Source organism: Rhizobium phaseoli (assembly GCF_001664385.1).
GTDB lineage: Bacteria > Pseudomonadota > Alphaproteobacteria > Rhizobiales > Rhizobiaceae > Rhizobium > Rhizobium phaseoli.
This window is the reverse complement of the sequence record NZ_CP013532.1, coordinates 2,377,246-2,491,941: the sequence shown is the minus strand read 5'-3', so window position 1 is coordinate 2,491,941 and position 114,696 is coordinate 2,377,246. Positions and strand designations below refer to the sequence as shown.

The window sequence follows — 114,696 nt, the reverse complement described above, 5'->3', positions numbered from 1 at the left end:
CTGCACCGCCCGTTCGCTCTCGTTGTCGAGCGCGCTGGTCGCCTCGTCGAAGATCAGAATCTCAGGATCCTTGAGGAAGGCGCGGGCGATGGTGATGCGCTGGCGCTGGCCGCCCGAAAGCTTGACGCCGCGCTGGCCGATATCGGTATCATAGCCCTGGGGCAGAGCCATGATGAAGTCGTGCGCATTGGCGGCCCGGGCCGCCGCTTCCAGTTCGGCATCGCTGGCGTCGGGCCTGCCGTAGCGCAGGTTGTCCGCCACGGTGCCGGCAAAAAGGTAAACATCCTGCTGCACCACCCCGACATGGCGCCGGAGCGAGGCCAGTGTCACATCGCGGATATCGGTACCGTCGATGCGGATCGCCCCGGCCTCGACATCATAGAAGCGCGGTATGAGTGCGCAAAGTGTGCTCTTGCCGACCCCCGAAGGGCCGACCAGCGCAACAAACTCCCCAGGCGCGATGGTGAGCGACAGCCGCTCCAGTACGCGCGGACCATCGGCCTCGTAGCCGAAGGCGACGTCGGAGAAACTGATCTCGCCTCTTGGCACCGGCATCGACCGGGCGGCCGGCCGGTCGGTGATATCAGGAGCGATCTCCAGGATTTCCATGGCTCTGATGAAACCGGTATAGCCCTCCTGCCAGAGCCGCACGAAATTGGCGAGCCGCTGCACCGGATCGACCAGTACGGCGACGCAGAGCAGGAAGGTCAGCATATCCGGGACGGTGAGCTGCGCTGTTAGGATGCGTAAGCCTCCGACGACGATCACCAATATGGTGACGAGCTGGGCGAAGCTTTCGGTGCCGACCGAAAACCATGCTTCGCTGCGGTAGCCATCGGCGCGGCTTTGCAGAAAGCGATGATTCTGCTCGGCGAAGCGTTCTTGTTCCAGCGCCTCGTTGGCGAAGGACTGGACGACGCGGATTCCCGCGAGCGCGTCCTCCACGCGCTCGTTGACGGCCGCGATCTGCCGTTTGCTGGCTTCGAGCGCGCGGTTCATGCGTCGGTTGAAATAAACGGCATAAGCCACTGCCGCAGGGGTCAGCAGCAGGATGAGGCTGGCCAATGCCGGATCGATGAAGAACAGCACCAGCATGGCGCCGCCATATTTCAGCACGGCGATAGAGAGATCCTCGGGGCCATGGTGGAAGAGCTCGCCCAACCACAGGGAGTCATTGGTGATGCGGCTCATCAGCTGGCCGGTGCGCTGGCGGTCGTAAAAGCTGAAGGAAAGCTTCTGGCAGTGCTCGAACAGCTCCTGCCGGACCGTCGCCTCGATGCCGGCGCCCATGACGTGGCCGCGATAATCGACGAAGAAGATCGCGGCTATCTGGACTGCCAGAACGACCAGCATGACGCCGCCCATCAACAGGATCTGGGTGAAGGCCTGCGGCGCATCGGGCAGGGCCAGAAGACGGCTGGTGACGATATTGGCACAAAGCGGCAGGGCGACCGCCGTGCCGGCAACGAGGATGGCACAAAGCAGATCCGCCAACAGCAGCGGCAGATGCGGGCGATAGTAGGAGAGAAATTTTCGCACGCGCACCCATCGCCGGCCGCGGTCGGCGGACTCGGGATGGCGCAGAAAAAATTTCAGGAAAGGCTTATAGCGTCGCGAGCTTTTCCTCGCGCGGGAGAACGAAATGTTCATGAGGCAGAATGTCCTTGTGGGCGATGTTTCCTTTCTGTTTGGACAGGGTCGCTCTCATGACAGTCTCCCACAGGTTGAATGAATTGGACTTACAGTATCACCGAGAAGCTCGATCAATTCAACTTGGTGACGTCAGGAGATCGGTCGGTGTTGTCGACGGGCAACAGCCCCGGCCGTGTCGAGACGACGCGATTGAGCTTCAAGTTTTCTGATCTCTTGTTGAACGGAATGGATTTGACGCCCGTGGCGATCGGCGGCAACCTCCAGCAAAATGGAGGAGTGGTTATGACCGAACGGCATACAGGCGGCTGCCTTTGCGGCGCAGTGCGATATTCGATTGCGGACAAACCCGGACCCGTCGTCGGCTGCCATTGTTCCCAGTGCCGCCGGCAGACGGGGTTTTATTATGCGGCGGCGAACGTGCCGCGCGCAGCTCTTTCGCTAGAGGGCGCCGAAGCTGTCCGCTGGTATCGGTCGAGCAGTGAGGCGCAGCGCGGCTTCTGCGCGAATTGCGGCTCGGCATTATTCTGGCAGGGTGATGAATCGCAGGAGGTTTCGGTCCTGGCCGGAAGCTTCGACGAGCCGACCGGGCTTTCCTTCAGTCACCACATTTATTGCACGGACAAGGGCGATTTCTACGAGATCACGGATGGCCTGCCGCAATATGACAGGTATCCGGTCTAGCTTCTGGCGGAAAGCGCGGCGCTGAGGCGAGCGACGTCCTCGCGCAGCGCCGTCAGCTCGGTCAGCACGTGCATATCGATCTTCTGATGCAGGGAGAGCACTTCGAGTTCAGCCTTGAGATTGACTTCGTAATCCTTTGCGGCCTCGAAGCGGTCGCGCTCGGCCTGGCGGTTCTGCGACATCATGATGATCGGCGCCTGGATGGCGGCGAGCATCGACAGGATCAGGTTCAGGAAGACGAAGGGATAGGGGTCGAAGGCGCGGGTCGCCAGGAGGATGGTGTTGATGATCGTCCAGACCGCGAGGAAGGCCAGGAAGGCGATAATGAAGGACCAGGAGCCGCCGACACGGGCGATGCCGTCGGCGACACGCTCGCCGAACGAAGCCTCGGCGGAGAAGGCGGCATTGACGTCGGTCGAAATGACCTTGCGCTCATGGGCTTTCGCCAGGACGCGTTTTTCGATGTCGCCGAGTTCATCGGCCGGCTTGTCGAAATGATGGTGCATGAAGTTCGAAAGATTAGACATGGCCTGTTTCCGGTGCCCGTTGTCGATGCAGTGGATTTCGGCGCCAGTATTCTGCTCCCCCAGGAAATTGCAATGCGGGTCGGTGCCGCAAGGTCATACTACCGGCGTTCACAAAAAAATCGTCGACGCGATGCAACGCTTTGACCGCCAACGTGTTGCGGTTAGGAAAGGCGCAGGCTAAATAAATGACATGACACAGGAAAACGCTCTTTCTGATATCTTCCGCATCGCCATCGGCCAGCTCAACCCAACGGTCGGCGATGTGGCGGGCAATCTTACCAAGGCGCGCGAGGCCCGCGCCGATGCGGCCCGGGAGGGCGCGCATCTGCTCGTCCTGACCGAACTTTTCATCTCCGGCTACCCGCCGGAGGATCTGGTGCTGAAGCCCGCCTTCATCCGTGCTTGCTGGAAGGCGGTCGAAAGCCTGGCCGCCGATACCGTCGATGGTGGGCCGGGCGTCATCATCGGTTTTCCCCGGCAGGACGAGAACGGGCGTTATAATTCCGTCGCCGTGCTCGACGGCGGCAAGGTCATCGCAGTGCGCGACAAGGTCGATCTGCCGAATTACGGTGAGTTCGATGAGAAGCGTGTCTTCCATCAGGGGGCCATGCCGGGGCCGGTCAATTTCCGCGGAATCAGGCTCGGTATTCCGATCTGCGAGGATATCTGGGGCGAGCTCGGCGTCTGCGAGACGCTGGCCGAAAGCGGCGCGGAAATCCTGCTGTCGCCGAATGGTTCTCCTTACTACCGCGGCAAGGTCGATATCCGTCATCAGGTGGTGCTGAAGCAGGTGATTGAGACCGGTCTGCCGTTGATCTATGCCGCCCAGCTCGGCGGCCAGGACGAGCTCGTCTTCGACGGCGCGAGTTTTGCATTCAATGCCGACAAGTCGCTTGCCTTCCAGATGAGCGAGTTCGAGACGGCGCTGGCGGTGACGACGTGGAAGCGCGGCGAAAGCGGCTGGCACTGCGCCGAAGGGCCGATGGCGCGTATCCCCGAAGGCGAGGAGGCTGATTACCGCGCCTGCCTGCTCGGCTTTCGCGATTACGTCAATAAGAATGGCTTCAAGACCGTCGTTCTCGGCCTTTCCGGCGGCATCGACTCGGCGATCTGCGCGGCCATCGCCGTCGATGCACTCGGCGAGGAGCGGGTGCGCACCGTTATGCTGCCCTACCGCTATACCTCGGAGGATTCGCTGAAGGACGCGGCCGATTGCGCCAAGGCGCTCGGCTGCCGCTACGACATCGTGCCGATCGAGCAGCCGGTGACGGGCTTCAGCAGCGCGCTTTCCGATCTTTTCGAGGGCACGGAGAGCGGCATCACCGAGGAGAACCTGCAGAGCCGCGCGCGCGGCGTCATCCTGATGGCGATCTCCAACAAGTTCGGCGCGATGGTAGTAACGACGGGCAACAAGTCGGAAATGTCGGTCGGTTACGCCACGCTCTATGGCGACATGAATGGCGGCTTCAACCCGATCAAGGACCTCTACAAGATGCAGGTCTACGCGCTGTCCCGCTGGCGCAACGAGAATGTGCCGCCGAGTGCGCTGGGGCCGTCAGGCGAGGTGATCCCGCAGAATATCATCGACAAGGCGCCGTCCGCCGAACTGCGTCCCGACCAGAAGGACCAGGATTCGCTGCCAGCCTATCCTGTTCTCGACGATATTCTCGAATGCCTGGTCGAGAAGGAGATGGCGGTCGAGGAGATCGTCGCGCGCGGCCATGACGTCGCGACCGTTCACCGCGTCGAGCACCTGCTGTATCTCGCGGAGTACAAGCGCCGGCAATCGGCGCCGGGCGTGAAGATCACCAAGAAGAATTTCGGGCGCGATCGGCGTTATCCCATCACCAACCGGTTCCGGGATCGCTAACGCAATCGAGATCGCTAACGCAATCGAGATCGCTAACGCAAGCGAGATCGCTGAAGCGATCGAGATCGTTGACGCCGTCGATGTCAGGGAGGAGAAGACATGCGCAGCTCGGTCGAGATCTATAATGTCAAGACGGGCAGGGCGCGTGAGGTCTGGCAGACTGATCGGCTGGTGGAAGCGCCGAATTTTGCTCCCGACGGCTCCTATCTCCTGTTGAATGGCGACGGGCTGCTCTTCCGGCTGCCGCTCGATGGCGGCGAGGTTATTCAGGTCGACACCGGCTTTGCCGTCAACTGCAACAATGATCACGGCATCTCGCCTGACGGCACCGAGATCGTCATTTCCGACAAGAGCGAGTTCGGCAAGTCGTCGATCTACATCCTGCCGATCGAAGGCGGCACGCCGCGGCTCGTTACGGAAAATCAGCCCTCCTATTGGCACGGCTGGTCGCCGGATGGGCGCCAGCTCGCCTATTGCGGCATCCGCGACGACCTCTTCGACATCTATACGATCTCCGTCGACGGCGGAGTCGAGACGCGGCTGACGCATGGCGAGGGCCGCAATGACGGGCCGGATTATTCCGCCGATGGGCAATGGATCTACTTCAACTCCAGCCGCACCGGGCTGATGCAGATCTGGCGCATCCATCCCGATGGCACCGGCCTCGAACAGGTGACCTCGGACAATCAGGGCAACTGGTTCGCCCATCCATCGCCCAAGAATGACAAGGTGCTGATCCTGTCCTACGACCCCAGCGTTTTTGACCACCCGCGCGATCTCGACGTGCGGCTGCGGCTGATGGATATGGATGGCGGCAACCTGAAGACGCTGTTCGAGCTATTTGGCGGGCAGGGCACAATCAATGTGCCCTGCTGGTCACCAGACGGTGACGAATTTGCCTACGTCAGGTATTTTCCGGTGAGTTCTTAAGACGGGCGCACCGCCTTTTATGATGGGTGGTGGGTATCTGATGATATCGAGAGAGCGCCTACTCGAACACTTTGCTGGGAACCGTTTCAGAAACCGGCCGTCTTTTAACGCTACCGGCGGCAACTAGCCAGAACAGTCCACCCGGGCAACACGCCGAAGCGGACGGAGTATTCTATTTCAAGATGAGCTGTGGCATTTATTCATCCTCTGAATTGTGGGAAATATTGTGACCTGAATTTCAGTGCTATTCTGGCTGGTAGCGACCGGTCGCCCACTGCTCCAACCCGCTCTTTTGGCATCCGCAAACATGAGGATGAACCTGGAGGTATAGCATTGCTGGCTGTCTTGAGATGCGCGTGGACGCTGCGTGGTTTCACGATCGCCAGCTTCATGGTGGCAATGGGTTTCACAGTCGCAGGATGTTCATATCTTTTTGTCCGTGGTGTCGAGGGAAGCTACCTCGCAACGGGTACTCCGGTGCTGGGAAAGGTGACTGCGAGCAATGAGAGTGAGGAGATGGGGGGAACGATTGAGATCGGCTCGGCCGAAAGGCAGCAATGCAAGGGTCGCTACAGGGTATGGCAGGTGAAGACAAATTTCTGGAAGCTGGAGACCGGCGAGCGAACCTATCGCGGCAAGATCTACTGTCTGGATGGTCGAGCAGGGGCGTTTGAACTCATATCGAAGGATAACGGGAAAACGGGCTCAATCACCGGTCAAATCAATGGTGAGGCATTTCAACTCGATATGTTCGAATCGAAGAGTCGTGAGTGCAAGACCGACGAATGCAGATGGGGCTTGAAGTGGACTTACGAAAACGAGCGCGACAATGTGCGTACCTATTACAGGGTCGCGACTGAACACGAGCCCGATTCAGTGGATCCACGGATGCTCTATTGAATCTGCTCCTATACCGCGTGGCGATGATCCGGCCTCGGCTCCACCCATGATGGCGGGCGGTTGGTTAGTAACCCCACGTTGCTCGTACCAGTTTTCAAATCGGAACTTGGATCGATCATCCGGGCGTGAGTTATGAAGCCGTATCCGGTAGACCTACCCGTGAGATACGGGGTTGGCCCCCACCGCCCCGTTGGGCGGCGGGTGTCTGCCCGCCGCGCTTGATGCTGTTTATCAGGCAGCGAGAGCTGCCTTGCGCCGCTCGCGGGCAGCTTTCGCCAGGTCTTCCAGCACCGCGAGCGACATGTCCCAGTCGATGCAGCCGTCGGTGATGGATTGGCCGTAGACTAGCGGCTTGCCGGGGACGAGATCCTGGCGGCCGGCGACGAGGTTGCTCTCGATCATCATGCCCTTGATGTGGCGGTTGCCGGCGGCGATCTGTCCGGCGACGTTCTTGACCACATGCGGCTGGTTCATCGGGTCCTTGTTGCTGTTTGCATGACTGGCGTCGATGAGGATGCGCGGATCCACGCCCAGCTTGACGGCTTCGCTGACCACCGCCTGGACATCGGCAGCGTCATAATTCGGGCGCTTGCCGCCGCGCAGGATGATGTGGCAGTCCTCGTTGCCCTTCGTTGAGGCAATAGCAGCCTGGCCGTCCTTGGTGACGGCGGGGAAGTGATGCGGCTGCGAGGCGGCGAGGATGGCATCGAGCGCCACGCGTGCGCCGCCATCCGTGCCGTTCTTGAATCCGATCGGGCAGGAAAGGCCGGAGGCGAGTTGGCGATGGATCTGGCTTTCGGTCGTGCGTGCGCCGATCGCGCCCCAGCTCACGAGGTCGGCAATGTATTGCGGCGTGATCGTCTCGAGGAATTCGACGCCAGCGGGCAGGCCCATAGCATTGACGTCGAGCAGCAGGCGCCTGGCAATCCGAAGCCCTTCCTCGATGCAGTAGCTGCCATCGAGATGCGGATCGTTCATCAAGCCTTTCCAGCCGACCGTGGTGCGGGGCTTTTCGAAATAGACGCGCATGACGATCTCGAGGTCGCTGGAAAAGCGCTGCCGCTGTTCCGCCAGCCGCTCGGCATATTCGCGCGCCGCAGCAGGATCGTGGATGGAGCAAGGGCCGATGACGACGATCAGGCGGTCGTCTTCTCCCTCGAGAATCTTATGGATCGCACGACGGTTGCTGGTCACCGTCTCGCTGACGGCAGCGGTTCGGGGGATTTCCGCGATGATATCGGCGGGTTTGGTCAGCGGGGTGATCTCGAGGATACGCAGATCATCGATGGTATCGGACACGGTATGGCTCCTGTTTGGTCATACCGAGCGGAACAAAAAAGCCGCCAGGTAGACTAGCGGCTGTTCGGGTTGTCGTCGCGTCGACTTCAGTTACGCATAGACCCGCATCCGCTGTGAGCAGCGGTACCGATAAAATCGCGAGGCGTAGACAGAAGTGATCGACATGCGGCGTATTTAGCGTGGCGGCCTTCCGTTGTCACGCAGAATCTGCAGCCTGAAAGAAGGGTCGGCCAAAGGCTTGTCCAATGCATTTGCAAGCGTTGTGATGACCAGCCGCTGCCTGTCCACTGGCGGGGCCAGGAAGCCGACCGCTATTTCGTCATGGCCTCTCCAGGCTCTGCTGCCGGCGCTTGCCCGGGAAGCGCTTTCCTGAAATAGATGCTCCGTCAGGTGCCCGCTCTTCAGGCGGGAGAATCGGGAATCCGGTGCAAGACCGGAACGTGCCCAACGCTGTAAGGCCGACGCCCGCCGCTTTACTATGCCACTGGCTTTTGCCGGGAAGGCTGCGGCAGACGGATGACGCCAAGTCAGAAGACCGGCCTGGCAAGATAGACCCAACCCGCGCGGACGGCGGGCGGTTGCGTTGTTGGGGATTTGACGATGCGACCCTTTGATGAGGATGCCATGTCGGCGGCATCCGGTTTTTCTCTGGCCGAACGCGAGGTTGTATATCACGCGATCATGACGCGGCGCGATGTTCGCAGCCAATTCCTGCCCGATCCGTTGCCGGATGACGTCGTGGCGCGGCTCTTGACGGCCGCCCATCACGCGCCCTCCGTCGGCTTCATGCAGCCGTGGAATTTTATCCTGGTGAAAAACCCAGAGGTGCGCGCGCGGGTCCGGGATGCCTTCGCCAAAGCGAATGAGGAAGCGGCACTGATGTTTGACGGCGAGCGGCGGCAGGCGTACCGCTCGCTGAAGCTTGAGGGCATCGCCGAGGCGCCGCTTGGCATATGCGTGACCTGCGATCCCACGCGTAGCGGCAGCGTCGTGCTGGGGCGCACGCACAATCCCAGGATGGATTCCTATTCAACGGTCTGCGCCATCCAGAACCTCTGGCTTGCGGCGCGCGCCGAAGGGATCGGCATCGGCTGGGTCAGCATCTTTCGCGAAGGCGAACTGAAAACCATTCTCGGCATCCCCGATCATATCGAGGTGGTCGCATGGCTCTGTGCCGGCTTCGTCGACCGGCTGTATGACGAGCCGGAGCTTTCCGTCAAAGGCTGGCGGCAGCGGCTGCCGCTCGATGAACTCGTCTTCCACGATGGCTGGGGACGGAGCGAGCCGTAGCGGTCACTGCTGTTGCGGCTGCGGGCCTGGCTTTGCCGGATTGGCAAGATCGATCGAGCCCTGGTCGCCGGCCAGGAATTGTGGACCGACCTGGCGGACCTTGTTCTGCGTGGGATCGTAGGGACGATCTGGAACGGATGGTTGCGGGGAGGGTGTTGTCGCTGCACCTTTTGTCGGCGGATTGGTGCGGATCGTGGTGATCGAGCCCTGCGGCGGCGGCTCGCCCACCGCCTGCTTGCTGCGCATCTCTTCGTAATAGGCGGTGAGATTGCAGGCGCAGGTATTTTTTTCACCAGGCGCGCGGTTCTTGTAGGCGAAGGCGTTCTGCATGGCGCTGTAAGGTGAGCCGGTTGCCACCGAAATCATGTTCGAGGCTTCCGTGCTCCTGACGTCGCGATAGAAGAGCTCGGTCTCGATGCCGGGGCACATCTTGGCACAGGTCTCAGCATCGCGGCCGAAATCGACCGAGGTGGCGTTCGAACTGATCGGGAAGAAGCCGCCATCGCAGCTGCGCACGCAGATGGTGCTGACCGGCGAAAGCATCTCGGTGCGCGGCAGGCCATAACGCGGATCGATCTCTTCACCGCCTCCGAGCGGAATGAAGGTATCGCCGCGCATCGCCTGCTCGTCGATGCTCGGGGCAGGGTCGTCGGCGCTGCTCTCGGACGGGTCGTAGAAATTCTCGCTGTTGCAGCCGTTCTGCTCGAGCGCGGCCATCAATTCGCGGCGCCCGCCGTCATCACCGCCGCCCTGACGCAGTTCGGCGCGGCGATCCTGGAGATAGCGGATATTGTCGATCATCCGGGCTTCGGCCTGCGAGAGCTCGGCGCAATAATCACCATTCTCGCCGCCAATCACCACCATGCTGCCCGAGGTGCAACCGTAGCTGCGCAGGTCGTTGCGGACCTTGCGCAGCTCAAGATTCTGCTCGGCAATTGCGCCGGCAAAGTGGCGTGCTTCCGGCCCATTGCCGGTGCCGATGGATCGCGGCAAGTCGGCCAGACGACCGCGCAAGTCGTCGCAGATGGCGCTCGTCTCGGCAGCGACGGGCGTCGCGACGGCAAGGAGAAGCACAAAAGACAGGTTTCGGCGTTTCACGGCGTCGTCCCGGAATGAGCAAACGGTCGGTGGGTCGAATGCGACTTCAACCGGCCGCGCGTTTTCCTTAACGCATTTCTCTTAATAAGCTCAGTGAAATTTCTAGCGTATTTTCGTCATCTTTTCCAGCAAAGGCCATTCAGGGATTGCTGGCAACGAACGGGCCGATGCGCTCGCCGACAGAGGGCGTCTGTCGCTAGAGCATGATGGCGAACAGTGTGAGCGGTAAGATTCAGATTTCAGGCCGACCGGGGCCTAAAATCATCCTGTTCTAGCGGGCGGTTGATATGGCTTCGCCGGGGCCGGCGCTCTCGTTTGGCGGCAGCCGGCTTAAGCCGGCTGCGATGCCTCGACGACGGCCAATGCCGCCATGTTGACGACGCCGCGGGAGGTGACGGAGGGAGCGAGGATATGGGCTGGCATGGCGGCGCCGAGGAGGATCGGGCCGACATGCAGGCCATCCGTCATCGACTTGACCACGCCGAGCGTGATGTTGGCGGCATCGAGGTTCGGGAAAACCAGCAGGTTTGCCTCGTCATGCAGCGTCGTGTGCGGCATGACGCGTTTGCGCAGGGCTTCGGTGATGGCGCTTTCGCCGTGCATTTCGCCATCGACTTCGAGATCGGGGGCGGCGTCGCGCACGAGCTGCAGGGCGTTGCGCATCTTGGTGGCGCTTTCGGATTCGCGCGAGCCGAAATTGGAATGCGAGACGAGAGCGGCGCGCGGGGTGATGCCGAAACGGCGGATTTCCTCGGCGGCCATCACCGTTGCCTCGGCGATCTCCTCGGCGCTTGGATTGAAGGTGACGTAGGTGTCCGTGAAGAAGGTGGCGCCGCGCTGTGAGATCATCAGGCTGAGCGCAGAGAAATCACGCACGTTCGGACGCTTGCCGATGATCTGGCGCACGTCGCGCAGATGCTTTTCATAGCGGCCTTCGAGGCCGCAGATCAGCGCATCGGCTTCGCCGCGCCTCAGCGCCAGCGCCCCGATGACTGTCGTGTTGGTGCGCACGATGGTGCGGGCGGCTTCCGGAATGACGCCGCGGCGGCCGACGAGCGAGAAATAGAGATCGACATATTCGCGGAAGCGCGGATCGTCTTCCGGATTGATGACTTCGAAATCCTGCAGCGGGCGAATGCGCAGGCCGTAGCGCTTGAGCCGGGTTTCGATGACCTGCGGACGGCCGATGAGGATCGGCTTGGCCAGGCCTTCTTCAAGCAGCACCTGGGCGGCGCGCAGCACGCGCTCGTCTTCACCTTCCGAGAAGATGACGCGCTTGCGCTCGGCAGCCTTGGCGGCGGTGAAAATCGGCTTCATGACGAAGCCGGAGCGGAAGACGAAACGGTTCAGCTGATCGAAATAGGCGTCGAAATCCTGGATCGGGCGGCGGGCGACGCCGCTCTGTTCGGCGGCTTTGGCGACGGCCGGCGCAATGCGCAGGATGAGGCGCGGATCGAAGGGCGAGGGGATGAGATAGTCCGGACCGAAGACCGGGGTCTCGCCGGAATAGGCGCGGGCGGCGACATCGGATGGTTCTTCGCGGGCAAGCGCGGCAATGGCGCGCACCGCCGCCATCTTCATTTCCTCGTTGATCGTCTCGGCGCCGCAATCGAGCGCGCCGCGGAAGATATAGGGGAAGCAGAGGACGTTGTTGACCTGATTGGCGAAATCCGAGCGACCCGTGCAGATCATCGCATCCGGACGGGCGGCGCGGGCCAGATCCGGCATGATCTCCGGCGTCGGATTGGCGAGCGCCATGATCAGCGGCTTGTCGGCCATCTGCGCCAGCAGCTCCGGCTTCAGCACGCCGGCGGCAGACAGGCCGAGGAAGACATCGGCGCCGCCGATGTTTTCAGCCAGCGTGCGTGTATCGCTCTTCTGGGCATAGACGGCCTTCCACTCATCCATCAGCTCGGTGCGGCCCTCATAGACGAGGCCTTCGAGGTCATGGACCCAGATGTTTTCGCGCTTTGCGCCGAGGGTTACCAGCAGGTTGAGGCAGGCAAGGGCGGCGGCACCCGCGCCCGAGGCGACGATCTTGACGTTCTCGATCGACTTGCCGGCGAGCTCCAGGCCGTTCAGGATCGCCGCGGCGACGATGATTGCCGTACCGTGCTGGTCGTCGTGGAAGACCGGGATCTTCATCTTCTCGCGCAGGCGCCGCTCGACCTCGAAACATTCCGGCGCCTTGATGTCCTCGAGATTGATGCCGCCGAAGGTCGGCTCCAAGGAGCTGACGGTCGAGACCATCTGGTCGACGCTTGCCGCGTCGATTTCGATATCGAAGACGTCGATGCCGGCGAATTTCTTGAAGAGCACGGCCTTGCCCTCCATGACCGGCTTGGAAGCCAGCGGGCCGATATTGCCGAGGCCGAGCACGGCGGTGCCGTTGGAAATGACGGCGACGAGATTGGCGCGCGAGGTATAGTCGGCCGCCGTTTCAGGGTTGTCGCGGATGGCGAGGCAAGGGGCGGCGACGCCCGGCGAATAGGCGAGCGCCAGATCGCGCTGGTTGCCGAGCGGCTTGGTCGCCTGGATCTCCAGCTTGCCGGGGCGGGGATAGCGGTGGAAGAACAGCGCCTGCTCGTCGAGATCGCCGCTCGTCAGGTTCTTGTCCGTCTTGGATTTATCCTGGTGATCCATTGCCGCCTCCGTGCACGTCTTTTTCTGGAGTTCCCTCCATACATCAATCGGATACGGGCGACAGTATGGAAATGGGGGATAGGCGAAGTTTTCGTGAGGGGCCAGCCGATCTCCCAGGGCTGCGTGGGAAGTGGAGCGAGCGGTCTGGGCCAAGCTTCCGCCCTGCGATGAGGCCTGCCGCCATTCTCCCGATCTCTCTGTCATGTCCGACGTCGCGGCCCATGCGGCAGCTAATCCTTTTGGGGAAACTTGTCTGGCGACGGCCGCAAGCGCAAAATGCCGCCCGCGACGGTGCGGGGCGCCGGTCGCAGGGAGGAAATCATGGACAATTTGAACCTGACGACGCTGCAAAGCGGGCAGACGATGGTCAATGACGTGGCCATGGATGCTTTTGCCGCTGGATTTCGCGGCAATCTCCTGACCAGCAAGGATACGGATTACAGCGAGGCTCGGGCGATCTGGAACGCGATGATCGACCGTCGGCCCGGACTGATCGCGCGTTGCGCCGGGGCGGCCGACGTCGTGCGCGCGGTGCGGTTTGCCCGCGACAACAGTTTGCTCCTGTCGGTGCGCGGCGGCGGGCACGGCATTGCCGGCAACGCCATGTGCGAAGGAGGCATCGTCATTGATCTGTCGGCGATGAAATCGGTGCGGGTCGATCCCGAGATAAGCCGCGCCAGAATTGAGCCGGGTGCCACGCTCGGTGACATCGACAAGGAAACGCTGGCCTTCGGACTGGTTCTGCCGACCGGCATCAATTCGACGACCGGCATCGCAGGATTGACGCTCGGCGGCGGTTTCGGTTGGCTCACCCGCAAATTCGGGCTCACCCTCGACAATTTGATATCCGTGGATGTGGTAACGGCCGATGGCGAGCTGGTGAAGGCGAGCGAAACGGAGAGGCCGGATCTCTTCTGGGCGCTGCGCGGCGGCGGCGGCAATTTCGGCGTGGTGACCTCCTTCGAATTCCAGCTCAACCCGCTCCATTCCGAAGTACTCGCCGGATTGGTCGTGCATCCTTTCGCCGATGCGGAGAAGGTACTGCGGGAATATCGTCAGGCGTTGGAAGCGGCACCCGATGAACTGACCTGCTGGGTGGTGATGCGCCAGGCGCCGCCGCTGCCGTTCCTTCCGGCCGAATGGCACGGCAAGGAGATCGTGGTGCTCGCCATGTGCTATTGCGGAGATATTGCGGCGGGGGAAAAGGCGACGGCCAGATTGCGGGCGATCGGAAAACCGATTGCCGATGTCGTCGGTCCGGTGCCGTTTACCGGCTGGCAGCAGGCTTTCGATCCGCTTCTGACACCGGGGGCGCGCAATTACTGGAAGAGCCAGGATTTCGCCGCGCTTTCGGATGCCGCGATTGATGTTCTCCTCGGCGCCGTGCGCAAGCTGCCGGGGCCGGAATGTGAGATATTCATCGGTCATGTCGGTGGGGCCGCCGGCCGTATTCCGACCGAAGCCTCTGCCTTTCCGCAGCGCAGCTCGCATTTCGTCATGAATGTGCACGCACGCTGGCGGGAGACCGGGATGGACGCAAGCTGCATCGGCTGGGCGCGCGAACTTTTCGAAGCAACCAAGCCGCATGCTGTGGGTACCGCGTATATCAATTTCATGCCGGAGGATGAGACGGATCGGGTCGAGATGGCTTATGGCGCCAATTATGCGCGTCTCGCTGAAATCAAGCTGCGTTATGATCCGGACAATCTGTTCCGCATGAATCAGAATGTGAAACCGGTGGCGGCCGTGCGGGCTGCCTGATCGATACGGCTCTGCGACCGCGAAATCCGTCCCCCCTACAAGGGGGGACGAAGTCGTGGCGCGCGAGCTCGAGCAGACATCGGACAGATGAACGGATCCAAGCTTCATCTTTCCACTGAGTGGGGTCAGCCACCAAGCTTTGGTGTGATCGTCACGTCGGCGCCATGGGCATCACGCAGCTCGCCATCCTGTCCGGGCAGCCGGTCGGCCGCCCGGTGCAGCAGGATCGACGCATAGCCTTGCGAGCGCGTGCCCTCGATCAGCGTGATGTCGGCATTTGCGGGATTGTCGGAGCGCTCGAACCATTCAACTGGGTGCTGCAGGAAGTTCATTTCGACCGCCCGGTTGGTAACGCCATGACCGACAATGGCGATGTTATGGTCGTCGTTCTCGCCGTCGCGCATGACCGTCTGGAGGAAGAGACGAACCCGTTGGGCGACATCCGCCCGGCTTTCGCCATCGGGTGGACGCGCATAAAACTTGCCGCTATTGCTGCGCAGCCGCGCCCATTTTTCGAATTCTTCGGGGAACTTCTGTTTCCTTTCGGCCTGGTCGTAAATTTCGGTGAAGAGACCGAAATCCTGTTCGCGCAGCAGATAATCTTCCCTGACATCGCCAACGAAATCTTCCGGAAGGGCATTGAGCAACGCATCCTTGCTCTGTCGTGTTCTCAGAAACGGCGAGTACCAGATGCGCAGCTTCTGAAATCCGTCGTCCGGCAATCCCCTCAGATAGGATGTGATCACGCAGCCGGCCTCCAAAGCCTGCCGGTAGCCCCATTGCGTCAGTGGGACGCTGTGATCACCGAACTGGCGATAGGCCCGTTCATCGATATTGCCGAGGGATTCGCCGTGGCGAACGAGAAAAAGGCGCATCAGCCGTCCCCGCATTGTCAGACTTGGAATCGCCTCATCATGAACGCGAGTGGTGTGCGGGGCAACATTGCAGGAAGGCGATTCGTGACCGGACGATCGGCTTGCGATAACCAGCTTTGCAGGGCTTTCCCCCCAGTCTGTCATCTTCCTGAAACACGAGTCTGGTTTTGGAAGGCTATATGAAAGATGGGGCATGAGCCGTAGCTCGTGATAGACATGATGGAACCCAGACATTTCCGCACGCTCTTCATTTCCGATGTCCATCTCGGCTCGAAGGCCGCGAAGGCCGACTTCCTGCTGGATTTCCTGCGCTACCACGAGGCAGATACGATCGTTCTCGTCGGCGACATTGTCGACGGCTGGCGGCTGAAGCGTAGCTGGTATTGGCCGCAGGTCTGTAACGACGTCGTCCAGAAGCTCTTGCGCAAGGCGCGCAAGGGCACGCGCGTCGTCTATATCCCCGGCAATCACGACGAGTTCCTGCGCGATTTTCCGGGCATGCATTTCGGCGGCATCGAGGTCGTCGAGCGGATGATGCATGACGGCGCCGACGGTAAGAAATACCTGATCCTGCATGGCGACGAATTTGACGTCGTCGTTCGCAATGCCCGCCTGCTCGCCTATCTCGGCGATTGGGCCTACGATACGGCGATCCGCATCAACATTCTGCTGGCGGCTGTGCGCCGGCGCCTCGGCATGCCTTACTGGTCCTTCTCGGCCTGGGCCAAGCTGCAGGTCAAGCATGCCGTCAATTTCATTGGCGAATTCGAGCGCGTCGTCGCCGAAGAGGCGCGCAAGAGCGGCGCCGACGGGGTGATCTGCGGTCATATCCATCATGCCGTCATTCAGGATATGGACGGCATCCGCTACATCAATACCGGCGACTGGGTGGAAAGTTGCACGGCCGTCGCCGAGCACGAGGACGGCACGTTCGAACTGATCACGTGGCGGACGCTCGCAAGCACCGTGCCGGCGTTGACCGCCATCGAGATGCGTGACGAAGGCGAACTGGCCCCGCAAGCTGCTTGATTTTGGCATCGGCATATCTGCAGCGGTGCCACAAGAATATAGCCGTTGCCGCGAGGTGACAGGGCCTTACTTATTTTCTAAAACGTTTCAGGAGGGCTATTTCTCGCAATAGGCACCTCCGGGGTGGTGTGTTAGGAAAACGACAAGTTTCCTTCAGGTCCACCCATGATTCCCGCCCAACAGTCCTCGAGTGAGGGAGCGCCGCCGCGCTTCCGGCTGCTCAGCGCGCTTTCCTATTGCGCGCCGCTGCTCGTGAACGGCGTCGTCCTGCCGTTCTTCCCCGTCTGGCTCGCGACCCACAGTTTCAGCGACCACGAGATCGGCATCATCCTTGCGATACCGATGGTGGTCCGCGTGCTGGTGGCGCCCATCGTCGCTATGATCGCCGACCGAATGAAGGAACGCGCCGATGTCCTGCTCTGGTCCGGTAGCCTGTCGCTGCTGACGGCGATCGCGCTCTATTGGACGACGAGTTTCTGGCCGGTGACGATCGTCTATGCGCTGCAGGGCGCCACCTTCGCGCCCTATCTGCCGGTCGTCGAATCGATCGTCATCTCGGGCGTGCGCCGCTGGGGCCTCGATTACGGCTCGATGCGCGTCTGGGGCTCGGTCGCCTTCATCGTGTCGACGCTGGTCGGCGGTCGGCTGATCAGCCGGTGGGGCGGCGAGATGGTGCTGCCGGTGATGGTGTTCGGCTTTACCATGACCGTCGTCATGGCGATCTTCTGTCCGCGCATCGGGCCCACACGGCGGCGCGGCCAGCCGATCAACATTCCCGCCGCCACCGGCAGCGGCCTGCGCGAGCCGCATCTGCTGCTGCTCCTGATCGGCGTCGCCATCCAGCAGTCAAGCCATGCCGTACTCAATGCTTTCTCATCGATCTACTGGCATCAGTTCGGCTTCTCCGGCGCTGAGGTCGGTCTTCTCTGGAGCGCCGGTGTGGCTTCGGAAGTGACGGTGTTCTTCCTGTCGAAGCGTCTAAACCGGCGCTTCAATGCCTGGACGCTGATCCGCTTCGGCTGCGCCGTCAGCGTCTGCCGCTGGATCCTGTTTCCCATGAATACGGGCTTCGCCGGTTTCTTCCTGCTGCAATGCTTCCACGGCTTTACCTATGCCTTCGTGCATACCGGCGTGCAGCGGCGGATCGTGGCGACGGTGCAGGAGACGCAGGAATCCTCGGCCCAAGGCGCCTATTTCTTCTATGTCGGCATGGCGATGGCGCTGATGACCATCGCTGCGGGTTACCTCTACGCCGGACTCGGCGTGGTCAGCTTTTACGTCATGGCGCTGGTCGCTTTCTGCGGCCTCGGCATCGTCATCGCAGCCTATTACTTTCAGCCCCAGAGGTTGCCTTCGGGCGGAAAGACCAGGGAAGCGGTGTAACGTAGGCCGGGCTCGCGGTCGCGGGCGAGCAGCAGCGGACCATCGAGATCAACGAAATCGGCATTCTGGGCGAGCAGCACCGCCGGCGCCATGGCAAGCGAGGTGCCGACCATGCAGCCGATCATGATGGCGAAGCCGAGCCGCTCGGCTTCGGTCTTCATCGCCAGGGCTTCGGTGAGGCCGCCTGACTTGTCGAGCTTGATGTTGATCGCATCATAGCGGTCGGCAAGGCTTGCGAGATCGCCGGTATGGTGGACGCTCTCGTCGGCGCAGACGAGCAGCGGGCGGCGGATCTCGGCAAGCAAGGCGTCGCGGCCCGCCGGCAGCGGTTGCTCGACGAGCGTCACACCCGCCTCCGCGGCGATGTTGAGGTGACGCTCCAGCACCGGTTCCGGCCAGCCTTCATTGGCATCGAGGATGATGGCGGCCTCGGGCGCGGCCGCGCGGACGGCGCGAATGCGGCTTTCATCGTCGCCGGTGCCGACCTTGACCTTGAGCAGGGCGCGGCTGGCATGTTCGCGCGCCTGGGCCGCCATCACCTCCGGTTCGCCGAGCGAGATCGTATAGGCTGTCGTCAGCGGTTTCGGATCGGCAATGCCCAGTCGAGACGCGACGCTTTGGCCCATCTGTTTCGCTTCCAGATCCCAGAGGGCGCAATCGACGGCGTTGCGGGCTGCACCTGGCGGCATCGCCGACAGCAGGTCGTGCCGCGAGATGCCTGCCTCGATCAGCGGACGCGCGGCTTCGATCTGGGCAAGAACGCTCTCCATCGTTTCGCCGTAGCGGCGATAGGGCACACATTCGCCGCGCCCCTCAGCCCCTTCGTCCGTCAGCGCGCAGGTGATGACCTCGGCCTGCGTCTTTGCGCCGCGCGCGATGGTAAACGTCCCGGCAATCGGAAAGGAATTCATCTGGATATCAAGGATGCGCGGCATTATTGCTGTCCTGCAAGCATGGAAATTGCACGTTGCTTCTGTATATTGACGCGCCGGGCGACGAACCGCTTCGCGAGTCGGCACTGTCGCTGTAAGCCTTGAAAGACACAAGTATCTTGAACGCCGAGAATCGCAACGCTGCCTCGCTTGTCGTGGACGACCAGTCCGATGGTTCGGGACAGCATGTGCGTCTGAGCGGCAACTGGCGCAGCGCCTATGTGCATCTGGTGCTGCGCGATTTCGAAAAGCTCCTGCACCAGAAGGCGGGTAACCTGACGGTCGATCTATCCGAGATTACCGATATCGATACGGCGGGCATCTGGTTGCTCTGCCGGCTGAAGAAGGAAGAGGAGGCGGCCGGACGGACGGTCCGCTTCGAAGGCACCAATCCGCATATCGACGAAATGCTGGCGATGTTTTCCGAGGAGCCGGCCAAACCGGAGCCGGAGCCGAAGGAGAAGGTTTCCCTTGCCGCGCGCATCCTCGCGCCGATCGGCAAGATGACCTACGACGTCTGGGACAATCTCGCCGCCGCCATGTATATCCTCGGCTCGGCGGTGCGCGGCGCGCAGATGAAGTTCGGCCGCGGCAGCGGTGTTTCGCCGGCTTCGATCGTCAACCAGATCGACCATATGGGCGTTCGCGCGGTTCCGATCATCCTGCTGATGTCCTTCCTGATCGGGGCGATCATCGCCCAGCAGGGCGCCTTCCAGCTGCGCTATTTCGGGGCGGAAGTCTTCGTCGTCGATCTCGTCGGTATTCTGCAGCTGCGCGAAATCGGCGTGCTGCTGACCTCGATCATGATCGCCGGCCGCTCCGGCAGCGCGATAACCGCCGAAATCGGCTCGATGAAGATGCGCGAAGAGATCGACGCGCTGAAGGTCATGGGGCTGAACCCGATCGGCGTACTGATTTTTCCAAGGCTCGTAGCGCTGACCATCGCACTGCCGCTTCTGACGGTCTTGGCGAACTTCGCCTCGCTGGCCGGGGCTGCCGTCGTTGCCTGGGGCTATTCCGGAATCACTTTCGCCAACTTCCTGGCGCGCCTGCACGAGGCGGTGACGCTGTCGACGGTGCTGTCAGGCATGATCAAGGCGCCGTTCATGGCGCTCGTTATCGGCATCGTCGCCGCCGTCGAAGGGCTGAAGGTCGGCGGCAGCGCGGAATCGCTTGGCCAGCACGTGACTGCCTCCGTCGTGAAGGCGATTTTCGTCGTCATCCTGATGGACGGGCTTTTTGCGATGTTCTATGCAGCAATCAACTTCTAGCATGGCGGACCGCGTGAACGAGCAACCGATCGAGAGCGAAGGACAGGGCAGGGATGTCGTGCTCTCGGCGCGCGACGTCACCGTCGCGTTTGGCTCGAAGGTGGTGCTCGACAATCTGAACCTCGATATCTATCGCGGCGAGATCCTCGGTTTCGTCGGCGCCTCGGGCACCGGCAAATCGGTGCTGATGCGCACGGTGCTGAGGCTGCTGCCGCGCCGCTCGGGCACAATCAAGATACTCGGCCAGGACTTCGACGAACTCGACGAGCCGCAGCGCAACGCGCTCGACATGCGGCTCGGCGTGCTGTTCCAGCAGGGGGCGCTGTTTTCGTCGCTGACGGTCAAGGAAAACATCCAGGTGCCGATGCGCGAATATCTCGATCTGCCGCGCTCGCTGATGGATGAACTGGCGCATCTGAAGATCCGCATGGTGGGGCTCGCGGCCGATGCCGCCGACAAATACCCCTCCGAACTGTCCGGCGGCATGATCAAGCGCGCCGCCCTTGCCCGCGCCCTGGCGCTCGATCCCGAACTCGTCTTCCTGGACGAGCCGACCTCGGGTCTCGACCCGATCGGCGCGGCCGAATTCGACGAATTGATTGCCAACCTGCGCGATAGTCTGGGGCTGACTGTTTATATGGTAACACACGATCTCGACAGCCTGTTTTCGGTCTGCGACCGTATTGCCGTGCTCGGAAAGAAGCGGGTAATGGTGGAAGGCACGATCGACGACATGCTGGCCTATGACGATCCGTGGGTGCAGGCCTATTTTAGGGGTAAGCGGGCGCGGTCGATCGTGCCGCAGGACGAAGGCGCACGCCACGGCAGCAGCGGGAAGTGACCGGATAAGATGGAAACCAAAGCCAATTACACGATTGTCGGTTTTTTCACGGTGCTGGTGATCGCGGCGGCCTTCGGCTTCGTCTACTGGATGGCCGAATATGGCCGCGGCGGCCCGATGACCGAGCTGATCGTGCGTATTCCGGGCTCCGCCAACGGCCTCAGCGTCGGCTCCCCGGTGCGCTTCAACGGCATTCAGATCGGCTCGGTGCAGACGCTGTCGATCGATGCCGACGATCCGCAATATTCGCTGGCCTTCACCCAGGTGCGCACCGATGCGCCGATCTACCCTTCGACCAAGGCCGCTCTTGAAATCCAGGGTCTCACCGGGGCCGCCTATATCGAACTGTCGGGCGGCCGCAAGGGCGAGGAAAGCATTCTCCAACACGCGATCGACAACGGCAAACGCGCCGTCATCGTCGCCGATCAATCGAGCGTCACCAATCTTCTCGCCACCGCCGACAAGATCCTCGACCGCGCCAATGACGCGGTCGGCGAACTCCAGGGCTTCATCCAGGATTCGCGCGCGCCGCTGACCCAGACATTCAAGAATGCCGAGACCTTCTCGGACGCGCTTGCCAAGAATTCCGACAACATCGACGCCTTCCTGCAAAGCGTCGGTGAGCTCTCCAATACGGTGAAGGCGGTTTCGGGCCGGGTCGATTCGACGCTTGAAGCTGTGGAATCGCTGGTCAAGGCGGTCGACGCCCAGAAGATCGACCATATCGTCTCGAATGCCGAAAGGATCACCGCCAACGTCGCCGATGCCTCGGGTGATCTCAAGGGCGCAATCCAGAAGTTCGACGAGACGGCCACCACTTTCAACGATTTCGGCAAGCAGGCACAGGACACACTCGACCGCGTCGATACGCTCGTCGCCCAGATCGATCCGGCCAAGCTGAAGGGATCGGTCGACGATATCTCGCAGGCGACCAAGGATGCGCGCGCTGCTATCGCGTCGATCCGCGATGTCGCCAACACGGTCTCGGGACGCCAGAAGGATATCGACCAGACGATCCAGGACGTATCGCAACTGGCCAACAAGCTGAATTCGGCCTCGACCCGAATCGACGGTATTCTGATCAAGGTCGATGCGCTGCTCGGAACCGACAATACGCAATCGATGTTCGCGCAAGCGCGCGAGACGCTGGAATCCTTCAAGAAGGTCGCCGACAATCTCAATTCGCGAATCGGGCCGATCGCCGACAATCTGCAGAAATTCTCGAGCGGCGGCTTGCGCGACGTGCAGACTCTCGTCAACGACATGCGCGGAACCGTCAACAATCTCAACGACACGATCACCAACTTCGACCGCAATCCGCAACGCCTGATCTTCGGCGGGGACACGGTCAAGCAGTATGACGGCCGGACGCGGCGTTAACAGGGGAAGTCAGGGGTAGCCTAATATGGTCGCATCGCATCTGTTGTCGCGCCGTTCGTGGATCAGGGGAACGGTGATCGCGCTGCCGCTGACGGCGCTGATCCTTTCCGGGTGCGGCGCCGCGGCCAAGAACGACACCTTTGACCTGTCTGGCGCCGTCGACGGCGACGGACCGGCGGCTAAATCCCGCCAGATCCTCGTTGCCGGTCCGACGGCGCTGAGGGCGCTCGATAGCGAACAGATCGTCATCCGTGTCTCGCCCTCGGAAATTCAATATCTCTCGCGGGCGCAGTGGGGCGACAAGCTCCCGCGCATGGTGCAGTCGAAACTGGTCGAGGCCTTCGAAAATTCGGGCAAGCTCGGCGGCGTCGGCTTGCCGGGGCAGGGGCTGGCGATCGACTACCAAGTCGTCACCGACATCCGCTCGTTCGAGATCGATGCGTCGAGCGGCAACCAGGCGGTGGTCGAAATCTCCGTCAAGATCCTCAACGACCGCAACGGCTCGGTGCGAGCCCAGAAGGTGTTCCGCGCCACGGCGCCGGCCGGCGGCGACAATGCCGGCTTCGTCAAGTCTCTCGACCGCGCCTTTTCCACAGTCGTCTCCGAGATCGTCAGCTGGACGCTGCGCTCAATCTGAGATGGCGTTTGGCGATCGCCGCCTCGACATCAAGAGTTGCTGATTCTGAAAAAATCTCGGCCCACTGTGGCTGGGGCTGCCATCGTATTCAAATTTTTCACGAATTTGTGGAACCCATCATGTTAACGCTGTCAGGAGTCACGCTGCATGGTGGTTGCACGAGTGTTCGGAAAGTCGTCGCCGGAGGTGATCGGGCGCGAAAATGACCGTTTGGCTGCGCTGCAGCAGCTCGATCTCCTCGACACGCCGAGAGACGAAGGCTTCGAGCGGATCGTCCGCCTGATCAAGCAGATCTTCTCCATCGACATCGGTATCATATCGCTGATCGACGGGCACCGGCAGTGGTACAAGGCCTGTTCCGGGCTCTCGGCCGACGAAGTGTCGCTGGAAGACACCTTCTGCCGTTGCGTGGTCGACTGCGACGAGCCCATCATCGTGCAGGATGCCACCAAGGATGCGCGATTTGCGCGGCATCCTTCGGTGACCGGCGAGGACCATATCCGCTTTTATGCCGGCGTGCCGCTTAGAACCAAGGCCGGGCATATGATCGGCACGGTATGCGCGATCGACCGCCGGCCACGATCGTTCGGCAGCAGAGATCTTGGCATTCTTGAGGAACTGGCGGCGGCGGCGATGGACCGCATCGATCTCATGCAGTCGGCTGCCACCGATAGCTTGACCGAGGCGATGACCCGGCGCGCCTTCAAACAAGAGGCCGACCAACTGATTTCGCTCGCTTTGCGGCACCAGCATGAGCTGTCCTGTATCGTTTTCGATATCGACCATTTCAAGCAGGTGAACGACCGGTATGGACATGCCGCGGGAGACGCGGTTCTCAAGGCGGTGGCTTCGGTCTGCAAGGCGACCCTTCGTGCCGGTGATCTCTTCGGCCGGATCGGCGGCGAGGAATTCGCCGTCGTGCTGCCGCATGTCGATCGTCAAGGCGCCCTCGCGGTCGCCGAAAAACTGCGCGCCGCCATCGCTTTCCAGCCGATCCACGGCGATCATGGGAACCTGCACGTCACCGCGAGCCTCGGAAGCTCGGCGCTTTCGATCGTCAGCAAGGACATCGAGACCCTATTGGCACAGGCGGATGCCGCGATGTATCAGGCCAAACATGGCGGTCGGAATCGCTGTGTGTCATGGAGTTCCATTCATGCCGATCACGCGATCGGCGCTCGGCGGCGGGTGCTGAAGGCGGGGTTCATCCTCTTCAATGATCGGCGTTCGACCATCGACTGCACCGTCAAATCCATCGGCGCCGAGAGCGCCGGCATTACGGTCTCCAACACGACAGGAATTCCTTCGGAATTCATCCTTGCCATTAAAGGAGAAGGCTTCGAAACGCAGTGCAGGGTGATTGCGCAAGACCGGCAGCACCTGGAAGTGGCGTTCAAATAGACAGCGGCTTATTTCGTCGGCTGCATATCCGTCATCGTTGCCCCGGGTTGGGTGCCCGGTGTGGTGTAGGCCGTGGCGGTCGACGGCGACAGGGTGCTATCCAGCAGCCCGGCCATCTTGTCGTCGCGCAGGCCCGCGGTCTTTTCGCCCATGACGACGCCGACCACGCGGCGGCCACCCTTGAGCGCCGAGGTCACGACATTGTAGCCGGATGCGTCGGTATAGCCGGTCTTGATGCCGTCGACGCCGTCATAACGATACATCAGGTTGTTGTGGCCGCGCAGTTTCATGCCGCGGAACTGGAAGCCCCGCATGGAAAAGAGTTTGAACTCCTCGGGGAAGTCCCGCATCAACGAGACGCCGAGGGTCGCCATATCACGTGCCGTCGTCACCTGCTCCGGATCGGGAAGGCCCGACGGATTTTTGAAGACGGTGTCCTTCATGCCCAGCTGGCGCGCCTTGTCGGTCATCGCTTTGGCGAACGCCTGTTCCGAACCGCCGAGCTGTTCGGCGATCGCCACGGCGGAGTCGTTGGCAGACAGTACGACGATGCTTTCGACCGCTTCACGCAGCGTCACCTGACGGCCGGCGCCGATGGCAAGCTTGAAAGGCTCCTTGCTCTCGGCATTTTCCGACATTGTGAGCTTCTGTTCCCAGGTGAGGCGTCCCTGATGCAGCGCCTCGAAGGCGAGATAGAGCGTCATCATCTTGGTCAATGATGCCGGATAGTTCAGGTCGTCCTGATTGGAGGCTTCAAGGACCTGACCCGACTGCGCATCGACGACGAAGCTTGCCTGACCGGCCTCAGCCTGAGCGAACCCGCTTATCAGCAAGGCGGACGAGAGGGCGGTGGCGCGGAGGCGGGAGGTCATCTTGGTCATCGGTATCACTGTCTCTGTCTCTGGACGGCCGGGTGAGCCTTTGGCTAAACGCCAGCCGATCGAGAAAGTTTGTGACGAAATGAAGGACAGGCGGCAAAAAAGAGGGCCTATCCACAGCTGATTGCCTTTGCCTGGCCGTCTCCGCCATCGGTCTCGATCGGTGCGCTTACAATTGGAGCATGACAGCTCACCGATAGGACACGGCGGCGGGCTGCAAAGGCGCCGGTTTGCCGCTACTTCTGCTTGTCTTGCCGTGCATCTTCTCTACAAAGAAGGGATGGACGAGGCCGGACACGGTCCGGCTTCGCTGCCGCATATTCGCAAACGGGTGAAACCATGCTGGTTATCTTCGGCGGCCTGCCGGGTAGTGGAAAGACGACTATTTCGCGCGCCCTCGCGAGCCGGCTCGGAGCCGTATATGTGAGGGTCGATACGATCGAGCACGCGATCAGAACCTCGGTTGACCCCTCCAATGACATCGGCCCGGCAGGCTATGTCGTCGCCTACGGCATTGCGGAGGATAATCTGGCGCTCGGCAGGCTGGTGATCGCAGATTCGGTCAACCCGTTGACGATAACCCGCGAGACCTGGCTGGCGGTCGCTGCGCGCTCCGGCGTGATCGCGGTCGAGGTCGAGGTGACCTGTTCCGACAAGACCGAACATCGTCGCCGCGTCGAGACGCGGAAAACCGATGTGGAAGGTCTTGTCAAACCGACGTGGCAAGAAGTCGTCGAGCGAAAATACGACGACTGGGGGCAGAGGCCGATCGTTGTCGATACGGCTGCGAGAGACGTGCCAGAGATCGTCGAGGCGCTGATCACCGAGCTCAGGACCGAGCGCCTGCTTCCGATCTGATATCGTCTGTTGCTGCCGGCCCTTTATGAAAAGGCGACATCGGCCGCGGGGCGGGTTTCCACCGCCGCCTTGCCCGCGTCGAACCCATCAAGGGTTTCATTGTGGTGGGCGACAATTTCGGAGAAGGTGAGGGTCGCCGTATCGCCTGTGGTATGGCCATCCGCTACCAGCGTCACATTATAGCCGAGCGAAACGGCCCGCCTGACGGTCGTGTCGACGCAGAATTGCGACATGCAGCCGCCGATGACGAGATGGGTGACCGCCCGTTCGTTCAGGCGTTCGGCGAGATCGGTCTCGAAGAAGGAGTCGGCGCTTTGCTTGCGGACGACGACCTCGCCTTCCCGCGGCGCAATCTCCCGGCGCAGTGCCCATCCCACCGTGCCGACCGCCAATCGATGGCCGCTGTCTCCGTCATGTTGGACCAGCACGACCGGCGCGCCCGCCTGTCTCGCCAGCTCCTGCAGCGATGCGAGGCGAGCGACTGTTTGATCCAGTGCGGCATCGACGAGAGGCTGCCGCTCCGGCTTGGCCTTGCCTGAGAGAATTGCATTCTGCACATCGATGATCACGAGGGCCTTGGTCATTTGGTTCGCGGTTCCATGGCTGAGAAGCAGATCAACCCGCCTCAAAAGGGAAAGCCGCCTGAGACGATCAAGCGGCTTCCGATCACGGTTATCGGCCGGTTTAGCGGAGCCTGCCCGCTGCATGGGCGAGCATGGTGTAGACCTTGCCCGTATCCGAGGTCAGGTAGGACTGGGTGACGGTCTGGTTCGGGTCGGTGCGGGCGACGTCGGCAAGCAGTTTTTCGAAATCACCAATATAGCGGTCGACAGCGGTGCGGAATTCCGGCTCGCGGTCATATTTGCGCTTGATCTCGTCGAAGGTCTGCTGGCCCTTCAGCGTGTAGAGGCGGCGGGTGAAGACGTCGCGCTCGCCACGCTGGTAACGGCGCCAGAGATCGACCGAGGCATCGTGGTCGATGGCGCGGGCGATATCGACCGAGAGCGAGTTCAGTGATTCCACGACATGGCGCGGATTGCGGCTGTCGTTACTGCGCGTCGTCGGTGCGGCGGTTTCCGCCGGGCGGGCCGCAGCCCGGGCAGGCGCCTCGTCGGCGGCTTCGTCACGGGATGCACCGCGTAAGAGATCGCTGATCCAGCCGCCGCTTTCCCGGGCCGGTTCCTGGCCGCCTGATTCCTGGCGAGCCGGGGCCGGCTGCGGGGCGCGCTGAGCGGCGACAGCCGGAGCAGACGGCGCGATCGTTCCGCGCAGACCCGTCGCTTCGATCGGCGGGGGTGCCGCCGGCTGCGGCGGCTGAGCGGCAACCGGCTGAGCGGCGCGTGGCGCCGGCTGCGCTTGAGCAAGGGAGCGGGCGACGGGCTCGGAGATTTCAAGCTGCTGGCTGGAGCGGCCGACGAGCTGGGAAATATCCTGAAGCGCCTTGATCTGCTCGGCGACGGCGCGGCGCATGGCCGAGGCGCTTTCCTTGGCTTCCTCGGGCAAGTCGAAGGCACCGCGCTTCAGTTCGGCGCGGGTGGCGTCGAGCTCGCTGCGAATGTCGGCGGCGGAGCGGCGGATATCCTCGGTGGCGCCGGAGAAGCGCCCGACAGCATCCTCGATCGCCTCGCGCAGCGATTCCCGCATGGTTTGAGCGGCACCGTCGGAGGCGCGGCCAGCCTCGGCGAGCATGCGCTCGACTTCCGACAGCGAGGCGGTGAGGCCGCCGCGGATACGATTGGAGAGATCGCCGGAACGGCGCTCGACATTGGCGAAGGTGCCGTCGATCGTGGTGTTGGCTTCGTCGCCGGCCCGGGTGATCGCCTGGCGCATCGTCTCGGCCGCTTCCTGGGCACGTTTTTCGGTTTCTGTGAGAATGCGGCCGATATCGGCAAAGGAGGACTGCACGCCCTGGCGCAGATTGCCGGTGACCTGGTTGGAGCGCTGCTCGGCCCGCTCGAACACGGTCTCGATCATGCCGCCGAGGCCGAGCATGGTCTTTTCGATCTCGCTGGAGCGCTGCACCAGGCTGACGGACAGCGCCTGCAACGCGCTCTCGCGCTCCTCAAGGGTCGAGGCAAGGTTGGACTGGGCTGCACCGAGAAGCTGCGAGGCCTGGGTCAGAACCTTGGAATGTTCGTCGAAGCGGCCGATGATGCCGCCGACCTGGGCCAGTGTCTGGCCCGAAATGTCGGAGAGCCGATCGACCTTGCCTTCGAGAAGCCGGGTCGAGGCATTGACCATTTCGGCGGCCTTGGTGGCGGAGTCGGCAAAACGCGTCGTGGTTTCGCCAAGACGTCCGTCGACGCTCGTCAGCTGCTCGGCGGCGCGGTTCATCATCATGGCCATTGCCGCGCTGCTTTCCGACATACGCTGGACCAGACCGTTGACATTGCCGACCAGGCTGCTCTCGATGGCGCTGACGGCGTTGGCGACATTCTCGGTGCGGGCGGCAACCGCGCTGGCGAGCGCTTCGTTTTCGGCGCGCAGACGGTCGGCGCTGAGGTTGGCGGCGGCGGTGATGCGGGCGGCAGCCTGCTCGCCGGCATCGGTATAGCGATCGATGATCGGGCGGGCCGTTTCGTCGAGGATGCGGGTCAATTCAACCGAGCGGCCCGATAGCATCGAGTTGAGGTCGCGGGTGCGTTCCTCGAGCGTCGTGCGGATCGAGTTGCCGCGCGCTTCGAGCGCCCGATCGATGTCGGAGAGGGTGGCATCGATCTCGCGGGTGCGCTCCTCGAGATTTGTGCGGATGGCGCTGCTGCGGGCTTCGAGCGCCCGGTCGACATCCGCCATGGTGGCGGAAATCTCGCTGCCGGCCCCCGACAGCGTCGTGCGGATGGCATTGCCGCGCGCTTCGAGAGACTGACCGGCATCCGACAGGGCCCTGGAAATGGCATTGACCTGCGTGCCGACGATGGTCTCGGCCTCGGCGACCTTGTTGACGATGGCATTGCCGGCTTCCGAGAAAGTCTGGGCGACGGCAGCGGCCTGGGTCGCCAAACGATTCTGGGCTTCGGCGACGCGGGTGACGATCTGCGACGAACGTTCATCCATGGTGCGGGTGAATTCGTCGCTTTTTGCATTGAGATCCTCGGCGAATTGCTGGCCGGTCTTGCCGAGCAGTTCGGTGGTTCTCGTCGCTTCGCCTTCCATCCCCTGGGCTGCTTCGGCCACGGCGCTGCGCAGCGTCGAAGCGAGGCCGGCGGCCTTGCCTTCGATGGTGCGGTTGACGGCGTCGAGGCCGACGGTCAAGGCGCGATCCATGGTCGAGAGACGTTCCTCGATGCGGGCGTTGCCGCGGTCGAGAGTTTCGCCGAGACTTGCCGTGCGGCCCTCGATGGCGCCCGTCAGTGTGCTTGTGCGGCTGTCCAGGGTCTCGGCCAGATTGGTGGTCCGGCTGTCGATCGCCTGGGTGAGATTTGCGGCGCTGCCTTCGAGCGTCGCCGAGATGCGTTGGGTGGTGTCGTCACCAAGCGCGCCGAGGCGGGAAATGCCGTCGGCAAGCACGCCGGACAGCTGGCTGCTGGCCGCATCGATTTTATCGGCAACGCCGCCGACGCCGTCTCGGATGCGGCTCTCGATGGTGGTGAGGCCCGCTTCCATACGGGAGCCGGTTTCTTGAAGACGTTCCGCAAGGCTTTCGACCGACTGGTCAAGGTGGGTGGAAAGGTTCTGGGCGGAGCTCGAAATCGCGTTTGCCGCATCCTGGAAGCGGCCGGCGATCTGGCCGGCGCCGGCATGCATGCGCTCTTCCAATGTCTGAGCGCTGGCATCGATCGCCTGACGGATCGAGGCCTCGCGGTGCTCCAGCGACATTTCGAGCATGCTGACGGTCGTCGCCACCGATGTGCCGATGCTGGTCGCCTGTTCGGTCAGCGTATCGCTGATCAGCGCATGGGCCTGGTTCAGCGACAGATCGATGGCGTTGGCGCGATCCTCAAGCGTCGTGCGGATGCGCTCATGGGCAGAATCCAGTCCGCTCTCGATGCGCGCCGCGGCCTCCTCGGCAAGGCCTCCGAGCCGTACATGGGCTTCGCTCAGGCTGCCTTCGATGCGGCCGGTCAAGCCGCCGACGAGATCCTCGAAGCGGGCGCCGCCGGCATCTAGAGCGCCCGAGAGGGCCGCACTGTGCTGGGAAAGCGCATTTTCGAGCCGCTGCTGATTGTCGGCATAGGCGTTATGGATCGCATCGGTCTTGTCGGCAAAGGCGCCGGCGACGCGCGCCTCGGCACTGGCGACGGCTTCCATCATGGAATTGCTGCGGGCTTCGAGCGCGCTGTCGAAACGGCTCTGATTGTCGTCGAGCGAAATGGCGAGCGCCATGGTCTTTTCGTCGAGCGAATCGGTGAGGCGGTCGTGGCTTGCCGTCACGGCGCCGATAATCGCGGCGGTGCGATGTGCCAGGGCTTCCTCGATGCGAACCTGGCCCTCATTCAACGAAGCGGCCAGCGCGCTGGCCTTTTGGTCGAGCACGCCGTTCAGGCGCTCATGCGTGCCGGAGACCGCATTGGTGATCGCATCGGCACCTGAGGTCAGTGTCTCCTCGAGGCGGCTCTGGCTCTCGTTCAGCGAGATCGCCAGCGCCATCGCCCGATCGTCAAGTGTCTCGGACAGCCGGTCATGGGTGGCGGAAACCGCGTTGAGGAAGGATTCCGAGCGCGTCTCCAGCGTATCCTGCAGTCGCCGTTGGCCTTCGTTCAAGGTAGCAGCGAGCGCCGATGTATTCTGGTCGAGCGTTTCGGAGATACGCTGATGCGTGCCCGAGACGGCGTTCAGGAAGGCCTCGGAGCGGGTCCCTAACGTGTCTTCGATCCGCGCCTGGCTCTCGTTGATCGAGATGGCCAGCGTCATCGCCTTCTCGTCGAGAGTTTCGGAGAAGCGGTCGTAGGTGCCGGAAACGGAATTCAGCAAGGCCGCGGAGCGGGTTTCCAGCGTATCCTCGATGCGCGCCTGGCTCTCGTTGAGCGAAATGGCAAGCGCCATCGCTTTTTCGTCCAAGGTTTCGGAGAGGCGGTCATGCGTGCCGGAAACGGCATCCATCAGGGCGGCCGAGCGGGTTTCGAGCGTATTCTCGAGACGGGCCTGGGTCTCGCTCAGCGAGGTGGCAATAGCAGACGCTTTACCGTCCAGCGCCTCGGCGAAGCGGTCGTGGGTGCTGGAGACAGCGTTCAGCAGGGCAGCGGAACGCGTTTCCAGCGTGTCCTCGAGACGAGACTGGCCTTCGTTCAAGGAAATGGCAAGCGCCATTGCCTTTTCATCAAGCGTTTCGGCAAGGCGGTCACGCGTGCCGGCGATGGTGTTGAGCAGCGCTTCGGCGCGTGTCCCGAGCGCATCCTCGATGCGGGCGTGCCTCTCGTCGAGAGACGTCGTCAGCGCTGCTGCCTTCGTATCGAGGGTTTCCGACAGCCGCTCATGCGTGCCCGACACGGCATTGAGGAAGGCTGCGGAGCGGGTCTCGAGCGTGTCCTCGATGCGGCTCTGGCTTTCGTTCAGGGAGATGGCGAGCGCCATTGCCTTCTCGTCGAGCGTCTCGGACAGTCGGTCATGGGTGCCGGAAACAGCGTTCAGCAGGGTGGCGGAGCGGGTTTCGAGCGTATCTTCGATCCGGGCCTGGCTCTCGTTCAAGGAGATGGCAAGCGCCATGGCCTTCTCGTCGAGCGTTTCGGCGAGACGGTCGTGGGTGCCCGCGACGGCGTTGATGATCGCGTCGGAGCGGGTGGACAGCGCTTCCTCGAAGCGGCCGTGATGGCTCGTCAGCGCATCGACGAGCGCGCCGCCGCGCTCTGCCATGACGCTGTCGATGCGCCCATGCGCGGCGCCGAGCGCCTCGCTGATTTCGGCCGTACGTGCCGTCAGCAGGCCGCTCAACTCCTCGGCGCGGCCGCCGAAGGCGGTGGTCACCTCTTGCGTGCCGGCGGCGACGGCGGCGGTCAGCTCGCTGGTGGTGGTGCGCAGCGTATCGCGGAACTCGGCTGAGCGCGCCTGGAGATTGTTCTGCAGGTCGGACGTGCCCGATGCAAGCGCCAGCGCGATGTCCGACGTAGCGTTCTGCAGCGCCGAGGTCAGTTGGCCGGTGCGGCTGGTCAGCGCTGTGGTGATTTCTTCGCTGTGGGTGCCGAGCGTGCTTTCCAGCATTTCGTGGCCGGTGGCGAGCGCGGCAGCGAGTGCCAGCGACTGATCGGTCATCGAGGAGCCGAGGCGGTCGATGCTGGAATTGAGGATGCCGTCGATCGAATCCGAGCCGCCCGTCAGTGTCTCATTGATGCGGGCGAGGCTTTCCATCAGCTTTGTGTCGAGCGAGCCGGTGCGTTTGTCGAAAGCGCTGGTAAACTCGGCGACGCGCTCATCGAAGGCGGTCGAGAGCTGGGCGACGGTCGTCTGCAGCCGCTCCTCGAAGAAGCCGGTGCGAAGGTCGAGATCCATGACGGTGTCGTCGGCGGTGCTCTGCAGGCTCTGGCGGAAGCTCGCGCCCTTTTCGTCCAGCGCGCTGTTCAGTTTCGACAACACGTCGTCGAGCGTGCCGCCGATGGTGCGTTCGCCTGATGTCAGGCTTTCGTTGATCTCGCGGGTCCGGGCAATCAGGATTTCGTTGAGCTGGTGCGTGCGCTCGTTCAGCGCCGCATTCAGCTTCTCGGTGCTGCTATCCATCGTCGAGGCGCGCGTCTCGAACTGGCTGAGCAGTTTTTCGCCATGCTCGTTGAGATTGACGGTGAGCGCTTCGAGACGGTTGTCGAATTCGGTGGCCAGCGCAAAGCCGGACGCGTTGAGCGTTTGCAGCAGACTGTCCGTCTTGGCGGCGAGCAGGCTGCCCATCGACTGAAGGGCGCTGTCCGATTTTTCCAGGATCGTCGCTGCACGCGTGTCGATCAGCGAGGCGAAGGCTTCGCCTGACGTGGCGAGACGCACGGCGATCTCTTCGGTTGCGAGCGACAGTTCTTCCTTCAATTGGTCGTGGACGCTGCCGATCGAGGTGCGGATGCGGTCGGCATGGTTGACGATCGCCTCCCGTTCGGAACCGAGTTCGTGGACAAGGCCGCGCACGCGCAATTCGTTGTCGGCATAGGAACGCTCCAGCGCGTTGACTTCGGAATGGACCAGCGTTTCCAGTTCGGAGGCGCGCGCGATGGTGCGCTCGATGCCTTCATTCATGGCCGAAACCTCGCGGCGCACCGCCTGGCCTACGGTCATGATGCGTTCGGAGGCAATGGTTTCGGGCTCTGCCAGGCGCAATGCGACCTCTGCCATGGAGCGGGCGGCGTTGCGCATGTCCTGCGCGCGGGAGATCATGATGGCGAAAGCATAGAACATCATGACAGGAACGATGATGCCGACCAGGCCGGCAATGACACCGGGCAGGGCGACAAGATCGGCAATCGAGCGGATCTGCCAGATCTGCGGCGCGTAAAGCAGCGACATCAGGCCGAGGCCCGCCATCACCCAGAGCGCGGAAAACAGGGTGGCGGTGCGCATCGCCGAGCGGCTGGAGGCGCCGTCGAAAGATTTCAGGATAGAGGCGGGCGTAGTGCGGCTGGCGTCGTTGGCGGGTGCGAAAGCCGGAGCCCTGGAAGCCTGCTCGCCGTTGGCGCCGCGGCGGTTGCGGCGCTGCGCTTCTTCCTGGGCTTGCTGGTTGCGCGCATTCGATGGATCAGACACATTCCCCTCCGGCGCCTCAGGCGCGTCGCCGCGGCGAGACGGCACGTTATCCTTGCCGAAATCGATCTGGAGCGCCTCGTCCAATGCCTTGAACGCCTTGTCCTCTATCGACTCATTGTATTTGTTATTCGCCATTCGGTTACGCCTCGTTACTGTCGGCCGGTCCGCCAGCGCTGCCCAGGCTTCCGCCTTGCCCCGGAACAACTTTGCCGTTACGGCCCTCCATCCCAACCGCGGACGGATAAGCATGTCATTTCAGAGTAGATAGCCGCTTTTTCAAACGGAAGGTATCAAAACACTACCATTATCCACTCACTCGGCAAAGGCGCGTACCATAAACCCGCTCCACCAGTATCGTAGTGACACATCTGGGCTCTTCACACAATTAATGAAGGCTTGAGATTTGCGGCTTGTTAACCCGTTGTTAACAATTTTGAATCCGGGACCCTGCTTAAAAACCAATAATTTAGGGATATTTAACGGACGTTAACCATATGCCGAGATTTCCGTGCCCGCTGTGCCGGAATTTAACGGGATGGCCACCCTCCTGGCGCAGAACTGTTGCAAGCGCGGACGACGTGAGACGGGAGAATTGGCAAATGGCGGCCCAGATGGCAGCATTGAATATCGTATTCGAGGCGCCGGACAATGCAAAGGGACCCTGTCCCTCCATGGTCCGGCCGATCGATCTGGTTCATCTCGCAAAGCAGACGATGGGCGACAAGACGCTGGAAATCGAAGTCCTTCAGATGTTTGCCCGCCAAGCCCGCGCGTGTCTCCAGGATATTGCGAGCGGCGAGACCGTGCGTGTCGGAGCCGCCGCGCACCGGCTGAAAGGCGCGGCAAGTTCGGTCGGCGCATTTCGCGTGTCACAGACGGCGGAAGTCATCGAGGAGACCGGCGGAGATGCCGGTGCGATGGCGGCGCTGGGCGCTGCCGTCCTCGACGCGGAGAATTTCATCCTGAAGCTCTGCCGCGGCTGATCTTTCTTTCACCGTCTTTGGAGCCACAGCGCCGCACGTCTTTTCAGACACTGTAGCGGTTTGAATGGCCGTGTAATCTTATCCTTAAGGAATTGCGCAGCAGGCCCGCTGTTCCATTGCGGAACCACGGGTCTTTTTGCGACGTCCGATATGACGCATTGAAGACGGCGGGCGACCGCCTGATCTGCGAGGTTATGGCGAATTTCCCAATGTTGACTGATGCGTCGAATTGTCGGAAGTAGAGCCGCCCACCCCTTTGAAGACCGGATAGTCCTGATGCCCAAACTTACCATCGTCGCCTTCGACGGCACGCACTTCGACCTCGACGTCGATCAAGGCTCCACCGTGATGGAAAATGCCGTGCGCAATTCGGTGCCCGGCATTGAGGCCGAATGCGGCGGCGCTTGCGCCTGCGCGACCTGTCACGTCTATGTCGACGAAGAATGGACGGAGAAGGTCGGCCAGCCGGAAGCGATGGAAGAAGACATGCTCGACTTCGCCTTCGATGTGCGCCCGACCTCGCGGCTCTCCTGTCAGATCCGGATGAAGGCTGCCTATGACGGGCTCGTCGTGCACGTTCCTGAACGTCAGGCTTGAGGCCGGCGCCTAAAGCGCGTCGCATCAAATTCACGCGATGCGCTTTGTCCTTTGTTTTGATGCCTGTCGTTATCCCGGAAGCGCTGCACACTTCCGGCGACATGCATTCGCCGCGGTCGCTGCCATAGCCACAAAAAAGACGCCTCGCGCGCTGGTGCGAGCGAGGCGAGGCGGGCGCATTACCTACGGATGAGGGAGGAGCATCCGCGGCTTCGGAACGCGCCAGGAGAACCCAGCGAGGAAAGTCCAGATACCGTAGCTGAACTTTCGAATGTGTTCATATTAACGCGTTCCGGTTGAGTCTGCCAGAATGAAAAATGACCATTAAAACGCTGGGGAGCGCGCAAGTTTCACACAAGTTTTGTTGCGCAGCTAAGTATTTCCCCTCGCAAGCAGCTTAAAAAACCTTTATTTTCCGCCGGCTCGGCCGTTGATTCGATTATTCAGCAATCTCAACATGCGCTTCTGGAAATTGACGGCTTCAACCCGGTCGAATCGCGCCTGCTGCCGATCGTGCTCCTCTATACCGCGAGCTGATTCGTTGGAGACGAGTTCCTGCATGGCCTCGCAGGTACGCTGCTGCGGCAAGGCGCGGATGGCGCGTTCCATGGCGCGGGCCTGATCTCTGGCGATCTCCGCATGGCGCTCCTCATGGCGCTTGATGTCGCTCGACAGTGCATCCCAGATCAACGACAGCTCTTTGCTCGCGCCACGGCGGCTGCTCCAGCGCGGCAGGATGATCTGGGTGTGGACCGTGACCTTGACGTTGCCGATGCGGCAGCGGCCGCCGTCCTGAATATAGGTGGCTTCGCCGCCGAAGCGGATCTTGGTGGCGCCCGGATGGCGCGCCGACGAGCCGCTCGCCGTCGGGCCGCGACGGCTGAGTTCGCGGTCGAGCTCATCGGCGGTTTTGCCGCTGATGTCGAAATAGGAGTAGCTTTTCGATGCGATCACTTCGGCTGCCGCGGGGCTGCTGACGGAAAGAGCAATGGAAAAGGCGACAGGAAGGCACATATAACGCACTGCAAGCGGCATTCTGAACGCAACCCATGTTGAAATCGACAGGAGCTTGGGGCATAGCCACCGCAAGCGCAATATCGGATGGCGGCTTTTTTCGTCATCAATAGGACAAGTCTGGTGATAGGGCTCGAAGGCAGTTTATGGCGTGTCGGCCATGGCCGGGAGATCGAACTCGGCCGTCGTTCGGTGATCATGGCGATCATCAACGTGACGCCGGACTCCTTTTCCGATGGCGGACGCTTCAAAACCGTCGATGCCGCCGTCGAACACGCGCTGCAGGCGGTGAGCGATGGCGCCGCGATCGTCGACATCGGCGGCGAATCGACCCGGCCGGGCGCCGCACCGGTCAGCCCTTCGGAGGAGCAGGCGCGGGTGCTGCCCGTCATCGAGGCATTGCGCGGCCGCACCCAGGCGCTGATATCGATCGACACCTATCGCGTCGAGACAGCGCAGCTTGCGGTCAGCGCCGGCGCCCATATCGTCAACGACGTCTCCGGACTGCAGAAGGAGAGCGGTATCGCGGAACTGGCCGCGGCGACAGGAGCGGGGCTCTGCATCATGCATACCGGCCGCGACAGGGTCAAACTTGCCGATGTGATCGCCGACCAGGTCCATTTCCTCGAACGATCGCTTGCGATCGCCGCCGCGGCAGGTGTCAATGGTGACCGCATCGTGCTCGATCCGGGCTTCGGCTTCGCCAAGGAGACGGCAGAGGAGAATCTGGAACTGATGGCACGGTTTTCCGAGCTTTCGCGCTTCGGCCTGCCGTTGCTCGCCGGCACCTCACGCAAACGTTTTCTCGGCACTGTGACCGGACGCGAGGCGGCAGACCGGGATGTGGCGACGGCTGCGACCAGCGCGCTGCTCAGGCTTCAGGGAGCAGCGGTTTTCCGGGTGCACAATGTCGCAATCAACAGGGCTGCGCTTGATGTCGCCGATGCTATGCTCAATGCGCGCCAGAAATTCGAGAGGAAGCGGCCGACATGACCACCTACACGATCACGCTGCAGAACTGCGCTTTCTTCGCGCGCCATGGCGTGCATGACGAGGAGGAAATCCTCGGCCAGCGTTTCTTCGTCGATGCCGAGCTCGATGTCGTCGCCGGCGAGGCGCTGAAAAGCGACTCGATCGACGATACCGTCAATTACGGCATTGCCTTTACCGTGATCGAGCAGATCGTCACCGGCAAGCGACGCTATCTGATCGAAGCCCTGGCGCTCGATATCGCCAAGGGGCTCTGCGAGACATTTCCGCAGGTCCGGCGGGCGAAGATCACGGTGCGCAAGCCGAACGCGCCGGTGCCCGGTGTGCTCGATTTCGTGCAGGTGAGCGTTGAGCACTTTGCCTGAGGCGGCATGGCGATCCGCCACCCTCGGCCTCGGCGGCAATGTCGGCGAGCCGGTGAAGGCGATGGCAGCGGCGCTGCAAAGGCTGGACGGGCACGACGATTGTCGTGTTACCGCCGTGTCGCGGCTTTATCGCACGCCGCCCTGGGGCAAGACCGACCAATCGTTCTTCTTCAATGCCTGCGCCGCCGTCGAAACTCGGCTTCCTCCGGAAGCTTTGCTCGATGTCTGTCTGTCGATCGAACGTGAGATGAAACGCGAGCGTATCGAGCGCTGGGGGCCGCGTACGCTCGATATCGACGTGCTGACCTATGGCGACGTCGTTCAGGAGGCGCCGCGGCTGGAACTGCCGCATCCGCGGATGACCGAGCGCGGTTTCGTGCTGATGCCGCTTGCCGATATCGCCCCGAGCCTTGTTGTCAGGGGGCGGCCGGTCAGCGACTGGCTGCTAGACGCTGACGTGACGGGCATCGAGGTCGCCGACGATAGCGGCGCCTGGTGGGCTTGAAGCAGGGATCCTGAAACGCGAAACGGCGGGAAACCCGCCGCTTCAGGAAAGTCCGTGATGCCATCTGTCTACTGGATGGAGCCAACAGCCATTTCATCGACCTGACGCGTCAATGTCAGGCCGATAACCGGAATCATCTGGCTTTCAACCTTGACCGAAACGGTGACGTTCATCGTCTTGTCGTCACGCACGCGGGCAATCATCGCGCCATTCAGCTTGGCGCGGTTGATGCCGACCACGACGGTGTCCTCGGTGACGGCGCCGGAGACGACGTCAAGACCTTTGCCGGCGGCGCCGTCGAGAAACTTGCCCTTATAGCTGGAGCCCGACTGCGAGATCACCGCGGTCATCGGCTGCTTGAAGACGCCGACGCGGCAGGTGCCATCGAGTTTGATGCCGGCATTGCTGTCGCCGGTGGGTTCACCGACCAGGTTGCAGGTGAACTTCGTACCCTTGTACTTGCCGGCGACGATCTCGCCGGGGCCCTTCCATGAGCCGGCGACGGAATCGAAAAAGGCCTTGTCACGGGTTGCGGCGGTGGCTGCCGGAGCGACATCTGCGACCGGCGACAAAGCCGCGGCGGCGAGGCCGCATACGAAGAGAAACTTGCGCGAATACATGGATTTTCCTTGGCAAACACCACTCACGAACTGGCAGCAAGTTTTGCCGAAGAATGGTTAATCCTTCCTTTCGATTGTGCCGAAATGCGAGGAGCTGTTAGGTGGCCATGCCGCGCGGCTTTTAATAGTCTGCCTATATCGGATTGAATATGTTCAGTTTATTCTATGTTCACGCTAGGGGAGGCGACGGCTGCGGAATCGCCTCGTCAGTTAAGGATTGTTGCCGCGCGGTGACATCGAAGGTGTGAGATCGGCGATGAAATCGCCGATTCCCGGTCGCTTCAGCGTGCGAAAGGCAAGCGGCCGGCAGAGATCCATGGCGGCGATTCCGATACGGGCGGTCATCAGGCCGTTGATGACACCCTCGCCGAGTCGGGCCGAGAGCTTCGAGGCAAGGCCATGGCCGAGCACCTGCTGGACGAGGCTGTCACCGACGGCGATCGAGCCGGTGACCGCGAGATGCGCCAGCACATCGCGCAGAAGGCGGAACATGCCGAGCGTGCCGGGGCGGCCGCCATAGAGTTCCGCCATGGCGCGGATGAGGCGGACGGCCTCGTAGAGCACATACAGCAGATCGACGACCGCGCGCGGGCTGACGGCGGTGACGATCGAGACACGCTTGGAGGCGTTGACGATCAGGGCGCGCGCCTTGCGGTCGAGCGGGGCGAGCAGCTCTCGTTCGGCCAAGGCCATTAGATGCGGAGGGTCGATGACCTCACCCTCGGTCGCCTTCAGCGTCGCACGTCCCTTCGATGTCTCGGGATTGGCGGCAAGCAGCGTGGTGAGTCGCGCAAGGACGGCGCGCGCCTTCGCCGGTCGTGTTTCGAGGATCGCTGCTTCCGCTTCGGCCTTGATCGTCTGGACAGCGGCAAGGCGCATCATGCCTGCGGTCTCGCGGATGACGAGGGCAAGCACGGCGAGGATGCCGATCGCGAGCACACCAAGGGCTGCGTAACCCAACCAGTCGGCGCGGGTGAAGAGATCGCGGATCAGCCGGTCGGTCCAGAGGCCGAGGCCGAGCGACAGCAATATGCCGAAGGCGCCGGCGGCGATCTTGCCGAAGGAGGTGCGCCGCTTGCGCGGAGTCGCGACCGGCGGCGCGATTAGATCGCTGTCAGGATTGATGAAGGGATCATCCTCGTCGGGCGTCACGACGATATTCTCAGAGAAGCTTTCCGGTTTGCGCCGCCCTTGCTGTTGGCGGCCGCTATTGCGGGGCTCGGATGCTTCATCTTCGTAAGCGAAGGCGGCGGGCGGGCGGCGCGGCGGATCGGACGGGGGCTTGCTCATGCGAGACGGTCTCCGAACAGGAACTGCATGGCGCGGTCGAGGCGGATATGCGGCACCGACAGCTTGATGCCGCTGCCGGTTTCCTCGAGATGCGGCGGGCGAAACCTGACGACATTAACTTCGGGCAGGGTTTCACCGGTCTCGCCCGAGGCGATACGGTCAAACAGGCCTTCCGGATCCTGCGGCAGGTCGCCGGGAAAGATCGCCGTCTTTCTCTGGCCATCGAAGCATTCGCCGGCAATGGTTTCACCCGCCATCGGCGTACCGACGATGACGGGCAGGTCATGGCCGTCACGTTTGACCGATGCCTCTCGAGTAGCGCGCACGGAGGCGAGCGCCATGACATCGATGCCGGCGCCGGCCATGCCGATGCGGGCGATGGCGCGATCGACGAGGCGGCGGGTCAGCGCGTCGAGCCGGTCATGGCTCTCATGATGGAGATGATCGGCCTTGGTGGCCGCGACCAGCACGCGGTCGATACGGCGGCCAAGCAACGAGGAGAGCAGCGAATTGGTACCCGGGCGGAAACAGGCGAGCACATCGGTCAGCGCGCGTTCCAGATCCTGAACGGCTTCGGGGCCGCGGTTCATCGCCTGCAGCGCGTCGACCAGCACGATCTGGCGGTCAAGGCGGGCGAAATGCTCGCGGAAGAAGGGTTTGACGACCACCGACTTATAGGCTTCGTATCGCCGCTCCATCATTGCCCAAAGCGAGCCGCGATCGGGACGCCCGTCGGGCGGCAAGGCGAGCGGAGCGAAGGTCAGCGCCGGCGAGCCGTCGAGATCGCCGGGCAGGAGCAGGCGCCCGGGCGGCAAGGTGGAGAGCGAGCGTTCGTCCGCCTTGCAGGCCTTGAGATAGTCGGCAAAGGCCGTGGCAAGGTCGCGGGCGACCATCTCATCGGCGCCGGCATTGATGTCGGCGGCACGTGTGAGCGACAGCCATCCCTGCGACAGTGCGGAACGGACGCCGGCTTGCGCAAGCGCAATCGTCTCCTCGCTGAAGGTGCGGTAATCCTTGCCAAGCAGCGGCAGGTCGAGCAGCCATTCACCGGGGTAATCGACGATATCGATCGACAGCCGGCCAGGCGAGAACAGGCGATTCCAGCCGCTGGCGCTCTGATAATCGAGCGTGATGCGCAGTTCGGAAATGGCGCGGGTCGAATCCGGCCAGATGCGCTCCTTCACCAGCGCCCGGATATGATCCTCGTATTGGAAGCGGGGCACGGCATCGTCAGGCTGCGGCTCGAGCCGCACAGCGGAAACGCGACCCGATTGCACCGGCTCGAACAGCGGCAGTCGGCCGCCATGCAGCAGATTGTGAACAAGCGAGGAGATGAAAACCGTCTTTCCGGATCGCGAGAGGCCGGTGACGCCGAGCCGCACTGTCGGATTGACGAGCCCGTTCGCCCGGTCGGCGAGATTGTCGAAGGCGATGCGGGCGTCGTCGGCAAGGGATGTCAGGCGTGGCGGCAAGGCGCGATTCCGATTGATGACTGCCGGCAATATAGGAAGGCGACGTTGTCCGAAAAAGAAGTGGCGCGAACGCATTTCCCTTTTCCTGGGATAACGAAAACTCCTGCCACTCTTCGAATTGCTCCGACGATTTCAGACGACAACGAAATCGGTAAGGCACCAGGCGTTGATGGAGGCAGCGAAATCGATGACGGCAAGGCCTGCCGTCGGAAAGCCGCCGGGAAGGGCGCGGGCCATCGCCTCGGAGCCGATCAGTGTCTCCAGCGCCTGCTCTATGGTCGGATTGTGGCCGACAAGCATGACGGCCGCCGCCTCCTGCGCATCGATGATTTCCAGATAGGTGTCGACGGTGGCGTTGTAGAGCGCATCGACATAGCGCACGTCGAGCCCGACGCCGACCGCCCGGTGGACGGCGTCGGCGGTGTCGCGGCAGCGCAGCGCCGTCGAACTGATGAGAAGATCCGCACGGTAGCCCTTGTCGGCTGCCTGGTCGGCGATGATCTCGGCATCGCCATAACCTTTTTCGTTGAGCGGCCGGTCGAAATCGCGTTGCCCGGGTTCGGCCAAGGCGGCCTCGGCATGACGCAGGAGGTAGATGCGATTGGGCGGAGGCAGCGGTACGGTCATGGGCAAATCCAGGATCGGCGGGTCTTTTCAGTAGCGGTTGCGATCAGCCGCCGTCAACCGCCAGCCGTGTCGCAAAGCCGCAAAACGGGGCCGATAACACGGCGTTTTGAAGGCGAAACAAAAAATGCCAGCGGGAATAATTAAGAGAAAATAGCCCGTTAGCCGAAAATTGTAACAGATTTAAAAATCTGTTTAGCTGTCGTATTTGGCTTGAATCGCGGCTAGCGCTTGGGATATACACCCGCCCAGATGAGATGTTCTTCAGGAGAATCGCGTTGAGTGAGAAGATCGATCTTAGCAATTACGTTCCCTCGGAAGAGGAAGAATTCATGAACGTAAACCAGCGAGCCTACTTCAGGGCCAAGCTGGTCGCCTGGAAAAACGATATCCTTAGAGAAGCGCGCGAAACACTCGACCATTTGGCTGAGGAGAGCGCAAACCATCCCGATCTCGCCGACCGGGCATCGTCCGAGACCGACCGGGCGATCGAACTTCGCGCTCGTGACCGGCAGAGAAAGCTGATCTCCAAGATCGACGCGGCGTTGCAGCGCATCGAAGACGGGACCTATGGCTATTGCGAGGAAACCGGCGAACCGATCGGTCTCAAGCGCCTCGATGCCCGCCCGATCGCGACACTGTCGATCGAGGCGCAGGAGCGGCACGAACGTCGTGAAAAGGTCTACCGCGACGAGTGACGGTTTTCATAGGCAGAAACACCTAGGGCGCCGCGATCTGATCGCGGCGCCTTTTTGTCGAGTGGCACTTCCGGCTTGTCGATCGGTCTTCGCGCCGCCCATGCAGGCGCGTCGCATCAAACTTGATTCATGTGACGCCCTTCAGCCTTTGTTTTTATGCATGTCGCTGTCCCAGAACCGCCACACGCTTCCAGGCGACGTGCATCAGAGCGGGGCACTTGTAGCCAGAGGCTTCCAAAGCCGCTCCCGTTCTGCCTCCATGGCGAGATCGATCGTGACGAGCGTGCCACTCCTGATCCGCCGCCGCATGATATCCGCCCCGCCAGGGTCCGTTCGACATAGGCCCTGATCACGCAGAGCCTGCAGCCGCGAGCGCGAGATTTTCAACTCCCCGGCCAGCAGTCGATCCAGGCGGATATTTGTGGCGAACTGGGCCGCCAGTTCGATTTGCAGGCATGTCCAGCCCGCGATCTCGTGCCGTATCTTCTTGGCGATGTCGAATTCGGCGAATTCGTCTACCCGCTGTGATTTGCGCCGCAGCCCATCGAGATTGAAGGTTTCTGCGCGAATCCAATCGGGGTCGTTCGACTGCAGCGCATCTAGCGTCAGCGGATCGATGTCACGGATATTCCGGCGCTCTAGGATTGGCCGGTTCCATGTCCTTTCGCAGGTGAGGCATTTGTAGATCAGCCAGGCGTCGAGTTTGCGACCGTTGGCATTCAGCCGGATCTTGTCGCTGGCTCGGAAAGCTCTGAGGCCTCCGCATCCGCCACACGCAATCCATGGCCGGGGCGCTGTCTTAGGGGTAATGGTCCATCGGACCCGAAGCGTCTTGCACATAGCGTCTTGGTCTTCCGTTCGGAAGTCCACCAAGATGGTGCATGAGAAACCCTCGCGGGCGCGGTGTGGCGATGTTGTGGGCGGCTGAAGAGCTGAGCAGCGGAACTGCACATGGCACATTGTAACAATGCCAAACCGGTCTCTCGCCACCACCCGATGAACATTGTCGCATGCCGCCAGCATCTCGCTGTGCGGCAGTACGGGGTGAAATTGGAGTGAGACCGGTATTTACTTAGGCAAAGTGTGACCTCTATGCGCCAAAGCTCTTCGCGCCGATTGATAACAAATGAACGACGCGGTGGGGAGGCCCGAAGTGCTTCAGGGCTGAGAAGCCGCGGCATTGCGGCATTTATGCAACTTCATGATGAGGTCACGAATGCGCGCAACCGGGCTTGCCGGTGCGGCATCACTTATCGCGATTGACGCTCATTTCGCCGAAAATGCGGGCAACTTCCTTCTGCAGCTCGGTATCGGCACCGGTGATCGGGGCAAGCTCGGGATCGCGGCGCGGCAGGTTGGCCGGCTGCGGCGCGGCCGGGCGCGGGGTCTGGTTTGCCGGGACCGGCACGATGCGCTCGGCCGTCAGATTGTTCGCCATTTCCTGTTCCAGCACCCGCTGGAAATCACGGCGAACCGCCGCTGCCGATTGCGCAGCCGCTTCGTCATCGAGTGTTGCGGGTGCGGTGCGCGGCACCGGCCTGTCGGGGGCGGAGACCTCTGGATCGATGCGCTGCTGTGGCAGGACCCGCTGGCGGGCGGCGTCAAGGATTTCGGCGGCGCTCGCCGTATCGTGATATGGAGCGGGCTGTGCAACCGGTGGGACAATCGGTTGCTCCGGCGGGCGCGGCTGGAGCGGAGCGGGGCGCGGAGAATGGTCGCGTTCGGCCGACAGCGGAGTTGTCGCGGGTTCCGCCGGAAGCGGGCTGGTGGCCACCGGCGGCGGCACGGCCGGTTGGGCCAACGGTTCGGGGCGCGGGCGCGGCTCCGGCGCGGCTGGGGCCGCGAAGGCGGGCTCGGCGGCAGGCTCGCTACGGGCGGCAGGCGGCGGACGGGTTACGGAAACGGGCGGTGTTTCAGGGCGCGGGACGATTGCTGGCCGCTCCCCGGCCGGCTCGGGCCGTCTGACGCTTTCGGTCTGTTCGGCCGCCTCGGCCAGGATGCGGCTTTCGATGACGATGTCGGTCGGACCGCCGATCATGATCAGATGTTCGACGTCGTCACGGCGCACCAGCACCAGCCGGCGGCGGGTATCGACGGCTGCCGCATCCAGCACCTGCAGGCGGGGCTGACGGTTGCGGCCGCCGCGCACGAAGGGCGAGGGGGCGCGGCTTCGGATCAGCCAGAGCGCCAGAATGAGCAGGAGAAGCGCCAGGCCGACGCCACCGGCTGCAAGCAGGAAACGGCTGCCGTAAGCTCCGACAAGATCATCGAACATAGTCATTCACTCCATTTCGCATTCGGCACATATTGACGACTTTTCCGTTCCTTAAACAAGGGCCGAAGGTCCTGTCCAGTGACGCGGGAAGGCGATCTCCTATTGTGCCGGATGACGGCTGCCGGCTTGCGCACGGGCAGCAGCGGCGGCTTCCGAGGCAGATGGCGCGCTAGCCTGTGAATTCAAGCAGTCTTGCCGGTGACCGGTGTTTTTGCCGGCGTGGCAAATTGCTAAGAAGGAAAGAGTGCCTGATTCCTGCTTCGTGTTCGTGCTATGAAATGGGAAGGGCTTATGCGAGGAATACATGACGAAACCGCGTCAGGCCGACGATTATAACGCACCGCTTGTGGATCGTGGGGGGCGTTCTGGCACGGTTTTGCGGATTCTCCTGTTAGCGCTCGTGCTGATCGCGGCAGCCGGTGCCTTCGTCGTCTTCAAAAGATCTCTCGACAACGAAATGGTGCTTGGCGGCCTCGGCGTGCTCGCCATGGTCGGGATCTTCTTCCTGGTCTCTTCGGTCATCGGCTTCATCGAGGTGATGCCGCAGCACCAGTCCGACAGCCTGGCGCGCGCCTTTCTCAACAGCCACCCGGATGGGACGCTGATCACCGACGACAAGGGCCGGATCATCTATGCGAACGCTGCCTACGGCGCTCTGACCGGGGCGCGCAAGGCGACCGAAGTCCAGACGCTCGAAACGCTGCTGTCGCGCCATCGGGAATCCAACGAGGCGCTCTATCGGCTGGTCAATGGTCTGCGCGAGGGCAAGGAAGGCCGCGAGGAATTCCGGCTGCTGCGCGCCGTCGGACCCGGCTCCAACAGCTCGGGCGCGCATTGGTATCGGCTGAAGGCGCGGCTGCTGCATCAGGAGGACAATAGCGGCAAGCCGCTGCAGATCTGGCAGATCACCGACATCACCGCCGAACGCGACGATCAGGAGCGATTCTTCAAGGAGTTGCAGAACGCGATCGACTATCTCGATCACGCACCCGCCGGCTTTTTCTCCGCCGGCCGGAAGGGCGAAATCTTCTACCTGAATGCAACGCTTGCCGAGTGGCTGGGCCTCGACCTGACCAAGTTCCTGCCGGGCTCGATGTCGATCGGCGACTTGGTGGCGGGCGAGGGGTTGGCGCTGATCCAGTCGGTACAGGCCGAACCCGGCCTGAAGAAGACCGTGACGCTCGATCTCGATTTGCGCAAGACCAACGGTCAGAGCCTGCCGGTGCAGATCATCCACAGCGTCACTTCGATGCGCGACGGCGCGCCCGGCGAAAGCCGGACGATCGTGCTGGCGCGCGAAAAGAGCAGCGAGAGCGGCCAGTCCGCTTCGGCCGCCGCCATGCGCTTCACTCGCTTCTTCAACAACACGCCGATGGCGATCGCCTCGGTCGATGGCGACGGGCGCATTCTGCGCACCAATGCGCCTTTCCTGAAGCTGTTTTCCAGCGTTGTGTCGCGCGACGATCTCGAGAAATCCCCCTCTCTCGAAACCATCGTGCAGGAGAGCGACCGGCCGCAGCTGGCCGCGGCGCTGGCGGCGGCCAAGGACCGGCAGGGCGACATCGCGCCGCTCGACACCCGCACGCCGACTGACGAGGCGCGCTATTTCCGCTTCTATGTCAATGCGGTCATCGACCAGAGCGACGAGGCGCCGGAGGAAGCGGCGATCGTCTATGCCGTCGAGGTGACCGAGCAGAAGGCGCTGGAAGCGCAGATGGCGCAGACGCAGAAGATGAACGCTGTCGGCACGCTTGCCGGCGGCATTGCGCACGACTTCAACAATGTGCTGACTGCGATCCTGCTTTCGTCCGACCATCTGCTGCTGCAGGCACGTCCTTCCGATGCGAGCTTCGCCGACCTGATGGAGATCAAGCGCAACGCCAACCGCGCCGCCGTGCTGGTGCGTCAGTTGCTTGCCTTCTCGCGCAAGCAGACGATGCGGCCCTCGGTGCTGAACCTGACGGATGTGGTCGGCGACCTGCGCATGCTGGTCGACCGGCTGCTCTCCGGCACCAATGTCAAACTCGACGTGCAATATGGCCGGGATCTCTGGCCTGTTAAAACTGACCTGTCGCAGTTCGAGCAGGTGCTGATCAATCTCTGCGTCAATGCGCGCGATGCGATGCCGCAAGGCGGTACGCTGACGCTGCGCACCCGGAATCTGACGGCTGCCGACGTTGCCGCCTTCAACTATTCCTACATGCCCGCCGAGGACATGGTGCTGGTCGAGGTCACCGATACCGGCACCGGCATCGCGCCTGATATCATGGACAAGATCTTCGAGCCCTTCTTCACCACCAAGGATGTCGGCAAAGGCACCGGGCTTGGTCTCGCCATGGTCTACGGCATCGTCAAGCAGTCCGGCGGTTACATCCAGCCGGAATCGGAAGTGGGTAAAGGCACGACCTTCCGTGTCTTCCTGCCGCGCCATATCCCCGAGCCGGCGGTTGCCGCCGAAGCCGGGGCGATCGACAGCGCCATTGCCGCAGTCGGCACGCCCCCCGAGGCCCCCGCTGCGCAGCAGCCCGAGGACCTGACCGGCTCTGCCGTCGTCCTGCTCGTCGAAGACGAGGAGGCGGTGCGCCGTGGCGGCAAGCGAATGCTGGAAACGCGCGGCTACACCGTTCATGAGGCGGGCTCGGGCGTCGAGGCGCTGAGCATCATGGAAGAGCTTGAGGGCAAGGTCGACATCGTCGTTTCCGACGTCGTCATGCCGGAAATGGACGGCCCGACGCTGCTGCGTGAGCTGCGCAAGACCTATCCCGACCTGAAATTCATCTTCGTCTCCGGTTACGCCGAGGACGCCTTCGCCCGCAACCTGCCGCCGGATGCGAAATTCGGGTTCCTGCCGAAGCCGTTTTCACTCAAGCAGCTCGCTGTGGTCGTGAAGGAGACGCTGGATAGTTAGCAGCTCGGCCATGAATCCATCAACTCGAGCGGCTGAGAGCGGGGGAGCGGGCTGGACGACGTCGTGTGAGCCCATCCATCGAGCGGCCGGCGCTCGGGTCGTTCTCTGCTTCCTCGACGTTCCCTTTGATGAGCTCTGGGACCGGGTCTCCCGACGAAACGCCGAGCTTCCAGTCGGCGCGTTCGACATCTCGCGGCCGGACCTGCTTAGGTGGTCGAAGCTGTTTGAGCCGCCAACCGCTGAGGAGTTAGCGCTTTACGATCGGCAAACCCAGCAAGCCAGTACCGCCTCCACGTGACACGCCATCCCCCTGGCCTGCCACCCATCTCCCCAACAGGTGGCGGAGCGGGAGGAGTAAGCCTCTTGTCGATCTCCCGATTTGTGGAGATGGCCGGCAGCCCAAGAGGGGTGCCTCACGGCAGAACAATTGTTGCGGGACGGGCCGGCGACGCCGATGATTACCCGAGCGCCACGGCAATCTCTGCCGCGAGCCGCGCATTGTTCTCGACAAGCGCTATATTCGTCTTCAGGCTCTGGCCGTCCGTGAGGTCAAAAATCGTCGAGAGCAGATAGGGTGTCACCGCCTTGCCGGTCACTTCGTCGCGCTCGGCGCTGTCCAGGGCGCGCTCGATATAGATCTCCATCTCTTCGCGCGGGATCTCGTCGGCTTCCGGCACCGGATTGGCGATCAGCATGCCGCCGTCGATGCCGAACTGTTCGCGTGTCGCCTGGAAATTGGCGATGGCCGCCGGGCTGTTCAGCGACAGCGGGCTGCGAAGCCCCGAGGAACGCGACCAGAAAGCCGGGAATTCTTCGCTCTCATAGGTGACGACAGGCACGCCGCGGGTTTCCAGCACTTCCAGCGTCTTCGGAATGTCGAGGATCGCCTTGGCGCCGGCGCAGACGACGATGACGCCGGTGCGGGCCAGTTCCTCGAGATCGGCCGAGATATCGAAGCTTTCCTCGGCGCCGCGGTGCACGCCGCCGATGCCGCCCGTCGCAAAGACGCGGATGCCGGCGCGCGCCGCTGCGATCATCGTCGCCGCGACCGTGGTGGCGCCGGTGCGGCGCTCGGCGATCGCAAAGGCGAGATCGGCGCGCGACACCTTCATCACGTCAGTCGCCTTGGCGAGCTGCTCCAGTTCGGCTGCCTCGAGGCCGACATGCAGTGTGCCGTGAATGACGGCGATCGTTGCAGGGACGGCACCCTGTTCGCGAATGATCGCCTCGACGCTGCGGGCCATCTCGATATTGCCGGGATAGGGCATGCCGTGGGTGATGATGGTCGATTCCAGCGCCACCAGCGGCGCGCCGCGCTGCTTGGCGCTGGCGACTTCTTTGGAATAGGCGATCGGCAGAAGAGGGGAGATGGGCTGGGTCATGAGATCTTGTCCTGTCCTCGATCGAGCCTGATGTCGAATCTGTCAGCGGTTTTCCGACGGCATCATGCTCAACTATTTCATTGGGTCGCTTCAATGCAGGATTCTGATCTGGGGAACAAGGGCAAGCGCCTCATTCAGCAGATCCGGCGTCAGATTTTCGTTGACGGCGTGCGGCGACTGCACAGTCAGCGCTGCTGCCGCGGTGCCGTGGCGGATGGCTTGCTCGAGCGGCAGGCCATGCAGCAAGGCAGCGATCGTGCCGGCGGCAAGGGAATCGCCGGCGCCGGTGACATCGGCCAGGGTCTCGGCGATCGGCGGCTGCAGCGTCACGGCGCGGTCGCCGCAAAGCGCGACGAGCTCGCGGCGGCCGCGGGTGACGACGGCGCTCCGGATGCCGATCTCGTTCAGAAGCGGCGGCCAGCCGCCGGCGTCGTCCGGCCGTTCCCCGGCAAGGGCAGCGGCTTCGGCCTCGTTCATGAACAGGTAGTCGATATCCGCGATGCAGGGTTTCAGCCTGACGACCTTCGCGGGCGAAATGGCGATCGCCGCGACGGGTTTGGCCAGCGACCGTGCCTTGGCGACGATTGCCGCGATCGTCTCTTCCGGCAGATTGGCATCGAAAAGGATGAGATCATGCGCGGCGAAAGCCTCGCGCACCCAGCGGATCGAGAGGCGCCGCGGCACGAAGAAGCGGTAGAGATCCATGTCGGCGAGGGCGATCACCAGGTTGCCGTCCTTCTCGATGATCGCGGTGTAGCTCGGTGTCTTGCGGTCGAGGAAAACGAAGGGCCGGTCGTCGATGCCAGCGAAATCGGCGGCTTCGCCGACCATCTCGCCGATGGGATCTCCGCCGCGCGGCGAAATCATCGTCACCTGAAAACCGAGCCTTGCGAGGTTGCGCGCCGCATTGAAGCCGCCGCCGCCCGGCTCCTCGAACCAGGTGCCGGGATTGCTGGCGCCCGGTGCCGTCTCCCCGGAAATGCGGCCGCGCCGGTCGATATGGGCGCCGCCGAGAACAAGAATCTTCTTTTTCATTTCAACCGCCTTCCGATCCCGAAGCGCGAATCGGCACCGTGCCTTCTGGCGGCAAGGCCGGCGCATCTGCCTTAAGCCGTTGCTTTGCATCGATAAAACAAATATAGAACACGCGCTGTTTTACCTTTTTCTTTCAATCGTTTGATCGCCTATTGCGAGAGTGGAACAAATAGAGTACAAACTCGACATTGCTTGGGCGGCTTCAATAACCTAAAGGTGGATCAGATGTCTCAGAATTCATTGCGGCTGGTAGAGGACAAATCGGTGGACAAAAGCAAGGCGCTTGAAGCGGCACTCTCACAGATTGAGCGGTCGTTCGGCAAGGGCTCGATCATGAAACTCGGTTCCAACGAGAACGTCATCGAAATCGAGACGATTTCGACGGGTTCGCTGGGGCTCGATATCGCGCTTGGCGTCGGCGGCCTGCCGAAGGGCCGCATCATCGAAATCTACGGGCCGGAAAGTTCGGGCAAGACGACGCTGGCGCTGCAGACCATCGCGGAATCGCAGAAGAAGGGCGGCATCTGCGCCTTTGTCGACGCCGAACATGCGCTCGATCCGGTCTATGCCCGCAAGCTTGGTGTCGATCTCCAGAACCTTCTGATCTCGCAGCCCGATACCGGCGAGCAGGCGCTTGAGATTACCGATACGCTGGTGCGCTCCGGCGCCGTCGACGTTCTGGTCGTCGACTCGGTCGCCGCACTGACGCCGCGTGCCGAAATCGAAGGTGAAATGGGCGACAGCCTTCCCGGCTTGCAGGCACGCCTGATGAGCCAGGCGCTGCGCAAGCTGACCGCCTCGATCTCCAAGTCGAATACGATGGTGATCTTCATCAACCAGATCCGCATGAAGATCGGCGTCATGTTCGGTTCGCCGGAAACGACGACGGGCGGCAATGCGCTGAAATTCTATGCCTCCGTGCGCCTCGACATCCGCCGCATCGGCTCGGTCAAGGAGCGCGAAGAGGTGATCGGCAACCAGACCCGCGTCAAGGTCGTCAAGAACAAGATGGCGCCTCCCTTCAAGCAGGTCGAATTCGACATCATGTATGGCGAAGGCGTATCGAAGACCGGCGAACTCGTCGATCTCGGCGTCAAGGCCGGCATCGTCGAAAAGTCGGGCGCCTGGTTTTCCTATAACAGCCAGCGTCTCGGCCAGGGCCGCGAAAACGCCAAGACCTTCCTGCGCGACAATCCGGATCTCGCCCGTGAGATCGAGCTGGCGTTGCGCCAGAATGCCGGTCTCATCGCCGACCGCTTCCTGCAGAACGGCGGACCGGATGCAGACGACGGCGATGCCGCCGCGGACATGTAATTTCCGCGTTTGAATGCATCGACCATTCCAACCGGCCGCATTCCTGATGAGAATGCGGTCGGTTTCGTTTGTCGGCTGGACAGTGGCGGAGGCGAACGTTAAAAGCCGATGGATTTGTATTATCTGCCTCCGGCAGCATTGAAGGGCATAGAATGAGCGGCGTGAACGATATCCGGTCGACCTTCCTCGACTATTTCAAGAAGAACGGCCACGAGATCGTTCCGTCGAGCCCGCTCGTGCCGCGCAACGACCCGACGCTGATGTTCACCAATGCCGGCATGGTGCAGTTCAAGAACGTCTTTACCGGCTTGGAAAAGCGCCCCTATTCCACGGCAACGACCTCGCAGAAATGCGTGCGCGCCGGCGGGAAGCATAATGATCTCGACAATGTCGGCTATACTGCGCGCCACCTGACCTTCTTCGAAATGCTCGGCAACTTCTCCTTTGGCGACTATTTCAAGGAGAACGCCATCGAGCTTGCCTGGAAGCTGGTGACCGAGGGTTTCGGCCTGCCGAAGCATCGCCTGCTGGTGACCGTCTATTCCGAAGACGAGGAGGCGGCGACGCTGTGGAAGAAGATCGCCGGTTTTTCCGACGACAAGATCATCCGCATCCCGACCTCCGACAATTTCTGGCAGATGGGCGACACCGGCCCCTGCGGTCCGTGCTCTGAGATCTTCATCGACCAGGGCGAGAATGTCTGGGGCGGCCCTCCCGGCTCGGCGGAAGAAGACGGCGACCGGTTCCTCGAGTTCTGGAATCTCGTCTTCATGCAGTTCGAGCAAATCGAGCCGGGCGTTCGCAACCCGCTGCCGCGTCCGTCGATCGATACCGGCATGGGCCTGGAGCGCATGGCCTGCATTCTCCAGGGCGTCCAGAGCGTCTTCGACACAGATTTGTTCCGCACGCTGACCGGCGCCATCGAAGATGCCGTCGGCGTCAAGGCCGAGGGCAGTGCCAGCCATCGCGTCATCGCCGATCACCTGCGCTCTTCAGCTTTCCTGATCGCTGACGGCGTGCTGCCGTCGAATGAAGGCCGCGGTTATGTGCTGCGCCGTATCATGCGCCGCGCCATGCGTCATGCCCAGCTTCTCGGCGCCAAGGAGCCGCTGATCTACAAGCTGCTGCCGACGCTGGTGCAGCAGATGGGCCGGGCTTATCCGGAGCTTGTGCGCGCCGAAGCGCTGATCTCCGAGACGCTGAAGCTCGAGGAAAACCGATTCCGCAAGACGCTGGAGCGCGGCCTGTCGCTTCTGTCCGATGCGACTGCCGACCTTTCCAAAGGCGATATGCTGGATGGCGAGACGGCTTTCAAGCTCTACGACACCTACGGCTTCCCGCTCGACCTGACGCAGGACGCCCTCCGCGCTCGCGAGATCGGCGTCGACATCTCCGGCTTCACCGACGCGATGCAGCGCCAGAAGGCCGAAGCCCGCTCGCACTGGGCCGGTTCCGGCGAGAAGGCGACCGAAACCGTCTGGTTCGAGCTTAGGGAAAAACATGGCGCAACCGAGTTCCTCGGTTACGACACTGAAGCAGCTGAAGGCGTGGTGCAGGCAATCGTCAAGGACGGCGCTGTCGCCGAAGGAGCCAAGGCTGGCGACAAGGTGCAGGTCGTTGTCAACCAGACGCCGTTCTACGGTGAATCCGGCGGTCAGATGGGCGATACCGGCGTCATCTCGTCCGACCACGGCAAGATCGAAATATCCGACACGCAGAAGAAGGGCGAAGGCCTCTTCGTGCATTCTGGCACCGTTGTCGAAGGCGCATTCAAGACGGGCGATGCGGTTGTTCTGACTGTCGATCACGCCCGCCGTTCGCGTCTGCGCGCCAACCATTCGGCGACGCACCTGCTGCATGAGGCGCTGCGCGAAGTGCTCGGCACCCATGTCGCGCAGAAGGGGTCGCTGGTCGCACCGGAGCGTCTGCGCTTCGACGTTTCGCATCCGAAGCCGATGACGGCCGAAGAGCTCAAGATCGTCGAAGAGATGGCAAACGAGATCGTGCTGCAAAATGCGCCGGTCACGACCCGCCTGATGAGTGTCGACGACGCCATTGCCGAGGGCGCCATGGCGCTGTTCGGCGAGAAATACGGCGATGAGGTACGGGTCGTCTCGATGGGCACCGGCCTTCATGGCGCAAAGAGCAACAAGCCTTATTCGGTCGAGCTTTGCGGCGGCACGCACGTGTCGGCTACCGGCCAGATCGGCCTTGTCCGCATCCTTGGCGAAAGCGCCGTTGGCGCTGGCGTTCGCCGTCTCGAAGCCGTAACCGGTGAATCGGCGCGCGCGTATCTCGCCGAACAGGACGATCGCGTGAAGACGCTCGCGGCGTCGCTGAAGGTTCAGCCGTCGGAAGTTCTGTCGCGCGTCGAGACGCTGATCGACGAGCGCCGCAAGCTCGAAAGGGAACTGGCCGACGCCAAGCGCAAACTCGCCATGGGCGGCGGGCAGGGCGGTTCTGCCGATGCGGTGCGTGAGGTCGCCGGGGTGAAATACCTCGGCAAGGCCGTGGCCGGCGTCGATCCGAAGGATCTTAAGGGGCTCGCCGATGATGGGAAGGCCAGCATCGGCTCTGGCATCGTGACGCTGATCGGTGTGTCCGAAGATGGCAAGGCGAGCGCCGTGGTCGCGGTGACGCCCGATCTCGTGGATCGTTTCAGTGCTGTCGATCTGGTACGCGTCGCCTCGGCAGCTCTCGGCGGCAAAGGAGGCGGCGGCCGTCCCGACATGGCCCAGGCCGGCGGCCCGGATGGCGCCAAGGCTGATGAGGCACTTGAGGCTGTTGCAGCGGCACTCGCAGGCTGATCGCCCAGTCCGAGAACTGTATGAAATGAGAACCGGCTGCGAGATTTTCAGATTTCGCAGCCGGTTTGTTTTCAGCACGGCTGCGGCGGTCAGTTTCTCGTCTGCAGCGCGAGACGGCAGGCAAGCCCGGTAAACGCCGTTGCGAGGATATATTGCGGCAGTTTCCGGAAACGGCACACGGAGCTAAGCCGTGAACGGATCTGGCCTCCGAGAAGGATAACGGTTCCATTCACGACGAAGCTGATGGCGTTCAGGATGGTGGCCAGTACCAGCATTTGCATGACCATCGAGCCGCTCTCGGTATTCAAGAATTGCGGGAATAGCGCCCTTACGAAGAGCGCCCTCTTCGGATTGAGCAGGTTGGTGGCGAGGCCGGCGAAAAAGATGCGCCGACCCGAGAGCCTCTTTACCGTGGAAGCAGGCGCGAAGACGTCTTGTAGGCGAGATAGAGCAGATAGGAGCAGCCGGCCCACCTGACGGCGTCATAGGCGACAGGGAGGGTCAGGAAGAGCTGCGAGAGCCCGAAAGCCGCAGCAAGGGCGTGGCAATAAGTGCCGAGCGCAATACCCGCATAGGTCAAAAATCCGGCAGAGCGTCCCTGGCTGATGCTGCGCGAAGCAATCAGCAGCATGTCGGGACCGGGCGTGGCGGTCAGGATCAGCGCCGCAGCGGCAAAGAGTATCAATGTTGAAAAGTCCGGCATCAGTCTTCCTCTTGGGTTCGAGCCGGAATTCCGGTCTATGCGGGATTCGCCGCGGGTTCAAGTCAGCAGGATTTGTCAAATCGGGATATGGTTCTCTCCAGTCGATCGATTTGCGTAAGGCTTTGGCATGAACGGCGAAACGGCATGGGCGCTTTATGAAACCCGTCTGCGGCGGGTTTCGGCCTATATTCACGACCACCTCGACGAGGAGCTGGATATGGAGCGCCTGGCCGGCATTGCCTGCCTGTCGAGCTATCACTGGCACAGGATCTACCGGGCGATCTATGGCGAGACGCTGGCGGCTACCGTCAAGCGGCTCAGGCTGCATCGGGCGGCGGGCGAGATCGTCAGCACGGAGCTTGCCGTCAGTGAGATTGCGAAGCGATCAGGCTATCCCAACCTCCAATCCTTCAATCGCATCTTCAAGTCGGTCTACGGCATGCCGCCGGCCCGCTACCGGAAAGAGGGAAGCCACGCCGCCTTCCAACCCTCACCTGACGGAAAGACCAAAGCCATGTTCGACGTTACCATACGCGAGATCGCGCCGACCGAGCTGATCGGTGTTGCCCATAGCGGTCCCTATATGCAGATCGGCAAAGCCTTCGAGACATTGTTCGGTACGCTTTACGCCCGCGGCCTCGCCAGGCCGGACATGCGGATGATCGGTCTCTATCTCGACGATCCCGATATTGTGCCGGCCGAACAGCTGCGCTCGATCGCTTGTGTGACCGGCTCGGCCGAGGTTTCGGCGGAAGCTCCATTCGAGCGGCGCAGGATCGACGGCGGCGACTATGCCGTGCTGCGCCACAAAGGCCCCTATGCCGACATGCACAAGGCCTATCAGTGGCTCTATGCGGAATGGCTGCCCAAATCAGGGCGGCAGTTGAAGGACAGCGTCATGTTCGAGGAATATCTCAACAACCCGCGCGACGTGCCGCCAACCCAGCTTCTGACGGAAATCCACATGCCGCTTGTCTGACATCGTCCGGGGAGGCGGCTGAGATGCCGCGTCCTCCATAGCTCTTTGTTTTACGCATGTCGTTATCAAACGCTCAGGCGGCCTGCATCCTCTCGCCGGCCTCGTCGTCCAGGGCTTTGGCGCGCTTGCCGGCCGGACGCTCGCTGATGCGGCCGAAATAATCGACGAAGGCCTGGCGTTTCTCGATGCTGCCGAACGCGAGCCCCCAGCCGATATGGGAACCGACATAGACGTCGGCGGCAGTGAAGCGTTCGCCGGCGAGGTAGGTCGAGCCGGACACAGCCTTTTCAAGCGTGTTCATGACGTCGCCGAAACTGCCGCAGCCGGCCATGCGCAGGCGCTCCGCGGGAATTTCGAAACCGAGTGCCTTCATCGTCACCGCCGATTCCAGCGGGCCGGCGGCAAAGAACATCCAGCGGTAATAGGCGGCGCGCTCTTCCGGTTCGGGGGCCAGCCCCTTTTCCGGGAAGGTCTCGGCGAGGTAGGCGCAGATTGCCGCGCATTCGGTGACCACGGTGGTGCCGTGGCGGATCGCCGGCACCTTGCCCATCGGATTGACCGAAAGATATTCGGGCGCCTTCATGGTTTCGCCGAAGGTCATGAGTTCGGTGCGATAGGGTTGACCGATTTCCTCCAGCATCCAGCGCGCAATGCGACCGCGTGACATGGGGTTTGTGTAGAATACCAATTCTTCGGGCAAGACATCCTCCTGCTGTTGCCGTTATCTCAGGCATTGCTGTCGCCGGAATCAATAGCGCGGCGAGGCCTTTGTGCAAGGCCGATCTTCAGAGAGCTTTGCGATACTGGATGAAGCCTGAGCGATCGGCGATCTTGTCGTAAAGCCGCCGCGCCGTGGCATTCGTTTCGTGCGTCATCCAGTAGAGCCTGCCTGCGCCGTTGGCGCGCCAGATCGGCGACCGCATCGATTAGGGCGGCACCGGTGCCGAGGCCGCGCTGGCTGTTTTCGACATAAAGATCCTGCAGATAGCAGGTCCATTGCGGCAGCCAGCAGGAGCGGTGGAAGATGGAATGGACGATGCCGACGAGACTGCCGTCTTCGCCGAAGGCGCCGAGCGCATGCATCGGTTCGTCGGGATCGTGGAAGCGCGCCCAGGTCAGATCCGTGGTTTCGGGCGGGATGACCACTTCGTAGAAGCGCTGGTACGCTTCCCACAGGGGTTCCCAGGCGGCGCGGTCGGAGGGTTCAAGCGGTCGCAGGATGGCCGTCATCTGCTGTTCTCCTAAAATAAAAACGGCGGGGAAATCCCCGCCGTTTCAATGCTATCCGGAAGGGTTGGCTTACGCCATGGCCTTCTGCAGGTTCTGGTCGATCTTGTCGAGGAAGGCGGTGGTCGAGAGCCACGGCTGATCAGGGCCGATCAACAGCGCCAGATCCTTGGTCATGAAGCCGGATTCGACGGTGTCGACGCAGACCTTTTCCAGCGTCGAAGCGAACTTCGCAAGGGCAGCATTGTCGTCGAGCTTGGCGCGATGGGCGAGGCCGCGGGTCCAGGCGAAGATCGAGGCGATCGAGTTCGTCGAGGTTTCCTGGCCCTTCTGGTGCTGGCGGTAGTGGCGGGTGACCGTGCCGTGCGCGGCTTCGGCTTCGACCGTCTTGCCATCTGGGGTCAGCAGAACCGAGGTCATCAGGCCGAGCGAGCCGAAGCCCTGGGCAACGGTATCGGACTGGACGTCGCCGTCATAGTTCTTGCAGGCCCAGACGTAGCCGCCCGACCACTTGAGCGCCGAGGCGACCATGTCGTCGATCAGGCGGTGTTCGTAGGTGATGCCGGCTTCCTTGAACTGATCCTTGAATTCGGTCTCGTAGACTTCCTCGAAGATGTCCTTGAAGCGGCCGTCATAGGCCTTGAGGATGGTGTTCTTGGTCGACAGGTATACCGGCCATTTGCGCATCAGGCCGTACATCATCGAGGCGCGGGCGAATTCGCGGATCGACTCATCGAGGTTGTACATGGCCATGGCAACGCCGGCGCCCGGCGCGTTGAAGACTTCCTTCTCGATGACCGTGCCGTCTTCGCCGACGAACTTGATCGTCAGCTTGCCCTTACCCGGGAATTTGAAGTCGGTGGCGCGGTACTGGTCGCCGAAGGCGTGACGGCCGACGACGATCGGCTGGGTCCAGCCGGGAACGAGGCGCGGAACGTTGCGGCAGATGATCGGCTCGCGGAAGATGACGCCGCCGAGGATGTTGCGGATCGTGCCGTTCGGGCTCTTCCACATTTCCTTGAGGTTGAATTCCTTGACGCGGGCTTCATCCGGCGTGATCGTCGCGCACTTGATGCCGACGCCGTACTTCTTGATGGCGTTGGCGGCGTCGACGGTCACCTGGTCGTTGGTGGCGTCGCGGTTTTCGACCGAGAGGTCGTAATAGTCGATGTCGAGGTCGAGATACGGATGGATCAGCTTATCCTTGATGAGCTGCCAGATGATGCGCGTCATTTCATCGCCGTCGAGATCGGCGACGGGATTGGCGACCTTGATCTTGTTCATGTATCTGCCTCGTTCGAGCTTGAAGGGGGACAAACGTCCCGGGTGGGTGACGTGATGAGGAGCGCTATAGCATTGTGAACTGGGAACGCAAAGCTGCAACGGGCTTCCCAATGCGTTTTTGCCGCCATTGCCAAGCGCTGAAATCTGGCTAGAACAGGATGATTTTAGGCCGGATCGGCCTGAAATCTGAATCCTGTTCTAAATTAAAGAGTTAGAGCATGATGTTGTCCGAAAACCGCTCACACTTTTCGGCATCATGCTCTGTGTCCGCCTTGATTTGCCCGCCCGGAACATTCGACCATGAAGACAATCGCCGTTGTTATCGCAAGCCTTATCGCCTTTTCAGGCGCTGCCCATGCGGCTGATGCCACTGCTCCCGTGAGGGAGATCATGGACGCGACCAAGAGCAACTGGGCCGACAACAACAGCGACTGGACCGACATTTTCGATGCGAGCCGGCTCGACCATCTCTACAGCAAGGACTTCGTCGCCAGATACCAGGCGGCCGCGCAATTTCCTGCCGTCGATGACGACGGCATATCGCCCTTCGATTACGACGTCATCGTCAACGGCCAGGACGCATGCCCGCTGGAGGATCTGACGATGGCGGCGGCGGCCCCGGTCAACGGCACGACGGAGGTTACGGTGCGCTTCAAGAAATCCGCCTGCTCGGAGGCGCCTGACGCGAAGGACTACACGACCGTTCGTTTCGAGGTGGTCGAGGAGGCCGGCCAGTCGGTGATCGACGATATCGTCACCGAGAATATCGAAACGCAGGCCCGCGATTCCCTGAAGGCGACGATGGCGCTGATTGCCAAGGGCCAATAGGCGCGCGACATTCGGGACCATCGGGATTCGCTCCCGGACCGTTCGCTTTCGCCAGGCATGGCACTATTTGTCGATCCTTCCGCGGCATGAGGGGTTTTGCATTTGTCTTCCGGCTTTCAGGCTCGCGACTGGCTGCTTGCCAACGATCCGGCGCTCTCGCGCTTGCGCATGGCGCTGCGGGTGACGTTGACGATCGTTTTCTCCTTTTTGGTCCTTCTTGCCATCGACATGTTCATCCTGCCGTTGCCGACTGCGGCCTTCGGTCTCGGCATTGTGCTGTCGATCGAAGCCGGAGTAGCGGTGCGCGACAAGGGCAATTCCCGCCAGTTGGTGACGCGGCTCCTTGGCTGTGTGGCAAGCCTTGCCGTCGTCGGCATCGCGGCGGGGCTCGAGGATCGCCGCTTTCTCTCCGATCTCGTCTTCCTGGCGGTGATCGCACTCGCCTCGGCAGGCCGCGTGTTCGGGCCGCGCGGTTTTGCCATCGGCATGTTCGCCTTCACCTCCTATTTCATGGGCGCTTATTTCCGGCCGCCGCTTGGCGAACTGCCTGAAGTGACGATCGGCCCCGTCGTCGCGGTGCTTGTCGGCCATCTGGTGAGGGCGGTGTTGCTGTCCGACGATTGGCGGCGCGACCTGCTGCGTTCGCTGGAAAGCGTCAGGGGCCGGATCAACCAGATCCTCTTCAAGCTCGCCGCCATCGCCGGCGCCGCCGAGATTGGCGACGCCGACCGGCAGGAGTTGCGTCAGTTGGAAGACCGGCTGAAGGAAGTGGTGCTGATGGCGGAGACCTTTATACCGCGCCCGCTGACCGGCGTCTTCGATGGGGCCGCCGATCCCGCCGCCGAACTGGCGGTCCGGCTCTTCGACGCCCATCTTGCCGCCGAGAGCGCGATCGTGCTGAGCTTCCAGAGCCCGCCGCCTTTTGCGCTCATCCACGCCGTCATCGAGGCGGATGAGGCTGAACTCGCCAGATTTGAGGGGATGGCCGAGACCATCAGGGATCAGCCACAGGGCGAAACCGTGCGGGCCCTTCTCTGGCTCGGCGAGGCGCGGCAGCAGTTGACGCAGGCGATCGGCGAGGGGCAGGCCTCCGGTTTCTCCGAGATCGATGCGATCAAGGATATGGCGCAATCCCAGGCGATCGACTTTTCGCTTGCAAATCCTCTGCTGCGCGCGGCGCTGCAGATCACCATCGCGTCGGCGATCGCCATGAGCTTCGGACTGCTATTGTCGCGCGAACGCTGGTTCTGGGCGGTGCTTGCTTCCTTCCTCGTCTTCACCAATACCAATTCGCGCGGCGACACCGCGATGAGGGCGCTGTCGCGCTCGCTCGGGACCGTGTTCGGGATTGCGATCGGCCTTGTGCTGGCAACGCTGGTTTCAGGTGAGCCTGATATCGCCATTCCGGTTGCCGCCGTCTGCATCTTCCTCGCTTTCTATTTTCTGCAGGTTTCCTATGCGACCATGACCTTCTTCATCTCGATCGTGCTCTGCCTGGTCTACGGTATGACGGGCGTGCTGACCCTCGATCTTCTGAAGCTGCGCATCGGGGAGACCATGATCGGGGCGGCGGCCGGAACGGCGGTCGCCTTCATCGTCTTTCCCACACGCACGCGCGGTGCACTCGATTCCGCGCTTGCCCGCTGGTTCCAGGCGCTGCGCGATCTGCTTGGCGCCCTCGGCGACGGCAAGAGCGGTTTGGAGCTGATGGCGCTGTCGCAGAAGATCGATGCTTGCTACCGTGATGTAACCGTGGCGGCGCGACCACTCGGTTCTTCCTGGTCGGTGGTGACGCGGCCCGGCCAGATTCGCCAGACGTTGGCGATCTTCCTGTCCTGCACCTACTGGGCGCGTATTCTTGCGAAGAGTTATCAAGCGCCGGCCGCCGACGACAATCTGAACAGGCTGATCGCGGCCGATCTGGCGCTGATCGACGATGCCGCCCCGCGCGGCTCCAGCTGTTTCCTGATCAAGCGCAAGGCATCGCGGACGACAGGACGACACCTGCCGCTGTCGCGCGAGGGCGCCAGGCTGGGACTCGAAATGATCGGTTCGGCGCTGGAAAGGCTCTATCCGCAGGCCGACGTCTTGCCGTTTGCGCCGGGCGAGTCTATTGCGCGCTCAAAACAAGGATAAGACCATGGCAGGCACGAACAGCGAGCGTCAACTTCTGGCCGAAGGGCCGGTTATCATTCTGGTCGAGCCGCAGATGGGCGAGAATATCGGCATGGTAGCGCGCGCCATGGCGAATTTCGGCCTTGTCGATCTTCGCCTCGTCAATCCACGCGACGGCTGGCCGAATGAGAAGGCGCAGGCCGCAGCCTCGAAGGCCGACCACGTGATCGCGGGCACGAGGGTCTATGACACGCTGGAGCAGGCGATCGCCGACCTCAATTTCGTCTATGCGACGACGGCGCGCAGCCGTGACAATTACAAGCCGGTGCGCTCGCCGGTCTTTGCTGCCGAGACGCTGCGCACGAAATTCCGGGCAGGTGAGGCGACCGGCATCCTCTTCGGCCGCGAGCGCTGGGGCCTGACCAATGAGGAAGTGGCGCTTGCCGACGAGATCGTCACCTTCCCGGTCAATCCCGCCTTCGCTTCGCTCAACATCGCCCAGGCTGTGCTGCTCATGTCCTATGAGTGGATGAAATCGAGCATGGAGGATCTCGAAGCCGTGCCATTCCAGGCGCTCGAGCAGCGCCCGTCCACCAAGGAGCAGCTCTTCGGCCTGTTCGAGCAGCTGGAAGAGGCGCTCGATTCGCGCAACTATTTTCACCCGCCCTCGAAAAAGCCGAAAATGGTCGACAACCTGCGCGCAGTCCTCTCCCGCCGGGCATTCACGGAACAGGAAATCAGTGTGCTGCGCGGCGTCATCTCCTCCCTCGACCGCTTTACGCGCAACAGTACGCGCAAAGGCGGTTTCACCCGATCCGGCAAGGATGCGTCCACCGATGACAGCGCCGACGAATGAGCTGAAACCCATCCTCCTCTTCGATTCCGGCATTGGCGGGCTGACCGTGCTGCGCGAGGCGCGCGTGCTGATGCCGGAGCGCGGCTTCATATACGTTGCCGACGATGCCGGCTTTCCCTATGGCGGCTGGGAGGAACAGGCGCTGAAGGAGCGGATCATCGGGCTCTTCGGCAAGCTGCTGACTGACTATGATCCCGAAGTCTGCATCATTGCCTGCAACACGGCTTTCACCCTGGTCGGCGCGGATCTGCGCGCCGCCTTTCCCCAGATGACTTTCGTCGGCACCGTGCCGGCGATCAAGCCGGCGGCTGAGCGCACGCGCTCCGGCCTCGTCTCGGTGCTCGCCACCCCGGGCACGGTGAAGCGGGCCTATACGCGCGATCTCATCCAGTCCTTCGCGCAGCAGTGCAATGTCCGTCTCGTCGGCTCGGAGAACCTGGCGCGCATGGCGGAAGCCTATATTCGCGGCGACACCGTGTCCGACGACGCGGTACTTGCGGAAATCGACCAGTGTTTCGTCGAGAAGGACGACCAGAAGACGGATATCGTCGTGTTAGCGTGCACCCATTATCCTTTCATGGCCAATCTTTTCCGGCGGATTGCTCCGTGGCCGGTCGACTGGCTTGATCCGGCCGAAGCCATCGCGCGGCGCGCCCGCACGCTGGTTCCACTGGTTGCCGATGCCGTGCATCCCGACAATTTCGACTTCGCCGTGTTTACCTCGGGCCAGCAGGATTTCGCGACGCGGCGGCTGATGCAGGGATTCGGCTTGAGAGCTTGAGGGAATTGTCCTGTGGGTTGGCGAAATCCAGCCCTGAAAATCAGCAGATTCTTTGATAGACGGGGCGTTGCCGTTTCGGAAGAATGGCGCTTCGTTCATGTGAGTCTTTTCGTCGCGAGGATCGGCATTGCAAGTTGGCATCGATATGGGATTGGCGTCCGGCAGCCCGGCGACGCTCGATATCGAGGAGCTGCTGGCGACCCGTCTGCTGGTGCAGGGCAATTCCGGATCGGGCAAGTCGCATCTGTTGCGCCGTCTGCTCGAGCAATCCGCGCAATGGGTGCAGCAGGTCATCATTGATCCCGAAGGTGATTTCGTCACGCTCAGCGACAGGTTCGGCCATATCGTCGTTGATGGCGAGCGTACCGAGGCAGAGCTGGCGGGCATCGCCAACCGTATCCGCCAACATCGCGTGTCCTGCGTGCTGACGCTGGAAGGCCTCGACATCGAGCAGCAGATGCGTGCCGCTGCCGCCTTCCTCAACGGCATGTTCGATGCCGACCGCGAATACTGGTATCCCGTTCTTGTCGTCGTCGATGAAGCGCAGATGTTTGCGCCGTCCGTCGGCGGCGATGTCTCGGAAGATGCGCGCAAGATGTCGCTCGGGGCGATGACCAACCTGATGTGCCGCGGCCGTAAGCGCGGCCTTGCCGGCGTCATTGCCACGCAGCGGCTCGCCAAACTCGCCAAAAACGTCGCGGCCGAGGCCTCGAATTTCCTGATGGGCCGCACCTTCCTCGATATCGACATGGCGCGCGCCGCCGATCTGCTCGGCATGGACCGGCGACAGGCGGAGATGTTCCGCGATCTGAAACGCGGCAATTTCGTCGCGCTCGGCCCAGCGCTGTCGCGCCGGCCACTGCCGATCCAGATCGGCGCGGTGGAAACCTCGGCGCGCTCCTCCAGCCCCAAGCTGATGCCGCTGCCGGATGCGCCGCAGGATGTCGAGGACCTGATCTTCACGCCCGATCCGGAGGAGTTTCAGCGTCCGCTGGTGCGCCGCACGCCGCCGGCGCCGCGGCCGACCACGGATATCCTGGCGGAGCTCTCACGCTCGACGCCGGCGGCGTCGCCTGCACCGGTCGAGGCGAGGGCGAGCCAGTCGGAAATATCCGCCGAGGAGCGGGAGGAACGCCTGGCCGGCGTGCTTGCCGAAATACTCGACGATCCCACCTCCGCCTTCCGCACTGATGCCGTGCTCTACCAGGATTTTCTCGTGCGGCTGCGCATGCGCCGCGTGCCGGGACCGCCGATCGCTCTGCCGGATTTCCGCCGGCGCGTGGCGATCTCCCGCTCCGGCGTCGATGCCGCGACGGCGGCGAGCGATGAGTGGACGACGGCGCTGTCGCTGTCGTCAGGCGTCACCGATGATCTGCAGGGTGTGTTCCTGATGCTCGCCAAGGCCGCTGTCTGCGGCGAACCGTGCCCGTCGGACGCGCGCATCGCCCGCGCCTATGGGACCCATTCGGCGCGGCGCGCCCGCCGCCTGCTCGGCTATTTCGAGGAGCAGGGGATCGTCGTCGTGCACACGGATTTCTCCGGCAAGCGTATCGTGGCTTTCCCCGACATGAATTGCCAGACCGCACCGGGTGACGCCAATGCGCCGGATACAGGCGATCAGCCGCTGGCTGCGGAATAGTGGCGCTTTCGGGCTCTAGAACAGGGTGATTTTAGGCCCGCTGGGCCTAAAATCATCCTGTTCTCAATTAAAGGGTTAGAGCATGATGTCGTCCGAAAATCGCCTACACTCTTCGGCATCATGCTCTAGCGCAGTTGACATTTTCATGACGGGCCTCTAAAGACCGCGCCAAGCACCGGGCAGCAATGTCCGGTGTTTCATTTAACATGTCCCGTGGATCGTTTCTGTTCGCGTAACCGAAACATCCTGTCGGCTCTCGAAAGAGATCAGAGGAGGGCGTGTTTCCTTCGTGCGGTTTGGCAACAAGCCGCCATAAACCTTTGAAAGGAAATGCGATGAGCAAGCGCGAATCGTCCAAGTACAAAATTGACCGCCGTATGGGCGAAAACATCTGGGGCCGTCCGAAGTCCCCGGTGAACCGCCGCGAATACGGCCCGGGCCAGCACGGCCAGCGCCGCAAGGGCAAGCTTTCGGACTTCGGTGTGCAGCTGCGCGCCAAGCAGAAGCTCAAGGGCTACTACGGTGACCTGCGCGAAAAGCAGTTCCGCGCGATCTTCGCCGAAGCCGATCGCCGCAAGGGCGACACCTCGGAAAACCTGATCGGTCTTCTCGAATCCCGCCTGGATGCGATCGTCTATCGCGCCAAGTTCGTCCCGACGGTCTTTGCTGCCCGTCAGTTCGTCAACCATGGCCACGTCACCGTCAACGGCGTCCGCGTCAACATCGGTTCGTACCGCTGCAAGGCCGGCGACGTCATCGAAGTTCGCGAAAAGTCGAAGCAACTGGTGACCGTTCTGGAAGCCGTCAGCCTCGCCGAGCGCGACGTTCCGGATTACATCGAAGTCGATCACAACAAGATGGTCGCTACCTTCGGCCGCGTCCCGACGCTCAGCGACGTTCCGTTCCCGGTCGTCATGGAACCGCATCTGGTCGTCGAATTCTATTCGCGTTAATAAGCACCAGGCGTTTTCGCTTTGGAAAAGCCGCTCTTTCGGGCGGCTTTTTTGTTATTCGGAGAGAAGCGATGGCGGATCTAAAGGCGATCCTCGACAGTATCTATACCGATATCCTGCCCCGGGTCGGCGAGGGCAAGGTCGCCGACTACATTCCCGAGCTCGCCAAGGTCGATCCGCGGCAGTTCGGCATGGCAATCGTCACCGTCGACGGCAAGGTCTATCGTGTCGGCGATGCCGATATCGCATTCTCGATCCAGAGCATCTCCAAGGTCTTCATGCTGACCTTGGCGCTCGGCAAGGTCGGCGAAGGTCTATGGAAGCGCGTCGGGCGCGAGCCGTCAGGATCGGCATTTAATTCCATCGTCCAGCTCGAGCACGAAAGCGGCATCCCGCGCAATCCCTTCATCAATGCCGGCGCGATCGCCGTCACCGACGTCGTCATGGCCGGCCATGCACCGCGCGAGGCGATCGGTGAACTGCTGCGCTTCGTGCGTTATCTCGCCGATGACGAATCGATCACCATCGACGACAAAGTGGCGCGCTCGGAAACGCAGACGGGATACCGCAATGTCGCGCTCGCCAACTTCATGCGCGCCTACCGCAATCTCGACCATCCCGTCGATCACGTACTCGGCGTCTATTTCCATCAATGCGCCCTGTCGATGAGCTGCGAGCAGCTGGCCCGCGCCGGGCTGTTCCTGGCAGCGCGCGGCAGCAATCCGATGACCGGTCATTCCGTGGTGTCGCCGAAGCGGGCGCGGCGCATCAATGCGCTGATGCTGACCTGCGGCCATTACGACGGCTCGGGCGACTTCGCCTATCATGTCGGTCTGCCCGGCAAGAGCGGTGTCGGCGGCGGCATCTTCGCGGTTGCGCCGGGCATTGCCTCGATCGCGGTCTGGTCGCCTGGGCTGAACAAGGTCGGCAATTCGCAGCTCGGCGCCGTGGCGCTGGAGATGCTGGCGGCGCGCACCGGCTGGTCGGTGTTCGGTGATTGATGCTGTGTTGCCGGGTGACTTTCTGCTAAAGGCAGCTTGATAAGACGGGCAGGCAATTCAAGCCTGCAATCTTCGATTGGACGAGATCATGAATATCGCAGCCAACCTCGCGGAGGATCTGGGGCCTGTTGTATCAGGGGATGAGATCGGCCATGCGCTGTTTGCCGACGCCCCGCGTTCGGTCTCCTTCAACAAGCTGCGCAAGCGGCTGCTCAGACAGGTGCGTCAGGCCTTCGACGATTTCGATATGCTGAAAGGCCAGAAGCGTTGGCTAATCGGCCTTTCCGGCGGCAAAGATTCCTACGGGCTGCTGGCGCTGCTGCTTGATCTCCAATGGCGCGGGCTGCTGCCGGTCGAACTCATCGCCTGCAATCTCGACCAGGGGCAGCCGAACTTTCCGAAGCACGTACTGCCGGATTATCTGACGAGGATCGGCGTCCGGCACCGGATTGAATATCGGGACACGTATTCGATCGTGAAGGAGAAGGTGCCGGAAGGGGCGACCTATTGCTCGCTCTGTTCGCGGCTGCGGCGCGGCAATCTCTACCGCATCGCCCGGGAGGAAGGTTGCGATGCGCTGGTGCTCGGCCACCATCGCGAGGATATTCTCGAAACCTTTTTCATGAACTTCTTCCATGGCGGGCGGCTCGCCTCGATGCCGGCGAAACTTCTAAACGACGAGGGCGACCTGATGGTGCTGCGGCCGCTTGCCTATGCGGCCGAAGACGACCTCGCGAAGTTCGCCGTCGCTATGCAGTTTCCGATCATCCCCTGCGATCTCTGCGGCTCGCAGGACGGGCTGCAGCGCAATGCGATGAAGGACATGCTCGCCGATATCGAGCGGCGGATGCCGGGGCGCAAGGACACGATGCTGCGGGCGCTCGCGCATGTGAATCCCTCGCATTTGCTCGATCCGAAGCTCTTCGACTTTTCCAGCTTGACAGTCGCCGACCCTTCGTGAAAGCCGGCTGCGGGAGGCTGGTCGTTGCATGAAGGACAGGATTTCGCATGTGCATTTCAGATAAGGATATTCTCTTTCTTGGCGATAGCGTCAGGCAGGCGGCACGCGCCGAAATCATGCCGCGTTTCCGCAATCTCGGCACTGCCGATGTTTCGGAAAAGACCTCGGCGATCGACGTGGTGACGCAGGCGGATCTGCTCGCCGAACATAGAATTACCGCGGCGCTGAAAGAGCGATTTCCCGCAGCCCTCGTCGTCGGCGAGGAGGCCTATGACGCCGATCGGTCCGTCGTTCCGGCACTTGCCGATGCCGAGCTCGCCTTCGTCATCGATCCCGTCGATGGCACCTTCAATTTCGCCGCCGGGCTTCCCGTCTTCGGGACGATGCTGGCGGTCACCGTCAGGGGCGAGACGGTCGCCGGCATCATTCATGATCCAGTCCTTGGCGATACGGTGACGGCGATCAAGGGAGCGGGCGCCTTCCTGACGCGACAGGACGGCCAATCGAGCAGGCTCCAGGTGGCGGAGCCCGCCGCCCTAAACCAGATGGTCGGCGGCATCTCCTGGGGCCATATGGATGACCCTGATCGCTCGCGCATCTGCTCCAACCTGGCCAAGATCAGGATGACCTTCGCCTTCAACTGCTCGGCCTATGAATATTGGATGGTCGCCTCCGGCAAGCTGCATTTCATCGGCCATGCGAAGCTGATGCCCTGGGATCACCTGGCCGGCGTGCTTGCACATCAGGAGGCCGGCGGCCATACGGCGAAATTCGACGGCACGCCCTATCGCCCCGGCGAGACGACCGGCGGCATCATCTCAGCGCCCGACAGGGACAGCTGGCAGCTGATCCGCCGCGAGATCATCGGCATCTGATTTGACACGCGAAAGGATTTGACATGACTGCGACTGTCGACGTGACCGCTCTTGCCGATCTCTTGCGCCGGGCGGCGAAGGCGGAGATTCTGCCGCGTTTCCGCCGGCTTGGCCGGGATGAGGTGCGCGCCAAGAGCGAGGCGACCGATCTCGTCACCGAGGCCGACGAGCAGGCCGAGCGGATGATCAAGGCGGAATCCGAGCGGCTTTGGCCGGGCGCGCTGTTCGTCGGCGAAGAAACGGTCGCAGCCGAGCCGGCGCTGCTTGGCCGGCTGGCCGACGCCGATCTCGCCATCGTCGTCGATCCGGTCGACGGCACGTTCAATTTCGCCGCCGGCATCCCGGCCTTCGGCGTCATGGCCTCCGTCATATCGGGCGGAGAGACGATTGCCGGCATCATTTACGATCCGATGGGCGACGATTGGGTGATGGCGGAAAAGGGGGGCGGCGCCTGGCTGCGGCGGCCGGATGGCGAAGCGCGGCGGCTGCGCGCGGCCGAGCCTGTCGCGCTCGACCAGATGGTCGGCATGGCCTCCACCGGCTACCTGCCGCAGGAGAAGCGGGCCGAGATTCTCGGCAATCTTGCCAAAGTGCGCTTCCTCACCAACTATCGCTGCGCGGCCCATGAATACCGCACCCTTGCAGGCGGCCACGTACACTACCTCATGTACAACAAGCTGATGCCCTGGGATCATCTGGCCGGCACGCTAATCTCGCAGGAGGCGGGCGCCCATGCCGCCCGTTTCGACGGTTCTTCCTACCTCCCGCACCATCTCGACGGCGGGTTGCTGGTTGCACCCGACAAGGCCTCGTGGGAGCTGCTGCGCCGTGAGGTCGTCACGGTCTGAACGACGAAAACCGGCCGGAGAACACCTATCTTGCGGCCGTCGCCTGCGACGGGAAATGCCGCCTGCATTCGACGACGCGTGTCGGTGGTTCGAGCGCTACTCCGCGTAGAGCTTTTCCATGAGGAAATTTTCGAGGCTTTGCCCACGTTTTTCGACGGTTTGCCTGGCCATCACGCGGAAGCCCCTGCGTTCGAAAAACGGTCGTGCGGTTCGGCTCGCCTCCGTATATATTCGCGTGAATCCGCGGTTCAGAGCTTCCTCCTCGACCCTGCTCAACAGGCGGGTTGCGATGCCGAGCCCCTGAAATTCAGGGTGCACGAACATCATGTCCAGGCACCCGTCATCGGTCAGGTCGGAAAAGCCCACCGGCGCGCCATCGATTTCCGCGATCCAGCCAGGTCTGCTTATCCGGCGCTGCGCCCATAGGCTGCGATCTTCCACTTTTGCCCAGGCCTCGATCTGAGCAGGCAAATAGTCTTTCGATGAAACCTCCCGAATGGCGCGCAGAAATATCTCGATCGTCGCGTCGGCGTCTCTCGGCGCGTAAGGCCTGATCAGAATTCGGTCGTCCATCGGAAATGCCTTTCGCGCCGACGCCAATGATTTCGATATCAGAAGTGCGCCGCACCCGGATCGAGCTGCGGGCTGTCTCCGGGATGACTGAAGAGCTTACCGTTCTCGGCCCAGAGGGTGGCTGCGATCGTCACCATGCCGAAGAACGCGAAGCCGCCGAAGAGAGGCTGCACCGTGCCGTTGAACATCTGGCCGACCAGGCCGCCGAGGATGGCGCCTGCCGTCGTCGAGACGAAGCCGGTGATGGCAGTCGCCGTCCCGGCGAGATTGCCCATCGGCTCAAGGCTGATGGCGGTGAAATTGGTGGCGATCACGGCAAACATCATCAGCACGATTGTGAAGATGCCATAGGCTGTGGCGAAATCCGCTTTGCCGGCCAGGGCAATGAAAAATCCGATTGCCGACAGTGCCGTGAAGATCAGCAGCGCGGCATGCGAAATGCGGCGCATGCCGAATTTGCGGACGAAGAAGCCATTGGCGAAATTCGCCACCGCAATGCCGCCGGCGGTGGCGGCAAAAGCGATCGGCAGCCAGTCGCCAAGACCATAGACCTCGCCGAAAACCTGCTGAACAGAAATCACATAAGCGCTGATGACGCCGGTGAACATTGTGAGGCCGATCATGTAGCCGCAGGTTATGCGGTTGGTGAGCACGGTCTTGAAGCCGTCCGTAACCGAGCTGACCGACAGCGGCAGGCGCTCTTCCGGCGGCAGCGATTCCTTCAGCCGCAGAACTGCCCAGACGAAGAGGATGGTGGCGACGGCGCCGAGCAGGATGAAGATCCAGTGCCAGTTGGCATAGAGGATGATGAGTTGGCCCACCGAGGGTGCGACGATCGGCACGATCATGAAGACGATCATGACATAGGACATGACGCGGGCCATTTCGCGGCCGCCGAAGCAGTCGCGGACGATCGCCATGGTGGTGATGCGCACCGCCGCACCGCCGACGCCCTGCACGAAGCGCATGAGGAGCAGCATTTCGAAGCTGCCGGCGGCGGCAGCGGCAAACATGCCGACCACATAGCAGACGAGGCCGCCGAGCAGGATGTTGCGGCGGCCGAACGTGTCGGAAAGGCTGCCGAAGAATATCTGCGAAACGCCGAAGCCAAGAAAGAAGACGCCGATGATGAGCTGGGCGTCGTTTGCGTTGGTGACGCCGAGGGAGTGGCCGATATTCGGCAAGGCCGGCAGCATGCTGTCGATTGCCATGGCGATGCTGGCCGTCATGATGGCAATGGTGACGACGAATTCGCCGAAGCCCATGCCGATGCGTCGGGAGCCCTGGTTTTCCTGGTGCGGTTTATGCGGCGGCGTCATGTGGAGATATCCTGGATGCGGATGAGGTCGGCGTTTCAAACGGCCGAATTGTGCTGCTGGAAGAGGCGGCCCTTCTCGGCAATCAGCACGAAGACCAACCCGACGATCGAGACCGTAAAATAGCCGGCGACCATCGGCAGGGCAGTGCCGTCGAAGGCCTGGCCGATGCCGGCGCCGATCATGGCGCCGCCGACCGTGCTCATGAAGCCGAGGACGGAGGAGGCGGTGCCGGCAACATGGCCGAGCGGCTCCATGGCGAGCGAGTTGAAGTTCGAGCCGATCCAGCCGAACTGGAACATGGCCAGACCGAAGAAGGTGATGAACAGCGCGAAAGGCATCGGCTCCGAACTCGTCATCTGGACGATGAGCCAGATGGTGTTGATGGCGATGAAGCCGAGGAGCGAACCGTGCGACAGGCGACGCATGCCGAGCTTGCCGACGAAGCGCGAATTGAAGAAGGACGACAGCGACATGAAGATCGCAACGCCGGCGAAGGCGACGGGGAAATAGACGCCGAGACCGTAAATGCCGACATAGACCTGCTGAGCGGAATTGATAAAGCCGAACAGCGCACCGAAGATGAACGTGCTGGCGATGGTGTAGCAGAGCGCCACGCGATTGGTCAGCACCAGCTTGAAGGCGCCGAAGATCGAACGGGCGGTGAAGGGGCGGACATTCTGAGGATGCAGGGTTTCCGGCAGGCGGATGTAAGCCCAGACGGCGATAGCGGTCGCCATGGCGGCGATGAAGAGGAAGATAAGGTGCCAGTTTCCGAAGAACATGACGACCTGGCCGGTGCCGGGCGCGATCACCGGCACGATCATGAAGACCATCATGATCAGCGACATGACCTCGGCCATCTGCCGGCCGCCATAAATATCGCGGACAATGGAGACGGTGATGACGCGGGTTGCGGCCGACCCAACGCCCTGCAGGAAGCGCAGGGCGAGCAATCCCGCAAAGGAGGGGACGAAAACGATGCTGATGGCGGATAGGATGTAGATGACGAGACCGATCAACAGCGGCGTGCGGCGGCCGAAACGGTCGGAGAGCGGTCCGTAAAACAGCTGAGCGCAGCCGAAACCGAGCAGATAGGTGGAGACGACGAATTGCCGATGATTTTCGCTCTCGACGCCGAGGCTCGCCCCGATCTGCTGCAGCGCCGGCAGCATGATATCGATCGCCAAGGAGTTGACGGCCATCAGGAAGGCGGCGAGCGCGATGAATTCACGCTTGCCCATGGGCAGGCGGCCCGCGGACACGGCTTGCGATGAATCTGTCACAATGAAATTCCCATAAACAGGTCAAGGCGCTGCTGGCTGCAGCGCCTCGAACTCGAGAAACAGATTTGGAAACCGGGCGGACGTCCGGTGACCGGTCAGGCGGCGCCGCGAACGGTGACGCCGTTTTCCTGGAGATGCTGTTGCAGCTCACCGGCCTGGAACATTTCCCGGACGATGTCGCAGCCGCCGATGAACTCGCCTTTTACGTAAAGCTGCGGGATCGTCGGCCAGTTGGAATAATCCTTGATGCCCTGGCGGATCTCCGAATCGGCGAGCACGTTGATGCCCTTGTAGTCGACGCCGATATAATCGAGAATCTGCACGACCTGGCCGGAGAAACCGCACTGCGGAAACTGCGGCGTGCCCTTCATGAAGAGGACGACGTCGTTGTTCTTGATTTCGTTGTCGATGAATTCGTGAATGCCGCTCATGGAACCTGATCCTTTCAACGGGCGGGTTAAAGGCCCACCGTTTCAATCGTTGTCCTTAGATAGCATGTGACAGCAGGAATTCCAGACGCCTAAACTAAAAAAAGACCAATCTGGTCAGACCACTTCGGCGATGTGGCTATCACGTTACGGTTGTCGGACCAGATGAGCCTGCATCCGGTCGATTTCGACGCCGCCGAGAGGCCGCGCTCGGCGGTCGGATAACATCGCGTCGGACCTCAGCTGCGGCGCTGGCGACTGCGACCGGCTGCTGTGCGGCGCTTGCTGACCTGTTTGCGGGCAGGTTTGCGCTTGGCGGAGGTCGTCTTTCGGGTGGCAGCCGTTGTCGCAGCAGGGCGCGTCTTGCGCCGCCGACGCTTCGTCGTGATGCGGCCGGTGGTTTTCTTCAGGATTTCCTTCAACACGCTGTCGACGACGCCTGATATCAATTCTTTGACAAGATCGGCCACAAACCCCTCCGTTCACGATGGAAATGACATGGCTGCTATTGAATTCCTGATGACTTCGGTTAGCAAGACGCCTTCGAGACCATACCTGCTTTTTCGCCGAGATCGGCGCCACAGCAGCCGGATCGCATCAACATGCCGGCCAGTCGCCCGGCCGAAAGAGCGGAATGAGATTGATAAAGAAGCGGGTCGTCCTGCATTTTCCGGGCTTCGAGCCGCTTGACGGCGTTGCCCACCGGGCGCGCTACGAGCGTTCAGCCAGGCAGAGTTCCGCCGTTTGGGGTTATTCGCTCGAAATCGGGACGCCGGACGCCGGCAGCGATCCTCTTAGTTTCGAGGTTACAACCAGCGGCGCGGCGCCCGGGGCAGCTGGAGCCGCTCCCGGGGCAGCCGAGTTGCCGCCTGGGGCAGCCGGGGCAGACCCTGCTCCTGTCAATTGGCAGACGAAGAGCCGGATCCATATGGTCGATCACGACCTGTTCGTGCGCAGGCTGCGCAGCGGCAATACGCTGAGCCAGATCGTTGCGGGTTTTCGCAGTTGCGCCCAGATCATGCTCGAAGGCGGCATGCGGGGATATTTCCGTCATGCCTGGCGCTTCGGCCTTTTCTTCGTCTTTCCGTTCCTGCTGACAGCGCTGGCGGTCGCGCTGACGGCACAGATCGCCGTCGCCCCCTATAGTCTCGGTTTATCGCCCTGGCATATGCTCTGGAGCGGGCCGCTGGCGCTCTGCTTCTTCATCTTCGCCTTCCTGCCGTTTTCCGAACGCTTCCACACGCTGCATCTCTTTGCCGATTGGGCAATGGCGGTGGCGCTTGGCCGCATGCACCGGGCCGATTTCAACGACTGGCTGGAAGAGCGGGCCAGCGCCGTGCGCAGGGCGCTTGACGAAGAGGCGGATGAATATGTGATTTCCTCGCACAGCATGGGCTCGAGCGTTGCCGCCCATGTCATCGGCATATTGCTGGAAAGGGAGCCGGAGATCTTCAAGGGCAAGCGCGTAGTGTTTGCCTCACTCGGCAGCGCCATCCTGCAATGCGCGCTGCTGTCGTCGGCGACCGTGTTGCGCGCCCGCGTCGGCTTGATTGCCCGCTGTCAGGAGATTTCGTGGCTCGACGTGCAGTGCCTGACGGATTCGATCAATTTCTACAAGGTACCGGTTGTCGCGGTCTGCGGTCACGCGGACGCGCCCCCCGCGAAAATGCTCCTGATCCGCGTCAAACAGATGCTGACACGCGAACATTACCGCAAGATCCGCAAGGATCAGCTGCGCGTCCATCGGCAATATGTATTGGGGCCGGATTTGCAAGCGCCCTTCGACTTCACGCTGATGACATCGGGGCCGCTGCCGGCTTCGGTGTTTGCTGATCCGGAGCAGGACAGGTTGCCGGCTTGAAGGCCCGAGTACCTCGATAGCGATGGACGTATAGCCTCTAGATCGAGTTCGTTGGTGGGTTCTTTTGGGGGCTTGACTTAATTCCAGCCCGCCAGGGCGTCGGGATCAATGGGTGCTCACCACCACGGCCCGACCCCAGCCTCCGTCATGCTCGGCCTTGAGCCGAGCATCCACACCGCATCCGTCAGCAGCTGACGCATGGATCCCAGGCCCAAGGCCTGGGATGACGGAGGGTGTGGTTGGCGTTCTCGCCGCCGGTATACACAGCAGATGCTATATCCCGGCCTCCCTTACCACCTGTGCTTGCACAGGAACGAGGAGCAGAGGGGATGGCGGCGGCCTGCTTCAATGTCAATCCGGCGCCGAGGTCTGCAGCGCGAGCGCGTGCAATACGCCACCCATATTCCCCTTGAGCGCCTCGTAGACCATCTGGTGCTGCTGCACGCGGCTCTTGCCGCGGAAGACTTCGGCGACGACTTCGGCGGCGTAATGATCGCCGTCGCCCGCCAGATCGCGGATCGTCACCTTGGCACCGGGAATCCCAGCCTTGATCATGTCTTCTATATCGCCGGGTTTCATGGCCATGATCGTTACTCCTTGCGCATTATTCCGCGGCGAGTTCGCCGCGGCCTTCCATGAAATCAGGGAACCACGATTCATGGGTATCGCGCAATTGCTGAATCGGCAGCGTAATGAGATCGTCGACGACGAGTGCATCTCCACCGACCGTGCCGAGGCGACGGAAGGGAACGCCCGCGCCTTCGGCATTGACGCAGACGAAATCCGCCACATCGGCCGGCACCGTCAGCACATAACGCGCCTGATCCTCGCCGAAGAGCAGCGCATGCGGCGCACCCTTGCATTCGCCGAGATCAATCGTCAGCCCCTTGCCGGATGCCATGGCCATTTCAGCCAGCGCGACGGCAAGGCCACCCGAGGAAATGTCATGGCAGGCGGTTGCCTGGTCGTTGCGGATGACGGAGCGGACAAAATCGCCGTTGCGGCGCTCGGCGAAGAGATCCACTTCGGGGGCGGGACCTTCGCGGCTGTCGAGCACGTCCCTGAGATAGACGGACTGGCCGAGATGGCTGCCGTCGAGGCCGATCATGATCACCTTGTCGCCGTCATTGGCGCTGCCAATCCGGGCCATCTTGCTCCAGTCCGGCAGCAGGCCGACGCCTGCGATCGTCGGGGTCGGCAGGATGGCGACGCCGTTGGTCTCGTTGTAGAGCGACACATTGCCCGAGACGATCGGGAAGTCGAGCGCACGGCAGGCTTCGCCGATGCCCTTCACCGCCTGAACGAACTGGCCCATGATCTCGGGCTTTTCGGGGTTGCCGAAGTTGAGATTGTCGGTAGCGGCGAGCGGCTCGGCACCGGTCGCGGTGATGTTGCGCCAGCATTCGGCGACAGCCTGCTTGCCGCCCTCGAAGGGATCGGCCTCGACATAACGCGGCGTGACATCGGAGGAGAAGGCGAGCGCCTTACTCTTGTGGCCATCAACGCGCACGACGCCGGCGTCGCCGCCCGGAAGCTGCAGCGAATTGCCCTGGATCAGCGTGTCATATTGCTCGTAGACCCAGCGGCGGCTCGACTGGTTGGCCGAGCCGACGAGCTGCAGCAGCGCCTGGCCGTAATTCTTGGGTGCGGCGACGAGATTGGCGGGCAGGGGCGCGGGCTTACCGGATTCGCGCCAGGGGCGATCGTATTCCGGCGCCTGGTCGCCGAGATCCTTGATCGGCAGGTTGGCGACTTCTTCGCCCTGATGCACCACGCGGAAGCGCAGGTCGTCGGTCGTCTTGCCGACGATGGCGAAATCGAGACCCCATTTGACGAAGATCGCCTTGGCTTGCTCTTCCTTTTCCGGCTGAAGCACCATGAGCATGCGCTCCTGGCTTTCCGACAGCATCATCTCGTAGGCGGTCATGCGCTCTTCGCGGACCGGCACTTTGTCGAGTTCGAGCAGGATGCCGAGATCGCCCTTGGCGCCCATTTCGACGGCCGAGCAGGTGAGGCCGGCGGCACCCATGTCCTGGATGGCGATGACGGCGCCGGTCTGCATCAGCTCGAGGCAGGCCTCGAGCAGGCACTTTTCGGTGAAGGGGTCGCCGACCTGAACCGTCGGGCGCTTTTCTTCGATCGATTCGTCGAATTCGGCCGACGCCATCGTCGCGCCGCCGACGCCGTCGCGGCCGGTCTTGGCGCCGAGATAGACGACCGGAAGGCCGACGCCCTTGGCTTCGGAGAGGAAAATGGCGTTGGATTTCGCGATACCGGCGGCAAAGGCATTGACGAGGATGTTGCCGTTATAACGGGCATCGAACTCGACTTCGCCGCCGACCGTCGGCACGCCGAAGGAATTGCCGTAACCGCCGACGCCGGAGACGACGCCCGAAACGAGATGACGGGTCTTGGGATGATCCGGTTCGCCGAAGCGCAGGGCGTTCATCGCGGCGATCGGACGCGCGCCCATGGTGAAGACGTCGCGCAGGATGCCGCCGACGCCGGTCGCGGCCCCCTGGTAAGGCTCGATATAGGAGGGGTGGTTGTGGCTCTCCATCTTGAAGACGACGCAATCGCCGTCATCGATATCGACCACGCCGGCATTCTCGCCGGGACCCTGGATGACCCGCGGCCCCTTGGTCGGCAGCGTGCGCAGCCATTTCTTCGAGGATTTGTAGGAGCAGTGCTCGTTCCACATGGCCGAGAAGATGCCAAGCTCGGTGAAAGTCGGTTCGCGGCCGATCAGATCCAGGATGCGCTGGTACTCGTCCGGCTTCAGGCCATGGCCCGCGATGAGTTCCGGCGTGATCGGGATAGTGTTTGGAATGGTCATGAGCGGAAAGGTCCCTGGCGCGTTTTGCGCTGTCTTTAGCTTATGTAGCGGCGGCGCGCGACAGGAAAATGCCCGCCGTCAACACAGTGAACTGACTCCCGAAGCTGGACACCCAACTTCGGGGGCAATTCACGGGGGCGGGCAGGCTTTTTCGCAAAAAGCGGGAATTGCTCAGAACTTGTAGCCGATCTGGATGCCGGCGCGCGTCATGCCATCGTTCGGGCCGTCGCAGAGATTGGCATGCGAGGAGTGGGCAATCTGGGCCATGACGTTCCAATGCGGAGTGAAACGGTAGCCGGCACCGGCATATTCGTGGAAGAGGACGCGGCAGCCGAGTTCCGGGCCGTCATCATCGTCATCGAGATCGCCGGTGTGAACGACGCCGCCGAAACCGGCTTCGGCAAAGAGCTTGTCGTTGAAATCGACCGTCCAGGTGAAACCGGTGAAGAATTGGGTGGCTTCCCCCGATGTGCCGATCGAGGTGCCGAGATGGACACGGGGACGCAGCAATTTTTGCCAACCGACCGTTTCATCATAGCCGAAGGGATCGAAGAGGGCGGTAACTTCGGGAAAGACGCCATTTTCCCTGGAGTGCCCGGATTGTACCGAGGCCGAAACGCCGAAGCGCAGTTCGTCGAATATTTGTTCACCTGCACTTGCGGAGCCGGTCATGGCAAAAAAGCCAACTACCGCTGCCGCCGACGCTGTACCCAAGAAGCGCAGAGCGACTTTGCCGAAGTCGATCTTCATCTGCTGTCCTTTGATTCCCTCACTTGCGGGATAACCAAGAGGTAGCATGGAGGTCCGGCCGGTAAAGCATTGCCGTTCCGCGCTAATGTTTTTTTTGGAACTATGACGTGTATTTGCAACAGGTCATATTTCGCCGTCGTAGGCGGAGCCGCCATTTTCCAGGAGCCGGCGCAAGATCATCAGTCCGGAGATCAGTTCCTGCCCTGTCTTCGGCGAGGAGAAACCGACGCGAACGCGATGATAGGATTTGTCGCCGCGCGCCGCCTTGAACTCGTCCTCGTCATCGACGAGCACGCCGTCCCGGAAGGCGGCGTTCTTGAATGTGCCGGACATCCACGGCTCCGGCAATTTCAGCCAGAGGAAGGGCGCGTGCAGGTGCGATTCGAACTCGAAGCCCCGCAATTGCTCGCGGGCGATCCGGACACGCCGCGAGAGTTCCTCGACGCTCTGTTTGCGAATCTCGTGCGCCGTGCCGCTTTCGACGAGGCGTGCGCAGGTCTCGGCCAGGATGAAGGGCAGGCCACCGGTGATCATCCGGTGCGTTACCCTTATTCGCTGGGCGAAATGCGGCGGGCACGCGACCCAGCCGCCACGCACGCCGGCGGCGACAGATTTCGACAGGCCGCTAACGAGAAAGGTGCGATCGGATGCAAGTGAGGCGATCAGCGGCGTATCATCGGCGGCCATGCCGCCGTAGAGGTCGTCCTCGATCAGCCAGACGCCGTGTTTTCTGGCGATTGCCGCAATCGCCGCGCGACGCTCATAGGGCATGATCGTCACAGTCGGATTGTGAACGGTCGGCATCAGGAAGGCGAGCTTCGGATGCTGCTGCTGGCAGAGCCGTTCGAAATCGTCGGGAAGCACGCCCTGGTCGTCGAAGTCGACGGTGACCGTGCGGCGGCCGAGAAGGCGGGCGCTGCGGCTAACCTGCGTGTAGCTGAGATTCTCAAAGACGATCTTATCGCCGGGCGCCGAGACGGCTGAAATGACCGATATCGCCGCGGCATGGGCTCCGAGCGTCGGCACGATGTTTTCGGCCTCCGGTGTCCAGCCGCTGCGGGCCAGCCAGCGGCGGCCGGCCTCGAACCAGTTCTTCGGGAAGCTTCGGGAATAGGAGGAGATTTCGGAGAGATGCTGCTCGCCGATCTCCGCGAGAATGCCCGCTATGATCTTGCCCTGGCCAAGATCAGGGGCGGCGGTCGTGTCGAAACGAATCTTGTCGGCGGGCGCATCCTGGAGGCGGGTGCCGCCGAGCGAGATCGTCAGCGGATCGATCTGTTCGCCCGGCGGCGATTCGGAACGGTTCAGCACATAGGTGCCGCGCCCGACTTCGCCGGCAACGAGACCGCGTTCATGCACCAGTGCATAGGCCCGGCCGATCGTGCCGATCGTCACGCCGATATCATAGGCGAGGTTGCGCTGCGGCGGCAATTTGCTGCCAGCGGGCAGGGCGCCGCTGGAGATGGCGGATTCAATGCTGTCGGCAAGGCGGAGATAGACCGGTCCTGAGCCGCGGGAGAGATCGGGAAGCCAATTTGTCATGGTGACAATTCCTATATTGTCACATTGTCCCTGTCAAGATTAAGAGTCAATTCCAACGGACAACCGAGAGGATTCCTGGAATGTCTGCCTTGCCTGAGATCAAAATGCCAATTGTACCGATTGTCTCTTATGAGGACAGGAGGCAGATCATTGTCCCCGACGTGCCCGCCGAGGCGACGCGTTTGAGGCGGATCTGGGCCGCATTTCTTTTATGGTATCAGAAGCGGGAAGGCCGGCGCGCGTTGCGAGGCCTGACGGCGAGCGAACTCAAGGATATTGGGCTGTCGCAGTCCGATGCGGCACGCGAAGTCAGCAAGTCGTTTTTCTGGGATTGATTCCGGTTGCCGAACCTGGCGGTAACGGTCAGCGGCAGCCGTTGTTGCCGCCGGACCAGCGATTGACGTCGGCGGCGATACGGCCGGCAACCGGTTCCTGCATCATCGGACCAAAAGCCTGCAGACGGGCCGGGCTGCCTTCGGCCTGCACGACGAGCAGCGGCCGGCTTTCGGGGCTCCCCTTGTGGACGAGCAGGATGCGCGGGCGACCGGAGAAAGAATTGAGCTCCGGGGCGAGCTTATAGGCCGCGAAGGCCGGATCGTTCGATTTGAACCAACAGGCACTGGCGCCGAGTGCAACGCGCTCCATGGTCGGCAACGCAGCGCGGTTCGGACCCGCTGCCGGCGCCGGCGATTGGCAACCGGCAACGACAGCTGCAAGCGCGGTCAGCAAGGCTACGTTTGCGACGGAGAGGCGAGGGCGCATGATCTGCTCCAGTGATCCGGATGATGGTCTTTCGCATGCCATTGCCCGCAGAGGCCTGCGGGCGGCATGCATTGAGGACGGGCTCAGGCGGCGATGACGTCGAGCGCCGAGGCGAAGAGGCCGCGGCCGTCCGAACCGCCATGGGCGGCTTCGATCAGGTTTTCCGGATGCGGCATCATGCCGAGCACGTTGCCCTTTTCGTTCATGACGGCGGCGATATCGTTGAGCGAGCCGTTGGGATTGGTGCCCTCGGCATAACGGAAGACGACCTGGCCATTACCTTCGATCTTGGCCAGCGTTGCTTCGTCTGCGAAATAATTGCCGTCGTGATGGGCGACCGGGCTGCGGATGACCTGGCCCTGCGCATAAGCGCGGGTGAAATCCGTCTCGGCATTGACGACTTCAAGCTTGATCTCGCGGCAGACAAATTTCAGCGAGGCATTGCGCATCAGCGCGCCCGGCAGCAGGCCGGCTTCGACGAGGATCTGGAAACCGTTGCAGACGCCGAGCACTTTCACGCCCTTGGCCGCCTTGTCGACGATCGCCTGCATGACCGGCATGCGGGCGGCGATCGCGCCGCAACGCAGGTAATCGCCATAAGAGAAGCCGCCGGGGATGACGATCAGGTCGACATCGGGGATCTCCGTTTCCGTCTGCCAGATCGTCACCGGCGGTTTTCCGGAAATCTTGGTCAAGGCGGCGATCATGTCGCGGTCGCGGTTGAGGCCCGGAAGTTGAACGACGGCTGATTTCATGGGGTCCCCGTGTCTGGCGAAAGATATTGAACTGGAACGCTTTCGGCGAGCCATACTCCATTGTCGGAGACAAAGAAAGAATGACCCTCGGAAAACATGCGGGCCGCATCCACACGCAGGATGAGAAATTCACCCTTGCGGCGCGTTGCGACGATTTTCGCGGTTTCGACATCCGCTGAGAGATGAACGTGATGCCGCTGCATCTTCTGCAAGCCTTCACGCTCGATCGACTGCCAATTCACCAAAGACGTGCCGTGAAAGAGAGTGGCAGGCGGTTCCGACGGGTTCAATGCGAGATCGACGTCGATGCTATGACCCTGATTCGCGCGAATTCTGTTGTCGGCAAGGGTGAAGCGCTTCTTCGGATTGTTTTCGATGACCGCAATAATATCAGCGCGGGAAACGCCGTATTTCGACGTCAGCGCTTTTTCGAGTTCATCGAACGACACCCAACCCTCGGCATCAAGCGTCAAACCAGCGGCTTCAGGCGCATGACGCAAAACATAGCTCATATATTTCGAGACTTCCGTCTCCAGCTTTGCCTGCGTCATGACTCCAAATCCTCAAAGCCCGCCGGACGACGGGCGGCGATCGTCAGTCGATTGCGATCGCGTAGTTCTCGATCACCGTGTTGGCGAGGAGCTTCTCGCACATGGCCTTGAGGTCAGCCTCGGCCTTGGCCTTGTCGGCGCCGTCGAGCTCCAGGTCAAAGACCTTGCCCTGTCTGATATGGCCGACGCCCGAGAAGCCGAGGGCGCCGAGCGCGCCTTCGATGGCCTTGCCCTGCGGATCGAGAACGCCGTTTTTCAGCGTGACGGTGACACGAGCCTTGATCACTTTGTCTTTCCTGCCTTACTTGACGAGAACCGGGCCGGTGCCGCGCACAGGCTCGTTTTCATTGATGATGCCGAGACGGCGTGCGACTTCGGAATAGGCTTCGAGCAAGCCGCCGAGATCGCGGCGGAAGCGGTCCTTGTCCATCTTCTCGCGGGTTTCGATATCCCAGAGCCGGCAGCTGTCCGGCGAGATTTCGTCGGCGAGGATGATCCGCATCATGTCGCCTTCGAAGAGGCGGCCGCATTCGATCTTGAAATCGACGAGCTGGATGCCGACGCCGAGGAAAAGACCGGTCATGAAATCGTTGACGCGGATGGCGAGCGCCATGATGTCGTCGAGCTCGGCCGGATTGGCCCAGCCGAAAGCGGTGATATGCTCTTCGGAGACCATCGGATCGTCGAGCGCATCGGACTTATAATAGAATTCGATGATCGAGCGCGGCAGGACAACGCCTTCCTCGATGCCGAGGCGCTTGGCAAGCGAACCGGCGGCGACATTGCGCACGACGATCTCCAGCGGAATCATCTCTACTTCCTTGATCAACTGCTCGCGCATGTTGAGCCGGCGGATGAAATGGGTCGGGATGCCGATCTTGTTCAGATGGCTGAAGATATATTCGGAAATGCGGTTGTTGAGGACGCCCTTGCCGTCGATGACTTCGTGTTTCTTCTTATTGAAAGCGGTGGCATCGTCCTTGAAAAACTGGATCAAGGTTCCCGGTTCCGGACCCTCATACAGAATCTTTGCCTTGCCCTCGTAAATACGGCGGCGACGGTTCATCGTGGTCATTCTCTGTTGTTGGCGCTCTTGGGATGGCGCGAGTGGATCGATCTCGTGGCGTCCCCTTAAAGGAAAAGAGTGAGTTTCACAATCCGCCTGTCGCTCCTTCCCTCTTTTCGGGATTCTGGCCCCGGTTTCCGGATTCTGCGGAAATACCGTCAAGAGAATCGAATGGATTCCCAAGGCGAGTTTAGCGGCTTTTGCTGTACGGTGGAATGAAGGCGAAATGGCGGGCGGCTTATACAGGTTTTATTTGTTGGCTCTGCCTGGCAGTGCGTGGCGAAGATGCGCCTGCAAGGCGCGTGCGCCGGTCTGCCCATGGCGCCAGCTTCCGGCACGGATGAAGGAGGGGATCTGCATGGCGGGCATCGGCCGGGCGAGCGCATAGCCCTGCAGGGTGTCGCAGTCGAGGTCTTCGAGAATGCGGATGTGGTCGGCCGTTTCGACGCCTTCGGCAATGACGCGGATGTTCAGTGAGCGGCCGATGTCGATGATCGAGCCGACGAGCTTGCGCTGCTCGGCCGATTGCGGCAGCAGCCGGATCAGCTCGCGATCGATCTTAAGCGTCTTCGGGCTCAGGCGCAGCAGGCTGACGATCGAGGCGTGCCCGGTGCCGAAATCGTCGATCTGGACGTCGATGCCGAGCTTGCGCAGCTTCTTGAGGTTGGCCGTCACCACCTCGTCGCATTCGTCGAGCGAGATCGATTCCAGCAGTTCGAAGGCGATGGCACCGGGTTCAATCTTCAGGGCGCGGAGCTTCTTGCCGAGATCGGGATCGGCAAGCCGGCGGGCGGAAACGTTGACCGATACTTTCGGGATCGACAAGCCCTCCTTGATCCACGCGCGGCGGTCGGCCAGCGCGCGCTCCAGAATTAGCGCGTCGATCGTCGAGACGACGTCGAGATCCTCGGCAATATCGAGAAAGCGGTCGGGCGCCAGCAGCCCGTGGCGGGGATGCTGCCAGCGGGCGAGCGTCTCGACGCCGGTGACATCGAGCGTGCGGGCATCGAACTGCAATTGATAGAAGGGCACGAATTCGTTGCGCTCGAGGCCGATCAGGATCTCGTCGGCGAGATGTTTGGCCAAAACAATGTCGCGGCGGGCTGACGCCGAGAAGAATTCGAAGCGGTTGCGGCCGAGGCCCTTGGCGCGATAGAGCGCGATATCGGCATCGAGCAGCGTCTGCTTGGCGTCGAGCTTGGGACTGCTATCGATGGCAATGCCGATGCTGGCGCCGAAACGGCAGTCGTGCCCCTCGTATCTGACAGGCTTGCGCAATTTGTGAATGATGCGTTGGGCAAGGCCGCCGATCTTCTTCGACGCGGCATCCATGGTGCAGAGGATGACGAATTCATCGCCGCCGATGCGGGCGACGAAATCGGCAGCGCGGACGGAGTTTCTGAGCACATTCGCCGCGTGCTGGAGCATGGCGTCGCCGGCTCGGTGACCAAGCGTGTCGTTGATCTGCTTGAAGCGGTCGAGATCGACGTGGAGGATCGCCAGGGCAAGGCCCTTGGCGCGACATTCGGCCGAGCGCTCCTCCAGCATCTTGTCGAGATAGCGCCGGTTCGGGAGATCGGTGAGGTAGTCATGCAGCGCCAAGCGCTCGATGCTCTCCTTGGCGGCTTCGAGCTCGCGGTTGCGGGCCTCGGCCAGGTCCTTGGCGCGCTGCAGCTCATTGCGCAACGCGACGTCTTCTGTGACGTCCCAGTTGGCGCCGATCAGTTTGCGGTGGCCGTTGCCATCGACGAAAAAGGCCGAGCGGGCGCGGATGATGCGTTCGACGCCGTCACCACGGATGATGCGATATTCCTGCTGGAAATCGCTGCCGCCTTCGACGCTGCGGCCGGCCAGGCCGAGCACCCGTTCGCGGTCGTCGGGATGCAGGCTTTTCGCCCAGGCATCGCCCGCGATCTGATGCGAGGCGCCCTGCAGGCCGTAAATCGCGATGAGGCGATCGTCCCATTCGACCGTATCATTCTCAATATCGGCCTCGAAAACGCCGATATGGGAAATCTCCAGCGCCAGGTCGAGCCGGCGTGACAGGCGCGACAGCGTCTCCTCGGCTTCCTTGCGCGCGGTGATATCGATATCCGTGCCGACGATGCGTGACGGTACGCCGTTCTCGTCCCATTCCACGCAAGCGCCGCGGCAGTCGATCCAGACCCAGTGGCCGTCCCTGTGGCGCTCACGATACTGGAAGATCTGATAATTCGGGTCGCCGGCGTTCTGGCGCTCGATGGCATGCGCGACGAAATCTCGGTCATCGGGATGGACGAGCTGCAGCCATGCATCGTAATCGCCAGCGACCACCTCGTCGGGCGCCATGCCGCGAATGGTTTTCCACGTGGGCGAGTAATATTTCCGGTCGAGCCGATAGTTGTGATCCCATACGCCGAGGCCCGAGCCGACCAGCGCATGGTTCCATCGGCTCTCCCGCTCCGCCAGCTCGGCATCGCCGGCTGCCCCGTTGACGCCTGCCGCAGCCGCTGCGGCATCGCCATGCGGGCTCTCGGCCTCTGGATGGGCTTTCTTCACGGGCATTCTCGCTTATTCATCTCGGGCGCAGTCTGCTGTCTTTCCATTAAGAAAGACTTAGAAAGCAATTGCTGAATTAACGAGAAGGCGGTTTTCCTCAATCAGCAGAGAGACGGCTCAGGAACTGGGCAAAGACCATGGTGCCCTCCGGCCAGGGACCGTGACCGGAATCGGCATTGATATGTCCCGCTTCACCGGCATCGACGAGAAACGAGCCCCAGCTGCTGGCCATATCGTCGGCATGCTCATAGCTGCCGAACGGATCGTTGCGGCTGGCGACGGTGATCGACGGGAAGGGCAGCGGATCGCGCGGATAGGGGCCGAAGGTCATCAGATGCTTCGGGCGGATATCGGGATTGGTGACATCGGGCGGGGCGACGAAGAAGGCTCCTGCCACCCGGTTGCGGAAAAGCGGGATGGCGTGGATCGCCGAGGGCACGCCGAGCGAATGGGCGACAAGCACGACGGGCCGGGTCGAGGCGTTCACCTCCTCGGCGATGCGGGCGATCCAGTCCTCGCGGACCGGCTTCGTCCATTCCGCCTGTTCGACGCGCCGCGCCGTGCTGAGCTTCGCTTCCCAGCGGCTCTGCCAATGGCCGGGGCCGGAATTGGTATAGCCGGGGATGATGAGGATATCTGCGTCTGAGGCTTTCATAGTGCCGCCGATGTGAGAAAGCCTGTCGAAGATGTCAAGAGGGGCATCAAGGGAGAGAGCGACACGCGCCTTGATATTTGTTATATTGCTCCAGTGCCGGTTGCGGATTTCGTATCGGCTTGCCCGCCGATGCGTGCCGCTGCCGACCAATCTCGGCTGAGGAGGAGAAAGCCATGGCGGCATTTCATGTCATGACGGGTGCCAGCGACAGCTTGGCGCGGCCCGTCGTCAATCGCATTGGCATTGCTGACGTCTTCGACGCATTGAAGCGCGGGTTCGAGGATTTTAAGGAAAAACCCTCGCATTACGTGTTCCTGTGCCTGATGTACCCGATCGCAGGCGTCTTCCTGACGCTATGGACCTCCGGCGCTAATCTTCTGCCGATGGTCTTCCCGCTGATGTCCGGCTTCGTCCTGATCGGACCGATCGCGGCGATCGGCCTTTATGAGATCAGCCGCCGGCGCGAGGATGGACTCGACACGTCATGGACGCATGCGCTCGACGTGCGCCATTCGCCGGCATTGCCGTCGATCGTCGCGGTCGGGCTGATGCTTTTTGGGCTTTTCGTCGTCTGGCTGGTGACGGCGCAGACGCTTTATACCAATCTCCTCGGAGAAGTGTTTCCGCGCACCATGACGGATTTCACCCGCCAGGTTTTCGGTACGGCTGAAGGCCTGCAGCTGATCATCTGGGGCAATCTCATCGGCTTCGGCTTCGCGCTGGTGGTGCTGGCGATCTCCGTCATCACCTTTCCGCTGCTGCTCGACCGCGATGTCGGGGCGGTCGCCGCCGTCGTGACCTCGATCCGTGCCACGATCATCAATCCGGTGCCGGTGCTGCTCTGGGGTCTGATCGTCGCCGCACTCCTCGTCATCGGCACGATCCCCGTCTTTGCCGGGCTTGCGCTCGTTATCCCGATCCTCGGCCATGCGACCTGGCATCTCTATCGCAAGCTGGTTGCGCGGGAGGCCGCGTAGCCACGGTTTTGCCCCTCGGAGATTTTCGGATTCCGATTCTTCAAGGGAACCTCGAACCTGCCTCGGAGTTTAAATATGGCTCCGAGGGAGGATTTCAGAGGTAACGATGAAGCATCTGTTTGCCCGCTTCGCAACCAAGACATCAGAATGGGCGGGCAAGCCCGTCATCTTCATCCTGGCTCTGAGTATCGTCATCATCTGGGCGTTGCTCGGGCCCTTCTTCGACTATTCGGAAACCTGGCAGCTGATCATCAACACCGGCACGACCATCATCACCTTCCTGATGGTCTTCGTGCTGCAGAACGCACAGACGCGCGACACGCGGGCGATCCAGGCCAAACTCAACGAAATCATCCTGACAAGCCATGCCGAAAATCGCTTCATCGGCATCGAAAATCTCGACGAGGAGGAGCTGAAACATCTCGACCAGCTGGTCGCCAAGGCTGCCAAGGGCAGGGGCGAGACGGAGGCTTGCAGAACTGCGGAGGCCGCGGAAGCCATTACGCCGAAAAAGACCGATGCGCGTAAGCGATCGGCGAATGCTAAGGGCTCGAAGATGAAGCAACGACCGCTTGAGAAGAGCTGAATTCCTCAATATGCATTTATAACGCATGTCGGGTCTAAAGCTGTTTTGCAGGGGAAAATGCGCGATTCCTTTCTCAGAGAACCGCAGGTCGAATTGTTTTTTCAGGCCTATCTCATAGGGCTGCCATTGGGCCATTTGCCATTTTTCTTCAGTGATCTAGGCCTTGGTCTGCTGTTCGCGAAGTTTTTTCTTTCGCTTCCGATCGTTTTTTTATTGTTTATTTTTTATCGCATTAAATATGCTGCAGTAAATTCACGCCCATTTTTGTGGGGATCCATCATCTTTATCGCAACGTTGGTGTTAATCGTTGCGTCGTTCTTTTTGATACGCGGCGGGATAAATGATCCTACACGGAAGGACATGACAATATTGAATATTATCCTGATTTTGTCCGCTCCTTCTCTCCTTGCGACATGCATCTACTTCCCGGTCATGATCAGGCTGCGGCTAAGACGGAGCGTCGGCTAGACAGCGCAGGAGACAACGGCGCCGGGAGGCGCCGCCATAACGCAGAAAAGAATCCTTATGCGGCTCCAAACACCCGCCGGAAGATCGTATCGACGTGCTTGGTATGATAGCCAAGGTCGAACTTCTCGCGAATATCCTCCTCGGACAGCGCAGCGCGCACTTCGGTATCCGCCAGCAGCTCTTCCAGGAAATCCTTGCCCTGCTCCCAGACCTTCATGGCGTTGCGCTGCACCAGGCGGTAGGCGTCCTCGCGGGAGGTGCCGGCCTGGGTCAGCGCCAGGAGGACGCGTTGGGAGTGGACGAGGCCGCGGAACTTGTTGAGGTTCTTTTCCATGTTCTCCGGGTAGACCAACAGCTTTTCGATGGCGCCGGCCAGACGTGAGAGGGCGAAATCGAGGGTGACGGTAGCGTCGGGGCCGATCATGCGTTCGACCGAGGAGTGGGAGATATCGCGCTCGTGCCAGAGGGCGACATTTTCCATGGCCGGTAGGGCGTAGGAGCGGACCATGCGGGCGAGGCCGGTCAGGTTTTCGGTCAGCACAGGGTTACGCTTGTGCGGCATCGCCGAGGAGCCCTTCTGGCCGGGCGAGAAATATTCCTCGGCTTCCAGAACCTCGGTGCGCTGCAGGTGGCGGATCTCGGTCGCCAGCCGCTCGATCGAGGAGGCAACGACGCCGAGGGTGGCGAAGTACATGGCATGGCGGTCGCGCGGGATGACCTGGGTCGAGACCGGCTCGGCCTTCAGGCCAAGCGCCTCGGCGACATGTTCCTCGACGCGCGGATCGATATTGGCGAAGGTGCCGACGGCGCCGGAGATGGCGCAGGTCGCGACTTCCTCGCGGGCGGCGACGAGGCGCTGGCGGCAGCGCTCGAATTCGGCATAGGCGAGAGCCAGCTTGACGCCGAAGGTGGTAGGCTCGGCATGGATGCCGTGCGAGCGACCGATGGTGACGGTGTCCTTGTGTTCGAAGGCGCGGGTTTTCAGCGCTGCCAGCAGCCGGTCGAGATCGGCAATCAGAATATCGGTGGCGCGCACCAACTGAACGTTGAAGCAGGTGTCGAGCACGTCGGACGAGGTCATGCCCTGGTGGACGAAACGTGCATCCGGGCCGACGATCTCGGCGAGATGGGTCAGGAAGGCGATGACGTCATGCTTGGTGACAGCCTCGATCTCGTCGATCCGGGCGACGTCGAAGGTGGCCGCACCGCCTTTTTCCCAGATGGTCTTTGCCGCCGATTTCGGGATGACGCCGAGCTCGGCCAGCGCGTCGCAGGCATGCGCCTCGATCTCGAACCAGATGCGGAACTTGGTTTCGGGAGACCAGATGGCGACCATTTCGGGCCGGGAATAACGCGGGATCATGGGCGGCTGCCTTCACTTCAAGAGGTTTGCGTCAATGTTCTGTTTTTGCGCAATTTCGGGCGCAAAACCGCTGAACACTTTTGCTGAAATTGCTTCAGCGCCCCTGTAGCAAAGACGGGCGGCAATCTCAACGCATGCGTTTCGCAAGATAATAGCTGCTGGCGACAAGGCAGACGAGACCGAGCGGCAGGAAAAGGCGCAGACCGATCACCAGGAACTGATAGACGGCGCTGATGCTGGTGAAGATGAACTGGAAGACCCAGATGCCGCTTCCGAAGGGTGCGTGCCAGCGCGAATAGAAGATCCGATATTCCATCGCGAAGAGGAAGGCAGTCATCGCGATCGTGGCCGCGATCAGTATCACGAAAAAGGCGGCGAAACGTGCCTCCGGCGGCTTGCCATAGGCGAGAAAGCGGGCAGTCGGCAAAGCGAAGGGCCAGGCGAGCAGGCCGCCGAGGAAATAGAGCGCGGCGACTTCGGCAAGGCGGCTCGTCTCCAGGCCGTTGCGCAGATAGAGGCCGAGCATGGCGGAGACGAGCATCTGCATGCCCCAGAGCGGCGCGCCGGCAACCAGATCGGGGTAGGGCGGCCATGCCGCGCGTATGCGGCTCCTCCGGCGCTCCATTCTGGAATGATCCAGGCTCAGGGATGAACCGGAACGGCGATCCAGCGCCCGTTCCTTTGCGCATCGAAGGCCAGCACCAGGGCGATATGAACCTGGTTTCCCGCTTCCGGCTGATAGACGACGGCGCCGCCGATTCTATATTCGACCGAGCACGCGCGCTCGGTTGGAACCGTTTGCACCTGGCGCGCTGCCTGCCGGTTCGGAACGCCTTCCTTCTCAATCATCTGCAGGCTGAAGCCGAGGACCCGCTTGGCGACCGCCGCGCAGTCCGTCGGCGCCGCTATCGGCAACTCGCCGAGCGAAAGCGTGTAGGGCGATTTCGGCGGGCCGTCGGTCGCAAGTGTCGTGTAGCGCAGCGTCTTTGCGGGAGAGCCGAGTTCGGTCGGCGGATTGAAGGCGGCAATCAGGCCGGGGTTGGTCAGCAGATCGTATTTGTCCATCTGACCGCGTGCCGCCGTCAGGTTCTGCCGCCGTGCCTTGGAAAGATTGGCGTCCTTGTCGGTCAGCTCGGTGCGGAAGGGCGTGCCTTCGAGATACTGGCCCTTGTCGGTATCGATGAAATAGGTGTTGGAATAGGGGACATTGCTGCCCTCCTTGATGCCGAACTCCTGAAACGCGAAGACCTTGCCGTCGGCGGAAAAGCCGATTGGCTGGATGCTGGCAATGTCGCCGGCAAGTGACACGCCGGGCAGGCCAGCAAGTGCCGCGGCCAGCAGGCCGCCGATGAAAAGCTGCTTCTTCATGATCGTGCCCCTTCGGCTGCCTGGCGCAGATCGGCGACGGTCTTGCGATAATTCTCGACCGTGCCGCCCTTGAAAATCGCCGAGCCGGCGACGAGGACGTTGCCGCCGGCGCGGGCGATTGCCGGCGCCGTCTCCACGGTGACGCCGCCATCGACCTCAAGCTCGATCGGCCTGTCTCCGATCATTGATTTTGCCGCCGCGATCTTGCCCGCCATTGCCGGAATGAACTTCTGTCCGCCGAAGCCTGGATTGACCGACATAATGAGGATGAGGTCGACATCGTCGAGCACGTTCTCGATGGCGCTGAGCGGAGTTGCCGGATTGAGTGTCACCCCGACCTTCTTGCCGAGATTGCGGACGGTCTGCAGCGACCGGTGCAGATGCGGCCCGGATTCGGCGTGGACGGTTATGCGGTCGCAGCCGGCCTTGGCGAAAGCTTCGAGATAGTCGTCGACCGGCGAGATCATCAAGTGGCAGTCGAAGGTGGCATCCGTATAGGCGCGCAGCGACTTGATGACATCCGGGCCGAAGGAGATGTTGGGCACGAAATGCCCATCCATCACGTCGAGGTGGATCCAGTCGGCCCCGGCGGCGGTGACATTGCGCACCTCCTCGCCGAGCCTGGCGAAATCCGCCGCGAGGATCGAGGGGGCAATGCGAATGGGCAGCGTCATCAAGTCTTACTCCCGTATGGGCGCCAGCCGAGCACGGCGCCGGAATTCAAGGCTGACGACCGCTCATTGCGTCGGCGCAGCCGGTGGAAAAAAGCCGTTGCCGCGCCATTCGAGCAGGCGGTACGGGTTTTGCGACAGTTCATGCGTGCCGGTGAAGGCGACGGCACCGACCGGGGTCTGGAATGTCGTGCCGAGCAGCGTCTCCAGGAGGGGCTTGCCGGCCGCAGCGGCGGCTTCGGCCGCCTGGCCGGCAATCAATGCCGCTGCAAGCGACGGCAGAACATAACCTTCCGGCTCGATCCCCTTGGCGCGTAAGGTTTCGGCCGTCGCCGCGGCTTCCGGCAGGACGGCATATTCGGGCAGGGCGACGGCGCGCACGCCAGGCCCGAGCGGCAGCGGCTGATCGGCGGCGCGCATGGCGTCGCCACCGAGGATGGCGAGGGGGATGTTCTCAGCCTCCGCGTCGCGGGCGATGACGGCGACGTCGTTGCGGTCGCCGCCGACGAAAACCCTGGTGGCGCCCGCCCGTTTCAGGCGGCGGACAAGAGCGATCTGCTGCTCCTGCCCCGGGCGATAGGTATCGGTGAAGACCGGTTTCAGGCCGTTCTGTTCCAGCGTATTGCGCACCGCTTCCGTCAGTTCGCGGCCGTGAATGGTGCCGTCCTCGATCAGGGCGATCGGATCGGCGGCCCAGTCCTTCAGGATCACTTCATTGATCTTTGCCGCCTCGGCGCCATCGGCAGGCGCCATGCGGAAGAGCGACCAGCCGTTTTTCAGCGCATCCTCCATCAGGATGCGCGAGCGCACGGAGACGGTGATCGCCGGAATTCCGGCATCCTTGAGCTTCGGCAGGGCGCCTTCGAGCGTCTCGCTACAAAGAAAGCCGACGGCGATCTGCACCTTGGCCGCGACAAGCGCATCACCGACTGCCGCCCCGCTATTGTCTTCGCAGGTCTCGTTGACCGCGACGAGCGTATTGCCTGACTGCTGGATCTCGAAACCGGCGCCGGCGGCAATCTGGGCGCCGAGCAGGGCGAGCGGGCCGTTCTGGGGCGCAACGACGCCGATCGTCACGCCGGCCGCATGGCCTTGCGCCGCCGCTCCCAGCAGCATCAGAACGGCTGCTATGCCACGCAGGTTGATCATGAAAGGCGGAGATCCCTAGCCATCGTCCATGCCCTTTTATCCGCAAGGCCGCGATCGTCAAAGAAAAACAAGCGTAACCCAATGCTTTTCACCGGTCCTATTGTAGAAAAGGTAACCGATGCTCGCCATATTGGCGCGATGGAAGTCGAACAGCAGCGCAGGGCGTCGTTTCGGTGACGCAAAGGACGCTGCAGGACTTTGCATTGCTGTGTAATTGTATGCAGTCGGCAGAAGAGCGCACGGAGACGCAGGTGTTGAACAGACAGCATATCGACCCCGGCCTTTATCGGGATGCCATGAGCCGCTACGCCGGCCACGTGCAGCTCGTGACGACGGCTACGGAAGGCTTGCGTCGGGGCGTCACCATCACGGCTGCCTGCTCGGTCTCGGATAATCCGGCCTCGGTGCTGATCTGCCTCAACAACACCAATCCGAAGAACGAGATATTTTTCCGCAGCGGCATCTTCGTGCTGAATACGCTCGGCGCTCACCATCAGGGCGTCGCCGACGCTTTCTCCGGACGCACGGCGCTTACCGATGAGGAACGCTTTGCCAGCGCCCGTTTCGACACGCTCGTCACCGGCGCGCCGGTTCTCGCCGATGCGCTTGCTGCCTTCGACTGCCGGGTGACCGACATCAAGGAAATGCCGACCCATAACGTCATCTTCGGCGAAGTCGCCGCCGTCCGCTTCAGCGAGAAGCATCCGGCGCTCATTTACATGAACCGGGATTATCACACGCTGTGATCGGAACAGCCGGAATTTCGAGGGAATAGAGAATGGACAATGCCGGGATCGAGGAAATGTTTCAGGGGCTCGGACCTGTCACGATCAAGCGCATGTTCGGCGGCAAAGGCATTTATCACCTCGGGCGCATTATTGCAGTCGAAGTGCGCGACGAGATGTTGCTGAAAGCCGACGAGACAACCGCCCCGGAATTTGCCGCCGCCGGCGCCACGCAATGGGCCTATGAGGGCAAGAAGGGAAAACCGGTCAAGATGCCCTACTGGTCGATCCCCGAAGAGGCTTACGACGATCCCGATCTGATGGCGAAATGGGTAAGGCTTGCCTATGAGGCGGCGCTACGCGCAGAGGACTAACCGCGCTCAGCAGCCGGCAGGGCTGCTATTGCCGCTTTGGTGAAGGCCGACAGGGGCGTGGGCAGATCCGTTAAGGCAAACCAGCCGAGATCCGAAAGCTTGTCCGGTTCGGTCAATTGCGGCTCGCCTTCGACATTGCGGGCGAGATAGAGGATGGAAATCCAGTGCTGGCGGTCGGCATCGATGATCTGCTCGGTCATGCCGATGCGTTCGATCCGGCCGATCTTGAGGCCGGTTTCTTCTTCGGCCTCGCGACGCGCGGCTTCTTCAGCCGGCTCCATGTGATCGACCTTGCCGCCGACAATGTTCCAGTAGCCGGCTTCAGGCGGATTCACGCGTCTGTAGAGGAGGATCCTGTCGTCTCGCAGGATCACCAGACCAACGCCGAGGCCCGGAAAATCATGGCCGGGCCTGCCCATTGGATGTTCAGACCTTGGCGCTGCCGGCGATCAGCATGAAGGCCGGGATGTCGTCGCCGAAACCGACCGGGGTCGGGCCGTCGTCGTGATCGCGATGACGGCGGCGGTCGCGGCTGTCGTCGTTTGCCGGGTAGGGCCGATTGTGGCGCGCATTGTTTTGCGGCTTCTGCTCTGCTTTGCGCTCGTTCTTCAAGACTTCGGCCCTTGCTGGTGCTGCTTCGATCACTTGGACGTCATTATCCTGGATGTCGTTATCAGATTTATGACTCGCAGCGCCGCGATTGCCGCGTCCGCGCCCACGATCCCTCTCGCCCCGCTCACCCTTTGCGCCGCGCTCGCGGCTGTTGCGCCGCGGGCGCTCGCTGTCGGCGTTTTCTTCGGCCGGCGGCAGCGAATTCACATCGCCGCTCAGCCATTCGACCTTTTCGCCGATCAGCTTCTCGATTGCGTCGACGAATTTGGTGTCGCGCTTGGTCACGAGCGTGAAGGCAGCACCCGAGCGGCCGGCACGGCCGGTGCGGCCGATGCGGTGGACATAGTCCTCGGAGTGGATCGGCACATCGAAATTGAAGACGTGGCTGACATCGGGAATGTCGAGGCCGCGGGCGGCGACGTCGGAGGCAACCAGCAGCTGGAGATTGCCGTCACGGAAGTTCTGCAGCATGGTCGTGCGCGAACGCTGGTCCATGTCGCCATGCAGCGCACCGACGGAGAAGCCGTGGCGCTCGAGCGAGCGGAAAAGATCGGCGACATCCTTCTTGCGGTTACAGAAGATGATGGCGTTCTTTAGTTCGGTCTGCGCACGGACGAGCTCGCGCAGAACCGCGCGCTTCTCGTAGTCCTTGCTGTGCGAGGCGACGAAGCGCTGCGTCACAGTCTTGGCGGTCGATGCCGGCTTTGCCACCTCGATGCGCTCGGGATTCTGCAGGAAGCGGTCGGCGAGCTTCTGGATCTCCGGCGGCATGGTTGCCGAGAAGAACAGCGTCTGGCGGGTGAAGGGGATGAGCTTGGCGATGCGCTCGATATCGGGGATGAACCCCATGTCGAGCATGCGGTCGGCCTCGTCGATGACGAGGATCTCGACGCCGCTCATCAAAAGCTTGCCGCGTTCGAAGTGGTCGAGCAGGCGGCCGGGCGTGCAGATCAGCACATCGGCGCCGCGCTCAAGCTTGCGGTCCTGGTCTTCGAAGGACACGCCGCCGATCAGCAGGGCGACGTTCAGACGGTGGTTCTTGCCGTACTTCTCGAAATTCTCGGCGACCTGGGCAGCGAGTTCGCGGGTCGGCTCGAGGATCAGCGTGCGGGGCATGCGCGCGCGGGCGCGACCCTTTTCCAATAGCGACAGCATCGGCAGAACGAAGGATGCCGTCTTGCCGGTTCCGGTCTGCGCAATGCCGCAAATGTCGCGGCGTTCGAGCGCGAAGGGAATGGCCCCGGCCTGAATAGGCGTGGGGATCGTATAGCCCGCGTCGGTAACAGCGGATAACACTTTTTGGCTCAAGCCAAGGTCAGCGAATGTCGTCAAAGGGAAAACTGTTTCCGTTCCGGTTCGGCCGAGCTCTGAACGAGTCGGCGGGATTGCATGCCGCAATGCAGCGCGACATAGCCCCGAATGGCCGGCAAGTCAAGAAATAGAGAGGCGGCACTCCGTGCAGAGTGAAGCGATGGTTACCTGATGGCTATTACTTGATATAGGTAGCGAGTTTAAGGCCGGCATTCATGAAATATACTGGATCTACCGCCTGGCCGTTCTGGCGCACTTCATAGTGCAGATGGGTACCGGTCGAACGGCCCGTGCTGCCAGCAAGGCCGATGACGTCATTGCGGCCGACCGTGTCGCCGACCTTCACCATAACCTGTGACATATGGCCATAGCGCGTCGAGATGCCGTTGCCGTGGTCGACCTCGACCATGTTGCCGTAGCCGCCGGTCCAGCCGGCGGCGATGACCTTGCCGGGCGCCGTCGGGCGGATCCTTTCGCCCGGCGAAAAGCGGAAGTCGATGCCGGAATGGAGGGCCAGGCGGCCAAGAAACGGGTCGCGGCGGTTGCCGAAGGGGCTGGTGACTTCCTTGCCGATGGCGGGGTTGCGGAAGGGCAGGGACTCGGCAGTGCTGCGCACGGCCTCCAGCCGGGTCAGCGCGCCGTCGAGCGCGGCCAGCGAATTGTTGAAGTCGTCGTTGCTCTCGGGTTCCAGATAGGGGCCGCCGATAGCACTTTCCTCTTCCTGTCTGGCCGCGGCCGTCTCCTCAGGCACAGGAATCTTGAAGCGGGTCAGCACGGTTTCGATGGCGCTGGCGGCATGGCCGGCGTCACTCGTCAGCTGCTCGACGCGGTTGCGCTGGTCCTGCTCGACATCCTTCAGCGACAGCGTCACCTTGGAGAAGATCCGGTCGGCGCGGTCGCCGACCGTCTCGGCGGACGGGACATAGGCAAGCGTCGAATTGTCGGGCGTCGCGTCAGCGGGCGCGCCGCTCGCCAGCTGTCTTTCGATCGCCTCGAGGCCGCCGGTGAGTGAAGCGCGCTTGTCCTTGATATCGGGGGCAAAGGATTGGACGGGCGATGATAGCGCCGGCAGGGCGCCATCCTTTTCCGTCAGGCCGGAGCTTTCGGCGCGGTCGAGCAGGTTGTCGAGCTTGCCGTGGCGCGAGGTGAGCGCCATCTGCTGCTCCATCAGCTTGTCGACCTTATCCTCGACCACCTGCTGGTCAAGAAGCTGGCGGGAGGTGATGCGGTCGACCTGCGAGCGAAGGGCAGCGATGCGGTCCTCGTAGTCATGCTGCATGCGGGCCTGGCGTGCCATGGTGGCGCCGATCAGGTCGTCGCGCAGCACGAGGTAGGAGGTCGCCAGGAGATAGCCGATCGAGAAGACGCCGACGAAGCAGAAGGCAAGCGCTGCCATCCATGGCCGGACCGTCATGTGGCGCACTTTGTCGCCACTTGCCAGGATCAGGATGTGTTCCTGTGCCCGCCTGCCGAATACCCGGTGCTGATGTCCGCTGTTCACGCAGGCTCTCCCGATTGATGCTCTACGCCTCTTTCGGAAAATTAGACACGGTTATGGTTAATGAATGCTTTCTCGGCCGTCATTTGCGCCAGAAAATCAATCACCTCAGGCGTGGCTGATCGATGCCAGCGAGCGGTAGAAGGACGGCGTCAGCCCGGCCTCGGCACGGGCGAGATCGTTGAAGGGCGGCTTCAGCGGCCCGCGGAAATTAGCGCGCACCAGCTCCTGAAAGGCCTTTGCCGGATCGCGCTTTTCGCGGGCGCAGAGGAAACGGAACCATTTGGCGCCGACGGCGACATGGCCCTTTTCGTCGTTATAGATGACGTCGAGAACGGCAGCGCTTTCGAGATCGCCGGTCTCGCGCATCTTGGCCTGCAGCGACGGCGTGACGTCGAGGCCGCGGGCTTCGAGAATCAGCGGCACGACGGCGAGCCTTGCCGTCAGGTCGTTGCGCGTCGAATGGGCCGCCTGCCACAACCCGTCATGGGCGGGAAGATCGCCGTAATCGGCGCCGAGATCGTTGAGGCGGGCGCGCACCATGCGGAAATGTTTCGCCTCCTCGAAAGCGACCTGCATCCAGCCGTCGAAGAAGGAATTCGGCACCTGTTCGGTCGCGAATCGCGCAACGATATCGAGCGCCAGATCGACGGCGTTAAGCTCGATATGGGCGATGGCATGCAGCAGGGCGATCCGGCCCTTCAGCGTGTGCAGCGAGCGCTTCTCTACCTGGGTCGGCGGCGTCAGCAGCGGTTTGTCGGGACGGCCTGGTCTTTCCGGCAGCGCGGCGTCGAGCGGCGAGCGCAGCGACACCCGGCGGGCGAACCAGCGGGTGGCGCTTTCCTGCGCAAGGGCCGTCTTGCGGCCGAGATCGGCCGAGCGGATGGCGTCGATGGCGCCGCCGCGCAACGAGATTATCGCGAAATCACCGGTCACGCGGCCAGATTCCTGACGGCCTCGAGCACGGTTTCGGCATGGCCCTGCACTTTCACCTTCTGCCAGATCGTCGCGATCGTGCCATCGTGGCGGATGAGGAAAGTCGTGCGCTCGACGCCCATGAAGTTGCGGCCGTACATGCTCTTTTCCTTCCAGACGCCATAGGCCTGCAGCGTCGTTTTCTCTTCGTCGGAGGCGAGCGCCACCGACAGACGGTGTTTCCTGATGAACTTGTCATGGCAGGCGGCCGAATCGGGCGACATGCCGATCACGGCAGCGCCGGCTGCTTCAAACTCCGGCGCCAGCGCCGTGAAAGCCAGCGATTCGGCGGTGCAGCCTGTGGTGTCATCCTTGGGATAGAAGAACAGCACCAGCGGCTTGCCGTGAAAATCGGAAAGCGAGACACGGCCGCCGCCGTCGCGGGGGAGATTGAAATCGGGGGCCAGGGCACCGATGCCGGGAACCGCCATTGGGAAAACCTTTCTTTTGCCGGGTTTGTGGATGACACTCTCTCTCCCCGAATTATATAGTGGACGGAAACCCGTCCAGCATGGCCGGGTTCAATTCTTCGATTTAAGGGAGAGCCCGAGGGCGCATGTCAGCCATCCGCGGCGAAAAGGTCACGTTTCGCAAGAAGGATATCGTTGCGCTGGACCGCTTGCCGTCCGCCCAGGCCGAGGATCCGATCATCGTTCATTGCCCGCCGCCGCGGTCGCCGATGCGGCGCACGGCGAAGCTGACCTGCGGCTTTCTGGGACTGATTCTCCTGATTCTCGCGGCGATCGTCTTCACCGTCGAGAGCGGCATGTTCGACAAACCGCTGTCGCAGCAGGCGCAGGCGGCGCTGAACAGCGTGGCCGGACCGCGCTACCGCGCCGAAGTCGGCTCCACGGTCATCCGCTTCACCTCCGACTTCCGGCTGGCGCTCGAAGCGCGCAACGTCAATATGATCGACCAGCAGAGCGGCCAGCACCTGTCGACCACGGGTTCGGTGCGGCTCGGGCTCGATCCGCTGCAGCTCTTCCGCGGCCGTATCGCCGTCGCCGATATCGAAGCGGAGGATATCGCGCTCGATACGGCACTTCTGCCCTCCGGCAACCCCATCAAGCTCGACGATCTGCGCATCGACGCCATGCCGGCGGCGATGGAGAAGATCTTCTCGCAGCTCGACATGTTCGATAGCATCGTGACACGCGGCTCGACCAATTCCGTGCGCATCTCCGGCATCGACGTTAAATTGGCCGATACCGCAAACGGCCCGTTATCGCTCGTGGTCGACAATCTCGTCTTCGCGCATGCCGGTCCATCCTCGCTGCAATTGACAGGTGAGGTTGCGCTGAACGGCGAGGTGGCGGAGCTCGACGTGCGGGCCGAGAAGGAAGGCGGCCAGGTGTCGAGGGTGGTTGCGACGCTCAAGCACGCCGACCTCACGCCCTTTGCGTTGAAACGCAACGATCAGGGCGTGATACGGCAGGGGCTCAGTGCTTTCGTCGACCTGACGGTTTCGGCGACTAGGGAGCGCGACGGCGCGCAGCCAGCACTTGCTGCAACGGTCGATGTTGATCCTGGCCTGATTTATGCGGATGGCGATCCGCAGGAACTGTCGGGCGGACAAATCAATCTGGTCTACGATTTCGCCAAGCAGACGCTCGAGATCGCCAAGTCGAACGCCCAATTCGGCGCGACCACGGTTCCTCTCAACGGCGCGCTGATCGATCTCGACAAACTTGATCCGAAAGCCGGCAAGGGCTTCGGCATTGACGTGCTTGTCAGCGGCGGCACCGCCGCGCCTGGCGGCTCCGGCGAACAGCCGCTCTCCTTCGATATCCAGGCGACCGGACGTTATATGGTCGCCGGGCGGGAATTCCTGTTTCCCAACATGACCGTTTCCAGTCCGCTCGGCGCGCTTTACGGGGCGTTGCACGTCAAGCTCGGCGATAAATCGCCGGAAATCAGCTTCGCCGGGCAGTCCAGAGAGCTGCAGACGACGGCGATCAAGCAGCTCTGGCCGTTCTGGATGGCACCCAAGGTGCGCACATGGGTGCACGGCAATCTCTTTGGCGGCACCGTCACCGATGCCGCCATATCCGTCTTCATCCCATTTGGACGGCTCGACGAGGCAGCCGGCGGCAAGGGATTGAAGCTCGACGCCAACCAAATCCGCATCGGCTTCGACATCGCCGGCGCGCGGATGAACGTTGCCGGCGACATTCCGCCGGTGCGCGATACGGCGGCGCATTTCGACCTGACCGGTCCTGTTGCGACGATTTCGATCAAAAGCGGCACTTCCTATTTCCCCTCCGGCCGGTCCGTCGGTCTCGGGCAGGGAACGTTCGTCATACCTTCCGCCTACGACAAACCGCTGATGGCCGATATCAATCTTGCGGTCTCCGGTGCGGCGGACGCCGTCGGCGAACTCCTGACCTACAAACCGATCCGCGTGCTGCAGCGCGCCGGCTTTACGCCCGACGATTTCAAGGGACACATCGACGCGAACGTGAAGGCGCATTTCGGCCTGCTCTCCTCGCAGAACCCGCCGCCGGCCGAATGGACGGCGGTTATGAAGCTTGCGGACGTCAATCTCGCCAAGCCGTTTTCCGGCCGGACGATCAGCAATCTCGACGGTACTTTGAACGGCAATCCGAAACAGATCACGCTTGACGCCAAGGCAGAGATCGACGGTGTCCCGGCCGACATCGATCTGACCGAGCCGGTCGAGGCATCCGACAGCGCGGCGCGGCAACGGGTGATCACCGCGACACTCTCCGAGGAGCAGCGCAACAGGCTGGTGCCCGGCCTTTCCGGCATCGTCGGCGGCAGCGTGAAAATGGTTCTGACGCGGATCGACGAGGACCGGCAGGACGTCGAGCTGGATCTCACCAGATCGCTGCTCGAACTGCCCTGGATCGGCTGGTCGAAGGGCAGCGGTATTGCCGCCACGGCTGAATTCGAAACATCCGGCCCGACCGACAATATCCAGATCAGGAACTTCCGGCTGAAAGGCGACGGTTTCGGCGCCAGCGGTTCGCTGAATGTCGGCAAGGCGGGACTGATCTCGGCCGATTTCGACAGCGTCAGGCTCTCCTCGCTTGATGATTTCGCCCTGTCGGTGAAGCGCAGCAAAGGCAATTTCGACGTTTCCGTCTCCGGCGACAGCGCCGATGCGCGGCCGGTAATCGCGCGGTTGAAATCGGGCTCCGGCGACGAGGATGGCGGGAATGCCGACAACACCGGCGTGTCGGTGCGCGCCAGGCTGAAAAACGTCATCGGCTTCAACGACGAAAAGGTCGGCAACTTCCAGGCACAGCTGTCACTGCGCGGCGACAAATTGCAGGCGCTGAATTTTTCCGGCATCACCGACAGCGGTGAGGCGGTTGTCAGCCAGATGAAGGATGGCGGCGTCATCAACATCACCAGCGGTGATGCGGGCGCAGTCTCGCGTTTCGCCGATCTCTACCAGCACATGCAGGGCGGCCTGCTCAATCTGGCGATCCGGCTGGGTGCTGAGGGCGGCTGGGACGGCTCGCTCGATGTGCGCCGCTTCTCGATCGTCAACGAACAGCGCCTGCGTTCGATTGTCTCGACACCCGTCGGAAACGAGCAGCGCAGCCTCAACGAGGCCGTCAAACGCGACATTGACACTTCGTCGCAACGCTTCCAGCGCGGTTTTGCCCGCATCGTCTCGCGCAACGGCATGATCGGTATCGAGAACGGCGTGTTGCGCGGCGACCAGATCGGTGCGACCTTCCAGGGTGTGGTGCGCGACCGCAAGGGCAATATGGATATGACCGGCACCTTCATGCCCGCCTACGGTCTCAATCGCCTGTTCGCCGAACTGCCGCTGATCGGGGTCATCCTCGGCAATGGCAGCGACCGCGGACTGATCGGCATCACCTTCAAGTTGACCGGCAAGTTCGACCAGCCGAACCTGCAGATCAACCCGCTTTCGATCATCGCGCCCGGTGTTTTCCGGCAAATCTTCGAGTTTCAATAAGACGGGCAAGCCAGAAGCCTAAATTTCCTTGCGCCTGAGGAGATAGTCGAGGCCGCCGACACGATACCAGCGATAGCCGTAGGCATCGAGCCGAATGGTGTGACGGCCTTTCTCGTCGGCGCTGCTGCTTGCGCCATCGGCAATATCGATCAGCTGTCGCCCGTCTTCGCCGATATCGGGATCGAAGGTCACTTCCGCCGGCTGCGCATGCAGATTGTGCAGGATCAAGACGGAATTGCCGCGCCAGTCGTAACGAAGCGCCAGCACGCCGTCGTCGCCGGTGTCGACCACGCAGAAATCGCCCCAGCCGATCTCGGGAGCTTCCTTGCGCATTCGGATCATCCGCTCGGTCCAGTTCAACAGCGAGTTCGGATCGCGCCGCTGTTCGGCGACATTGATATGCTCGAAGCCGTAGGGACCGTCCTTGATCACAGGGGTGATCGGTTTCGGGCTTTTGGTGAAGCCGCCTTCCGGCTCGGTCGACCACTGCATCGGCGTGCGGGCGCAATCGCGCTCCGGCAGGTTCAGATCGTCGCCCATGCCGATCTCGTCGCCGTAGCGGATAACGGGCGTTCCCGGCAGCGAAAACAGCAGGCTGTAGGCCATTTCGATCCTGCGGCGGTCGCCGCCAAGCATCGGCGCCAGCCGGCGGCGAATGCCGCGGTCATAGAGCTGCATGTTCTTGTCAGGCCCGAATTCGGCAAAGACAGCGCCGCGCTGTTTGTCCGTCAGCCGCCCGAGATCCAGCTCGTCGTGGTTGCGCAGAAAGAGGCCCCATTGGGCGGTTGCCGGCCGTGGTTTCGTTGCCTCCATCGCCTTCTTCAGCGGCCGGGTATCGGCGCTGGCGAAGGCATAAAACAGTGCTTGGTTGACCTGGAAATTGAACATCATCTGCATACGGTCGCCATGGTCGCCGAAATATTCGAAATTGTCCTTCGGCAGGATATTGGCCTCCGCCAACACGATGGAGTCGCCGAGGCGCCATTGCAGGAATTCGCGAAACTTCCGCAGCATATCGAACTGCTCAACCGGCTTGGTGACCTCGGCGCCTTTGGTCGCGATTATGAAGGGGGCGGCATCCATCCGGAACCCCGAGACGCCGAGCTGGATCCAGAAGCCCATGATCTTGAGGATCTCGGCCTGCACCTCGGGATTGGACGTGTTGAGATCGGGCTGGTGATCATAGAAGCGGTGGAAATAGTAGGCCTCGGCTTTTTCGTCATGGGTCCAGGTAGTCTTCTGCACGCCGGGGAAGACCATGCCATGATCGGCATTCGCAGGCTTTTTTTCCGACCACACGTACCATTCACGATAGCGCGAATGCGGATCACTCCTGGCGTCCTGAAACCAGGGATGATCCTTCGACGTGTGATTGATCACGAGATCGATCAGCACCCGGATGCCGCGCTGCTTGGCGCCGTGGGTGAATTCGACGAAATCGCCGAGCGTGCCATAACGCCGGTCGACATTGTAATAATCCGAGACGTCGTAGCCGTCGTCGCGGCCGGGAGACTCCTGAAACGGCATCAGCCAGATCGCCGTCACGCCGAGGCCGGAGAGATAGTCGAGGCGGCGCATCAGGCCCTGAAAATCACCGACGCCATCGCCGTTCGCATCCATGAAGGTCTCGACGGACAGGCAGTAGATGACGGCGTTCTTATACCAGAGGTCGTTGATCATGCCGGCTCTCCAATCCATCTGGTCGCAAATCCCGCCGGGCGGAAAAGGTTCCGATCAGGCGGTGCGTGCTGGCCGGCTGGCGGGCAAGTTCGGCCGACAATTTCGTCATCGATGCCGGAACATTTTAGCTAATTCTGATGTAAGATGAGGTTCGGCCGGAAAACCGTGGTCGGCGGAGGATGCCATGCTGTGCGCCCGGACAATCTCTTTCGCGTCTGCCGCCGTGATCGCAGTCACGTTTGGCCACCAGTTTTCCTATGCCGTAGAAAAGGGAGCGCGACTGAGGCCGCAGACCGTCCGCTCCGACCATATCCTCATGGTGCCCCTCGACGCGACGGTGACGCCGCCAATCTTCTCGATCAGTTGGTGGTCACGCATGCCACCCGCTACAGACGTCAATCCACCACCCTATGTCTTTCAAGCGGTCGAACGAACGGATGCAATATCTCGGCCTAGTGTCGAGTGATCGTCTGCCTCGCCAGCGCCTTCAGCGAAATGAAAAAGGCCGGCTAAGCGCCGGCCATTGTCACTGTTCTCATCTGCCGCAGCTTACGCCGCGCGGCGGATCAGTATGTGCTTCTTCTTACCGAGCGAGAGCTTGATGACGCCGTCGGCGGTAATCTCGTCGCTGCCGATCAGGCGGCGTTCATCGCTGACCGCCTCGTCGTTGATGCGGACTGCGCCGCCCTGGACGTGGCGGCGGGCCTCACCGTTGGAGCCGGCAAGGCCGGCGCGGACCATCAGCGACAGCAGGCCGATGCCGCCGTCGAGTTCGGTGCCTGGGATATCGACCGACGGCAGGTTTTCCGAGAGGCCGCCCTCCTCAAAGGTCTTGCGCGCCGTTTCGGCGGCCTGCTCGGCAGCTGCGCGGCCGTGCAGGATTGCGGTGACTTCCGTTGCGAGGATCTTCTTGACCTCGTTCAGTTCCGAACCGCCGAGCGCCGAAAGCCGTGCGATTTCATCCATCGGCAAGGTGGTGAAGAGCTTGAGGAAGCGCGGCACATCGGCATCCTCGGTGTTGCGCCAATATTGCCAGAAGTCATAGACGGGCAGCAGGTCGGCATTCAGCCAGACCGCGCCGGATGCCGATTTGCCCATCTTGGCGCCGGACGAGGTCGTCAGCAGCGGCGAGGTCAGTGCATAGAGTTGCGGCGTCCCCATGCGGTGACCGAGATCGATGCCGTTGACGATATTGCCCCACTGATCCGAACCGCCCATCTGCAGACGGCAATCGTAGCGCTTGGCCAGTTCGACGAAATCATAGGCCTGGAGGATCATGTAGTTGAATTCCAGGAAGGACAGGGACTGTTCGCGGTCAAGGCGCGTCTTCACGCTGTCGAAGGACAGCATGCGGTTGACCGAGAAATGGCGGCCGACATCGCGCAGGAATTCGAGGTAATTCAACGAGCGCAGCCATTCGGCGTTGTTGATCATCAACGCGGCGTTGCCGGATTTGTCGTAATCGAGATAGTTCGAGAAGCATCTCTTGATCGAGGCGATATTCTGCTCGATTGTCTCGATCGTCATCAGCTTGCGCGCCTCCTCCTTGAAGGAGGGATCGCCGACCATGCCGGTGCCGCCGCCCATCAGCGAAATCGGGCGGTGGCCCGTCGCCTGCAGCCAATGCAGCATCATGATCTGGGTGAGATGGCCGACGTGAAGGCTCGATGCCGTCGGGTCGTAGCCGATATAGGCCGTCACGGTTTCCTTGGCGAACAGGTCGTCGAGGCCGCGCTCATCAGAGATCTGATGAATGAAGCCGCGCTCTTTCAGCGTGCGGAGGAACTCGGACTTGAACTCGGACATGGGCTTTCGTCTCTTGGTCTCTGCGCCTAACCCCGTATGGGCCTCGCGCAAATTCGTTGTTGTTGATCTGTCGCGGCGCGTTTAGCACTGTTTTCACAAAAGTGCATCCGGGAATCGCACGGGAAGGAAGCCTCATGGATGTCATCAGGACCGCGATCGGTCTGATGAGCGGCACCTCGATGGATGGAATCGACGTCGCGCTGATCAGGACGGACGGCCGCGGTTTCATTGAGCGCGGGCCGTTCCTGGGTGTGCCCTATGAGACCGAATTTCGCGAGCGGCTCAAGCGGGCGCTGGACCTGGCGCGTCCGCTCCACCACAGGAGCAAGCGGCCCGCGGAACTTCGGGACATCGAGCTTGAATTGACCGGACGGCATGCAATTGCCGTTACGGCATTTCTTGAGCGTTTCGGGCTTTCAGCCTATGTCATCGATGTTCTCGGTTTTCATGGCCAGACCGTGCTTCACCGGCCGGACGAAGGACTGACGATTCAGATCGGCGACGGCGGCGACCTCGCCCGGCGCACCGGCATATCGGTGGTCTATGACATGCGCGCCAACGATATGGTGCATGGCGGGCAGGGCGCGCCGCTGGTGCCGGCCTATCACGCCGCGCTTGCGGGAAAATTCCAGCAGGCGGGGCAGGCGGTCTGCTTCGTCAACATTGGCGGCATCTCCAATCTGACCTTCATCGGTACCGACGGCCGGATCGTCGCCTTCGACAGCGGGCCGGGCAATACGCTGATCGACCAATGGGTGGAGATGCAGACCGGCAAAACCTATGATCCCGGCGGCGAAATCGGCGGACGCGGCAAGGTCGTTGCTGCTGTCGCGGAGCGCTATCTGGAGAGCCCGTTTTTCCGCGGCAATGTCCGCCGTTCGCTCGACCGCGGCGATTTCGCGCCGCTTCGGTCCGAGGAGGCGAGCCTCGAAGACGGTGCCCGCACACTGGCGCACGTCGCCGCCGCCTCGATCATCAAATCCGCTGGTTTTCTCCCGGAAACTCCATCGACCTATGTCGTCTGCGGCGGCGGCCGGCTGAATGGCACTTTGATGGCGGAGTTCTCGGCGATGGCCGAAAGCCTGGGATCGCGCGTGTTGAGCGCCGAACAGGCAGGCTTCGACGGCGATGCAATGGAGGCAGAGGCCTGGGCCTATCTCGCTGTCCGCTCGCTGGACGGGCTCCCGTTGACGTTTCCCGGCACGACCGGAGTCAGCGCTCCCGTCAGCGGCGGCGTGCTCGCAACGCCGTGAGCGACAGGATGATCCTGAAGACGCCGCGGCTCAGATTCGTCATGTGGGACGAAGGCGATGCAGCCCTTGTGCAGCAGCTGCATTCGACGATGGCAACGACCCGCTATCTTCCCGGCAGCGCGCCCTGGAGCCCGGAGAAGGCCGCTGAACGGCTGCGGGGCTGGTTCGAGGAACAGGCGCGCGACGGAACGACCAAATACAAGATTGTCACCCAGGATGGACGTTTCGTCGGCCGCGCCGGCATTTCGCGGTTCGGGAGCGAGCAGTTCGAACTCGGTTATTCCCTGATCGAGGAGGTGTGGGGCAAGGGCCTGGCAACAGAAGCGGCGAGCGCTCTGGCCGACTGGTTCTTCGAACGGGGACTTGCGTCCGGTTTCATTGCGTTCACGCATCCCGAAAACATCGCCTCGCAGCGCGTTCTCAGGAAGATCGGCATGCGCAAACGTGCGCCGATCCTAATCGATGGAGTGCTCGATATGGCTTTCGAGATGACCGCTGACATGCGGCCGGCAAAGCCTAACTCTTGACGGCAAGCGGCCGGACGCGTCCGCCCTGATTGTCGTCCTCGACGCCCCTGACCTGGGCGATGAACGAGAACTTCTTGCGAAGGCCGAGGATCGGCTTCTCGATGAAGTGCCAGGACAGCACCGCGACAGCGAGAGCCGAAGGCAGGCCGACGGCATAGAGCGCCAGCGCGCCATATTTCGGATAGAGAAAGACCGAGGGGAACGCGCTTATCCAGATCTGCAGGAAGGGATCGTGATAGAGATAGACACCGTAGGAATAGTCGCCTTTCCGGAAGAAGGCGGGGATCGGGACTTCCGACAGACCGATGAAGACCGTCATGTAAACAAGCGAGGTGATGACGAGGGGCCGGTTGATCACCGATTCAATCGCCCGGCTGTCGAGAGTGAGAATGGCGGCGACGCAAACGAGGCAGGCGGCGGCGAAGATCCAGCGCGAATGCGGAATGACCGCTTTGAACTGGAAAGCGACGATGCCCATCAGGAAGGCGGTTATCAGCTGCGAACCGCGACTCATGAACAGGAAGCGGGCGACGGGCTTGATTGTATCAGGCAGGAGATAGGGCATCTTCTGCACGATGAGACCGATGACGATATAGGCGGCCGTCACCGCGAGCAGCTTGTAGCGCGTCTTGACGATGGCGGTGATCATCAGAAACGACATGATGATGTAGCAGAAGATTTCCCAGGGAACCGTCCACAGAGCGCCGTTGACCTTCTGGGTCGGATTGTCCTGGAACACGCCCGGCAGCTCGTAATGGATCCAGCCGACGATGTTCAGGAAGTATTTGACGAAGCGCGGGTCGGTGAAATATTCCGAGTGATAGACGATCGTGACGATCGGGCCGATGATCAGCGAACACACGACGATATCGACGGCAAGAGCCGGTACGATGCGCAATCCGCGGTTGATCAGGAAATTCCGCAGGCTCAGCCGCTGGGCACTGCCGGCGATCAGGAATCCGCTCAAGGCAAAGAACATCGGAACAAGAGCGTATTCGGTAAACCAGAATATCGAGCCCCTGATGAAAGCATCGTTTCTAGTCAGCAAAAACGAATGGGTCAGGACGATAGAAAAGGCGAGACCAATTCGAAGAAAATCAAATCCCGGACCGATTCCTTTATACTTATCCAGAACTTCCCCGAACGACTTGGTCATTTGCGGACCTCGCTTCTGTTTCGATCGCGGGGACCCTACCGCACTGCAAAATATATTGCAACACGGTAAGGTGATCTGTTCCGGCACAATCGGCCCGGATGGGGCGAGCGCCTCTTACAGGGGACGAGGGTTCGCGCTACGCTTTAGCGGATCCGCTTGGCTGCCGGCTCCGGCACCAGTTCGCCATTGAGGCGGCGGTCGAGGTAGTCCTCGCATTCGCTCATCAGCGTCTCCACCTGACCGTTGAAGAAGTGGTTGGCGTTGGCCACGGTGCGATGGGTGATGAGAATGCCCTTCTGCGTCTTCAGCTTCTCAACGAGGCCGTTGACGTCCTTTTCCGGCGCCACCTTGTCTGCCTCGCCGTTGATGATCAGGCCGGAGGAGGGGCAGGGCGCCAGGAAGGAGAAGTCGTAGGTATTGGGCTGCGGGGCGATCGACATGAAGCCTTCGATTTCCGGCCGGCGCATCAGGAGCTGCATGCCGATCCAGGAACCGAAGGAATAGCCGGCGACCCAACAGGTCTTCGAATCGGGATGCAGGCTCTGCACCCAGTCGAGCGCCGAGGCGGCATCCGACAATTCGCCGGCGCCGTGGTCGAATTCGCCCTGGCTGCGGCCGATGCCCCGGAAATTGAAGCGCAACGTCGTGAACCCGCGCTTCTGGAACATGTAGAAGAGCTGGTAGACGATCTGATTGTTCATCGTGCCGCCGAACTGCGGATGTGGATGCAAAATCAGGGCGATGGGCGCGCTTTTTTCCTTGGAGGGCTGGTAGCGGCCTTCAAGACGGCCGGCTGGGCCGTTGAAAATAACTTCGGGCATTGGTACTCCGGGTTTTATTTCGCGTTCGCGCTGCGTCGGACGACAACATGACTTGACTAATGTTGTCAGCTTTTCTAAAACGCAGTTTAGAACAATTCGAAACTTGCATGGCGATCCACGCTTCGTGGAACGTGTCATAAGGCAAGCCCGGCGGAAATTTCAAGAAAAATGAACCGCGGGTGCTGAAGCAAGCTCGTCAAGCGCAGGACTGAAGATCATGGCGCCGCCACGCCTTTATCTCGACTGGAATGCCACAGCGCCGCTGCACCCGGCAGCGCGCGAGGCGATCATGCGCGCCATCGACGTGTTTGGCAATCCGAACAGCGTGCATGGAGAAGGCCGCGCCGCGCGCGCCGCCATCGAGGGTGCGCGACGCCAGGTGGCGGCCCTTGCCGGCACCGAACCCGGCAATGTCGTCTTCACCAGTGGCGCTACCGAAGCCGCCAATCTGGTGCTGACGCCGGATTTCCGCATGGGGCGTACGCCGCTGCGGCTCGGCCATCTGTATTTTTCGGCGATCGAGCATCCGGCCATGCGCGAGGGCGGGCGTTTCGCCAAAGAGAAGATGACGGAGATTCCGGTAACCGAAGCCGGCACCGTCGATCTCGACGCGCTCGCTACCCTGCTCGATACTCATGACAAGGCTGCCGGACTGCCGATGGTCGCCATCATGCTCGTCAACAACGAGACGGGTATTGTCCAGCCGGTGAAGGCGGCGGCAAAGATCGTTCACGCGCATGGCGGGCTCTTTGTGGTCGATGCCGTACAGGCCGCCGGCCGCATCGCGCTCGATATCGACAGGCTCGGCGCCGATTTCATCATCGTCTCCTCGCACAAGATCGGCGGGCCGAAGGGTGCCGGCGCGCTGATTGCGCGCGGCGAGGCGCTGATGCCGCGGCCGCTGATCCAAGGCGGTGGGCAGGAGCGTGGTCACCGGTCGGGGACGCAGAATTCACTGGCGCTGATCGGCTTCGGCGCGGCGGCCGAGGTGGCAGCGAATGAACTGGAGACGCGCAACGCCGCCATCGGCGCGCTGCGCCAGCGGCTGGAAGCCGGCATGCGCCAGGCGGCGGCGGACGTGATCATCCACGGCGAGGGCGGCGAGCGTGTTGCCAATACCATCTTCTTCACCTTGCCGGGGCTGAAGGCCGAGACCGGGCAGATCGCCTTCGATCTCGAAGGCGTGGCGCTTTCGGCAGGCTCGGCCTGCTCGTCCGGCCGGCTTGGCGAAAGCCATGTGCTGACGGCGATGGGACGCGACGCCAAGCTCGGCGCGCTGCGGATCTCGCTCGGCTTTTCGACCACGGAAGAGGATATAGACAGGGCGATTGCCGCTTTTGCGAAGATCGCCTGCCGGCGCAGGTCGGCGGGCGAGGCGGCCTGACCTGATATAAACTTGCGGAAATGCAAATTTCCGCTTGCCAATCGGGCTGAAAAGTCCCTTTTGGCCTCTTACATCAGGGCAAGATATTGCCCGATCATCAGGGCAAGATATTGCCCGACCATCGGGGCAAGGAATTGTCCGACCATCAGGGCAAGGAAATTGCCCATAGACGCTACAAGCTGCCGGACCTTGTATCCGGCGAGATTGGAGAACGAAATGGCTGCCGTGCAGGAAACGATCGACCAGGTACGCCTGATCGATGTGGACCAGTACAAATACGGTTTCGAGACTGTCATCGAAATGGACAAGGCGCCCAAGGGCCTGTCCGAGGATATCATCCGCTTCATCTCGGCCAAGAAGCAGGAGCCGGAGTGGATGCTGGAATGGCGTCTGGAGGCCTATCGGCGCTGGCTGACGCTGGAAGAGCCGACCTGGGCGCGCGTCAACTATCCGAAGATCGATTTCAACGACATCCACTATTATGCAGCGCCGAAAAGCGCGCCGGGTCCGAAGTCGCTCGACGAGGTCGATCCGGAGCTGTTGAAGGTCTACGAGAAGCTCGGCATTCCGCTGCGTGAACAGGAGATCCTGGCCGGCGTCGAAAAGCCGAAGATCGCCGTCGACGCGGTGTTCGACAGTGTCTCGGTGGTCACCACCTTCAAGGCGGAGCTGAAGAAGGCCGGCGTGATCTTCATGTCGATCTCGGAAGCGATCCGCGAATATCCCGATCTCGTCCGCAAATATCTCGGTTCGGTCGTGCCGACCTCGGACAATTATTACGCGACGCTGAATTCGGCGGTCTTTACCGACGGCTCCTTCGTCTTCGTGCCGAAGGGCGTTCGCTGCCCGATGGAGCTGTCGACCTATTTCCGCATCAACGAGAAGGGCACCGGCCAGTTCGAGCGCACGCTGATCATAGCCGAGGAAGGCGCCTACGTCTCCTACCTCGAAGGTTGCACGGCCCCGCAGCGCGATGAAAACCAGCTGCATGCCGCCGTAGTCGAGCTCGTGGCTCTCGACGATGCCGAGATCAAATATTCCACCGTCCAGAACTGGTACCCCGGCGACAAGGAAGGCAAGGGCGGCATCTACAATTTCGTCACCAAGCGTGGCGATTGCCGCGGGGACCGGTCGAAGATCTCCTGGACGCAGGTCGAAACCGGCTCGGCCATCACCTGGAAATATCCGTCCTGCATCCTGCGCGGCGACGACTCCAGAGGCGAATTCTATTCCATCGCTGTCTCGAACGGCCATCAGCAGATCGACAGCGGCACCAAGATGATCCATCTCGGCAAGAATACCTCGAGCCGCATCGTCTCCAAGGGCATCGCCGCCGGTGTTTCCAACAACACCTATCGCGGCCAGGTCTCGGCTCACCGCAAGGCTTCGAACGCGCGCAACTTCACCCAGTGCGATTCGCTGTTGATCGGCGACAAGTGCGGCGCCCATACCGTGCCCTACATCGAGGCGAAGAACTCGACGGCACAATTCGAGCACGAAGCGACGACCTCGAAGATCTCCGAGGATCAGCTGTTCTACTGCCTGCAGCGCGGTATCCCGACCGAAGCGGCGATCGCCCTGATCGTCAACGGCTTCGTCAAGGAAGTGCTGCAGGAGTTGCCGATGGAATTTGCCGTCGAGGCGCAGAAGCTGATCAGTATTTCGCTTGAAGGCTCTGTAGGCTGATATGGACGAGACGGACAAGAAGCGCATTCTTGAACGTCTGGAGAATATGCGCGGGGAGATATTGGCGAAAATTCGCCCCCGCGAGCAAAGGTACGAGACGGAAACGCCGCCGGAGCAGCCTTACGTGTTTCTCCAGCAGCGCATGGAAAAACCGGGAAAGATTATTCAGATTCTCGAATGGTTTTGGTTCGTAACGCTCGCGGTTTTCCGTGTCATTCGTTTTTTGGCGCGATAGCGCCGAGCGCAACAGGTCGAAGTCCTTAGAATTACGCGAGGCTCTGGTGAGCTACGCAGAGAAAACGCAGGAACCAAAGATGCTTGAAATCAGAAACCTTCATGCCCGCATTGCCGAAGATGGCACCGAGATCATCCGTGGCCTGAACCTGACGGTGAAGGCCGGGGAAGTGGCCGCCATCATGGGCCCGAACGGCTCCGGCAAGTCTACGCTTTCCTATGTGCTGTCGGGTCGTGAAGACTATGAAGTGACCGAGGGCGATATTCTTTATAACGGCGAGAGCATTCTCGAACTCGATCCGGCCGAACGCGCCGCCAAGGGTGTTTTCCTCGCCTTCCAGTACCCGGTCGAAATCCCCGGTGTCGCCACCATGCAGTTCCTCAAGGTGGCGATGAACGAGCAGCGCAAGGCGCGCGGCGAGGACGAGCTGACAACGCCGGATTTCATGCGCCGCGTCAAGGATGCCGCGGCCAAGCTGCAGATCAACACCGAGATGCTGAAGCGTCCGCTCAACGTCGGCTTCTCCGGCGGCGAGAAGAAGCGCGCCGAGATCCTGCAGATGGCGTTGCTCGAGCCGAAACTCTGCGTGCTCGACGAAACCGATTCCGGCCTCGACATCGACGCGCTGAAGATCGTCGCCGACGGCGTCAACGCGCTGCGTTCGCCCGATCGCGCCGTCGTCGTCATCACCCACTATCAGCGCCTGCTCGACTATATCGTGCCTGATACCGTTCACGTGCTCTACAAGGGCCAGGTGATCAAGTCGGGCGACAAGACGCTGGCGCATGAGCTCGAAGCCAACGGCTATGCCGATATCATCGGCGCGGCGGCCTGAGTTCGGGTGGAAAGGACGACCTCCATGAACATGCAGACGACGAGTCGCCTGACCGCGGCCGAGACGGCGCTGATCGAGGCCTTCAACCAGCAGATCGGTGACCTGCCGGGCAATGGCGCGGTGACGGCGCTGCGCGACCGGCTTCTCGATGACCTGAAGAAGGCCGGCCTGCCGACGCGCCGCATCGAAGCCTGGCATTACACTGACTTCAAAAACCTGCTGCGCGGCTTGCCGTCGCAGGCAGGCGACGCCGGCTCCGACCCGCTTGAGCCGCTCGTCGCGGGTTCCAGTGTGCTGGCGGTGATCCAGGGCCATGCCAATCAGAAGGCGGCCGCAGAGGGTCTCGGCGTGTCAGCCTATAGCGAAAGTCTGCGCGACGGCTCGGCCGCAGGCGGGCTCGATGCGCTCGGCGGCGACGATGCGGTCGGCCGCATCAATGGCAGTTTCGTGCGCGACGGTTATGTGGTCGACGTGCCTGATAATACCGATCTTGAAGATCCGCTCGAGATCCAGTTCATCCATGCCGGCGGGCAAACGCATACGCGCCTTCCCGTTTCATTCGGCGCCGGCGTCCAGGCAACCGTTATCGAACGTCACCGTGCGGTGACGGGTGACGCCGCCTTCGTGTCTCATATCAGTGACA

General features: G+C 61.9%; 101 protein-coding genes, 4 pseudogenes and 1 riboswitch (2 of these 106 cut by a window edge). Of the genes and pseudogenes, 52 read left to right on the top strand and 53 right to left on the bottom strand.

The features are described 5' to 3' along the window. Nucleotides 1-1,650, bottom strand: partial view of an ABC transporter ATP-binding protein gene (locus tag AMC88_RS12075; RefSeq protein WP_064825322.1) — the 5' portion only. Its footprint begins 189 nt before the window's first position; 1,650 of the gene's 1,839 nt are visible here — the first part of the coding sequence; it begins with the start codon at nt 1,648-1,650; its stop codon lies beyond the left edge, outside the window. Nucleotides 1,651-1,935: 285 nt separating this feature from the next. Here AMC88_RS12075 and AMC88_RS12070 point away from each other — a divergent pair, with 285 nt between their 5' ends. Further along, complete coding sequence (locus tag AMC88_RS12070; protein WP_064825847.1) at nt 1,936-2,334, top strand: GFA family protein; 399 nt, start codon at nt 1,936-1,938, stop codon at nt 2,332-2,334. Here AMC88_RS12070 and AMC88_RS12065 read toward each other — a convergent pair. After that, nucleotides 2,331-2,861, bottom strand: a complete 531-nt coding sequence (locus AMC88_RS12065; protein WP_004676122.1) for a DUF1003 domain-containing protein — start codon at nt 2,859-2,861, stop codon at nt 2,331-2,333. The genes AMC88_RS12070 and AMC88_RS12065 overlap by 4 nt on opposite strands. A gap of 190 nt (nt 2,862-3,051) precedes the next feature. On the opposite strand from AMC88_RS12065, the gene AMC88_RS12060 reads away from it, so the two are divergent. From AMC88_RS12060 to AMC88_RS12050, 3 genes are all read left to right on the top strand, one after another. Continuing rightward, nucleotides 3,052-4,731, top strand: coding sequence for an NAD+ synthase (locus tag AMC88_RS12060; RefSeq protein ID WP_012484038.1), 1,680 nt, complete (start codon nt 3,052-3,054; stop codon nt 4,729-4,731). A gap of 99 nt (nt 4,732-4,830) precedes the next feature. Continuing rightward, a complete protein-coding gene (locus tag AMC88_RS12055; protein WP_010017626.1) occupies nt 4,831-5,661 on the top strand; it encodes a TolB family protein in 831 nt (276 codons plus the stop codon). A 333-nt stretch (nt 5,662-5,994) separates the two neighbouring features. Then, nucleotides 5,995-6,561 carry a hypothetical protein gene (locus tag AMC88_RS12050; protein ID WP_041683656.1) on the top strand — a complete coding sequence of 189 codons (567 nt, stop codon included), beginning with the start codon at nt 5,995-5,997 and terminating at the stop codon, nt 6,559-6,561. Nucleotides 6,562-6,792: 231 nt separating this feature from the next. Here AMC88_RS12050 and AMC88_RS12045 read toward each other — a convergent pair whose 3' ends face one another. Further along, nucleotides 6,793-7,860 carry a 3-deoxy-7-phosphoheptulonate synthase gene (locus tag AMC88_RS12045; protein WP_012484036.1) on the bottom strand — a complete coding sequence of 356 codons (1,068 nt, stop codon included), beginning with the start codon at nt 7,858-7,860 and terminating at the stop codon, nt 6,793-6,795. A 371-nt stretch (nt 7,861-8,231) separates the two neighbouring features. Next, a riboswitch (cobalamin riboswitch) is annotated at nt 8,232-8,418 on the top strand. A gap of 42 nt (nt 8,419-8,460) precedes the next feature. On the opposite strand from AMC88_RS12045, the gene bluB reads away from it, so the two are divergent. Continuing rightward, nucleotides 8,461-9,150, top strand: a complete 690-nt coding sequence (bluB, locus tag AMC88_RS12040) for a 5,6-dimethylbenzimidazole synthase (RefSeq protein ID WP_012484034.1) — start codon at nt 8,461-8,463, stop codon at nt 9,148-9,150. A 3-nt stretch (nt 9,151-9,153) separates the two neighbouring features. On the opposite strand, the gene AMC88_RS12035 is transcribed toward bluB, so the two are convergent. Further along, nucleotides 9,154-10,248 carry a DUF2865 domain-containing protein gene (locus tag AMC88_RS12035; protein WP_012484033.1) on the bottom strand — a complete coding sequence of 365 codons (1,095 nt, stop codon included), beginning with the start codon at nt 10,246-10,248 and terminating at the stop codon, nt 9,154-9,156. Nucleotides 10,249-10,378: 130 nt separating this feature from the next. On the opposite strand from AMC88_RS12035, the pseudogene AMC88_RS34050 reads away from it, so the two are divergent. After that, a pseudogene (locus AMC88_RS34050) lies at nt 10,379-10,477 on the top strand (RNase H family protein); the annotation flags it as partial. A 101-nt stretch (nt 10,478-10,578) separates the two neighbouring features. Here the strand turns inward: AMC88_RS34050 and AMC88_RS12030 are convergent. Continuing rightward, nucleotides 10,579-12,891, bottom strand: a complete 2,313-nt coding sequence (locus AMC88_RS12030) for an NADP-dependent malic enzyme (protein WP_064822140.1) — start codon at nt 12,889-12,891, stop codon at nt 10,579-10,581. A 321-nt stretch (nt 12,892-13,212) separates the two neighbouring features. Between AMC88_RS12030 and AMC88_RS12025 the strand changes: the two genes are divergently transcribed. Continuing rightward, entirely contained in the window at nt 13,213-14,652 is a 1,440-nt protein-coding gene (locus AMC88_RS12025; protein WP_012484030.1) for an FAD-binding oxidoreductase, read from the top strand. 125 nt (nt 14,653-14,777) lie between these two features. On the opposite strand, the gene AMC88_RS12020 is transcribed toward AMC88_RS12025, so the two are convergent. Continuing rightward, complete coding sequence (locus AMC88_RS12020) at nt 14,778-15,527, bottom strand: histidine phosphatase family protein (RefSeq protein WP_064822139.1); 750 nt, start codon at nt 15,525-15,527, stop codon at nt 14,778-14,780. Nucleotides 15,528-15,743: 216 nt separating this feature from the next. Here AMC88_RS12020 and AMC88_RS12015 point away from each other — a divergent pair, with 216 nt between their 5' ends. Continuing rightward, nucleotides 15,744-16,556 carry a UDP-2,3-diacylglucosamine diphosphatase gene (locus AMC88_RS12015; RefSeq protein WP_012484029.1) on the top strand — a complete coding sequence of 271 codons (813 nt, stop codon included), beginning with the start codon at nt 15,744-15,746 and terminating at the stop codon, nt 16,554-16,556. Nucleotides 16,557-16,721: 165 nt separating this feature from the next. Next, nucleotides 16,722-17,939, top strand: a complete 1,218-nt coding sequence (locus tag AMC88_RS12010; protein WP_064822137.1) for an MFS transporter — start codon at nt 16,722-16,724, stop codon at nt 17,937-17,939. On the opposite strand, the gene dgcA is transcribed toward AMC88_RS12010, so the two are convergent. Further along, on the bottom strand, nt 17,891-18,874 hold the full coding sequence (gene dgcA / locus AMC88_RS12005) for an N-acetyl-D-Glu racemase DgcA (RefSeq protein ID WP_064822136.1): 984 nt from the start codon (nt 18,872-18,874) through the stop codon (nt 17,891-17,893). The genes AMC88_RS12010 and dgcA overlap by 49 nt on opposite strands. Nucleotides 18,875-18,972: 98 nt before the next feature. Between dgcA and AMC88_RS12000 the strand changes: the two genes are divergently transcribed. From AMC88_RS12000 to AMC88_RS11980, 5 genes are all read left to right on the top strand, one after another. Then, a complete protein-coding gene (locus AMC88_RS12000; protein ID WP_170965692.1) occupies nt 18,973-20,142 on the top strand; it encodes an ABC transporter permease in 1,170 nt (389 codons plus the stop codon). Between the two features lies 1 nt (nt 20,143). After that, nucleotides 20,144-20,983, top strand: coding sequence for an ABC transporter ATP-binding protein (locus tag AMC88_RS11995; RefSeq protein ID WP_012484025.1), 840 nt, complete (start codon nt 20,144-20,146; stop codon nt 20,981-20,983). A gap of 9 nt (nt 20,984-20,992) precedes the next feature. After that, nucleotides 20,993-22,363 carry an MlaD family protein gene (locus AMC88_RS11990; protein ID WP_012484024.1) on the top strand — a complete coding sequence of 457 codons (1,371 nt, stop codon included), beginning with the start codon at nt 20,993-20,995 and terminating at the stop codon, nt 22,361-22,363. Nucleotides 22,364-22,388: 25 nt separating this feature from the next. Further along, nucleotides 22,389-23,000 (top strand): ABC-type transport auxiliary lipoprotein family protein, encoded by a 612-nt coding sequence (locus AMC88_RS11985; RefSeq protein ID WP_012484023.1) that lies wholly within the window; start codon nt 22,389-22,391, stop codon nt 22,998-23,000. Nucleotides 23,001-23,147: 147 nt separating this feature from the next. After that, the gene (locus AMC88_RS11980; protein ID WP_012484022.1) at nt 23,148-24,401 is read left to right on the top strand and encodes a sensor domain-containing diguanylate cyclase; all 1,254 of its coding nucleotides are present in this window, start codon (nt 23,148-23,150) and stop codon (nt 24,399-24,401) included. An 8-nt stretch (nt 24,402-24,409) separates the two neighbouring features. On the opposite strand, the gene AMC88_RS11975 is transcribed toward AMC88_RS11980, so the two are convergent. Then, nucleotides 24,410-25,282, bottom strand: a complete 873-nt coding sequence (locus AMC88_RS11975) for a D-alanyl-D-alanine carboxypeptidase family protein (protein WP_010025101.1) — start codon at nt 25,280-25,282, stop codon at nt 24,410-24,412. A 336-nt stretch (nt 25,283-25,618) separates the two neighbouring features. Here AMC88_RS11975 and AMC88_RS11970 point away from each other — a divergent pair, with 336 nt between their 5' ends. After that, on the top strand, nt 25,619-26,137 hold the full coding sequence (locus tag AMC88_RS11970) for a P-loop nucleotide/nucleoside kinase family protein (protein ID WP_012484021.1): 519 nt from the start codon (nt 25,619-25,621) through the stop codon (nt 26,135-26,137). A 23-nt stretch (nt 26,138-26,160) separates the two neighbouring features. On the opposite strand, the gene AMC88_RS11965 is transcribed toward AMC88_RS11970, so the two are convergent. Both AMC88_RS11965 and AMC88_RS11960 read right to left on the bottom strand, forming a co-directional pair. Further along, entirely contained in the window at nt 26,161-26,721 is a 561-nt protein-coding gene (locus AMC88_RS11965) for a cysteine hydrolase family protein (protein ID WP_012484020.1), read from the bottom strand. Between the two features lie 100 nt (nt 26,722-26,821). Further along, entirely contained in the window at nt 26,822-33,925 is a 7,104-nt protein-coding gene (locus tag AMC88_RS11960) for an apolipoprotein A-IV repeat region-like domain-containing protein (RefSeq protein WP_064825321.1), read from the bottom strand. Between the two features lie 464 nt (nt 33,926-34,389). Between AMC88_RS11960 and AMC88_RS11955 the strand changes: the two genes are divergently transcribed. Beyond that, nucleotides 34,390-34,773, top strand: coding sequence for an Hpt domain-containing protein (locus AMC88_RS11955; RefSeq protein ID WP_004672766.1), 384 nt, complete (start codon nt 34,390-34,392; stop codon nt 34,771-34,773). A 276-nt stretch (nt 34,774-35,049) separates the two neighbouring features. Beyond that, entirely contained in the window at nt 35,050-35,370 is a 321-nt protein-coding gene (locus AMC88_RS11950) for a 2Fe-2S iron-sulfur cluster-binding protein (protein ID WP_012484018.1), read from the top strand. A 408-nt stretch (nt 35,371-35,778) separates the two neighbouring features. Here AMC88_RS11950 and AMC88_RS11945 read toward each other — a convergent pair whose 3' ends face one another. Then, nucleotides 35,779-36,405, bottom strand: coding sequence for a DUF922 domain-containing Zn-dependent protease (locus tag AMC88_RS11945; RefSeq protein WP_012484017.1), 627 nt, complete (start codon nt 36,403-36,405; stop codon nt 35,779-35,781). A gap of 102 nt (nt 36,406-36,507) precedes the next feature. On the opposite strand from AMC88_RS11945, the gene folP reads away from it, so the two are divergent. From folP to folK, 3 genes are read left to right on the top strand one after another with little or no spacing between them, the layout of a single operon-like run. Then, the gene (gene folP / locus AMC88_RS11940) at nt 36,508-37,377 is read left to right on the top strand and encodes a dihydropteroate synthase (protein ID WP_064825846.1); all 870 of its coding nucleotides are present in this window, start codon (nt 36,508-36,510) and stop codon (nt 37,375-37,377) included. Beyond that, entirely contained in the window at nt 37,374-37,739 is a 366-nt protein-coding gene (gene folB / locus AMC88_RS11935; RefSeq protein ID WP_012484015.1) for a dihydroneopterin aldolase, read from the top strand. The genes folP and folB overlap by 4 nt, the downstream gene beginning before the upstream one ends. Beyond that, on the top strand, nt 37,732-38,244 hold the full coding sequence (gene folK, locus AMC88_RS11930; protein WP_012484014.1) for a 2-amino-4-hydroxy-6-hydroxymethyldihydropteridine diphosphokinase: 513 nt from the start codon (nt 37,732-37,734) through the stop codon (nt 38,242-38,244). The genes folB and folK overlap by 8 nt, the downstream gene beginning before the upstream one ends. A 68-nt stretch (nt 38,245-38,312) precedes the next feature. Here the strand turns inward: folK and AMC88_RS11925 are convergent, their stop codons facing one another. The 4 genes from AMC88_RS11925 to AMC88_RS11910 form a co-directional block, all read right to left on the bottom strand. Beyond that, the gene (locus AMC88_RS11925; RefSeq protein ID WP_012484013.1) at nt 38,313-38,864 is read right to left on the bottom strand and encodes a hypothetical protein; all 552 of its coding nucleotides are present in this window, start codon (nt 38,862-38,864) and stop codon (nt 38,313-38,315) included. A gap of 210 nt (nt 38,865-39,074) precedes the next feature. Further along, nucleotides 39,075-40,154, bottom strand: coding sequence for a YcjF family protein (locus AMC88_RS11920; protein ID WP_012484012.1), 1,080 nt, complete (start codon nt 40,152-40,154; stop codon nt 39,075-39,077). Further along, nucleotides 40,151-41,626, bottom strand: a complete 1,476-nt coding sequence (locus AMC88_RS11915; RefSeq protein WP_012484011.1) for a YcjX family GTP-binding protein — start codon at nt 41,624-41,626, stop codon at nt 40,151-40,153. The genes AMC88_RS11920 and AMC88_RS11915 overlap by 4 nt, the downstream gene beginning before the upstream one ends. Nucleotides 41,627-41,758: 132 nt before the next feature. After that, nucleotides 41,759-42,253: a SixA phosphatase family protein gene (locus AMC88_RS11910; RefSeq protein WP_010011368.1), complete on the bottom strand. Its 495-nt coding sequence runs from the start codon at nt 42,251-42,253 to the stop codon at nt 41,759-41,761. A 275-nt stretch (nt 42,254-42,528) separates the two neighbouring features. Between AMC88_RS11910 and dksA the strand changes: the two genes are divergently transcribed. Then, nucleotides 42,529-42,948 carry an RNA polymerase-binding protein DksA gene (gene dksA, locus AMC88_RS11905; protein ID WP_008525884.1) on the top strand — a complete coding sequence of 140 codons (420 nt, stop codon included), beginning with the start codon at nt 42,529-42,531 and terminating at the stop codon, nt 42,946-42,948. 204 nt (nt 42,949-43,152) lie between these two features. Here the strand turns inward: dksA and AMC88_RS11900 are convergent, their stop codons facing one another. Both AMC88_RS11900 and AMC88_RS11895 read right to left on the bottom strand, forming a co-directional pair. After that, nucleotides 43,153-43,788 (bottom strand): DUF1062 domain-containing protein, encoded by a 636-nt coding sequence (locus tag AMC88_RS11900; RefSeq protein ID WP_064825320.1) that lies wholly within the window; start codon nt 43,786-43,788, stop codon nt 43,153-43,155. 406 nt (nt 43,789-44,194) lie between these two features. Further along, nucleotides 44,195-45,229, bottom strand: a complete 1,035-nt coding sequence (locus AMC88_RS11895) for a flagellar biosynthetic protein FliO (protein WP_064822130.1) — start codon at nt 45,227-45,229, stop codon at nt 44,195-44,197. Between the two features lie 298 nt (nt 45,230-45,527). On the opposite strand from AMC88_RS11895, the gene cckA reads away from it, so the two are divergent. Further along, nucleotides 45,528-48,131 (top strand): cell cycle histidine kinase CckA, encoded by a 2,604-nt coding sequence (gene cckA / locus AMC88_RS11890; protein WP_012484007.1) that lies wholly within the window; start codon nt 45,528-45,530, stop codon nt 48,129-48,131. 73 nt (nt 48,132-48,204) lie between these two features. Then, a pseudogene (locus tag AMC88_RS34045) lies at nt 48,205-48,429 on the top strand (AAA family ATPase); the annotation flags it as partial. 160 nt (nt 48,430-48,589) lie between these two features. Here AMC88_RS34045 and AMC88_RS11880 read toward each other — a convergent pair. Both AMC88_RS11880 and AMC88_RS11875 read right to left on the bottom strand, forming a co-directional pair. After that, nucleotides 48,590-49,513 (bottom strand): pseudouridine-5'-phosphate glycosidase, encoded by a 924-nt coding sequence (locus tag AMC88_RS11880; RefSeq protein WP_064825319.1) that lies wholly within the window; start codon nt 49,511-49,513, stop codon nt 48,590-48,592. Nucleotides 49,514-49,603: 90 nt separating this feature from the next. Next, nucleotides 49,604-50,548 (bottom strand): carbohydrate kinase family protein, encoded by a 945-nt coding sequence (locus tag AMC88_RS11875; protein ID WP_064825318.1) that lies wholly within the window; start codon nt 50,546-50,548, stop codon nt 49,604-49,606. A gap of 225 nt (nt 50,549-50,773) precedes the next feature. Here AMC88_RS11875 and recA point away from each other — a divergent pair, with 225 nt between their 5' ends. Both recA and alaS read left to right on the top strand, forming a co-directional pair. Next, a complete protein-coding gene (recA, locus tag AMC88_RS11870) occupies nt 50,774-51,862 on the top strand; it encodes a recombinase RecA (protein ID WP_004676193.1) in 1,089 nt (362 codons plus the stop codon). A gap of 152 nt (nt 51,863-52,014) precedes the next feature. After that, entirely contained in the window at nt 52,015-54,669 is a 2,655-nt protein-coding gene (alaS, locus tag AMC88_RS11865; RefSeq protein ID WP_064825317.1) for an alanine--tRNA ligase, read from the top strand. Nucleotides 54,670-54,758: 89 nt separating this feature from the next. Here the strand turns inward: alaS and AMC88_RS11860 are convergent. Continuing rightward, nucleotides 54,759-55,372, bottom strand: a pseudogene (locus AMC88_RS11860) (LysE family translocator). Between the two features lie 127 nt (nt 55,373-55,499). On the opposite strand from AMC88_RS11860, the gene AMC88_RS11855 reads away from it, so the two are divergent. Beyond that, nucleotides 55,500-56,351, top strand: coding sequence for an AraC family transcriptional regulator (locus AMC88_RS11855; protein ID WP_012484003.1), 852 nt, complete (start codon nt 55,500-55,502; stop codon nt 56,349-56,351). A 73-nt stretch (nt 56,352-56,424) separates the two neighbouring features. On the opposite strand, the gene AMC88_RS11850 is transcribed toward AMC88_RS11855, so the two are convergent. From AMC88_RS11850 to AMC88_RS11840, 3 genes and pseudogenes are all read right to left on the bottom strand, one after another. Continuing rightward, nucleotides 56,425-57,051: a glutathione S-transferase family protein gene (locus tag AMC88_RS11850; protein ID WP_012484002.1), complete on the bottom strand. Its 627-nt coding sequence runs from the start codon at nt 57,049-57,051 to the stop codon at nt 56,425-56,427. Nucleotides 57,052-57,136: 85 nt separating this feature from the next. Next, a pseudogene (locus AMC88_RS11845) lies at nt 57,137-57,581 on the bottom strand (GNAT family N-acetyltransferase). 69 nt (nt 57,582-57,650) lie between these two features. Next, nucleotides 57,651-58,862, bottom strand: coding sequence for an NADP-dependent isocitrate dehydrogenase (locus tag AMC88_RS11840; RefSeq protein WP_004676199.1), 1,212 nt, complete (start codon nt 58,860-58,862; stop codon nt 57,651-57,653). 300 nt (nt 58,863-59,162) lie between these two features. On the opposite strand from AMC88_RS11840, the gene AMC88_RS11835 reads away from it, so the two are divergent. From AMC88_RS11835 to AMC88_RS11790, 10 genes are all read left to right on the top strand, one after another. Continuing rightward, entirely contained in the window at nt 59,163-59,690 is a 528-nt protein-coding gene (locus AMC88_RS11835; protein WP_016733195.1) for a hypothetical protein, read from the top strand. 96 nt (nt 59,691-59,786) lie between these two features. Further along, entirely contained in the window at nt 59,787-61,826 is a 2,040-nt protein-coding gene (locus AMC88_RS11830) for an FUSC family protein (protein WP_012483999.1), read from the top strand. A gap of 4 nt (nt 61,827-61,830) precedes the next feature. Continuing rightward, on the top strand, nt 61,831-62,661 hold the full coding sequence (locus tag AMC88_RS11825; protein ID WP_064829957.1) for an RNA methyltransferase: 831 nt from the start codon (nt 61,831-61,833) through the stop codon (nt 62,659-62,661). Next, entirely contained in the window at nt 62,642-63,442 is an 801-nt protein-coding gene (murI, locus tag AMC88_RS11820; RefSeq protein ID WP_012483997.1) for a glutamate racemase, read from the top strand. Before AMC88_RS11825 ends, murI begins: the two co-directional genes overlap by 20 nt. Nucleotides 63,443-63,569: 127 nt before the next feature. Then, entirely contained in the window at nt 63,570-65,081 is a 1,512-nt protein-coding gene (locus AMC88_RS11815; RefSeq protein WP_010023818.1) for a helicase HerA domain-containing protein, read from the top strand. A 335-nt stretch (nt 65,082-65,416) separates the two neighbouring features. Further along, nucleotides 65,417-66,034 carry a 30S ribosomal protein S4 gene (gene rpsD / locus AMC88_RS11810; RefSeq protein ID WP_004676212.1) on the top strand — a complete coding sequence of 206 codons (618 nt, stop codon included), beginning with the start codon at nt 65,417-65,419 and terminating at the stop codon, nt 66,032-66,034. 71 nt (nt 66,035-66,105) lie between these two features. Continuing rightward, nucleotides 66,106-67,035, top strand: a complete 930-nt coding sequence (locus AMC88_RS11805) for a glutaminase (RefSeq protein ID WP_010024905.1) — start codon at nt 66,106-66,108, stop codon at nt 67,033-67,035. 88 nt (nt 67,036-67,123) lie between these two features. Continuing rightward, complete coding sequence (gene ttcA / locus AMC88_RS11800; RefSeq protein ID WP_012483995.1) at nt 67,124-67,996, top strand: tRNA 2-thiocytidine(32) synthetase TtcA; 873 nt, start codon at nt 67,124-67,126, stop codon at nt 67,994-67,996. Nucleotides 67,997-68,043: 47 nt separating this feature from the next. After that, nucleotides 68,044-68,871, top strand: a complete 828-nt coding sequence (locus AMC88_RS11795; protein ID WP_012483994.1) for an inositol monophosphatase family protein — start codon at nt 68,044-68,046, stop codon at nt 68,869-68,871. Nucleotides 68,872-68,894: 23 nt separating this feature from the next. Further along, nucleotides 68,895-69,719, top strand: a complete 825-nt coding sequence (locus AMC88_RS11790) for an inositol monophosphatase family protein (protein ID WP_004676227.1) — start codon at nt 68,895-68,897, stop codon at nt 69,717-69,719. A 96-nt stretch (nt 69,720-69,815) separates the two neighbouring features. On the opposite strand, the gene AMC88_RS11785 is transcribed toward AMC88_RS11790, so the two are convergent. The 5 genes from AMC88_RS11785 to AMC88_RS11765 form a co-directional block, all read right to left on the bottom strand. Further along, entirely contained in the window at nt 69,816-70,292 is a 477-nt protein-coding gene (locus AMC88_RS11785; protein ID WP_012483993.1) for a GNAT family N-acetyltransferase, read from the bottom strand. 38 nt (nt 70,293-70,330) lie between these two features. After that, nucleotides 70,331-71,611, bottom strand: coding sequence for a multidrug effflux MFS transporter (locus tag AMC88_RS11780; RefSeq protein WP_012483992.1), 1,281 nt, complete (start codon nt 71,609-71,611; stop codon nt 70,331-70,333). A gap of 35 nt (nt 71,612-71,646) precedes the next feature. Beyond that, nucleotides 71,647-72,852 carry a multidrug effflux MFS transporter gene (locus tag AMC88_RS11775; protein ID WP_012483991.1) on the bottom strand — a complete coding sequence of 402 codons (1,206 nt, stop codon included), beginning with the start codon at nt 72,850-72,852 and terminating at the stop codon, nt 71,647-71,649. Nucleotides 72,853-72,989: 137 nt separating this feature from the next. Then, entirely contained in the window at nt 72,990-73,325 is a 336-nt protein-coding gene (gene grxD, locus AMC88_RS11770; RefSeq protein WP_012483990.1) for a Grx4 family monothiol glutaredoxin, read from the bottom strand. A gap of 236 nt (nt 73,326-73,561) precedes the next feature. After that, nucleotides 73,562-73,792, bottom strand: coding sequence for a hypothetical protein (locus AMC88_RS11765; RefSeq protein ID WP_016733188.1), 231 nt, complete (start codon nt 73,790-73,792; stop codon nt 73,562-73,564). 164 nt (nt 73,793-73,956) lie between these two features. Here AMC88_RS11765 and AMC88_RS11760 point away from each other — a divergent pair, with 164 nt between their 5' ends. Then, the gene (locus tag AMC88_RS11760; RefSeq protein ID WP_012483988.1) at nt 73,957-75,183 is read left to right on the top strand and encodes a hypothetical protein; all 1,227 of its coding nucleotides are present in this window, start codon (nt 73,957-73,959) and stop codon (nt 75,181-75,183) included. A gap of 351 nt (nt 75,184-75,534) precedes the next feature. On the opposite strand, the gene AMC88_RS11755 is transcribed toward AMC88_RS11760, so the two are convergent. The 4 genes from AMC88_RS11755 to AMC88_RS11740 all read right to left on the bottom strand — a co-directional run bounded on the left by AMC88_RS11755 (nt 75,535) and on the right by AMC88_RS11740 (nt 80,311). Beyond that, the gene (locus AMC88_RS11755; protein WP_010010652.1) at nt 75,535-75,768 is read right to left on the bottom strand and encodes a BolA/IbaG family iron-sulfur metabolism protein; all 234 of its coding nucleotides are present in this window, start codon (nt 75,766-75,768) and stop codon (nt 75,535-75,537) included. Between the two features lie 19 nt (nt 75,769-75,787). After that, nucleotides 75,788-78,019 (bottom strand): phosphoribosylformylglycinamidine synthase subunit PurL, encoded by a 2,232-nt coding sequence (purL, locus tag AMC88_RS11750; RefSeq protein WP_012483987.1) that lies wholly within the window; start codon nt 78,017-78,019, stop codon nt 75,788-75,790. A gap of 171 nt (nt 78,020-78,190) precedes the next feature. After that, on the bottom strand, nt 78,191-78,769 hold the full coding sequence (locus AMC88_RS11745; RefSeq protein ID WP_004676241.1) for an acyloxyacyl hydrolase: 579 nt from the start codon (nt 78,767-78,769) through the stop codon (nt 78,191-78,193). Nucleotides 78,770-78,892: 123 nt separating this feature from the next. Further along, entirely contained in the window at nt 78,893-80,311 is a 1,419-nt protein-coding gene (locus tag AMC88_RS11740; protein ID WP_012483986.1) for an aminotransferase-like domain-containing protein, read from the bottom strand. An 80-nt stretch (nt 80,312-80,391) separates the two neighbouring features. On the opposite strand from AMC88_RS11740, the gene AMC88_RS11735 reads away from it, so the two are divergent. Then, nucleotides 80,392-80,646, top strand: a complete 255-nt coding sequence (locus AMC88_RS11735; protein WP_010019069.1) for a DUF1127 domain-containing protein — start codon at nt 80,392-80,394, stop codon at nt 80,644-80,646. Nucleotides 80,647-80,674: 28 nt separating this feature from the next. Here the strand turns inward: AMC88_RS11735 and AMC88_RS11730 are convergent, their stop codons facing one another. The 7 genes from AMC88_RS11730 to AMC88_RS11700 all read right to left on the bottom strand — a co-directional run bounded on the left by AMC88_RS11730 (nt 80,675) and on the right by AMC88_RS11700 (nt 86,638). Continuing rightward, a complete protein-coding gene (locus AMC88_RS11730) occupies nt 80,675-81,073 on the bottom strand; it encodes a hypothetical protein (RefSeq protein WP_012483985.1) in 399 nt (132 codons plus the stop codon). Between the two features lie 83 nt (nt 81,074-81,156). Then, nucleotides 81,157-81,828: a phosphoribosylformylglycinamidine synthase subunit PurQ gene (gene purQ, locus AMC88_RS11725; RefSeq protein WP_004676249.1), complete on the bottom strand. Its 672-nt coding sequence runs from the start codon at nt 81,826-81,828 to the stop codon at nt 81,157-81,159. Beyond that, nucleotides 81,825-82,379, bottom strand: a complete 555-nt coding sequence (locus AMC88_RS11720; RefSeq protein WP_010017685.1) for an RNA 2'-phosphotransferase — start codon at nt 82,377-82,379, stop codon at nt 81,825-81,827. Before AMC88_RS11720 ends, purQ begins: the two co-directional genes overlap by 4 nt. Before the next feature lie 43 nt (nt 82,380-82,422). Further along, nucleotides 82,423-82,665 (bottom strand): phosphoribosylformylglycinamidine synthase subunit PurS, encoded by a 243-nt coding sequence (gene purS, locus AMC88_RS11715; RefSeq protein WP_010017683.1) that lies wholly within the window; start codon nt 82,663-82,665, stop codon nt 82,423-82,425. Nucleotides 82,666-82,680: 15 nt separating this feature from the next. Further along, nucleotides 82,681-83,445: a phosphoribosylaminoimidazolesuccinocarboxamide synthase gene (purC, locus tag AMC88_RS11710; protein ID WP_004676256.1), complete on the bottom strand. Its 765-nt coding sequence runs from the start codon at nt 83,443-83,445 to the stop codon at nt 82,681-82,683. Nucleotides 83,446-83,694: 249 nt separating this feature from the next. Then, nucleotides 83,695-85,989 carry a putative bifunctional diguanylate cyclase/phosphodiesterase gene (locus AMC88_RS11705; RefSeq protein ID WP_064829956.1) on the bottom strand — a complete coding sequence of 765 codons (2,295 nt, stop codon included), beginning with the start codon at nt 85,987-85,989 and terminating at the stop codon, nt 83,695-83,697. Nucleotides 85,990-86,080: 91 nt separating this feature from the next. Then, complete coding sequence (locus tag AMC88_RS11700; protein ID WP_004676258.1) at nt 86,081-86,638, bottom strand: alpha/beta hydrolase; 558 nt, start codon at nt 86,636-86,638, stop codon at nt 86,081-86,083. A gap of 173 nt (nt 86,639-86,811) precedes the next feature. On the opposite strand from AMC88_RS11700, the gene AMC88_RS11695 reads away from it, so the two are divergent. The 3 genes from AMC88_RS11695 (at nt 86,812) to AMC88_RS11685 (ending at nt 88,669) form a co-directional block, all read left to right on the top strand. Further along, nucleotides 86,812-87,615 carry a DUF2189 domain-containing protein gene (locus tag AMC88_RS11695; RefSeq protein WP_004676259.1) on the top strand — a complete coding sequence of 268 codons (804 nt, stop codon included), beginning with the start codon at nt 86,812-86,814 and terminating at the stop codon, nt 87,613-87,615. Between the two features lie 106 nt (nt 87,616-87,721). After that, nucleotides 87,722-88,201 carry a low affinity iron permease family protein gene (locus tag AMC88_RS11690; RefSeq protein WP_012483982.1) on the top strand — a complete coding sequence of 160 codons (480 nt, stop codon included), beginning with the start codon at nt 87,722-87,724 and terminating at the stop codon, nt 88,199-88,201. A 57-nt stretch (nt 88,202-88,258) separates the two neighbouring features. Further along, a complete protein-coding gene (locus tag AMC88_RS11685) occupies nt 88,259-88,669 on the top strand; it encodes a hypothetical protein (protein WP_064825316.1) in 411 nt (136 codons plus the stop codon). Between the two features lie 55 nt (nt 88,670-88,724). Here AMC88_RS11685 and purB read toward each other — a convergent pair whose 3' ends face one another. The 5 genes from purB to AMC88_RS11660 form a co-directional block, all read right to left on the bottom strand. Beyond that, nucleotides 88,725-90,032, bottom strand: coding sequence for an adenylosuccinate lyase (gene purB / locus AMC88_RS11680; protein WP_012483981.1), 1,308 nt, complete (start codon nt 90,030-90,032; stop codon nt 88,725-88,727). A gap of 127 nt (nt 90,033-90,159) precedes the next feature. Next, nucleotides 90,160-90,657: a hypothetical protein gene (locus tag AMC88_RS11675; RefSeq protein WP_012483980.1), complete on the bottom strand. Its 498-nt coding sequence runs from the start codon at nt 90,655-90,657 to the stop codon at nt 90,160-90,162. A 17-nt stretch (nt 90,658-90,674) separates the two neighbouring features. Further along, nucleotides 90,675-91,400, bottom strand: a complete 726-nt coding sequence (locus tag AMC88_RS11670) for a DUF2259 domain-containing protein (protein ID WP_012483979.1) — start codon at nt 91,398-91,400, stop codon at nt 90,675-90,677. After that, complete coding sequence (rpe, locus tag AMC88_RS11665) at nt 91,397-92,074, bottom strand: ribulose-phosphate 3-epimerase (protein WP_012483978.1); 678 nt, start codon at nt 92,072-92,074, stop codon at nt 91,397-91,399. Before rpe ends, AMC88_RS11670 begins: the two co-directional genes overlap by 4 nt. Before the next feature lie 63 nt (nt 92,075-92,137). Beyond that, entirely contained in the window at nt 92,138-93,220 is a 1,083-nt protein-coding gene (locus tag AMC88_RS11660; RefSeq protein WP_012483977.1) for a branched-chain amino acid ABC transporter substrate-binding protein, read from the bottom strand. A gap of 251 nt (nt 93,221-93,471) precedes the next feature. Between AMC88_RS11660 and AMC88_RS11655 the strand changes: the two genes are divergently transcribed. Both AMC88_RS11655 and AMC88_RS11650 read left to right on the top strand, forming a co-directional pair. Beyond that, nucleotides 93,472-93,966, top strand: coding sequence for a flavin reductase (locus tag AMC88_RS11655; protein WP_029531238.1), 495 nt, complete (start codon nt 93,472-93,474; stop codon nt 93,964-93,966). A 32-nt stretch (nt 93,967-93,998) separates the two neighbouring features. Further along, nucleotides 93,999-94,319 (top strand): TfoX/Sxy family protein, encoded by a 321-nt coding sequence (locus AMC88_RS11650; RefSeq protein ID WP_010024859.1) that lies wholly within the window; start codon nt 93,999-94,001, stop codon nt 94,317-94,319. Here the strand turns inward: AMC88_RS11650 and AMC88_RS11645 are convergent. The 5 genes from AMC88_RS11645 to AMC88_RS11625 all read right to left on the bottom strand — a co-directional run bounded on the left by AMC88_RS11645 (nt 94,316) and on the right by AMC88_RS11625 (nt 99,146). Further along, nucleotides 94,316-94,738 (bottom strand): NUDIX domain-containing protein, encoded by a 423-nt coding sequence (locus tag AMC88_RS11645; protein ID WP_010024858.1) that lies wholly within the window; start codon nt 94,736-94,738, stop codon nt 94,316-94,318. The genes AMC88_RS11650 and AMC88_RS11645 overlap by 4 nt on opposite strands. Before the next feature lie 7 nt (nt 94,739-94,745). Next, a complete protein-coding gene (locus tag AMC88_RS11640) occupies nt 94,746-96,263 on the bottom strand; it encodes a DEAD/DEAH box helicase (protein ID WP_041683650.1) in 1,518 nt (505 codons plus the stop codon). A 157-nt stretch (nt 96,264-96,420) separates the two neighbouring features. Next, on the bottom strand, nt 96,421-97,743 hold the full coding sequence (locus AMC88_RS11635; RefSeq protein WP_041683649.1) for a M23 family metallopeptidase: 1,323 nt from the start codon (nt 97,741-97,743) through the stop codon (nt 96,421-96,423). Between the two features lie 105 nt (nt 97,744-97,848). Further along, a complete protein-coding gene (locus AMC88_RS11630) occupies nt 97,849-98,676 on the bottom strand; it encodes a ferritin-like domain-containing protein (protein ID WP_012483973.1) in 828 nt (275 codons plus the stop codon). Further along, nucleotides 98,673-99,146, bottom strand: a complete 474-nt coding sequence (locus AMC88_RS11625) for a peroxiredoxin (protein WP_004675614.1) — start codon at nt 99,144-99,146, stop codon at nt 98,673-98,675. Before AMC88_RS11625 ends, AMC88_RS11630 begins: the two co-directional genes overlap by 4 nt. A gap of 125 nt (nt 99,147-99,271) precedes the next feature. On the opposite strand from AMC88_RS11625, the gene AMC88_RS11620 reads away from it, so the two are divergent. Beyond that, on the top strand, nt 99,272-102,670 hold the full coding sequence (locus tag AMC88_RS11620; RefSeq protein WP_012483971.1) for a YhdP family protein: 3,399 nt from the start codon (nt 99,272-99,274) through the stop codon (nt 102,668-102,670). Between the two features lie 18 nt (nt 102,671-102,688). On the opposite strand, the gene AMC88_RS11615 is transcribed toward AMC88_RS11620, so the two are convergent. Continuing rightward, on the bottom strand, nt 102,689-104,350 hold the full coding sequence (locus AMC88_RS11615; protein ID WP_064829955.1) for an alpha-amylase family protein: 1,662 nt from the start codon (nt 104,348-104,350) through the stop codon (nt 102,689-102,691). A 184-nt stretch (nt 104,351-104,534) separates the two neighbouring features. Here AMC88_RS11615 and AMC88_RS34040 point away from each other — a divergent pair, with 184 nt between their 5' ends. Then, a complete protein-coding gene (locus AMC88_RS34040; protein ID WP_012483969.1) occupies nt 104,535-104,816 on the top strand; it encodes a hypothetical protein in 282 nt (93 codons plus the stop codon). Between the two features lie 83 nt (nt 104,817-104,899). On the opposite strand, the gene tyrS is transcribed toward AMC88_RS34040, so the two are convergent. Further along, nucleotides 104,900-106,156, bottom strand: a complete 1,257-nt coding sequence (gene tyrS / locus AMC88_RS11605; protein ID WP_004675609.1) for a tyrosine--tRNA ligase — start codon at nt 106,154-106,156, stop codon at nt 104,900-104,902. A gap of 134 nt (nt 106,157-106,290) precedes the next feature. Here tyrS and AMC88_RS11600 point away from each other — a divergent pair, with 134 nt between their 5' ends. Both AMC88_RS11600 and AMC88_RS11595 read left to right on the top strand, forming a co-directional pair. Further along, complete coding sequence (locus AMC88_RS11600; RefSeq protein WP_012483968.1) at nt 106,291-107,409, top strand: anhydro-N-acetylmuramic acid kinase; 1,119 nt, start codon at nt 106,291-106,293, stop codon at nt 107,407-107,409. Between the two features lie 8 nt (nt 107,410-107,417). Continuing rightward, nucleotides 107,418-107,936 (top strand): GNAT family N-acetyltransferase, encoded by a 519-nt coding sequence (locus AMC88_RS11595; RefSeq protein ID WP_012483967.1) that lies wholly within the window; start codon nt 107,418-107,420, stop codon nt 107,934-107,936. Here AMC88_RS11595 and AMC88_RS11590 read toward each other — a convergent pair. Further along, nucleotides 107,926-109,092, bottom strand: a complete 1,167-nt coding sequence (locus tag AMC88_RS11590; protein WP_010023126.1) for an acyltransferase family protein — start codon at nt 109,090-109,092, stop codon at nt 107,926-107,928. The two genes, AMC88_RS11595 and AMC88_RS11590, sit on opposite strands and share 11 nt — an antisense overlap. A 143-nt stretch (nt 109,093-109,235) precedes the next feature. Next, a complete protein-coding gene (locus tag AMC88_RS11585; RefSeq protein WP_004675601.1) occupies nt 109,236-109,913 on the bottom strand; it encodes an alpha/beta hydrolase in 678 nt (225 codons plus the stop codon). A gap of 217 nt (nt 109,914-110,130) precedes the next feature. Here AMC88_RS11585 and AMC88_RS11580 point away from each other — a divergent pair, with 217 nt between their 5' ends. From AMC88_RS11580 to sufD, 5 genes are all read left to right on the top strand, one after another. Continuing rightward, complete coding sequence (locus tag AMC88_RS11580; RefSeq protein WP_064825315.1) at nt 110,131-111,297, top strand: cysteine desulfurase family protein; 1,167 nt, start codon at nt 110,131-110,133, stop codon at nt 111,295-111,297. Between the two features lie 216 nt (nt 111,298-111,513). Continuing rightward, nucleotides 111,514-112,983 (top strand): Fe-S cluster assembly protein SufB, encoded by a 1,470-nt coding sequence (gene sufB, locus AMC88_RS11575; RefSeq protein WP_004675596.1) that lies wholly within the window; start codon nt 111,514-111,516, stop codon nt 112,981-112,983. Nucleotide 112,984: 1 nt separating this feature from the next. Continuing rightward, nucleotides 112,985-113,218, top strand: coding sequence for a hypothetical protein (locus tag AMC88_RS11570; RefSeq protein ID WP_004675593.1), 234 nt, complete (start codon nt 112,985-112,987; stop codon nt 113,216-113,218). Between the two features lie 79 nt (nt 113,219-113,297). Then, nucleotides 113,298-114,053, top strand: coding sequence for a Fe-S cluster assembly ATPase SufC (sufC, locus tag AMC88_RS11565; RefSeq protein ID WP_004675591.1), 756 nt, complete (start codon nt 113,298-113,300; stop codon nt 114,051-114,053). 24 nt (nt 114,054-114,077) lie between these two features. Continuing rightward, a protein-coding gene (gene sufD, locus AMC88_RS11560) for a Fe-S cluster assembly protein SufD (protein ID WP_004675590.1) crosses the window boundary here: on the top strand, nt 114,078-114,696 show its 5' portion. Its footprint extends 656 nt past the window's final position; only the first 619 of its 1,275 coding nucleotides appear in the window; it begins with the start codon at nt 114,078-114,080; its stop codon lies off the right edge, out of view.

Bases quoted from the DNA above. Each gene is read 5' to 3' on its own strand.
- AMC88_RS11700 (WP_004676258.1), bottom strand. From the start codon at position 86,638: ATGAAAGCCTCAGACGCAGATATCCTCATCATCCCCGGCTATACCAAT.
- AMC88_RS11825 (WP_064829957.1), top strand. From the start codon at position 61,831: ATGGCAGGCACGAACAGCGAGCGTCAACTTCTGGCCGAAGGGCCGGTT.
- AMC88_RS11995 (WP_012484025.1), top strand. From the start codon at position 20,144: ATGGCGGACCGCGTGAACGAGCAACCGATCGAGAGCGAAGGACAGGGC.
- bluB (WP_012484034.1), top strand. From the start codon at position 8,461: ATGCGACCCTTTGATGAGGATGCCATGTCGGCGGCATCCGGTTTTTCT.
- AMC88_RS12065 (WP_004676122.1), bottom strand. From the start codon at position 2,861: ATGTCTAATCTTTCGAACTTCATGCACCATCATTTCGACAAGCCGGCC.
- AMC88_RS11880 (WP_064825319.1), bottom strand. From the start codon at position 49,513: ATGACCCAGCCCATCTCCCCTCTTCTGCCGATCGCCTATTCCAAAGAA.
- AMC88_RS11685 (WP_064825316.1), top strand. From the start codon at position 88,259: ATGCGCGATTCCTTTCTCAGAGAACCGCAGGTCGAATTGTTTTTTCAG.
- rpe (WP_012483978.1), bottom strand. From the start codon at position 92,074: ATGACGCTGCCCATTCGCATTGCCCCCTCGATCCTCGCGGCGGATTTC.
- AMC88_RS11620 (WP_012483971.1), top strand. From the start codon at position 99,272: ATGTCAGCCATCCGCGGCGAAAAGGTCACGTTTCGCAAGAAGGATATC.
- AMC88_RS11875 (WP_064825318.1), bottom strand. From the start codon at position 50,548: ATGAAAAAGAAGATTCTTGTTCTCGGCGGCGCCCATATCGACCGGCGC.
- grxD (WP_012483990.1), bottom strand. From the start codon at position 73,325: ATGAGCGGCATTCACGAATTCATCGACAACGAAATCAAGAACAACGAC.
- purL (WP_012483987.1), bottom strand. From the start codon at position 78,019: ATGACCATTCCAAACACTATCCCGATCACGCCGGAACTCATCGCGGGC.
- AMC88_RS11990 (WP_012484024.1), top strand. From the start codon at position 20,993: ATGGAAACCAAAGCCAATTACACGATTGTCGGTTTTTTCACGGTGCTG.
- AMC88_RS11690 (WP_012483982.1), top strand. From the start codon at position 87,722: ATGAAGCATCTGTTTGCCCGCTTCGCAACCAAGACATCAGAATGGGCG.
- AMC88_RS12020 (WP_064822139.1), bottom strand. From the start codon at position 15,527: ATGCGCCTTTTTCTCGTTCGCCACGGCGAATCCCTCGGCAATATCGAT.
- AMC88_RS12025 (WP_012484030.1), top strand. From the start codon at position 13,213: ATGGACAATTTGAACCTGACGACGCTGCAAAGCGGGCAGACGATGGTC.
- AMC88_RS12010 (WP_064822137.1), top strand. From the start codon at position 16,722: ATGATTCCCGCCCAACAGTCCTCGAGTGAGGGAGCGCCGCCGCGCTTC.
- AMC88_RS11910 (WP_010011368.1), bottom strand. From the start codon at position 42,253: ATGACCGTACCGCTGCCTCCGCCCAATCGCATCTACCTCCTGCGTCAT.
- AMC88_RS11590 (WP_010023126.1), bottom strand. From the start codon at position 109,092: ATGACCAAGTCGTTCGGGGAAGTTCTGGATAAGTATAAAGGAATCGGT.
- sufC (WP_004675591.1), top strand. From the start codon at position 113,298: ATGCTTGAAATCAGAAACCTTCATGCCCGCATTGCCGAAGATGGCACC.
- AMC88_RS11760 (WP_012483988.1), top strand. From the start codon at position 73,957: ATGAGATTGATAAAGAAGCGGGTCGTCCTGCATTTTCCGGGCTTCGAG.
- recA (WP_004676193.1), top strand. From the start codon at position 50,774: ATGTCTCAGAATTCATTGCGGCTGGTAGAGGACAAATCGGTGGACAAA.
- AMC88_RS11835 (WP_016733195.1), top strand. From the start codon at position 59,163: ATGAAGACAATCGCCGTTGTTATCGCAAGCCTTATCGCCTTTTCAGGC.
- AMC88_RS11985 (WP_012484023.1), top strand. From the start codon at position 22,389: ATGGTCGCATCGCATCTGTTGTCGCGCCGTTCGTGGATCAGGGGAACG.
- tyrS (WP_004675609.1), bottom strand. From the start codon at position 106,156: ATGTCCGAGTTCAAGTCCGAGTTCCTCCGCACGCTGAAAGAGCGCGGC.
- AMC88_RS12055 (WP_010017626.1), top strand. From the start codon at position 4,831: ATGCGCAGCTCGGTCGAGATCTATAATGTCAAGACGGGCAGGGCGCGT.
- AMC88_RS11795 (WP_012483994.1), top strand. From the start codon at position 68,044: ATGTGCATTTCAGATAAGGATATTCTCTTTCTTGGCGATAGCGTCAGG.
- AMC88_RS11720 (WP_010017685.1), bottom strand. From the start codon at position 82,379: ATGACGCAGGCAAAGCTGGAGACGGAAGTCTCGAAATATATGAGCTAT.
- AMC88_RS11920 (WP_012484012.1), bottom strand. From the start codon at position 40,154: ATGAGCAAGCCCCCGTCCGATCCGCCGCGCCGCCCGCCCGCCGCCTTC.
- AMC88_RS12060 (WP_012484038.1), top strand. From the start codon at position 3,052: ATGACACAGGAAAACGCTCTTTCTGATATCTTCCGCATCGCCATCGGC.
- dgcA (WP_064822136.1), bottom strand. From the start codon at position 18,874: ATGCCGCGCATCCTTGATATCCAGATGAATTCCTTTCCGATTGCCGGG.
- murI (WP_012483997.1), top strand. From the start codon at position 62,642: ATGACAGCGCCGACGAATGAGCTGAAACCCATCCTCCTCTTCGATTCC.
- AMC88_RS11755 (WP_010010652.1), bottom strand. From the start codon at position 75,768: ATGGCCATGAAACCCGGCGATATAGAAGACATGATCAAGGCTGGGATT.
- AMC88_RS11900 (WP_064825320.1), bottom strand. From the start codon at position 43,788: ATGTGCAAGACGCTTCGGGTCCGATGGACCATTACCCCTAAGACAGCG.
- AMC88_RS11970 (WP_012484021.1), top strand. From the start codon at position 25,619: ATGCTGGTTATCTTCGGCGGCCTGCCGGGTAGTGGAAAGACGACTATT.
- AMC88_RS11895 (WP_064822130.1), bottom strand. From the start codon at position 45,229: ATGACTATGTTCGATGATCTTGTCGGAGCTTACGGCAGCCGTTTCCTG.
- AMC88_RS12070 (WP_064825847.1), top strand. From the start codon at position 1,936: ATGACCGAACGGCATACAGGCGGCTGCCTTTGCGGCGCAGTGCGATAT.
- AMC88_RS12030 (WP_064822140.1), bottom strand. From the start codon at position 12,891: ATGGATCACCAGGATAAATCCAAGACGGACAAGAACCTGACGAGCGGC.
- AMC88_RS11925 (WP_012484013.1), bottom strand. From the start codon at position 38,864: ATGTATTCGCGCAAGTTTCTCTTCGTATGCGGCCTCGCCGCCGCGGCT.
- AMC88_RS11780 (WP_012483992.1), bottom strand. From the start codon at position 71,611: ATGACGCCGCCGCATAAACCGCACCAGGAAAACCAGGGCTCCCGACGC.
- AMC88_RS11945 (WP_012484017.1), bottom strand. From the start codon at position 36,405: ATGCCGCTTGCAGTGCGTTATATGTGCCTTCCTGTCGCCTTTTCCATT.
- AMC88_RS11570 (WP_004675593.1), top strand. From the start codon at position 112,985: ATGGACGAGACGGACAAGAAGCGCATTCTTGAACGTCTGGAGAATATG.
- AMC88_RS11805 (WP_010024905.1), top strand. From the start codon at position 66,106: ATGGCGGATCTAAAGGCGATCCTCGACAGTATCTATACCGATATCCTG.
- AMC88_RS11785 (WP_012483993.1), bottom strand. From the start codon at position 70,292: ATGGACGACCGAATTCTGATCAGGCCTTACGCGCCGAGAGACGCCGAC.
- AMC88_RS11595 (WP_012483967.1), top strand. From the start codon at position 107,418: ATGATCCTGAAGACGCCGCGGCTCAGATTCGTCATGTGGGACGAAGGC.
- AMC88_RS11855 (WP_012484003.1), top strand. From the start codon at position 55,500: ATGAACGGCGAAACGGCATGGGCGCTTTATGAAACCCGTCTGCGGCGG.
- AMC88_RS11660 (WP_012483977.1), bottom strand. From the start codon at position 93,220: ATGATCAACCTGCGTGGCATAGCAGCCGTTCTGATGCTGCTGGGAGCG.
- AMC88_RS11975 (WP_010025101.1), bottom strand. From the start codon at position 25,282: ATGACCAAGATGACCTCCCGCCTCCGCGCCACCGCCCTCTCGTCCGCC.
- AMC88_RS11965 (WP_012484020.1), bottom strand. From the start codon at position 26,721: ATGACCAAGGCCCTCGTGATCATCGATGTGCAGAATGCAATTCTCTCA.
- AMC88_RS11950 (WP_012484018.1), top strand. From the start codon at position 35,050: ATGCCCAAACTTACCATCGTCGCCTTCGACGGCACGCACTTCGACCTC.
- AMC88_RS11695 (WP_004676259.1), top strand. From the start codon at position 86,812: ATGGCGGCATTTCATGTCATGACGGGTGCCAGCGACAGCTTGGCGCGG.
- AMC88_RS11625 (WP_004675614.1), bottom strand. From the start codon at position 99,146: ATGGCGGTTCCCGGCATCGGTGCCCTGGCCCCCGATTTCAATCTCCCC.
- folB (WP_012484015.1), top strand. From the start codon at position 37,374: ATGACCACCTACACGATCACGCTGCAGAACTGCGCTTTCTTCGCGCGC.
- AMC88_RS11675 (WP_012483980.1), bottom strand. From the start codon at position 90,657: ATGGAGCGCCGGAGGAGCCGCATACGCGCGGCATGGCCGCCCTACCCC.
- AMC88_RS11955 (WP_004672766.1), top strand. From the start codon at position 34,390: ATGGCGGCCCAGATGGCAGCATTGAATATCGTATTCGAGGCGCCGGAC.
- sufB (WP_004675596.1), top strand. From the start codon at position 111,514: ATGGCTGCCGTGCAGGAAACGATCGACCAGGTACGCCTGATCGATGTG.
- cckA (WP_012484007.1), top strand. From the start codon at position 45,528: ATGACGAAACCGCGTCAGGCCGACGATTATAACGCACCGCTTGTGGAT.
- AMC88_RS11670 (WP_012483979.1), bottom strand. From the start codon at position 91,400: ATGAAGAAGCAGCTTTTCATCGGCGGCCTGCTGGCCGCGGCACTTGCT.
- AMC88_RS11650 (WP_010024859.1), top strand. From the start codon at position 93,999: ATGGACAATGCCGGGATCGAGGAAATGTTTCAGGGGCTCGGACCTGTC.
- rpsD (WP_004676212.1), top strand. From the start codon at position 65,417: ATGAGCAAGCGCGAATCGTCCAAGTACAAAATTGACCGCCGTATGGGC.
- AMC88_RS11980 (WP_012484022.1), top strand. From the start codon at position 23,148: ATGGTGGTTGCACGAGTGTTCGGAAAGTCGTCGCCGGAGGTGATCGGG.
- ttcA (WP_012483995.1), top strand. From the start codon at position 67,124: ATGAATATCGCAGCCAACCTCGCGGAGGATCTGGGGCCTGTTGTATCA.
- AMC88_RS11645 (WP_010024858.1), bottom strand. From the start codon at position 94,738: ATGGGCAGGCCCGGCCATGATTTTCCGGGCCTCGGCGTTGGTCTGGTG.
- AMC88_RS11790 (WP_004676227.1), top strand. From the start codon at position 68,895: ATGACTGCGACTGTCGACGTGACCGCTCTTGCCGATCTCTTGCGCCGG.
- AMC88_RS11840 (WP_004676199.1), bottom strand. From the start codon at position 58,862: ATGAACAAGATCAAGGTCGCCAATCCCGTCGCCGATCTCGACGGCGAT.
- AMC88_RS12015 (WP_012484029.1), top strand. From the start codon at position 15,744: ATGATGGAACCCAGACATTTCCGCACGCTCTTCATTTCCGATGTCCAT.
- AMC88_RS11745 (WP_004676241.1), bottom strand. From the start codon at position 78,769: ATGAAGATCGACTTCGGCAAAGTCGCTCTGCGCTTCTTGGGTACAGCG.
- AMC88_RS11730 (WP_012483985.1), bottom strand. From the start codon at position 81,073: ATGCGCCCTCGCCTCTCCGTCGCAAACGTAGCCTTGCTGACCGCGCTT.
- alaS (WP_064825317.1), top strand. From the start codon at position 52,015: ATGAGCGGCGTGAACGATATCCGGTCGACCTTCCTCGACTATTTCAAG.
- AMC88_RS11705 (WP_064829956.1), bottom strand. From the start codon at position 85,989: ATGCCCGTGAAGAAAGCCCATCCAGAGGCCGAGAGCCCGCATGGCGAT.
- purQ (WP_004676249.1), bottom strand. From the start codon at position 81,828: ATGAAATCAGCCGTCGTTCAACTTCCGGGCCTCAACCGCGACCGCGAC.
- AMC88_RS11740 (WP_012483986.1), bottom strand. From the start codon at position 80,311: ATGACAAATTGGCTTCCCGATCTCTCCCGCGGCTCAGGACCGGTCTAT.
- AMC88_RS11580 (WP_064825315.1), top strand. From the start codon at position 110,131: ATGGCGCCGCCACGCCTTTATCTCGACTGGAATGCCACAGCGCCGCTG.
- AMC88_RS34040 (WP_012483969.1), top strand. From the start codon at position 104,535: ATGCTGTGCGCCCGGACAATCTCTTTCGCGTCTGCCGCCGTGATCGCA.
- purB (WP_012483981.1), bottom strand. From the start codon at position 90,032: ATGATCCCGCGTTATTCCCGGCCCGAAATGGTCGCCATCTGGTCTCCC.
- AMC88_RS11960 (WP_064825321.1), bottom strand. From the start codon at position 33,925: ATGGCGAATAACAAATACAATGAGTCGATAGAGGACAAGGCGTTCAAG.
- AMC88_RS11735 (WP_010019069.1), top strand. From the start codon at position 80,392: ATGTCTGCCTTGCCTGAGATCAAAATGCCAATTGTACCGATTGTCTCT.
- AMC88_RS11615 (WP_064829955.1), bottom strand. From the start codon at position 104,350: ATGATCAACGACCTCTGGTATAAGAACGCCGTCATCTACTGCCTGTCC.
- purC (WP_004676256.1), bottom strand. From the start codon at position 83,445: ATGAACCGTCGCCGCCGTATTTACGAGGGCAAGGCAAAGATTCTGTAT.
- AMC88_RS11775 (WP_012483991.1), bottom strand. From the start codon at position 72,852: ATGGGCAAGCGTGAATTCATCGCGCTCGCCGCCTTCCTGATGGCCGTC.
- AMC88_RS11600 (WP_012483968.1), top strand. From the start codon at position 106,291: ATGGATGTCATCAGGACCGCGATCGGTCTGATGAGCGGCACCTCGATG.
- AMC88_RS11585 (WP_004675601.1), bottom strand. From the start codon at position 109,913: ATGCCCGAAGTTATTTTCAACGGCCCAGCCGGCCGTCTTGAAGGCCGC.